Origin of the sequence: Rathayibacter sp. PhB1 (assembly GCF_004362935.1) — a bacterium.
In the GTDB taxonomy this organism is placed as follows: domain Bacteria; phylum Actinomycetota; class Actinomycetes; order Actinomycetales; family Microbacteriaceae; genus Rathayibacter; species Rathayibacter festucae.
Map to the genome: position 1 here is coordinate 473,721 of NZ_SNYD01000001.1, position 110,659 is coordinate 584,379.

Below are 110,659 nucleotides of genomic sequence, written 5' to 3' on the forward strand. Positions count from 1 at the left end.
GGGGGAGGGGGGAACGGTCACTGCGGACTCCTTCGGCGGCTGTCCCGTCATCCTACGACCATCCCGGTGGAGCGCTCTCTCACCGCGCTGGCGGGGTGGGCGGTGGGCAAGGCGGCACGGCGGGCGGAGGCACGGCTCCGGGAACGCCGACGGCCCGGCACGCCGAGGCGTCCGGGCCGTCGAGGGTCGCGGGGGGTCGACCGGGCACAGTGCTCAGCCGCGTCGGTCGCCGTCCTCCGTGCGCCGGGGCGCCGTGGCGACGGAGTCGGTCCGCACGTCGGGCTCGATGCTCCCGGCGGCGAGATCGGCACCGGCGCGGGCAGCCATCTGCGGGTCGGTGCGGCGCAGCCCGGCCGCGGCGTCCTCGTTCGCGAGGTCGTGCGCCTCCTGCATGGCCGACTTCGCCCGCAGCGGCGGGGTCTTCAGGAACCAGGAGAGCACGAAGGCGAGCAGGACCACGCCGAGCGCGACCTGGAACACGGTGACCGTCGCGTCGTTGAAGCCGGTGAGGAACGGCGCCGAGAGCGCGTCGTTCGCCGTGTTCAGGAACGAGGTGTCGCCGTCGAGCGCCGAGCCGATCGCGGCGGTGTCCTGCGACTGCAGCAGCTTCAGGATGCCGGCGTTGGCCGGGTCGGCCGCGATGGTCGGGTCCGAGGCGGCGGCCTGCAGGTTCGCGGCGATCGTCGGGTTCTTGAACGCGGCGGCGATCGTCTCGGGGATGCGGCTGAACAGCACCGAGAAGATGACCGCGGTGCCCAGCGTGCCGCCGATCTGACGGAAGAACGTCGAGGCGCTGGTCGCGACACCCATGTTCGCGGTGTCGACGGAGTTCTGCGAGGCGAGGGTCAGCGTCTGCATCATCTGGCCGAGGCCGAGGCCGAGCAGCAGCATGCCGCCCATCACGAAGATCACCGGCTTGTCGATCGAGACGAAGGACAGGTAGAAGAACGCCGCCGACATCAGGAAGGTGCCGAGGATGGGGAAGGCGCGGTAGCGGCCGGTGCGGGAGATGATCTGGCCCGAGACGATCGAGGCGATCATCAGGCCGAGGATCATCGGCAGCATCAGGAAGCCGGACTCGGTCGGCGTCGCACCGTTGACGAGCTGCAGGTAGAGCGGGAGCGCCATCATGCCGCCGAACATGCCGAAGCCGACGAGCACGCCCAGGACGGTCGCCATCGAGAAGGTCGGCGAGCGGAAGAGCTTGAGCGGGATGAGCGCGTCGTCGCCCATCATCCGCTCCGCGGCGATGAAGCCGACGATGCCGAGCACGCCGACGACGTAGCAGACCCAGGCGATCGGCGAGCCCCAGCCCCACTCGCGGCCCTGCTCGGCGACGAGGAGGAGCGGAACGGCGGCGACGATGACGAGCGCGGCGCCCCACCAGTCGATCCGGACGGAGCGGCGGGCGGCGGGCTTGGGCAGGTGCAGGAAGCGCACCACGATGAAGAGCGCGACGGCGCCGATCGGCAGGTTGATCAGGAAGACCCAGCGCCAGCCGGTGATGAAGAGGATCTCGGGGGTGCCGGCGAGGAGCCCGCCGATCAGCGGACCGACGACGCTCGAGATGCCGAAGACGGCGAGGAAGTAGCCCTGGTACTTGGCGCGCTCGCGCGGCGGGAGGATGTCGCCCATCACCGTGAGGGCCAGCGACATCAGTCCGCCGGCGCCGAGGCCCTGCACCGCGCGGAAGCCGGCGAGGCCGAGCATCGAGGTCGCGAAGCCGGCCAGGAGGGAGCCGATCAGGAACAGGACGATGGCGATCAGGTAGAGCGGGCGGCGGCCGAAGATGTCGGAGAGCTTGCCGTAGATCGGCGTCGCGATCGTCGAGACGATCAGGTACGCGGTGGTGACCCAGGCCTGCTGCGAGAGGCCGTCGAGGTCGTCGGCGATGGTGCGCATCGAGGTGCCGACGATGGTCTGGTCGAGCGAGGACAGGAACATCCCCGCCATCAGGCCGAAGATCACGAAGAGGATCTGGCGGTGCGTCATGATCGCGCCCGACGGGGAGGCGGCGGTCGCGGGCGGGCGGGCGGAATCGGTCACGGGGGTCCCCTTGTCTGGCGGACGCCGCCAGGGCACGGCGGACCGCCGCAAACGTTGCGTGCTGCGCAAAGTTACACCGCGTGCGAGCTCACCGGCACTGCTTCCGGCGAGCCTGTGGAGGATCTCAGAGGGCGCCGCCCGATCCGGGGTCCGAGGTCGTCGATCAGGGTCCGGGAAGGCTGTCGATCCGGGCGGGGGAGCGCCCCCGATCAAGGGTCGGAAGCGCCGGCGATCGAGGGTCCGAAGCACCGGCGACCGAGGGGCCGGGAGCGCCGCCGATCAGCTGTGCAGCGGCACCCCCGCCTCGGCCCAGCCGGCCTCGCGGAGCGCCGCCCGCGCCTCCGCCCGCGCCGAGTACGGCGTCCGCACGCCCTCGATGTCGCGGTAGTTCTGGTGCCCGGGTCCCGCCCAGAGGATCGAGTCGCCCTCGTGCGCCAGCGACACCGCGACGCGGATCGCGCGCTTGGGGTCGTCCACCTCGTGGATCTCGCCGTCGGGACGCGCCGCCCGGGCCGCCGCCAGCAGCGTGGCGCGGATCGACGCCGGGTCCTCGAAGCGCGGGTGGTGGTCGGTGATCACGAGCACGTCGCTACCCGAGACCGCCGCCTCGGCCATCGCCGGCCGCTTGAGGGCGTCGCGGTCGCCGTCGGCGCCGAAGACCATGATCACGCGGCCGGGGGTGACCTCGCGGACCGCCTCGAGCGTGCGGGCGAAGGCGTCGGCGCTGTGACCGAAGTCGACGTAGACGGTGGGGCCGCGCTCGCCCGAGACGCGCTCGGTGCGGCCGGGGAGCGAGACGTCGAGGCCGCCGTCGCGGTGCAGGGCGGCGCGGATCTCGCCGATCGGCCGGCCCGCCTCGATCAGCATCACGATCGCCAGTGCGGCGTTGGCCGCCATGTGCGAGCCGATGATCGGGACGGAGGTGGTGATCGCCCGGTTCTCCCGGTTCTCGACGCGGAAGTGGGTGCGGCCGAACTCCTGCTCGAGGATGCTCACCCGCCAGTCGGCGTCGACGTCGGGGAGCGAGGTGATCGTGGTGACGGGCACGCCCGCCTCCGCCACGACCCGGTGCCCGGCGGGCGAGTCGAGCGAGACGACCGCGCGGCGGGAGCGGTCGGGCTGGAACAGCTGCACCTTCTGGGCGAAGTAGGTGTCCATGTCGCCGTAGTCGTCGAGGTGGTCGTGGCTGAGGTTCGTGAACGCCGCGACGTCGAAGACGACGCCGTCGACGCGGTGCCGGGTGAGGGCCTGCGCGCTGACCTCGATCGCCGCGGCGCCGACGCCCTCCTCCTGCATGCGCGCGATCAGGGCGTGCAGCTCGGTGGCCTCGGGAGTGGTCAGCCCGCTCGTGACCGAGGTGTCGCCGATGTGGCGCTCCGCCGTGGAGCTCAGGCCCGGCACGACACCGAACTGGCGGAGCATCCCCTCGAGCATGTGCACCGTCGAGGTCTTGCCGTTGGTCCCGGTCACGCCGAGGAGCAGGGGAGCGCGCTCGGTGGTCGCATAGACGACGGCGGCGACGGCGCCGAGGCGGGCGCGCGGGTCGTCGACGACCAGCACGGGCAGACCGGTGGCGCGCGAGGCGGACTCGCCGGCCGGATCGGTGAGGACGCCGACGGCGCCGCGCTCGGCGGCCTCCGCGACGAAGTCGGAGCCGTGGCGGTGGACGCCGGCGAGGGCGACGAAGAGGTCGCCCGGCTCGACGTCCGAGGCGGTGAGCGTGATCCCGGTCACCTCGACGGGCGGGACGTCGCCGTCGGGCAGCTCGATCGCGCGGGCGAGGGCGGGGAGGGGGACTGCTCGGACGTGCAGGGGGCGCAGCATGGGGTCCTCTCGTCATCGGGACCGGTGGGCGGCTCATCCGAGGGGGCGGATGCGCGCGGTCGCCGAGGCTGTCACTCAAGCTAGGGGGTCTGCTTATGTGAATCCTTTGAGGATATTCGACTCCCTCGTGGAGGAGCAGTGCTGAACGGAGACACCCCTCGGTGCTTGACAGCGCTCTCCGTGGGCGCGAACGGGCCCCCGCGTAGGCTCGGAGCATGACCTCGGACGAGAACCCGGCCCCCGACGGGCGCCCCGTACGGCGCCGAGCCCTGGTGATCGGGGGAGTCGCCGTGGCCGCCGGGATCGCCGCCGTCGGCGTGAACGCGGCCCTCGGCGCGGGGCGCGCGAGCGCTCCGACCGCGTCCGCGACTCCGAGTGCCACCCCGGGCGCGTCGGCCGGCGCCTCCGCCACGGCGAGCGCCGCTCCGGTCGAGACCCCGACCGAGACGCCGACGCCGACCGCGACGCCCGGGATCGACCTCTCCGCCCACTCGAACGACGACCCGGCCAGCATCTGGGTGGTCGTCAACAAGCTCCGCACCCTGAATCCGGTCGACTACGTGCCGGCCGACCTCGTCTACCCGGACGTCCCCTACGTCAACCGCCAGCCGATGCGGCAGGCGACCGCGGACGCGCTGGTGCCGATGTTCGCGGCGGCTTCGAGCGAGGCCGGCCTGACGCTCGCGGTGCAGAGCGCCTACCGCTCCTACGACACCCAGGTCAGCGTCTACGCCGGCTGGGTGTCCTCGCGCGGCCAGGCCGGAGCGGATGCGACCAGCGCGCGCCCGGGGCACAGCGAGCACCAGACCGGCTGGGCCGTCGACGTCGTCGGCTCCTCGGGGACCTGCGCCCTCGAGATCTGCTGGGGTGACACCCCCGAGGGCCAGTGGGTCGGCGCGAACGCGCACCGCTTCGGCTTCCTCGTCCGCTACAAGCCCGACACCACGCCGATCACCGGCTACGAGTCCGAGCCGTACCACCTCCGCTACATCGGCGTGGAGCTCGCGCAGCACCTGCACGACGCCGGCATCCCGACGCTCGAGCGCCTGTTCGGGCTGCCGGACGCCCCCGACTACGCGCCGGGCACGGTCTCCTAGCGGCGTTCCGGGTCGGTTGAGCGGCGGGCTCGTGAGCACCCCCTCGCGCCTCCTGGCGCGCCCCGTCGGGCGTCCCACGCCACGCCTTCCGTTCGAAAGAGCGCGTCCCTAACCTCTCCTTCAAAGCGAGGCCGGCTCGCTTTCGATCGAAGGAGATCTGCGTGTTCTGTCGACAGTCGCCGGAGTCGCTTCAACGGCGACTCGAGGCGATCGACGCCGCGATCGCCGGACATCCGTTCTCCTCCGACGTGCTCGTTCGCCTCCAATCGGTCTTCGCCGAGAGCGACGGCAGTGGGAAGGACGGGCAGCGGATCAACGCGCGCCTGGCGGAGGAGGGTCTGCCGACCATGCCGGGGATCTGGATCTTCTACGCCCGGAACTTCTCCAGCTGGGGGTGGCTGCACAATCGGCGGCGTGCGGCCGTGCGGAGGATCGAGCGGCTCCGCGGCTGAACGCGTGTCCGTTCGGACATCCGGATGTGTCCGGAAATCGGTCCGCAAGGGCTTGCGGAGACGGCCGCGATCAGAAGCGGACGTGACAGACGGGCGTTGTTACCGTACCGTTACTCGGAGTGCTTTCGGAGGTCACCCTGAGGGGACTCCGACTCCCGCGTGGTGACATGGCCGCTTCCCCCTGAAATTCCGCACGCCCCCGCCCCCGTGCGCACCGACCCGTGAGTTCCCCTGTGCCCCACAGTTCCACCCGTTCCACCGTGCCCGCTGCCGCCGAGGTCGCCCCCGCCGACGGTCAGCTCGCACCGCCGCTGACCCGCCGTGAGGCGCGCGAGCGCGAGGGCCGCGTCCGCGCGACTCCGGTCGCCGCTCCCGCCGCCCCCGCCGTCGAGCCCCCGGCCCCGGCCGTCCTCGCTCCCGCCGCGCTCGCGCCGGCCGCCGAGGGCATCCGCCCCTCGGCTGGAGCGCCGCTGCACCCCGCGAGCGGCGACGTCTTCCCCTCCCGCCGCGACCGCCGCGCCGCCGAGGGGCACCGCCAGCGCGTCGAGCCCGCTCGTCGCGGCTCCTCCTTCTTCCGCCCCTCGCGCCGGCACCTCGTGCTGGCGATGTCGGGCGGGCTCGTCCTCGTGGCCGCCGCCTCCGGCGTGAGCCTCACCGTCGGCGCCTCCGCCGACGCCGAGTCGGCGACCGCCTCCACCGCCGCCCCGACGGCGACGGCCGCGCCCGTCACCGTGCTGCCGGCCATCACGGCCGACGCCCGCGTGGTGCTCAGCAGCGTCTCGACCACCACCGGCACCGTCGCCGGCGGCACGAGCGTCACCATCGCCGGCTCGAACCTCGACTCCGTCGCCACGGTCCGCTTCGGCGACGCCGAGGGCAGCGTCACCGTCGACAACCCCGACCAGATCACCGTCACCGCTCCGCCCGCGGACGGCGAGACCGAGGGCGTCGTCCCCGTCGCCTTCTTCGACGCCGGGGGAGCGCCGATCACCTTCGACGCCGTCACGGACTCCGTCGCCGCCGCGACCGTGGACGGCACACCGGTCGAGACGGTGCAGCCCGCCGTGGACACCACGACTCCGACCGAGGAGCCGCTGACCGCGACCACGGCCACTCCGGCGGCCGCCGACGCGACCGCCACTCCGACCGCCACTCCGACCGCCACTCCGACCGCCACTCCGACCGCGACGCCGGCCGCCGCCGCGACCGAGGCGCAGCCCGCCGAGCTCGTCGCCCCCACCGCGACCGCCTCGCCCAGCCCGACCGCGACCGGCGTGCTCGCGACCACCAAGGTCGTCGCCTCCGCGATCACCTTCGCCTACACGCCCGACCCGGCGATCGAGGCCGCGAAGGCCGCCGCCGCGCTCGAGGCCAGCCGCCTCGCCTCGCAGCTCGACTATCTGCAGACCTACTGGTCCGACTACAACTCCGCGCAGTACGGCGTCATCGGCGGCAACGACTGCGTCAACTTCACCTCCCAGTCGCTGATCGCCCGCGGCTGGGAGATGGACGGCGAGTGGAGCTACTCGCGCACCGGCGGCTACAGCTCGGCCTGGGCGTCCTCGACCGCCTTCAACTCCTATCTGGCCGCGCACCCGGAGCGGGCGACGCCCCTGACGAACGCGCAGCGCGCGGACGTGAAGCCCGGCGACGTCGTGCAGTTCGACTGGGACGGCTCGGGCGACTGGGACCACACCGGCGTCGTCACGAGCGTGAAGGGGAGCACGATCCTCTACTCCTCGCACACTGCCGACAACCTCGACCAGAGCATCGACTCGGCCTCCGCCGGACGCATCATGTTCTGGAGCGTCTGAGCCGGAACCGGAGCCGCGAGCTCAGAGTTCCGCAGGGAGCCCGGACACAGCGAAAGAGGCCGCCGTCGCATCAGCGACAGGCGGCCTCTTCGTCGTTCGACGCGGGCGTCAGTTCTTGAAGACGTCCTTGACGTCCTCGCCGACCTTCTTGGTGTGCGCCTTGGTCTGGTCGGCCTGGCCCTCGGCCTCGAGCTTCTCGTTGTCGGTCAGCTTGCCGGCCGCTTCCTTGGCCTTGCCGAGCAGGTTCTCGGCCGCGTTGCGGATCTTGTCGTCAGCACCCATGAGGGGCTCCTTCCGTTCGATTCGGTTCGTCCTCCGGCGACGGCCGCCGGAGGAAGTGGTGGGCGAGCGCGGGCGCTCGCGGGTCAGGCGACCCGGTCCTCCTTGGAGAACCCGGCCCGGGCGCTCGAGGCGACCTCGAGCACGACGGGCAGTCGCGCGCCGAGCAGGCGATCGAGCTCCAGGACCTCCTGGTGCACCGCGTCCACGACCGTGCGGGGCGAGACCCCGCCGCGGGGCAGGACCCGGACCTTGAGCGCCGTCGACGAGCCGTGGCGGTAGGCCGAGACGGTGACGTCGATCAGGTCGGTGCGGCCGGCCAGCGCGTTCTCGAGCACGTCCTCGGCGAAGCCGGTGGCGATCTCGACCTCCCCGGCCACGCCGCTGGACGAGCCGGCGTCGGTGAGGACGGTGCTCGTGCGGCCGTGGCCGTGCGCGGAGATCAGGACGATCGCGAGCACGATGCCCAGCAGGCAGATCCCGACGATCGCGTAGAGCGGCCACAGCACGGCCGCGTCGGACCAGGCGGTGCCGTCCTCCGGGGAGATCCGGGAGACGAGGGCGGCGCCCTGGCCGTCCGCGAAGTCGGCGACCGCGTCGCGGACCGGCTGCGAGACGGCGATCAGGACCAGGCCTGCCGTGACGGCGGCGAGGACGAGGCCGACCAGGAAGGGGATCAGGCGGTTCACGAAACGGTTGCTCGTGGTCATCAGATCCTCCCGGACTCGGAGATGCGGACGGTGGCGCGGGTGGCGGGCGTCGCCGCGATGCGGCTCAGCTCGTCGTCGACCGCGGACTGCACGGAGTCGCGGTCGACGGTGATCCCCGAGGAGGGGGTCACCTCGATCACGGCGGTGCGGCGGCCGATCGAGGCGCGGGTGTCCTCGCGGCGCGAGCGGGCCGCCGAGCGGGCCGAGCGGGCGAGCGAGGAGGCGATCACGCCGTCGTCGATCACGACGGCGAGCCGGTCGTCCGCCACGGTGTGGCGGGCGCGGGCCCCCGGGGCGAGGGCGAGGACCAGGAGGATCAGCGCCAGCACCGCGGTGCCGACGGCGATGCCGATGATCGCGCCGGAGGCGAGATCGGTCACGCCCACGATCGCGCCGAGGAGCGCGGACGGGGCGAGCAGCAGCGGAGCGGCTCCGACGATCGCGAGCACCGCCTCCGTTCCGACGTACGCGGCGATCAGGATGATCAGCACGAGCACGACGATCTGGGCGGCCGAGCGCGAGCTGTGGGTCTCGCGGCGCAGGTAGCGGCGGTAGCGCGCGTCCGGTGCCGCGTCGCGCGGTGTGGCTGCGGGGCTCATGCGACTCTCCTCGAGGCTCGGGTCGGGGTGCGGGTGCCGGTCACGCGGATGTCCACGCGGCTGACGGTGCGGCCGGTGAGCGCGCCCATCCGGGAGGCGATGGCCGCCCGGTCGCGGTGGAGGCGATCGAGCAGGCTCCCCTCGGCGGTGGAAGCGCCCTCGGTCAGGACCGGGGCGGAGACGGCCAGCGCGAGGCCGCCGCTGTCGTCCGACAGCCGGACGCGGATCGCGGAGACCTCGACGCCCAGCTCCTCGTGGACGACCGCCACGGCCATCCGCTCGAGGGAGCGGACGGAGATGGTGACGGTGCCCGGCTCCGACGGAGCGGTCCGCTCGCCGGGACGCTGGTCGAGTGCGGTCACGGCGACTCCTAGCGGGAGGTGGTGCGGCCGCGGAACACGTCCACGAGGCTGCGCACGTCGAGCGAGCCGTCCAGCATCCGCGCGATCAGGACGCCGAGCGCCATGAAGACGGCGGTGAGGACGAAGCCCCAGAAGCCGAAGAGCAGGGCGGCGAAGGCGAGGACCGCGCCGACGACGAGGCCGAGCGTGGTGCTGCGGCCGGCCGGGGCGGGTGCGGGGGTGCGGGGGTCGCTCATCGGACGCGGCTCTCGGTCTCGGTGTCGCTCTTGTCCTCGCCGGGGATGTGCACGTCGACGATGGCGACGTTGATCTCGGCGACGGACATGCCGACGAGCTCGGTGATGGCCTCGGAGACCGCGGCGCGGACCTGGTCGGCGACCGACTGCATCGGCACCGGGTACTCGACGACGAGGGTGACGTCGGCGGCGACCTGGGTCTCGCCGACCTCGACGCTGACGCCCTGGGCGTGGTCGTTGCCGCCGACGGCCGAGCGGATCGCGCCGAAGGCACGGGCGGCGTTGTTGCCGAGAGCGAAGACGCCGGGCACCTGGCGCGCGGCGATGCCGGCGACCTTGGCGATCACGGCGTCGTCGATGACGGTGCGGCCCTGAGCCGTGCCCGAGGCGGCGCTGTTGCCGAGGCTGGTGACGGTGTCGACCGACGCCTTGTCGACGCGGGGGGCGGTGGGAGTGGCGGGGGTGGCGGGGGTGCGCGTGCTGTCGCTCATGGTGACTCCTGTGCGTGTCGTCGGCCGCTGGTGGTGCGCGGCCGGGGTCGGGGAGTCCGGCGGATTTCCCGTCGGGCTGTGCTTTCATGAGTGAGACGGAGCCCGACGGGGATTCGTCACGGTGCGATCCGGAGTTTTTCCTGATAGTCACCTGATGGTCGATGCCGGCTCGAGCCGGTGCCCGCTGGAGGAGCCTCATGCCCGGTCTGGAGACGGCGAGCGACGCGCTCCTCGCCGAGCGCTCCGCCGAGGGTGACGTCCGCGCGTTCGAGGTGCTGGTCAAGCGGCACCAGTCGATCCTCCGCGCCTACGCCTGGCGGCTGACCGGCTCGCAGGCGGACGCCTCCGACGCGGTGCAGAACGCGCTGATCACCGTCTGGGCCCAGCTCCCGCAGCTCCAGGAGCCGGCGAGTGTGCGGAGCTGGATGATGCGGATCGTCAGCCGCTCCAGCGTCGACCTGCTCCGCCAGCGCAAGCCGGTCGACGACGTCGACGCCGTCGAGCACCCGCCGGCCCGCGAGCCGGGGCCGTTCGAGTCCGTCGAGCAGAGCGACGCGATGCGCGCTCTCGCCCAGGCGCTGGCCGAGCTGCCCGAGACCCAGCGGCAGTGCTGGCTGCTCCGCGAGGTCGGCGGCGAGTCGTACAGTGAGATCGCCGAGCACCTCGGCATCACCGCCACCGCCGTCCGCGGCAAGCTCGCCCGAGCACGGGAGTCGCTGGTCGTGGCGATGGAGGACTGGCGATGAGGGCCCGCGGAGAAGGAGTCGGCGCGATGAAGGAGTCGGCGCGATGACCCCGGACGAGACGCCCGGCGGGACGCCCGGCCTGCCCGGCACCGGCGAGGACGCCGTGCTGCCGCTGCCCGTGCCGCTGGTCGCGGACCACGCCGACGCCGATCCGGACGCCGGCTCCGCCGACGCGATCGGCATCGACGAGCTCGGCGACTACCTGGACCGGGGCCGCCTGCCCTACGACCCCGCCATCGAGGAGTCGCCGGAGCACCGCCGCACGCTGCGCGCCCTCGAGCGCGTCCGCGCGCTCTCCGGTGCGCTGATCGACGACGACGCGGCGCACCTGCCCGCGCCCACCGAGAGCTGGTTCGGCTCGATCCTCACCCAGGTGCGGCGTGAGGCGCGGGCCGGACGCGACATCCCGCTCGCGAGCACCGACCCCGACGTCGAGCTGACGATCACCGAGGGCGCCGTCCGCGGCATCGTCCGCGAGGCGGGCGACAGCGTCTCCGGAGTCCTCGTCGGCCGCTGCCGGCTGCAGGGCGACGTCGCCGATCCGGATGCCGACATCGCGGTCGAGGTGACGATCTCGGTGTTCTGGGGCGTGCCGATCGCCGACGCGGCGCAGCAGGTGCGCGAGCGCATCCACTCCCGCCTGCTCACCCAGACCGAGCTGCGCGTCTCGACGATCGACGTGCGCGTCGAGGACGTCTACGTGCCGGGAGGGGAGGAGTCGTGAGCGGGTCCGAGCCGATCCCCGTCGCCCCGGCCGTGCTGGTCCCCGCGGTCGCCCCCGGTGGATCCGCGCCGAGTGCGGCCGCCGTGCTCAGCGCCGAGATCCGCGCCCTCGCGGGAGTAGCGATGCTCGTCCCGGCGCGCGGCCAGGTGCGCGACGTCCTCGCGCACGCGGCCGGCGCGCTGACGCCCGCCACCGTCGATCCGGCCGACGGCCCGCTCGGTGCGGTCTCCGGCGGCACCTTCGCCGAGCCGGTGCTCGTGCGCGTCCTCGGCGACGAGGTGTCGGTGTCCGCGGAGGTCTGCGTCGCCGCGGAGTCGTCGGCGCCCGACATCGCCCGCGCGGTCGGCTCCGCGGTGCGCGAATGGTGCCGGCGCGAGCACCCCGGGCGCCGCGCGCGCATCGCGGTCCGGATCGCCTCCGTCGACTGACGCTGAAGTGCGCCGTCCTCGAGGGTGCCGCCGCTAGGCGCCGTGCTCGGCGAGGAACGCCTCCGTCTCGGCCGCCGTCGGCGTCGAGACCGCCGCTCCCGCCCGGGTGACCGAGATCGCCGCGGCGGCGGTCGCCCAGCGGACGAGCTCGACCAGCGCGGCCGGGTCGTCGAGCCTCTCGCCGCCGCTCGCGAGCCGGGCCGCGAAGACGCCGCAGAAGGTGTCGCCCGCGCCGGTCGTGTCGACGACGGAGACGCGGAAGGCGGGCGCGCGCACCGGCTCGCGGTCGCGGACGGCGACCACGACGCCGTCCGCACCGAGGGTGACCAGCACCACCGGGACGAGCGCGGTGAGGGCGACGGCGAGGGCCGTGTCGTCCGCCGCCGCGATGCCGCGCTCGGCGCCGAGCTCGCGCGCCTCGTGCTCGTTGACGATCAGCACGTCCAGCTCGGCGAGCAGCTCCTCGGGCAGCGGGCCGATCGGCGCCGCGTTGAGGATCGTGGTGGTCCCCGCCGCGCGGCCGGCCCGCGCCGCCGCCAGCACGGTCGGGACCGGGATCTCGAGCTGCAGCAGGAGCGCCGAGGCGCCGGCGATCAGCGCCTCCTCCTCCGCGGTGAGGTCGGTGAAGGCGGCGTTCGCTCCGGAGTCGACGACGATCGCGTTCTCGCCCGCGTCGTCCACCGTGATCTGCGCCGTGCCCGTGCGCTCGTCGCCTCGGCGCGCGTGCAGCTCGAGCGGCTCCTCCGCCAGCAGCCCCGCGAGCTCGTCGCCCGCGGCGTCGCGGCCGAGGCTCGTGACGAAGCTGCTGCCCGCGACCGTGCGGGCGGCGGCGACCGCCTGGTTGAGTCCCTTGCCGCCCGGGAAGGTGCGGGAGTCGAGGGCGAGGACGGTCTCGCCGGGCGCGGGGATGCGGGCGACCCGGTGGACGTGATCGAGATTGGCGCTTCCGAGGACGACGAGGCTCATGCTCCGACGGTAGGGCACGCGCAAGGGGCTGCTCGCATCCTCCGGCCGCACCTACGGTGGAGGAATGGAAACTCGAATCTTCGGCCGCACCGGTGCGCCCGTCTCCGCCGTCGGCCTCGGAACCTGGCAGCTCGGTGCCGACTGGGGGGACGTCGCGGAGAGCGACGCCCTCGCGATCCTCGACGCCGCGGCGGAGTCCGGCGTCACCCTCTTCGACACCGCCGACGTCTACGGCGACGGCCGCAGCGAGCGGACCATCGGTGCCTGGCGCGCCGCGCACCCCGACGCGGGCGTCTTCGTCGCGACGAAGATGGGCCGCCGCGTGGAGCAGATCCCCGCGAACTACGTGCTGGACAACTTCCGCGCCTGGACCGACCGCTCGCGCTCGAACCTCGGCGTCGACACGCTCGACCTCGTGCAGCTGCACTGCCCGCCGACCTCCGTCTACTCCGACGACGCCGTCTTCGACGCGCTGGACACCCTGGTCGACGAGGGCGCGATCGCGCACTACGGCGTCTCGGTCGAGCGCACGGAGGAGGCGCTCACCGCCATCGCGCGGCCGAACGTCGCGAGCGTCCAGATCATCCTGAACGCGTTCCGCCTCAAGCCGCTCGACGCGGTGCTGCCGGCGGCCCGCGAGGCCGGCGTCGGGATCCTGGCGCGCGTCCCGCTCGCGTCCGGCCTGCTCAGCGGCCGCTACACGACCGAGACGACCTTCGCGCCCGACGACCACCGCAACTACAACCGCGACGGCTCCGCCTTCGACGTCGGCGAGACCTTCTCGGGCGTCGACTTCGCCACCGGCGTCGAGGCCGCCCAGGAGTTCTCCCTCCTGGCCGCCGACCACGGCCTCGCCCCCGCCGCCGCCGCGCTGGCCTGGATCATCCAGCAGGACGGCGTCACCGCCGTCATCCCCGGCGCCCGCTCCGTCGAGCAGGCGAAGGCGAACGCCACCGCCGCGGACGCCGCCCCCCTCGGCCCCGCCTTCATGGAGGCCGTCAACGCCCTCTACGACACCCACTTCCGCCCCACGGTCCACCCCCGCTGGTAGGTCGCTTTCCGCGACACGTCGAGCGTCGCGTGAGCATGCTGATCGAGTAGCCCGCGCAGCGGGCGTATCGAGATCCGCCGGCGTCAGAAGTCGTGTCTGCCACCCCGCCCTGCGGACCACGGTGGGTCTCGATACGCCCCTGCGGGGCTACTCGACCAGCATGCGTGCGCGCGAGTGGGCCTTTCCGATGGGCAAGCGGGTGGCGAATCCATGCTGATCGAGTAGCCCGCGCAGCGGGCGTCTCGGGATCCCGTGGTTCCTGCCGTGCTGACCACGGTCGGTCTCGATACGCTCCTGCGGAGCTACTCGACCAGCATGCGTGCGTGCATGCATGCATGCGTGCGTTTGTGCGGGCCTCTCCGTCGTGCAGGCGGGTGGCGAGTCCATGCTGATCGAGTGGCCCGCGCAGCGGGCGTCTCGAGATCCACCGGCGCCAGAAGTCGGGTCTGTCGGCCCGCCCTGCTGACCACGGTGGGTCTCGATACGCCCCTGCGGAGCTACTCGACCAGCCTGGATTTGCGCGAGGAGACCTCTCCGATGAAGCACACGGGTGGCGAACTCTTGCTGATCGAGTAGCCCGCGCAGCGGGCGTCTCGAGATCCCGTGGTTCCTGCCGTGCTGACCACGGTGGATCTCGATACGCGCCTGCGGAGCTACTCGACCAGCATGCGTGTGTGCGAGTGGACCTCTCCGTCAAAGCAAGCGGGTGGCGAAATCTTGCTGATCGAGTAGCCCGCGCAGCGGGCGTATCGAGATCCACCAGCGCCAGAAGTCGTGTCTGCCCGCCTGCCCTGCGGACAACGGTGGGTGTCGATACGCCCCTGCGGGGCTACTCGACCAGCATGCGTGGGTGCGTGGATGCGTGCGAGTGGGCCTCTCCGATGGGCAGGAGGGTGGCGGGTTCCTGCTGATCGAGTAGCCCGCGCAGCGGGCGCATCGAGATCCCCGTCATCAGGAGTGGGAGTGCCCACTCGCCCGAGAAGGCTCGTTCTCGGGGTGGAGAACGAGCCTTCTCGGGCGACTCGGCGGGGGCAGCGGGCTAGGAGCCCAGGGCGGCGTCGACGATGGTACGGGCCTCGGCCTGCACCTCGTGCAGGTGGTCGAGGCCGCGGAAGGACTCGGCGTAGATCTTGTAGACGTCCTCGGTGCCGGAGGGACGCGCGGCGAACCACGCGTTCTCGGTGACGACCTTGACGCCGCCGACGGCCGCGTCGTTGCCAGGGGCCCTCGAGAGCTTCGCGACGATCTCCTCGCCGGCCAGGGTGGTCGCCGAGATCGCGTCGCCGTCGAGCTTGCCGAGCGCCGCCTTCTGCGCCTTCGTGGCGACCGCGTCGACGCGCTCGTACACCGGGTCGCCGAAGCGCTCGGTCAGCTCGCGGTACAGCGCCGAGGGGCTCTTGCCCGTGACGGCGACGATCTCCGAGGCGAGCAGCGCCAGCAGGATGCCGTCCTTGTCGGTCGTCCAGACGGTCCCGTCGAAGCGGAGGAACGACGCGCCAGCCGACTCCTCGCCGCCGAAGCCGACCGAGCCGTCGACCAGCCCGGGCACGAACCACTTGAAGCCGACCGGCACCTCCCAGAGGCGGCGGCCGAGCGACTCCGCGACCCGGTCGATGATCGAGGAGGACACCAGCGTCTTGCCGATCGCCGCGTCCTCGCGCCAGCCGGAGCGGTGGCGGTAGAGGTAGTCGATCGCGACCGCGAGGTAGTGGTTCGGGTTCATCAGGCCGCCGTCGGGCGTGACGATGCCGTGGCGGTCGGCGTCTGCGTCGTTGCCGGTGAGGATGTCGTAGTCGCCCGCGCGGGCGACGACCGAGGCCATCGCGCTGGGGGAGGACGGGTCCATCCGGATCTTCTCGTCCCAGTCCAGGGTCATGAAGCCCCAGGCCGGGTCGACCTCCCCGTTGACGACCGTCAGGTCGAGCTCGTACATCTCGGCGATCAGCTGCCAGTAGTGCACCGAGGCGCCGCCGAGCGGGTCGGCTCCGATCTTCACGCCGGCCTTCTTGATCGCCTCGATGTCGATGATGTTCTTCAGGTCCGCGACGTAGTGGGTGCGGTAGTCGTAGGTCTCGACGGCGCTCGGCTCGGCCGACTTCACGTCGCGGTTGCCGTCGGCGATCAGCTCGTTGGCGCGGTTCGCGATCCAGGAGGTGGCGTCGGAGTCGGCGGGGCCGCCGTGCGGCGGGTTGTACTTGAAGCCGCCGTCGCGGGGCGGGTTGTGCGAGGGGGTGACCACGATGCCGTCGGCCCGGTCGGTGTGCGACGGGTCGTTGTTGTAGCGGAGGATCGCGTGGCTGAGCGCCGGCGTCGGCACGTAGTCGTCGAACTCGTCGACGAGCACGCGCACCTCGTTGGCGACCAGCACCTCGAGCGCGGTCGTCAGCGCCGGGCGCGAGAGGCCGTGGGTGTCGGCGCCGATGAAGAGCGGCCCGGTGATGCCCTCGTTCGTCCGGTACTCGACGATGGCCTGCGTCACCGCCGCGATGTGGTCCTCGTTGAAGGCGGTGTCGAACGACGAGCCGCGATGCCCGGAGGTGCCGAAGACCACCTTCTGCAAGGGGTCGGACACGTCCGGCTTCTTCTCGTAGTACGCCCTCACGAGGGCCTCGACGTCGATGAGATCGGAGGCCTCTGCCGGCTTCCCTGCGCGATCGGTCATGGGGTCCATAGTGGCAGTCGCGCCGGGGCCGCGATACCGGCTGGACAGGCGCTGGCTAGGCTGTCCGCCATGCCCGACCGCGCCTCCGACGGTGTCCCCGACACCGCCTCCGCCCCCCGCACCTACAGCTATCTCGGGCCCTCCGGCACGTTCACGGAGGCGGCGCTCGCGCAGGTGCCCGAGGCGCGCGGGCACGTCTGGCGGAGCGTCGGCAACGTCGGCGAGGCGCTCGACGACCTGGTCTCTGGGCGCAGCGACGGCGCGGTGATCGCGATCGAGAACTCCGTGGAGGGCGGAGTGACCGCCGCGCAGGACGCGCTGGCCAGGATCCCGGGCGTGCGGATCGTCGGCGAGTACCTCGTGCCGGTGTCCTTCATCCTGGTCGGCCGCCCGGGCGCGCGGCTCGAGGACGTGCGGATCGTCGCCGCCCACCCGGTCGCCTACGGGCAGTGCCGCGGGTGGCTCGACCGGACGATCCCGAGCCACGAGCACCTGCCCGCGTCGAGCAACGTGCAGGCCACGATCGATCTGCTCGCGGGCTCGCCCGCCCAGGCCGCCATCGCGCCGCCGGGCATCGTCCGCCACCACGACGTCGAGGTGCTCGCGGAGCGGATCGGCGACAACCCCAACGCGGTGACCCGCTTCGTGCACGTCTCGCGCTCGCGGGAGCTGCCCGAGCCGACGGGCGCCGACAAGACCAGCCTGATCGTCGAGCTGCCCTCCGACGCCCCGGGAGCGCTGCTCGACATGCTGGAGCAGTTCGCGACCCGCGGAGTGAACCTGAGCATGATCCAGTCGCGGCCCATCGGCGACGCCCTCGGCCGCTACCGCTTCGTGATCGACCTCGACGGCCACGTGCACGACGAGCGGGTCGCCGACGCCCTGCTGGGCCTCCGCCGATTCAGTCCGCGGGTGATCTTCCTCGGCTCGTATCCCCGTGCGGATCGCCGTCCGGTCTCGTACGTGCGACGCTACGACGACGAGGTGTTCATCGAGGCCCGCGACTGGCTGCGCGGGATCCTCGGCAGCGAACCGGAGGTCGACGATGACTGAACGAGGCGGAGCCGAGCGCGAGCGCGTCGATCCGCGGTACGACGCCGCCTTCCAGCGGGGCTTCGCCGGGGGAGTGGACCGGGTCCGCGGCGACGAGCGCGCCTTCGCCCGGCCGGGGACGGCGCCGGAGGGGATCGCGCGCCGCCGGCCGCCCGCCCTCGCCGACATCGCGACCACGGCCGACAGCCGGCGCTCGCGGCGCGCGGCCGAGAGCGGCGCTCCGATCAGCGCACCGGCCCGGCTGCCCTCGGACGCGGCGCCGGCCCGGGAGCCGTTCGCCGATCCCGCGCCCGAGGAGGCGGCCGTCCGCCGAGTCGAGGTCGCCGTGGAGCCGTCGGCGCCGCTCTGGCGGAACCCCTGGCTGCTCGCGCTGCTGCTCGCGGGGCTGGCCGGCAGCGTGCTCGGCGTCGCGCTGCTCTACAGCGGCTACTCCTCGCCGCCCGCGTCGTACTACGGCGACTCCGACACCCCGTCACCGGAGTGGATCCAGCGCCAGATCACCTACTACGCGTCGATCCCGCTGCTGGGCAGCCTGCCGTTCGCGCTGCTGCTGGCGATGGGCGTCGCCGCACTGCGCTGGCGGGCCCGGCCCGCCAAGCAGGCGCCCTCCGACGACGTCGAGACCGAGTCCGAGGCGACGCCCGTCTGACGGCGAGACCTCCGGCGGCGGGGGGATCTCCTTGGAAGAGACGCCCGCAGCCATGCTGGTCGAGTAGCCCCGCACGGGCGTATCGAGACCCACTGTCGCCAGCACGTCCGGCGGAAGTGGATCTCGATACGCGCGCTGCGCGCGCTACTCGATCAGCATCAAATTGCCGCGGCGCGCGCTGCTCGATCACCATGGGCATGCCGCTGCGCGCGCTGTCCCATCAGCAGGGACGCCTCTCGTCGGCGAAGGCCTGGGATCGCTGCATCATGCTGGTCGAGTAGCCCCGCAGGGGCGTATCGAGACCCGCGACCGCCAGCACTTCCCGCGGAGGGTGGATCTCGATACGCCCGCTGCGCGGGCTACTCGATCAGCATGAGCACGCCGGCTCCGGCAGGCCGCTCACACCCCCGACGCGCCGAACAGCAGCCCGAGCAGGTACGTGACGAGCGCCGCGCCGTAGCCGATGCCGAGCTGGCGCAGGGCGCGGGCGAGGGGCGGCGCGCCGGAGAGCAGGCCGACGATCGCGCCGGTCGCGAGCAGCGCCAGGCCGACGAGGACGGACGCGAGGACCACCGCGGCCAGCCCCGACATCCCGAGCAGGTAGGGCAGCACCGGGATGATCGCGCCCGAGGCGAAGAAGCAGAAGCTCGACAGCGCCGCGCCCATGCCGGTGCCGATCGACTCGTACTCGTCGACCGACGGGTCGGCCTTCACTCCGCCGATGGTGATCGGCGAGGTCGGCGCCGCGCCGCCGCGCAGTCCCGCGAAGACCCGGGCGGCGCGGGCGTCCGCGTCCTCCTGCGAGAGCCCGCGGGCGCGGTAGACGAGCGAGAGCTCGTTGGCGTCGACGTCGAGGTCGGGGACGACATGGTTGGTGTCGAGGTCGGGGGAGGAGGCGGAGAGCAGCTCGCGCTGCGAGCGCACCGAGACGAACTCGCCGGCTCCCATCGAGAGCGCGCCCGCGAGCAGCCCGGCGATGCCGGTGAACAGGACGACCCCGGTGCCGACTCCGCTCGCGCCGACGCCGAGGACGAGCGCCAGGTTCGAGACCAGGCCGTCGTTGGCGCCGAAGACCGCGGCGCGGAAGGTGCCCGAGAGCCGGTTGCGGCCGCGCTCGGCGAGCCCGCGGACGACCTCGCCGTGGATCCGCTCGTCGGCGGCCATCGCCTCCGTCGCGTCGTCGTCGTCGGCGTAGGGCGAGCGGGCCTCGGCGCGCTGGATCAGCGCGAGCACGAAGACCGAGCCGAACTGCCGGGTCAGGAAGCCGAGCAGCCGTGTGCGCAGGTCCGGCCGCGGCTGCGGCTCGGCGGCCGGCCCGAGCAGCTCGCGCCAGTGCTCCTCGTGCCGGCCCTCGGCGGCGGCCAGGGCGAGCAGGATCTCGCGCTCCTCGCCGGAGCGGCGCTCGGCGAGATCGCGGTAGCTCGCGGCCTCGGCGAGCTCGTCGGCGAGGTAGCGCCGCCAGCGGCGGATCTGCACGGGAGTGGGGGAGGAAGGGGTGTCTCGGGCGGTGGTCGCCATGGGATCTCCTGGGCTTCGGCACCCCGGCCGACCCGCGCGAGAGGACCGGCCAGGACACGTGTCGACTGGCCGAAGGTCTCGTTCGCCCGGTTCCGCGAGGATCCGGGTGGCGCGCCGGGTCCGGGACTCTCCGGACCAGCATGTCGACGCGCCTCGTCGTCCGCTCGGCGGACGGTGGGAACTACTCCCCTTCGCAGGGACCACCGTAGCCGAGAAGGCAGCGCGGCGCCCCTCCGATCGCGGGGGCTGCGCCCGCGGGTACAGTCGAGCCGCGGCGGAGCCTCCCGGCCCGCCCCCGCGCCGCACCGGCGCCCTCGAAGGGGAGGCCGCCCATGACCGCCGACAGCGCACCGACCCGCCGGCTCGTCGCGGAGCTGGAGGAGCGCGCCCGCGAGGTGCTGCCCTGGTTCGTCGCCGACTACTACGGCGCCGTCGCGGGCGGCCGCTCGGAGCGCGACGCCGATCTCGCGGCCTGGGACGCGATCCGCTTCCGGCCGGCGGCGCTGCGCGGCGAGCTCGACGGCGACACCACGACCACGGTCCTCGGCACCGAGGTGCGGGGCCCGGTGCTGATCGCGCCGATGGCGCAGCAGAACGCGGCGGATCCGCGGGGCGAGATCGCGATGGCGGAGGCGGCGGCGCGCGCCGGCACCCTCCTCGGCGTCTCGACGAACACGGCACTGCCCTTCGAGCGGATCGCCGCGGCGGGCGCGCCGTGGTGGTTCCAGGTCTACCTGCTCGCGGACCGCGACGTGACCCACGCGCTGATCGAGCGGGCCGCGGCGCACGGCGCCCGCGCGCTGATGCTCACGGTCGAGATGCCGGTGCTGCGCGGCGAGCGCCCCGGCATCGAGCCGCTCACCTGGCCGGAGATCCCCGGGAAGGCGAGGCTCGGCAATCTGACCGAGCAGGAGCGCGCCCGGGTCCTCGGCCGTCCCGTGCCGAACCCGGGACTCGACGACATCGGCCGGCTCCGCTCGGTCAGCGGTCTGCCGGTCCTGGTGAAGGGCGTGCTGCGCGGCGAGGACGCCCGTCGCGCGGTCGACGCAGGCGCCTCCGGGGTCGTCGTCTCGACGCACGGCGGCCGGCGGATGGACGGCTCGATCACCGCGGTCGGGGCGCTCGCCGAGGTGGTCGACGCGGTCGGCGCCGACGCCGAGGTCTACATCGACAGCGGGGTGCGCACGGGCCGGCACGTGCTCGCGGCGCTCGCGCTCGGGGCCCGCGCGGTCTTCGTCGGGCGGCCGCTGATGTGGGCGCTCGCCGTGGGCGGCGCCGACGAGGTCGCCGGACTGCTCGGGCTCCTCGACCGCGAGTTCCGGGTCATGCTGCAGCAGTCGGGGGCGGCGTCGATCCGCGATCTCGGCGGGCTCGTCGCCCGGTCCTGACGGGGGTCCCCGGTCAGGCCGCGATGCTGCTGCGGGCGCGGCGGCGTTGCTGCCGCTCGTGCTCGGCCTCGAGCAGCGCGCGGGTGCGCTCGGTCGCGAGCAGCTCGACGAGGGTGTCGGTCTCCTCCTCGATCCGTTCGCGCAGGTCGAGCGGCTCGGTGGTCAGCAGTCGCTTGGCGGCGGCGGCCACCAGCGGCGGGCGGGCCGCGAGCGCCCGGACGCGCTCGTCGACGCGGGCCGCGAGCTCGGCGCGGGGGACGATCTCGGTGACGAGCTGCCACTCGAGCGCCTCGGCGGCGCGGACCGAGCGGCCGGAGAGCACGAAGTCCAGGGCGCGGCGGCGGCCGATCGTCGCGGGCAGGGTCGCCGTGACGCCGCAGTCCGGCACGAGCCCGACGTCGCCGTAGGCGCTGACGAAGGTCGCGGCGGGCGTCGCGACGACGATGTCGGCGGCGAGCGCGAAGGCGATCCCGGCCCCCGCGGTGATGCCGTCGATCGCGCAGACGACGACGGCGCTGCTCTCGCCGAGGAGGCGGAAGGCCTCGCCCGCGGTCGTCGCCAGATCGCGGAGATACTGGTCGGGCCGGTCGGCGCCCAGGATCGCCGAGACGTCGCCGCCGGTGCAGAACGCGCGACCCGCGGACTCGACGACGAGGACGGTGCAGCCCGCGTCGGCGTTCAGCGTGATCAGGGCGCGGACCAGCTGCAGGGCCGTGTCGAGGTCGAGCGCGTTGAGAGCGTCCGGCCGGTCGAGGATCAGGCGGGCGACGGGGCCGGAGCGCTCGACGCGCACGGTCGGGGGTCGGGGAGTCATGGCGGGGCCTCTCGGGCTGAGGTCGGGGAGCTGCGATGGAGCGCTGCGGCCCTCTCGCGGGGGAACGGAGGGGGCCGGCGCCGTCCGTCGGGGGAGGTGGCGCAGAAGTGGTTCGCAGCCCCGGCCCCGCCGGTTCGGTCCGCCCGGCCGATCCTCAGGCGCGCCTCCCGGCCCCTCTAAACTGCTCTGGTGATTGATCCCGTACTTCTCCGCGAGAACCCGGACGTCCTCAAGCGCTCGCAGCAGGCGCGCGGCGACTCCGTCGAGCTCGTCGACGACGCCCTCGAGGCCGACCGTGCACGCCGGGCCGCGATCACCGAGGCCGAGCGCCTCCGCGCCGAGCAGAACGCCTTCGGCAAGACCGTCGCGAAGGCGCCGAAGGACGAGAAGGCGGCCTTGGTCGCCGAGGCGCAGCGCCTCGCCGCCGCGGCCAAGCAGGCGCAGCAGGAGGCCGCCGAGGCCGACGAGCGCTTCGGCTCGCTCGTGAAGCGGCTGGCCAACCCGATCATCGACGGCGTGCCCGCCGGCGGCGAGGACAAGTTCGAGCTGGTGCGCACGGTCGGCGAGCGCCCGGTCTTCGACTTCGCGCCCCGCGACCACCTCGAGATCGGCGAGCTGCTCGACGGCATCGACATGCAGCGCGGCGCGAAGGTCAGCGGCGCGCGCTTCTACTTCCTCAAGGGCCTCGTCGCCCGCCTCGAGATCGCGCTGATGAACCTCGGCCTGGAGCGCGCCCTCGAGGCCGGCTTCACTCCGCTGATCACGCCGACGTTGGTGCGCCCCGAGATCATGGACGGCACCGGCTTCCTCGGCGAGCACGACGACGAGGTGTACCGCCTCCGCGACGACGACCTGTACCTCACCGGCACCAGCGAGGTGGCGCTCGCCGGCTACCACGCCGACGAGATCCTGGATCTCGCGGGCGGCCCGAAGCGCTACGCCGGCTGGAGCACCTGCTATCGCCGCGAGGCCGGCTCGGGCGGGCGCGACACCCGCGGCATCATCCGCGTGCACCAGTTCAACAAGCTCGAGATGTTCGTCTACACGCTGCCCGAGGACGCGGAGGCGGAGCACGCGCGCCTGCTCGCCCACCAGGAGGGCGTGCTGCAGAGCCTCGGCCTGCACTACCGCGTCATCGACGTCGCCGCGGGCGACCTCGGCCAGAGCGCCGCGCGCAAGTTCGACGTCGAGGCCTGGGTGCCCACCCAGGACGCCTACCGCGAGCTGACCTCGACCTCGAACTGCACCACCTTCCAGGCCCGCCGCCTCGACACCCGCTACCGCACCGAGTCGGGGAAGACGGCGCCCGTCGCCACCCTGAACGGCACGCTGGCGACCACCCGCTGGATCGTCGCCCTGCTCGAGACGCACCAGCAGGCCGACGGCTCGGTGCTCGTCCCCGAGGCGCTGCGCCCGCACCTGGGCGGCCTCGAGGTCCTCGAGCCGGTCCGCACCGCATGAGCGCCGGCCGCCGCCTCATCGCCCTCGACATCGACGGCACCGTCATGCACGAGGACGGCACCATCACCGACGCGGTCGTCGAGGCGATCGCGGGCGCGGTCGCCCAGGGCGACGAGGTCATGCTCGCCACCGGCCGCTCGCCGTCGACCACGCTGCCCGTGGTCGCGCGCCTGGGCATCTCGCCCGAGTTCGTGATCTGCTGCAACGGCGCCGTCACCCTGCGCCGCGACCCCGAGGCGGAGGGCGGCTACCGCCCCGACGTCGTCGAGACCTTCGACCCCACCGAGGTCCTCGAGACCATCCGCCGCCACCTGCCCGACGCGCACTACGCCGTCGAGGACGCCGACGGCGCCTTCTCCTACACCGAGGCCTTCCCCGGCGGGGCGGTGATGGGCGCCGAGACGGTGCACGTCCCGTTCGAGGAGCTGCTGGGCGTGCAGTCCACCCGCGTGGTCGTCATCTCGCCCGGCACCGGCATCGAGGAGTTCACCGAGCTCGTCGAGCGGATGGGCCTGCACCAGGTCAGCTACGCCATCGGCTGGACCGCCTGGCTCGACATCGCGCCGCACGGCGTCAACAAGTCGACCGCGCTCGAGCTCGTCCGCGACCGCCTCGGCATCGAGCGGAGCGACGTGGTCGCGCTCGGCGACGGCCGCAACGACATCGAGATGCTCACCTGGGCCGCCGAGCACGGCGCCGGCCTGGCGATGGGGCAGGCGCCTGCCGAGGTCCTCGCCGTCGCCTCCGCGATCCTTCCCGGCGTGCACGAGGACGGCGTCGCCGTCGCCCTCGCCGACCTGCGCTGACCCGACGCGGCGCCCGCCGCTCCCGCGCCGCGCGGGCCGTCGGTTACCATCGACTGTCTCTCCCCGCGGGGAGTGACAGGGAGGGCTGTCCGAGCGGCCGATGGAGCCAGTCTTGAAAACTGGTGGGCAGAGATGTCTCTAGGGTTCGAATCCCTAGCCCTCCGCCACCGCGATCGAGCGGCGAACCCGCCGCTCTGGCGACGAGGACGAGAACGCGATTCTGCCGTCATGCTGCCGTGGTGAGGGACCGGACGCGGCGGCGTCCCGTCGTGCTGGTAGTGAGGGAGAGGACGCGGCGGCGTCCCCTCATGCTGGTCGAGTAGCCCCGCAGGGGCGTATCGAGACCCGCCGTCACCAGCAGGGCAGGTCTGCAGACTCGGCTTCCGACGGTGGTGGATCTCGATACGCCCGCTGCGCGGGCTACTCGATCAGCATGGGGTCGTCCTCACATCGACAAGATGATCTTTCCGAAGAAGAACGCGGCGGCGTCCCTCCATGCTGGTCGAGTAGCCCCGCAGGGGCGTATCGAGACCCACCGTCATCAGCAGGACGGGTCGGCAGACTCGTCCTTCTGACGTGGGTGGATCCACTTGGAAGAGACGCCCGCGCACATGCTGGTCGAGTAGCCCTGAAGGGGCGTATCGAGACCCACCCACCGCGAGGACGTCGGTCTCTTCCCCGCCCTGCGCTGGCGCCGAAGGCGCCCCCTCCGCTCGAAACGCCCGCTGCGCGGGCTGCTCGATCAGCAGGGAGGGCCTGCCGCGTGTCCCTGGCGCGCAGCGATCTCGTCGTCGGGCCCCGACGGCTAAAGTGACGTTCTGTCGATATTCGAGACGGGTCGCCTCCGCCGGGACGCACCTTCTGAGCTTCGGGCCGCCCGCCTCTCGATGGAGAAGGAGCCGTCATGAGCGACGAGAACGTGCCGGGACCTCGCACTGAGCGCCTGCGAGCGGGGGTGCACGCGACCCGGGACGGCAGAGGCACGACCGTGATGGCGTGGCCGCGAGCACTGGCGCTCGGCGACGGCGCGGATGTCGACGAGCGACTCGGGCAGCTCGTCGAGGGCGGGCCGGGCGGTGCCGACGATCCAGTGACTGCGCGACTGCGCGAGGACGGCTGGCTCGTCCAGGAGTTCGGCGACGACGACGGTCCCGGCTTCGTCGTCCGCCCGCTGCGAGCCGCGGTCGAGCGCGTTGCTGCGCCGTCCGCCGACCTCGACCTCGACCTCTCGAGGTTCGCCGTGGTCCGCCGCGACGGCGCCGACCTGCTCGTCGAGTCCCCGCTCGCCAGCGCCGAGATCGTGCTGCACCGGCGGTCGCTGCTCGCCGACGCGCTCTCGGGCTCCGGCGGTCTCGCCGCCGCCCTGCGCCGCGAGTTCCAGCGGCACGGGTTCCTCGCGCTGCCGGGCGGACCGGAGGACACCGAGTTCCGCTACCGGCAGTGGGCACCCCACGAGCTGCTCTTCCACGACCGCAGCCGGCAGGGCTACCGCGGCCCGGCCGCCGACTTCGGCGGCACCTGGTGGGGTGGGAAGGCGGGCTTCGCTCCGGAGGGCGCCGCCCCGGTTCCGTTCGGCGGCCGCCGGGTCGCCCTCCCCGCGGTCGATCTCGCAGCCCTGCGCGCGAGCGACCCGCCCTACGCCGAAGTCGTCGAGCGCCGGATGTCCCTGCGCGACCACGACGATGCCGCGCCGATCGACGTCGCCGAGCTCGGCGAGCTCCTGTTCCGGACGGATCGGGTCCGCGGGCTGCGCGTCGACCACGGGACGGAGGTGGTCAGCTCTCCGCGTCCGTCCGGCGGCTCGCTCGCGGAGCTCGAGCTGTACCTGGCCGTCTCGCGCTGCGCCGGGCTCGAGCCGGCGTTCTACCACTACGACGCGCACCGCCACGAGCTCGAGGAGGTGTGCGGCATCGGCGCTCCCGCCGTGCGCCGGCTGGTCCAGGTCGCGAGCGGGGTCGCGGCGACGGGGGTCGCCCCGCAGGTGCTGATCGTCGTCTCCGCCCGCGTCGGCCGCGTGATGTGGAAGTACCAGAGGATGGCGCTCGAGCTCGTGCTGAAGGACACCGGGGTCCTCTACCAGGCCCTCGCCGGGGCGTGCAGCGCGATGGGGCTGGCGGGCTGCCCGCTCGGCACCGACGACCCCGTCGCCTTCGCCGAGGCGACCGGTCGCGACCCGCTCCTCGAGTGCAGCGTGGGCCAGTTCATCGTCGGCTCGATTCCGAGACCGATGCCGGCGGTGACGCGATGACCCTCACCGTGGACACCAGCGCCTGCGTGATCGACCACGAGGGCCGCACCTACGGCATGACCGCCGCCGGCGACATCGAGCTCACCGGCGAGGTCGCGGGCTGGATGCGCGCGATCGCGGCCTGGATCGTCGCGGGGGAAGACATCGAGGAGCGCGCTCGGTCGCTCGATCCCGCCCGGGCGGATCAGGTCCGGCGCGTGCGGAGCGCGATGCTCAGCCTCGGCCTCCTGCGCGAGGCTCGGGTCGCCGGTCGCGTCCGATTCCTCGGGGAGACAGAACTCCTGCAGCGCGCAGTGGCGATGAGCGGCCGTGCGCTCCCCGAGTCCTGGCTCGCCGTCGGCCCGATCGAGGGGCGGTGGCTGATCGACGAGGTCCGCGAGCACCCGGAGCGGACGTACGGGGCGGTGCTCCTGCGTGACGGCGCGGCGCTCGTCGTTGGTCCGGCCCCCGGGTCGGAGCTGCTCCCGGCGCTGGTGGCGGTCGCGGAGCGCGGGGCCGCGGCGGGCAGGCCCGAGGAGCGCGTGCTCCGGCTGGCCGTCGCCCAGCTGGTCCGCCGGACAGCGTCCGGCCGCACGGATCCGTGGCGGGCCACAACGGTCACTGCGGACGGAACCGTGCTCACCCGGGTCAGCCCGCACCCGTGGCAGGCCGGGCAAGCGGAGGCCACCGGCCCGTTCGAGGAGCGCGCGATGACGCTCGTCGATCCCGACTTCGGGGTGGTCCGGCTGATCGAGGAGGCGGACCTGCCGCAGGTGCCGCGGCACCACTCCCGAGCACTGGTCGCCTGCGACGCCGTCGTCGACCGGCGCGACGTCGAGGTCGTCGGCGAGGGCGCCGACTTCGCGGAGGCACGGGCGGACGCCGTGCGCCGGGCACTCGCGATCCGCGCGGAGTCGGTCCTCGATCCGCGCCGGGTGCTCGACGCCGCAGGACGTGCCGTCGCCGCGCCGACCGCGACCCTCGAGGAGCTGCGCGCGGCGGTCCGCGACGTCGTCGCCGCACCCGCGGAGTACTCCGTGCCGGGCCGGCGCCTGGCCGACAGCGCGACCGTCCGGGTACCGGTCTCCCTCGCCCTCCGCTGCTCGGACGCCGAGCCGGCGACCGGCGACCTCGGGGTCGCCGCCACGAAGGAGGAGGCGCTGAGGCTCGCCGTCGAAGCGGCTCCCGTCTCCGATCCGCGGGCCGTCGTGGTCGACCTCGACCACGATCCCGTCGTCGCGCGACTCGGGCTCGTCGTCCGGAAGGTGGTGATCCTGCCGTGAGCGCGGGTGAGATCGACGCTGCGGAGGCTGCGGACGGACTGCTCCGGCGCGCGCTGACCGGCATCGGCGCGGCGAGCGGGGTCGTCGTCCGAGCGTCCGACACCTGGCGGATCCCGAGCCGTCCCGCCGCGGACGTCCCCTGGCTGCCCGTGCACGTCGAGGTGAACCGCATCGTGATCGGGCCCCTCGTCCGACCCGGAGTCCCGGGCTGCCCGCGGTGCCTGGCGCTCCGGCGGGAACGCCTCGGCGGCGCGGAGCCGTGGCGGGTGCGGCTGACGGCGGAGTACGCGGAGCAGCTCGAGGGCCGCCGCCCCGAGGCGCTCGACGAGCTGGCCGCAGACGTCGCGGCGATCGCGCTCGAGCGACTCCTGGCGCAGGAGCACGAGGCTGCGAGTGCCCAGCGCCGCGTCGCGGTGGTCCGCCTCGACACCCTGGAGGTGGAGCACCACGCCTTCCTCCCCGAGCCCCTCTGCGAGCTCTGCGGCGACCTCCCGGAGGACACCGCCGGGGCTGCCCAGCACGTCCTCGCGCCGCAGCCCAAGACCGTCCCGTTCGGCGCGCGGATTCGCGACGTCGTCGGCGAGGCCGACGCCCTCCGCTCCCTCTACATCGACCCGTTCTGCGGCACGATCGCCGCCACGCGGCGCGGGGACGAGGGCGGGCTGGTCATGGCGGCCGCGCCGATGCCGATTCGCCTGGACGGCTTGGTCGAGCCGGGCTACGGCCGCGGTCGCGACTACCGGTCCGCCGAGGTCACCGCGGTGCTGGAGGCGCTCGAGCGCTACGGGGGAGTCGCGCCGGGCGGACGCCGGTCGACGGTGCGGGGGAGCTACCGGGAGCTCGCTGCCGAGGCCGTGCACCCCGACGTCTTCGGCCGGCACCCGGACGAGTCCTACGACGACCCTGCCTTCCGCTACCGGCGGTTCGACGAGGACGTGCCGATCCAGTGGGTCTGGGCGCACTCCTTCGCCGAGGGCCGCGCGCGCCTGGTCCCGGAGGCGCTCGCCTACTACTTCTCGCAGCGACTGCGCGGGGACGACCCCGTCTCGTACTACGAGGTCTCGAACGGCTGCGCGCTCGGCTCCTCCTGGGAGGAGGCCGCCCTGCACGGTCTGCTGGAGACGGTCGAGCGCGACGCGTTCCTCTGCACCTGGTACACCCGCACCACGCCCGCCGCCATCGACCTGAGCAGCTGCCGCGATCCGCTCGTCGCGGGCCGGGCGGCGGCGATCACCGCGGCCACCGGCTACGACATCGCCGCCTTCGATGTCACGACGGACTGGGGCATCCCGGCGGTGTGGCTGCTGGCGACGCGGCAGGGCGGCTCCGGACCGGCCGCGCTCTGCACCGCCGGGGCGGGCCTGGACCCCGAGCGCGCCCTGCTCGGCGCGATGAACGAGCTCGGCCCGATCCTGGCGGACCTCCTCCGGCGCTACCCGAGCGAGGAGGCGCACGCCGCGGAGATGGTGCGCGACCCGCTCGCGGTGCGGACGATGCTCGACCACTCCGCCCTTCACGCGCACCCGGACGCCCGCCACCGCCTCGACTTCCTCCGCGGCGGTCCGACGATCCGCGCCGACGACATCGGTGGCGCGGACCGCGTGCGCCCGGACGCCGCGGACCTGGCGGTCGATCTCCGCGCCGCGGTGGACCGGATCGGCGAGGTGCTCGTCGTCGACCAGACCACGCCGGAGCACCGTGCGGGCGGATTCGCCTGCGTGAAGGTGCTCGTGCCGGGCGCCGTGCCGATGACGTTCGGCCACCGCAACCGCAGGATCGACGGGCTTCCCCGGCTCCTCGAGCTGCCGCGGCGGCTCGGCCGGCTCGACCGCGATCTGCGCCCGGACGAGCTGAACCCCGACCCGCACCCGTTCCCGTGACGCCGTCATCGGGGAGCGGAGCAGACGCGTCGACCGACCCGGGTCTCCGCCGGGGCTCGGAGGTCGCCCACCCGCGCCGACCCGAGACCGCCGACCCGCGGCGGCGAGAGCGCATCCTCGACGCGATGCGCGATCTCGTCCTCCGCTGGGGCTACCGCAAGGTCTGCATGCAGGACGTGGCCGACGCCGCGCACGTCGGCAAGGGCACGCTCTACCTGCACTGGAGCAGCAAGGACGAGCTCCTCGACGCCGTCCTCGTCCGCGAGGCGGGCCGGATCGACGCCGAGCTCGGGGCGGCCCTCCTGCGCCGGCCAGAGCTGGTCGCGTTCGGCCTCACCGCGGCGATGCTCTACCACGGGACCATGGCGGTGCCGTTGCTCGGCGCCTACAACCGCGGGGACAGCGCGGTCCTCGGCACGCGCGGCGCCCGGCCCGGAGCGCCCGACCGGCTCGGGCTCTCGCTCGTCTCCCGGCTCTCCGATCCGGGCTACCTCGGCGCCCTCAGCCGGCACCACCTCGTGCTCGGCGACGCGCGCTCGGAGTCCGGGCGGCTGGCCGTCGGAGCGGTCGTCGGCGGCTTCGTCCTGCGGCCAGAGGGCGCCGGCGACGCGGATCGCAACGGCGACTGCGCCCGGCTCCTCGGCACGGTCCTGCAGCGGTCCTTCGGGCAGCCGACCCACGACCGGCACGCCGAGTACGCGGCGGCGGTCGCCGAGACGGTCTCGCCGGAGGGCCGGTGGACCGCTCCTCCGGCGTCGCCGCGGACAGCAGAAGGCTCCCGTCCTGCGTGAAGCGGGACGGGAGCCCGGTGCGGCACGCGGAGGGACGCGTGCTCGCGAGCCGCGTCGAGGGGGCGACCGGCGCGCACTCGGCGCTCAGGCGGCGGGTCCGCCGCAGCAGATGTAGCAGACGCAGTTGGAGTCGGCGAGCTCCTTCATGCCGTGACCGGCGGTGAGGGACTCGACCACCCCGCCCTGGTCCGCCACCTCGAACACGGTCATCGGCAGGTCCCGGACGTCCGTCAGGTGCTTCTCGTTCATGGTCTCTTCTCCTTCACTCGGTGCGCGTCGCGCCCGGGTCGATCCCCGAGGCGTCTCCCCGACTCTGCGCCGGTCAGCGTCGAGCCCGCCCCTCCGATGAACGGGTGACCGGGATCCGCGCCCGGTCACCGTTCTCGCCGGCGGTACCTCGCCGGTGCAGGCCCGGGATCACCCGTCCGCCGTTCGTGCAGCGGCCGCGGCTCGCGCGGCCAGGTCCGCGAACGCCTCCCGCAGCTCGCGGGGCTCGACGCCGCTGATCGGCGCGTCGAAGCGGGCGATCGACGCGGCGACGCCGGGCCAGGACCAGGACCCGATGCGGATCCGGCAGCGGCCGTCCGGCTCGACGGTCAGCGTCCCGTCGCCGAGGTAGGGCGCGACCTGGGAGGCGCCGGCGTCCACGATCGCTGAGCCCCGGCACGGCCAGGTGTCCGCGCCGGTCGAGCCCTTGAATCGGGCGGAGAGGAACGCCGCGGGGTCACCGCCGGGCACTGTCCGCGGGGTGAAGGCGGCGCCGGTGTGACTGCGGAGCCGGATCCGGTCGACCCGGTAGGTGCGCCAGTCGTCGCGCTCGGGAGTCCAGCCGATCAGGTACCAGCGGCCGCCGGCGAGGACGAGGTGGTGCGGCTCGGTGGCGCGCACGGCGGGCGCGGCGTCGGTCGGTCCTGCGGGGGAGTCGTAGTCGAAGCGGAGGGTCAGCGCGTCCCGGATCGCGTCGCCGATGCGCAGCAGCACGCCGGCGTCGGCGCGCGCCTCGGCCGGGCGGGTCGCGGTGCCGGCGCTCGCCGCGAGCCCGTCGATCCGGTGCGCGAGGCGGCTCGGCAGCAGTCGGCGGATCGTCAGGAGCGCCCGCTCGGCCGCCTCGTCGAGGTCGGTGCCGAGGGCGCCGGCGGTCCGCAGCGCCAGGGCGATCACGACGGCCTGCTCGTCGTCGAAGAGCAGCGGCGGCAGCTCCGTGCCGGCGGCCAGGCGGTAGCCGCCGTCGGGGCCGCGCGTGGTCTCGATCACGTAGTCCAGCTCGCGCAGGCGCTCGACGTCGCGCCGGACGGTGCGCTCGCTCACCTCCAGCCGCTCCGCCAGCACCGGAGCGGACCAGTCGCGGCGCGACTGCAGCAGCGACAGGAGGGCGAGCAGCCGCTTGGAGGTGGAGGGCGACGAGGAGGTGGGCACGGACCGATCCTCGCGCGCGAAGCGGACGTTCCCTGGCCGGTACCGACGAGATCGTGTTTCTCAGCCCCGGAGGAACGGGGAGAACCGCGGCCCACCCGCCGCGCAGCGAAGGAGCACACCATGACCGCAGCAGTCGTCGCCCACCTCAACTTCAGCGGAGAGGCCCGCGCCGCCCTCGAGTACTACGCCGCCGTCTTCGGCGGCCAGGCCGTCGTCCGGACCTACGGCGACTTCGGGATGCCGGCGGGCCTGCCCGACACCGGTCGCGTCGTCCACGGCCAGGTCGTCGGCGCGGGCGGCTTCACCGTGATGGCGTACGACGTCCCCTCGAGCGAGGCGGACCTGCAGGCCGGAGCCACGCGCCGCGAGAACGGCACGACGATCACCGACCGTCCCTTCTTCCTGGCGCTGCAGGCCGAGACCCTCGAGGAGGCGACCGGCCACTGGGACGCGCTCGCCGGGGGAGCGAGCGTCGTCGAGCCGCTCGCGGCGTCGGCCTGGTCGGCCGGCTTCGGCATGCTCACCGACCGCTTCGGGGTCGTCTGGGCGATCAGCGTCGTCGAGCAGCAGGGCTGAGCGCGGGGCGGGTGGCCGTGTGGCGCGGCCGCCCCTGCCCTCCGGCGCGGATTCCGGGCAACGGATGGCTTTCCGGAGCGCTCTGGGTACTATGTCCCGACGCGGTGGGAGTCCCCTCCTCCGCGCCCGCGGGTCCCAGGCCCGCCCCTCAGCTCCACAGCCCAGCCCCACCAGCCCCAGCCCACAGACGAACGGGAGACGGATGCGCACGACGCGCCCTTCGACGGACCACTCCGCCGTGGACGAGTCGGCGCGCACGCCGCGACCCCACGTCCGGCACGGACGGCAGAAGCGCCACAGCCTGCCGCGGACCCTCGTCAAGGCCGCTGCGACCGTCTCGGGAGTGGGCCTCGTCGCCTCGATCTCGATCGTCGCGATCGCCGCCACCCTGCTCGTGCAGTCCGCCCAGCCGTCGGTCAGCCTGCACCCGGTCGCCGCCGGCTCCGAGGTCGCGGCCGGCTCGGTCCCCGAGATCGGCGCTCTCGAGGGCGGCTTCAACGTCCTCGTCGTGGGCAGCGATTCGCGCCAGGGTCAGGGCGACGCCTACGGCGATCCGGACGAGGAGACCAGCGTCCTCAACGACGTGAACATGCTGATGCACGTGTCGGCCGACCACAGCAACGCGACCGTAGTCAGCTTCCCCCGCGACATGTACGTCGACATCCCGTCCTGCGTGAACGCGGTGACGGGGGAGACCATCCCCGCCCGCTACGACACCAAGATCAACGAGGCGATGGGCAAGGACGTCAGCCTCGGCTGTGTCGCCGGCGTCGCGGAGGAGCTGCTCGGCGTCCGGGTCGACTACGGCGCGGTCGTGCAGTTCAACGGCGTCATCGAGATGTCGAACGCGATCGGCGGAGTCGACGTCTGCGTCGCGACCGAGATCGCCGACCCGTACACCAACACCTATCTCGAGCCGGGCGTGCACTCGCTCGAGGGCATGGCCGCGCTGCAGTTCCTCCGCAGCCGGCACGGCATCGGCGACGGCAGCGACCTGACCCGGATCAGCAACCAGCAGGTCTTCCTGTCCTCGCTGGTCCGCCAGGTCAAGAGCGCCGACACGCTGCTCAACCCGGTCGCGCTCTACGGACTCGCCAAGGCCGCCCTGGGCAACATGACGCTCTCGGACGAGCTGAACAACGTGAACACCCTCGTGCAGATGGGCCTCGCACTGAAGGACGTCGACATCGCGAACGTGGTGTTCGCCCAGTACCCGACGGGCGCGACCTCGGGCGGCGTCGTCCCCGACCGCACGGCCGGCGACGTGCTCGCCACCGCCCTGCAGACCGACCAGCCGATCGCCCTCACCGGCGGCACCGGCGCCGGCGCGACGACCACGGGTGAGCCCGCGGCTCCTGCGGTGACCGAGGCCCCCGCCGCCGGTCCCGCCACGACCGATCCGCTCGCGACCGCGGAGGCCACTCCCGGCGCCACCGCCGCTCCGGGCACGCCCGCGGCCGGCGCACCGGTCGAGCTGCCCGAGGCCATCACCGGCCAGCCCGCCGATCAGCAGACCTGCTCGGTCGGGTTCTTCGGCTGACGCCGGAGGTGGATCCGATGACCGACCCCGTCGTCTCGCGCCGGACAGCGGCCCGTCACGGGCGGCTGCGACCGCGCAGCGGGCTCCGGTTCGCCGGGCGGATCCTCGCGGCCTGCGTCGGCGTCGGCGTGCTCAGCACGATCTCGATCGTGGTGATCGCGCTCTCGATGATCGCGGGCAGCGCGCGTCCCTCCGTGGATCTCGGCATCGGCTCGACGGACGCCGGCTCTGCGATCCCGGAGATCGGTGCGATCGAGGGCGGCGTCAACATCCTGCTCGCCGGCAGCGACAGCGCCGAGGGCTCCGCGGCGGGCGCGTACGGCGACCGCTCGGAGAACCTCAACGACGTCACGATGCTGATGCACATCTCGGAGGACCACTCCACGGTCGAGGTGATCAGCTTCCCCCGCGACATGTACGTGCCGATCCCGTCCTGCACCGACCCGGCGACCGGCGCGGTCTCGGACGCGCTGCGCTCGGCCAAGATCAACACCTCGCTGAGCTACGGCGGGCTCGCCTGCACCGTGCAGACCGTCGAGCAGCTCACCGGCCTCGACATCCCCTACGCCGCGCTGATCCAGTTCGACGGCGTCATCGAGATGTCGAACGCGGTCGGCGGGGTCGACGTCTGCGTCGCCACCCCGATCGAGGACGAGTACACCGGCCTGAACCTCACCGCCGGCACGCACACGCTGGTCGGCGCCGAGGCGCTCGCCTTCCTGCGCACCCGGCACGGCGTCGGCGACGGCAGCGACCTCACCCGCATCTCCAGCCAGCAGGTGTACCTGTCGTCGCTGGTGCGCAAGGTGAAGGACGCCTCGACGCTCTCGAACCCCGTCGCCCTCTACGGCCTCGGCAAGGCGGCCGTCTCCAACATGCAGCTCTCGACGTCGCTCGAGAACGTCAACACGCTGGTCTCGATCGGCCTCGCGGTGAAGGACGTGGACCTCGCCAGCGTCGTCTTCGTCCAGTACCCGACCTTCATCGACGGCGACGGCGTCTACCCGAGCGAGGAGGCGTCGGCGACGCTGAACGCCGCACTCCTGGCCGACCAGCCGATCGCCCTCACCGGCACCACCGGCGGCGGCTCGGAGTCGGCCGACGGCTCGACGCCCGCCGCGACCGACTCGGCGGCTCCCTCGGATCCGGCCACCTCGGACCCCGCTGCGACCGCGGACCTGGCGACACCGGCTCCGGGCGAGACCGCCGTCGCCCTCCCGAGCGACGTCACCGGCCAGACCGCCGACCAGCAGACCTGCACCGTCGGCCGCACCCTCGACGAGCAGTAGCGCCGCAGCGCCGGGTGTCACGTCCGGCTCCCGGGTGCGGTTATAGTGGTCGTCGTGCGTTCGCCTGGCGGGCGCTCAGGAGACGTCGCATAGTCCGGTCGAGTGCACCACCCTGCTAAGGTGGAGAACCCTTTATTGGGTTCCGTGGGTTCAAATCCCACCGTCTCCGCACTCCTCGAGAGCCCGCTTCCCCACGGGTCGATCGCCTTCTGCTCCTCCGGTGCCCGCATCGTCGAGGGTCGTGCAGCACTCGTCTCAGCGCATCTTCGTCGCTCGACCGGCTAGCCTGGCGGGATGTCCAGTGCGATCCTCGAGGCCCTGTCCGCTGCTCCCGCCCGGCGGGACGTCGCGTCGATCCGCGGGGCCCTCGCGGAGGTCTCGATCGGCGACTCGGTGCGGGTGCTCGTCCGCTCGCCGCGCTACGGGCTCTACGGCATCGAGGGCGTCGTCCGGCAGGCGGTCGGCGGGGAGCTCGTCGTCGCCGACGTCTTCCTCAACACGGGGACCGAGATCCAGAGCATCGCGCTCGCGCCCGAGCCGGAGGCGGGCGCCGACGGCGACCGCTCGGTCGACGGCCTCGCGCACGGCGAGCCGGTGCGGGTGACCTTCTCGACGCCGACGATCGGCTCCTTCACGGTGACCGGGCCGCTCACCGCCGGCGGCCGCGACCCCTACCTGCTCGTCGGCAGCTGGATCGTCGCCGAGGACGCGAGCGCCGCCCGCCACGTCGACCGGATCGAGCGGCTCAGCGACGTCGCGCTGCACGTCAAGCACGTCCCCGGGTACCGCTCGGCGGCCGTCGAGGAGTAGCGGGCACGCAGCGCGACAGCGTCGGGCATCAGGTCTGGCAGCGCGGACACCAGTAGGTGACCCGCAGCTGCAGCTCGTCGTCACCGAGCTCGCCGCGGCGGATCGCGGTGCCGCAGCGCCGGCACGGCTTGCGGTCGCGGCCGTAGACCCAGAGCTGCTGGCCGGGCCGGAGGTTGCCGGTCGTCGTGCGCTCGATGCGCTCGCGGTTGACGGTGATCAGCTTCTTCGCGAGGGCGATGGTGCGGACGAGGTCGCCGCTCTCGCCGACGGGACGCGTGGGCAGCACGCCGCGGAGGAAGCAGAGCTCGGCCCGGTAGACGTTGCCGAGCCCGGCCATGATCCGCTGGTCGAGCAGCGCCAGGCCGATCGGCCGCTCCGGGTCGGCGGTGAGGCGCCGCAGCGCCTCGTCCGCGTCCCAGTCCGCACCGAGCAGGTCGGGGCCGAGGTAGCCGACGACGTCCTCCTCCGCGGCGCGCGGCACGATCTCGAGCAGGCCGAGTTCGAAGCCGACGGCCTGCCACTCGTCCGTCTCGAGCACGATGCGCGCCTGGAAGGCGGGGCGGTGCCACTTCGGCCGGTCGCCGGTCAGCGAGTAGAGGTGCCAGCTGCCCTCCATCTTGAGGTGCGAGTGGATCACCGCGTCGCCGATGCGCATCAACAGGTGCTTGCCGCGCGGGACGACCGAGTCGATGGTCTCGCCGGTGAGGTCCACCGTCGCGAACTTCGGCACCCGGACGTCGCAGCGGGTCAGCACCTGCCCGTCGAGAGCGTCGGCGAGGTTGTGGGCGGAGCGGTAGACGGTGTCACCCTCGGGCACGGGCGCTCCTCTCGTGGCGGCCGGCGCTCACGCGCGCAGCCTCAGGCCGCGCGGGTTCGCGACGAACCCGGCGGCGGTCAGGGCGTCGCCGAAGGGCGTGCCCAGGGCGAAGACGCCGTCGATCTTCTCGACGGTGAGCTTCTCGACCCCGCGGGAGCGGACCAGCTGCGCGAGCGCGCCTGCCGCATCCGCGAGGACGGTCTCGTCGGAGGAGAAGGTGAGCGCCGTCTTGCCGCCGCGCTCGAGGTAGACGGCGAGCTCGCCGTCGACGACGGCGACCAGAGCGCCCGCCTTTCGACCGGGCCGGTGGCCCTCGCCCTGCGGCCACGGCAGTGCCGCGCCGAACGGGTTCGCCGGATCGGTCGCGGCCAGCGCGAAGACCGGCCGGGCGCGCTGCTGGGCCTCGTCCTGCGGCGCGAAGGTGCGCAGACGGTCGACGCTGCCCGCCGTGCCGAACTGCGCGGCGCCGAGCTTCTCGATGAAGTAGCCGCGGCGGGCGCGGCCCTGCTGCTCGAAGCCGCTGAGCACCTTGTAGGCGAGCGCGAAGCCGCCGAGCACCCCCTCCGCCTGGACGGAGCCGCGGGTGACGATGCCGTAGCGCTCGAGCAGCGTCTCGCCGAGCGCGTGCCCGCGGATCGTCGCGTCCGACTCCGCCAGCGGCACGATCGACCAGCGGCCGCCCGCGGTGGGCGGGCCGACGCGGGTCGCCATGGTGGGCCGGGCGGTCATCCGGCCGCGCGGCGCCCTGGCGCGGGCGGGGGCGCGCGGCTGCCGGTGCGCGCCGCCGGTGGAGCCGACGAGGGTGCGCAGCGGAGCGAGCGTGTCGTTCGTGAGCAGGCCCGCCCAGACCAGCTCCCACAGCGCCTCGACGAGGGTCTTGTCGTCGGTGGAGCCGACCGCGTCGGAGAGCTGCCGGAAGAAGTAGCCGCCGCCGGAGCCGAGCACGCCGACGATCTCCTGCTGCAGCTCGCCGAGCGGCACCGCCTCCGCCGCGGGGACGGGCAGCGTGAGACCGGCGGTGTCGGCGAGGTGCAGGCTCACCCAGCCGTCGTTGCCGGGGAGGGTGCCGGCGCCGGCCCAGAGGACCTCGCCGGTCGCGGTCAGCTCGTCGAGCATGGCGGGCGAGTAGTCGCGCACCCGGGCGGGGAGGATCAGCGACTCCCAGGCCGAGGCGGGGATGGGCGCACCCGCGAGCTGGTCGATGACGGAGGCGACGCCGTCGATGCCGCGCAGCGAGCCGCCGAGGTGCTGCCAGGCCGGCAGGAAGCGGCCGTAGGCGGCGGCGTCGACCGGCTCGACCTCCTTGCGGAGCGCGGCGAGCGAGCGGCTGCGCAGGCGCCGCAGCACCTCGCTGTCGCACCACTCGGAGCCGGTGCCGTTCGGGCGGAACTCGCCCTCGGAGACACGCCGCTCGCCGGAGAGCCGGCGGAGCGTGTCGTTGACGACCGCGACACCGAGCCCGAGCCGCTCGGCGACCGCGACGGCGGTGAACGGGCCGTGGGTGCGGGCGTAGCGGGCGACGAGGTCGCCGAGCGGGTCGCGCACCGGGTCGATGAAGGCGACGGGGACGCCGATGGGCAGCGGCACGCCGAGGGCGTCGCGCAGGCGCGAGGCGTCCTCCATCGCGGCGTAGCGCTGCTCGCCCGCGAGGCCGACCGGCAGGACGCGCTTGGCGCGGACCAGCTCGGCGACGATCGCGTCGAGCGTCTCGCGCGCGATCGGCGCGGCCTTCGCGACGTCGGCCGACGTCACCGACTCGTCGACGAGCCGCTCACCGAGCTCGTCGACCGTCAGCGGACCGAGCAGGCGGAGCAGATCCGCCGCACCCTCGAGGCCGCGCAGGCGCCGCTCCGGCTCGACCCGCTGCAGCTCGCGCTCGATCTGCGCGAGGACGAGCGGGTCGAGCAGCTCGCGCAGCTCGGCGCGGCCCAGCAGCTCGCCGAGGAGCGTCGCGTCGACCGAGAGCGCGGCCGCGCGGCGCTCGGCGAGCGGGCTGTCGCCCTCGTACATGAACGCGGCGACGTAGCCGAACAGCATCGAGCGCGCGAACGGGCTCGCCGTCGGCGTCTCGACCTCGAGGATCTGCAGCTCGCGGCCGTCGAGCCGCGCGGCGAGGCGCAGCAGCGCGGGCAGGTCGTAGACGTCCTGGAGGCACTCGCGCACCGTCTCGAGGATGATCGGGAAGGTCGGGTAGGTGCGGGCCACGTCGAGCAGCTGAGCGGCGCGCTGGCGCTGCTGCCAGAGCGGTGAGCGCTTGCCCGGGTTGTAGCGGGGGAGCAGCAGCGCCCGCGCCGCGCACTCGCGGAACCGGGCGGCGAAGAGCGCGGAGCCGCCGACCTCGCTGGTCACCAGCTGCTCGAGCTCGTCGCGGTCGAAGAGGAAGAGCTCGGCGCCGGGCGGCTCGGACTCGGTGTCGGGGATCCGGACGACGATGCCGTCGTCGCCCGCCATCGCGGCGCCGTCGACCCCGTGCCGCTCGCGGACCCGCGCGCCGATGGCGAGGGCCCAGGGGGAGTGCACCTGCATCCCGTAGGGCGAGTGCAGCACCAGCCGCCAGTCGCCCAGCTCGTCGCGGAAGCGCTCGAGCACGAGCGTGCGGTCGTCCGGGATGCGGCCGGTGGCCAGGCGCTGCTCGTCGAGGAAGGAGAGCAGGTTGTTGGTCGCGTACTCGTCCAGGCCCGCGGCGGTGCAGCGCTCGCGCGCGGTCTCGACCGCCGCGCCGCCGATCTCGCGGGTGAAGGCGCCGATCGCCTCGCCGAGCTCGGCCGGCCGGCCCTGCGAGTCGCCCTTCCAGAACGGCAGGCGCCCCGGCTCGCCGAAGGCGGGCGTGACGATCACGCGGTCGTAGGTGATCTCCTGGATCCGCCAGCTGGTCGCGCCGAGGGCGAAGACGTCGCCGACGCGCGACTCGTAGACCATCTCCTCGTCGAGCTCGCCGACCCGGTTGCCGGTCGAGCCGGGCTCGCCGACCATGAAGACGCCGAACAGCCCGCGGTCGGGGATCGTCCCGCCGCTGGTCACCGCGAGGCGCTGCGCTCCGGGCCGGCCGGTGAGGGTGTTCTCGTCGCGGTCCCAGACGACGCGAGGCCGCAGCTCCGCGAACTGGTCGGAGGGGTAGCGGCCGGAGAGCAGATCGAGCGTCGCCTCGTAGGCCGAGCGCGGCAGGGCGACGAAGGGGGCGCTGCGGCGGACGGTGTCGAACCACTCGTCGACGTCGAGTGACTCCAGTGCCGTGGCGGCGACCGTCTGCTGCGCGAGGATGTCGAGCGGGTTGGCGGGCACCATGATCGCCTCGATCAGGCCGGCGCGCATCCGCTCGGTGGTGACGGCGGAGTGCAGCAGGTCGGCCCGGTGCTTGGGATAGAACGAGCCGCGGGAGACCTCGCCCACCTGGTGGCCGGCCCGGCCGACGCGCTGGAGCGCGCTGGCGACCGACGGCGGCGTCTCGACCTGCACGACGAGGTCGACGGCGCCCATGTCGATGCCGAGCTCGAGGCTCGAGGTGGCGACCACGCAGCGCAGGCGGCCCGACTTGAGGTCGTCCTCGATGATCGCGCGCTGCTCCTTGCTGACCGAGCCGTGGTGCGCGCGGGCGAGCAGCGGCTCGTCCTCGGGTGCGGCCTGACCGGTTCCGCTGGTCGCTCCGGCGGCGCCCATGGTGGCGGCCGGAGTTCGGCGGGCGGAGGCGCCGACCGCCTCACCGAGGAGCGCGCCGACCGCGACCGGCTCGCCGGCCTCGCGGGCGCGCTCGGCCTCGGCCTCACGTCGCTCCGCGTAGATCTCGTTGAGCCGCGCCGTCAGCCGCTCGGCCAGCCGCCGCGAGTTCGCGAAGACGATCGAGGAGGTGTGCGCGAGCACGCGGTCGACGATCGACTCCTCCACGTGCGGCCAGATCGAGCCGCTCTGCGGGCCGGTGGCGCCCATCGTCGAGCCGTCCTGCGAGGCGGTGGAGCCGAGCTCGGACATGTCCTCGACGGGGACGACGACGCTGAGGTCCCACTGCTTCTCGGAGACGGGGGCGACGATCGTGACGGGGGAGCGGCCGGCCAGGAAGCGCGCGACCTCCTCGCGCGGACGGACCGTGGCCGAGAGCCCGATGCGCTGCACGGGCTTGGGCAGCAGCGCGTCCAGCCGCTCGAGCGAGACCGCGAGGTGCGCGCCGCGCTTCGTGGAGGCGACCGCGTGCACCTCGTCGACGATGACCGTCTCGACCCCGCGCAGCGACTCCCGCGCGGCCGAGGTGAGCATCAGGTAGAGCGACTCGGGGGTGGTGATCAGGATGTCCGGCGGCGTCTTCTGCAGCACCCGGCGCTCGGCCGCGGGGGTGTCTCCGGAGCGGACGCCGACGGTCACCGTCGACGGCGCGCTGCCGATGCCCTCGGCGCTCAGCCGGAGCGCGGTCTGCGTCACGCCGACGAGCGGCGAGCGGAGGTTGCGCTCGACGTCGACGCCGAGCGCCTTCAGCGGCGAGACGTAGAGCACGCGGGTGCGGTGCTGCGGGTCCTCCGGCGGCGGGCCCTGCACGAGCCGGTCGATCGCCCAGAGGAACGCCGACAGCGTCTTGCCCGAGCCGGTCGGAGCGACGACGAGGGCGTGCGCGCCGCTCGAGATCGCCGACCACGCGCCCTCCTGGGCGGCCGTCGGCGCGGGGAAGGCGCCCTCGAACCAGGCCCGCGTGGCGGGGCTGAAGCGATCGAGGACGTGCGGCATGCGTGAATCCTCCCTGCCACCACCGACATTGCCGTGCGCGGGCCCCGCGGGCGAGCCCTTGACGAGCGGTCGCCGCGGCGGGACCTCGTCGGGCGGCACCGGAGTCAGGCGAAGCCCAGCCGCACGAAGGTGCCGATGTCGGCGAGCTCCGCCTGGCTCACGCCGTGGGCCACGCCCTCGTAGACCCTCGCGTCGAGCGCGGTGTGCGCCGGGAACCACTCCGCCGCCGCCGCGACCAGCTCCGGCGGGATCACGGCGTCCAGTGTGCCGCGCCCCCAGAACACCGGCGGACGCTCCTCGGCGAGGACCTCGTCGGCCGCGTCGCCCTCCGCCAGCGGCACCACGAAGCCCGAGAGGGCCACCGCGAACGCGAACCGCCCGGGGGCTCGCCGCAGCAGCTGCACGGCCAGTGCCGCGCCCTGCGAGAAGCCGAGCAGGCCGACAGGACCGTCGTGCTCGAGCGCGTCGAGCCAGTCGAGGACGCCCTGTGCGGCCTCCTCGACCGCGACCGGGTCGGCCCGGGGCTGATCCGGATCCAGCGGCACCCGCAGCGGCCACCAGGCGTTGGCGCCGCCGTCCAGGGCCAGTGGCGCCCGGAGCGAGGCGAGCACCGGCTCCAGCGGCAGGTAGGCGCCGAGCGAGAACAGGTCGCCCTCGTGCGAGCCGTAGCCGTGCAGGAGCACCAGGAGGGGCCGCCCGGCCCGGTCCTTCGCGGAGGAGGACCACAGCACCGCGTTCGCGTCGATTCCCATCCGACCATCATCGCCGAGCCCGCCGGGTGCGAGCCGAAACCGGACTGACATGAACGTCGGGTAAGAATGGCCCTATGAGCGTGCGTACCCCTGATCCCAACTCCGGGTGGCTGTCCGACGATGAACTCGCCGAGATCCGCCGTCGGCTCCCGCTGCTGTACGTCGAGGCGGTGCCCGTCCGCGTCGACGGACTCGGCCAGGTGACCGAGGTCGGGGTGCTGCTCCGGGCGACCGCCTCGGGGCAGATCACGCGCACCATCGTCTCCGGCCGGGTGATGTACGGCGAGACCCTCCGCGACGCGCTCTTCCGCCACCTCGAGAAGGACCTCGGCCCGATGGCGTTCCCGCTGCTGCCGGCCAGCCCCCTGCCCTTCCACGTCGCCGAGTACTTCCCCATGCCCGGCATGGGCCCCTTCACCGACGACCGGCAGCACGCCGTCTCGCTCGCCTACGTCGTCCCCGTCACCGGCACCTGCGACCCCCGCCAGGACGCCCTCGAGCTGACCTGGATGACCCCCGACGAGGCCTGCTCCGACGCCGTCTCCGCCGAGATGGAGGGCGGGCGCGGCGCCTTGCTGCGGGCAGCGCTCGCATCCGTAGGGAAGCTCCGCTGAAGGAAGGCCCGCAGCGTGCCTTCTCGCGCGCCGCGGGGCGGCGCGCCGCGGTCGGCTCTCGCAGATGGTCGGGTTCCGCAGAGCGTCCGACGTCCGCCTAGCGGAATTCGCTGGCACGCGAATTCCGCTTACGGCTCGAAGCGCGCTCTCGCACCGGTACTCGGGGTGAGGGGCTTCGCGTACGCCGGCACGAATGATCCGCCTCCACTGAGTCGTCCGGTGCGGCGCGGGGCGGCGCGCGACATGCTGGCCGAGTAGCGCGGAGCGCGTCTCGAGCGGCGAAGCCGCTTCGCGTCTCGGGGCGCACGGAAAGGACGCGCCGCGCCCCTTCTCATGCTGGTCGAGTAGCCCCGCAGGGGCGTATCGAGACCCGCCACCACCAGCAGGGCGGGTCTGCAGGCTCGCGTTCTGACGGTGGTGGATCTCGATACGCCCGCTCCGCGGGCTACTCGATCAGCATGGTCATCCCCTCACTCATCAGGTGAACTTTCCTAGGAGACCCGCCGTGACCTGGCAGGCATCGTCCGCGGTCCTCTGGTCTCAGAGGTCTCGGTGCGGGCGGGCCGCGCTTGCGCGCGAGCATTCCGACGAGAGGTGCGCCTCAAGCGGGCGACCCGTACACAACGAAGGCTGAAGAGCGTTCTCACGTCCTTTTTCGTGCGGAGCGGGCGGTTTAGCCTGAGTTGTGCACACCGCTGACGACTGAGAGACGACGAAGGCCGGGAGCCCGACCCGCGACTGCGTCGCGGGAGGACTCCCGGCCTTCTTCATGTCTCTTCGTGCAGTCGTCCCGGCACGCGCACGTCGTCAGACGCTGCGCCCCGGACCAGCCGCCCCTCACGAGGCGGAGCGGCGATTCGCGTGCCAAGCGAATCGCCGTAGCCGGTGCCGAGACGCTCCAGGGAACGCAACCACCCGCCCTGCCGACTGCGGCGCGCCGCCACGCGGCGCGCAAATCGGCTCAGCCCTGCGCGCGTCGCGCAGGGCGGCGCTCGGCGCCGGCCGGGGCGGAGCTGCTGGAGCCCGAGCCGGTGCTGTAGTACGAGCGCGAGCCGCCCGAGGTGGTCGCTGCGGCGGCGGAGCGGCCGCGGCCGCCGCGCTGTCCGCCGCGAGCGGCGCCGTCGGAGCTTCCGCCGGTGCCGCGGCGGGGACGGTCGGAGCCGGCGCCGGCGGGAGCCGCCGAGCGCTCACCGCGTCCGCCGCGGGGGGCGGTGCCGCCGTCGGTGCGTGCGGCGCGCTTGCGCTGCGCGTTGGCGCCCTGCGAGCGGCCGCCCTGCGACTGGCCGCGGACGGGCTCGACGACGGCGGTCGGGGTGACGTACGCCGCGACGTCGCCGACGAGCTTCGACACGGCGGCCGAGTCGGCGGTGACGAGCTGCGGGGTGACCTGGATGGCGGCCTTGCGCAGGAGCGTCTTCACGTCGCCGCGCTGGCTGGGCAGCACGACGGTGACGACGTCGCCCTCGCTGCCGGCGCGGGCGGTGCGGCCCGAGCGGTGCAGGTACGCCTTGTGCTCCATCGGCGGGTCGACGTGGATGACCAGCTCGACGTCGTCGACGTGCACACCGCGGGCGGCGACGTCGGTCGCGACGAGCACCTTGACGGTGCCGGCGCCGAAGGCGGCGAGGTTGCGGTCGCGGGCGACCTGCGAGAGGTTGCCGTGCAGGTCGACGGCGGGGATGCCCTGGCCGGTGAGCTGCTTGGCGAGCTTCTTCGCGTGGTGCTTGGTGCGCATGAAGAGGATGCGGCGGCCGGTGCCGGACGCGAGGGTCTTCACGAGGGCGTTCTTGGCGTCGAGGCCGTCGACCTCGAAGACGTGGTGGGTCATCAGCGCGACGGGCGAGTTCGCCTCGTCGACCGAGTGCAGCACCTCGTTCTGCAGGTACTTCTTGACGAGCTTGTCCACGCCGTTGTCGAGCGTGGCCGAGAACAGCAGGCGCTGTCCGCCGCGGGGGGTCTTGTCGAGGATGCGCGTGACGACGGGCAGGAAGCCCAGGTCGGCCATGTGGTCGGCCTCGTCGAGCACGGTGATCTCGACGGCGTCGAGGTTGACGAAGCCCTGCTTCATGAGGTCCTCGAGGCGGCCGGGGCAGGCCACGACGATGTCGACGCCCTGCTTGAGCGCGGCGACCTGGCGCTGCTGCGAGACGCCGCCGAAGATCGTGGTGGTGACGATGCCGTAGGCGTCGGCGAGCGGCTGCATGGCCGCGGTGATCTGCGTGGCGAGCTCGCGGGTCGGCGCGAGGATCAGGCCGAGCGGGCGGCCCGGGCGGTGGCGTCCGCCGGCGAGGGCGCCGCCGAGGCGGGCGACCATCGGGATGGCGAACGCGAGAGTCTTGCCGGAGCCGGTCTTGCCGCGGCCGAGCACGTCGCGGCCGTTCAGGGTGTCGGGGAGCGTGTCCACCTGGATCGGGAACGGCTCGGTGATGCCGTTCGCGGTCAGGGCGGTGACGAGGGGTGCGGGGACGCCGAGAGCGGCGAAGGTGGGGATGGTCGACATGGATGGTGCCTTTCGGGGCATCATGCCGATCTGACAGCGCAGGCGGTGGCCGGGCGCGGGTGATCGGCTGTTCGGGCGAAGGTGACGGTGGTCACATCCGTTCGCCGTACGAAGCGGTGCGCGCGGCCGGGGGCCTCATGCACGTGCGCCAGATGGTCGGGATCCAGAGGGATCCGCAACGGAAAATGGGCGTTCTACGACGCGGGGGAGCGCAGTCGTCGCGCTCGCACCCTTCCACCCTAGTGGGTGCCGATCCATCCCCGCATGGTCGACTGCACGCGGGAGCCGTCGAGGTCGGCCAGCTTCAGACCGACGAAGTCCCGCGCCCAGTCCGAGGTCTGCACCCGGAAGGGCGGCTCCGGGTCGCGCAGGGTCTGCAGGATCACCGCGGCCACATCGGCCGGCTCCTGGGCGTGGGTGGAGGAGAAGGCCGACGCCGTGCGGTCGAGGTAGGCGCCGAGCGCGCCGGCGTAGGGGCCGGCCTCGGCCGTCAGTGCGGAGGAGTCGATGCCGACCTTCTCGACGAAGCTGCTGCGGACGGCGCCCGGCTCGATCAGCGAGACGTGCACGCCGACGGCCGCGGCGACGGGCGCGAGCGCCTCGAAGAAGCCCTCGATCGCGAACTTCGCGGCGCAGTAGTCCTCGTTGAAGGGCTGGCCGACGGCGCCGCCGACGCTCGACACGGTCACGATCCGCCCGCGCGAGGAGCGCAGCAGCGGCAGCGCGGCGCGGGTCACGGCGACCGTGCCGAAGAAGTTGACCTCCATCACGCGGCGCAGCTCCGCCGGGTCCTCGAGCTCGGTGATGCCGACGTGGCCCGCGCCGGCGTTGTTCACCAGGACGTCGAGTCCGCCGTGCACGGACTGGATCCGCTCGAGGCACGCGGTGACCGAGTCGGCGTCGGTGACGTCGAGCCGCTGCACGTCGAGCTCCACCCCGGCACCGCCGATCGCCTCGCGGAGTCCGTCGGCGTGCTCCACGTCGCGGACCGTCGCGACCACCTGCCAGCCCGAGCGGGCGGCCTCGATCGCTGTCGCGCGGCCGATGCCGGTCGAGGTTCCGGTGACGAGGAGGACGGGTCGGGGCATGCTGATTCCTGCTTTCCGGCGCGGGGACGCGCCGCCCGGAGGCTATCGGCGGAGCCTCCGAGAACGGTCAGCATCGGCGGGCGGGATCTCGATGCGCCCTCTCCGAGGGCTACTCGATCAGCATGTCGCCGCGCCGTCAGCCCTTGTAGCGCTCGCCCACCGGCACCTCGACCGGCAGCGTGTTGCCGGCCTGCGCGAGCGGGCAGGCCCAGGCCGGGTCGTACGCGCAGGAGGGGTTGTAGGCGAAGTTGAAGTCGAGCACGAGCGTCGACGGCGTCGCTCCGGTGCCGAGGTCGGCGCCCTTCACGGTGTCGAGCAGGTAGCGACCGCCGCCGTAGGTGCCGCCCGGAGTGCCCGCCAGCGCGTCCTTGACGGGCACGAAGAGCCCGCCGCCGTAGGAGCCGAGCTTCCAGACGTCCAGGGTCCCTGCGGAGGGGACCTCGACGGTCCCGACCAGCTCGAACGGCACGACGCCGTCCGTCCCGGTCTCCACGTCCATCCGCCGCGCCTCCTCGGCCGGCGCGACCTCGAGCTCGAACCGCCAGGCCGCGTCGTACGGCGCGATCGGCAGCGAGCGGAAGTGCGCCCGGTCGGCGGGCAGCAGGGGAGTGGCGGGGTGGCGGTCGAACAGCGCGTTGCGCGCCCGGATCCACGACGCGTGCGCGGCCAGCAGGTCGACGTTCGACAGCCTGCGGACCTCGGCGTACATCGCCTGGACGTGCCGGCGCCAGTCGGCGACCTCGATGGCGGAGGCGAGCCGGCGCCGCGGCGACACGGCGTCCTCGTCCTCGCTGCCGTCGTCCTCGCCGGAGGGCCAGCGGAAGCGCAGCAGGTCCGCGCGGGACAGCTCGACGGCCTCCTCGGCCGATCCGTCGGGGCTCACGGTGCGTCCTCTCCTCGGGGGCGGGTATCGGCGCCGACGTCATGGCGCCAGGTCGGAGCCAGCGCGCGGATGCGGATCCCGCGCCACTGCCAGAACGCCCACATCGACGGCCAGAGCGCCGGCGAGGCGAGCCCGGCGCTAAACTCCAGCCGGTCGCGGAAGAGCGTCCGCCCGTCGGGGAGCGGCGCGACGGCCATCCGGTGGTCCCACGCGGTGATCAGCCGCAGCGCGCCCGAGAGCGGAGCGCCGTTGTCGCGGAGGATCCGGACGTCGGGCATCGACGGGACACGGCGGTAGGAGAGGTCGATCTCCTGCGCGCCCATCGGCACGATCCCGAGGGCGTCCATCGCGACGTCGTGCGGCCCGAGGCCCCAGGTCGGCCGGAAGCCGCCCTCGTCCAGGGACGCGGCGGTCAGGAACGGGGACATCACCTCGCGGAACACGGCCGGACTCTGCAGGGCGCGCCAGGCGGAGTCGGGGTCGGTGTCGAGCACGTGCTTGAGCATCACCTTCACGGAGTCCATCCTCCTCCGGGTTCTCCCGGGCGGGAACCGGGTGCGCGCCGGGCCGCGGGCGTGTAGGCGGCGGCGGAGCGGTCGGTACCGTGGAGGAGTGAACGCCGCGCTCCCCGACTCCGACCGCACTGCCGCCGCCCCGGCCGCCGCCCTCGACCAGGGCTCGTACCAGATCCGCTTCGACTGGGGCGCCCGCGGCCTCCGGGCCCTCGCCCCGGCGCACATCACCGTGCTGGTCGACGCGCTCCCCGGGGGAGCGGACGACGCGATCGACGCCGACGGGATCGACGGCCACGTCGTCCGCGCCGGCCTCGCCGACCGCACCGCCGTGGCCCGCTGGATCCTCGAGCGCCAGCACGAGAACGGCGGCCGGACCAGCGTCAACGTCGTCGCCGTCGGCGAGGTCGACGCGGCGGGCGAGCCGCGCTTCGCCGTGGAGGACCAGCTGGCCGCGGGCGCGCTGATCGACGCCCTGATCGGGCTCGGCATCGACCACGTCTCACCCGATGCGGCCGTCGCGTCCGCGTCCTACGAGGGTCTCCGCCGCGCCTGCGTCCACCTGCTGACCGCCTCCGCCACGGGCCGCCTGCTCACCGCGCGCGGCCGCGGGGCCGAGATCGCCGCCGCCGCCCGCGTGGACACGGTCGACACGGTGACGGTCCTGCGCTCCCCGCGCTGACGGACCGGACCTGAGCGTCTCCGCAAGGGCCCCGGCCGCGCTCGACCCGCGGGGGCGGGGCGGCGTAGCGTTCCCCGGGAGCGGAGGACCGCCTCCGCCGACCGTCTCCGCGACAGGAAAGCTGGCCCGAATGAAAGCCGTCCTCAACGACGTCGTCATCGCCGACGCCCCCGACTCCGATCTCATCTCCATCGAGGGCAACTGGTACTTCCCGCCCACGAGCGTGAACAACGACTACCTGGTGCCGAGCAGCACCCAGTACACCTGCCCGTGGAAGGGCGAGGCCCAGTACTACGACGTGAAGTCCGACGACGGGATGCTCAAGGACCGCGCCTGGTCCTACCCGACGCCGTACCCGACCGCGTTCGACCGCGTCGGCAAGGACTTCTCGGGCTACCTCGCGTTCTGGAAGGACGTGAAGGTCGTCGACTAGCCCTCGGCGCGGTCCGCGCGCTCGGCGCTCCGGCGCCGGTGCGCGCGGACCTTCGCCCGGTTGCCGCAGCGCTGCATCGAGCACCAGCGCCGCGAGCCGGCCCGGGAGGTGTCGAGGTAAAGGATCCGGCAGTCCTCCGCGTCGCAGCGGCGCAGCCGCCCCGGAGTGCCGCCGCCCAGCAGATCGACCGCCTCGCGGGCGAGGGTCGAGAGCGCCTGCCGCGCCGCCGCGTGCGAGCGGCCCGCCTGGCGCGAGCCGCCGGAGAGCGACGGCGGCACGTCCGGCATCGCGGCGAAGAGGTTGACGACGTCGACGTCCGCCGGGTCGCCCGCGGCACCGCGTTCAGCGGCGACGGCCAGCCGCGACACCGCGCCGCGGAGCATCAGCGCGTCGTCGAGCCGCGCGTCGCGGGCGGAAGCGTCGACGGCGTCGAAGCGCTCCGCGAGCCACGCCGCCAGGGCCTCGTCGGAGTCGAGGCGCTCGCCGGCGATCCCGCGCATCGGTCCGGTGCAGGCGAAGTCGAGCGCGAGGCTCCCGGAGTCGAACCACCAGCGCAGTCCGCCCGCGTCGACCAGCCACTGCCCGGTGCTCGGCACCCGGCCGCGGACGACGCGGTGCGGTGCGCCCTCGCTCACGCCGAGCGCTCGCTCGCGGCCGGTCGCGCCGGCACCTCGCGGCGCCGCCACTCGATCGCGTTCGCGGGCTCGAAGCGCCGGGCGCACTTCCCGCAGGCCAGCGGCCGGCTCGGCCTGCGGTGCCGGTAGAAGAGGTGCCCGCTCGGGCAGCTGCCGACCCACGGCGCCAGCTCGTCCGCGGTCGGATTGCTGTGCGTGCGGTCGCCGGTGTAGCCCAGTGCCGTCGCCGCCCGCCGCCAGGCCGGACCGTGCCCGGCCTTCGGGCCGGCGAGCGCGTGCGCGACCTCGTGCAGCAGGGTCTGGTGCACCTCCTCGTCGCTCCACCGGGCGGCGAGGTGCCGCGAGACGGTGATGCGCCGGTCCTTCCAGTGGCAGGCGCCGCCGCGGGTGCGGGCGTGATCGAAGGCGAAGCTCCACGAGTCGTCCAGGTGCTCGCGCAGCAGCGCGTCCGCCCAGCGGGCGACCTGGTCGAGCTCAGCCATCGGTCGGATCGGCTCCGGGGCTCAGGCCTCGTCGCCCTCGGCGCGGCGGCGGCCGCGCACGGCGCCGTCCGCCCGGGGGCCGCGGGTCGACTCGTCCTGGAACTCGGAGGCGGCGGCGAAGCCGAGGCGCGCGACCTCGAGCTCCTCCTCCTCCACGCCGACGCGCTCGCCGAGCGCGGTCGCCGCGTCGAAGTCGCGCGCCGCCTGGCTGTACTCGCCGCTCTCGAAGAGCGCGAGTCCGCGGTGCTTGAGCGCGAAGGAGTGCTCGACGTGCCACTCGTGCGTGCGCGCCTCCTCGACGCAGAGGGTGAGCTCCGAGAGCGCCTCGTCGGAGCGGTCGCGCAGCTGCATCAGGCGCGCGCGGCGGACGCGCGCGGTGAGCAGCTCGGCGCGGTCGCCGGAGAACCGGGTGCGGCGGACGGCCTCGGTGGCGATGTCCCAGGCCTCGTCGAGGCGGCCGAGCAGGCGCAGCAGCTCGGCCTTCTCGGTGAGCGCGGCGAGGGAGCGCAGCGCGCCGATCTCCTCCAGGCGGTCCTGGGCGGCGTCGACGTCGATCTCCTCGCGGAGCGTCGCGGGGTCGTGGCGGATGATGATGCTCAGGGCGGTTCTTCCTCGTGGATGCGGATCCGGATCGGCGCACGCGGCGGCGAGAGGACGGAGGGGGCTCTGGCCCCCGTCCACTGTACGGGCAACCGGGCCGGGGCGCCCGGCCCGGGCACGCTCAGCCCCGGCGACGCTCCTCAGCCCCGGCGACGCTCCTCAGCCCCGGCGGACCTGGAAGATGCTGCGCGCCGGCAGCGGCGAGGGCGTGGCGGTGTCGTCGGTGACGACCGAGGCGCCGCCGAGGAAGTTCTCCAGCTCGCGTCCCTGCACCAGCTTCGCGGGCGCGGGATCGGAGGCGAGCCGCCGCGGCAGCCCGTCCACCGGCAGCGGGGAGGGCGAGGCGAGCATCACCACGTTGCCGAAGCGCTTGGCCTTCAGCATCTGGGTGTCGGTCATGATCGCCGTGTGCGCGAAGACCGCCGCGAGCGTGGCGGCCTGCGCCCGGGCGAAGGCGAGCGCCCCGCCGTCGGCCACGTTCACCGCCACGACCCCGGTGGGCGCGAGCAGCGGAGCGATCTCGCGGTAGAACTCGGCGCTCGTGACGTGCGCGGGCGTCCGGGCCCCGGAGAAGATGTCGACCACGACGACGTCGACGGTGCCGAGCAGCCCCGGCGGCAGCTTGCCGAGCACCTCGCGGGCGTCGCCCTGGCGGATCCGGATCTGCGCGCCGCGGGGCAGCGGGAGCGCCTCACGCACGAGGTCGACCAGCGCCGCCTCGATCTCGACGACCTGCTGGCGCGAGCCGGGCCGGGTCGCCGCCACGTAGCGCGGGAGGGTCAGCGCGCCGGCGCCCAGGTGCAGCGCCGTCACCGCTTCGCCCTCGGGCGCGAGCAGGTCGATCGCGTGGCCGATCCGCCGCACGTACTCGAAGGAGAGGTGCGTCGGGTCGGCGAGGTCGACGTGCGACTGCGGGGTCCCGTCGACGACGAGGGTCGCCGCGTCGGCGGAGTGCCGGTCGGGCTCGATCTGCGCGAGGAACCCGCTGGCGAGCACGGCGCGGGGGTGCTCGGAGTCGTCGCCGCGTCGGCGACCGGTGCGTTCGGCCATCCGACCAGTCTGCCGTGCCGCGCAGGAGAGGAGGCGGAGGGGAGAGGCGGAGCGGGAGAGGCGGGGAGGGCGGGACCCTCGACCCGGCCGTATACCCGAGGCCCGTGCCGGACGCAAGCACCTGCACTTGCGCGGCGTGGCGCAGTGCATCTATAGTTGTACTTTGCGCTCCCGAGTGCCGAGTCGTCATATTGCGGTCGACCAGCCATCGGAACCCGGCATCAGATGGTGGATGCCGATGCCACACTCTAGCCCCCGCCCCGAAGGCCGCGTCAAACCGGTCGCTTCGTCGCTGCGGCCGCGTCACCGCGGTCACGGAACGGGGAGCAGGACGTGTCGGCCCGCCCGGCGGGAGCCCACTCCACACATCCCACAGATTGAGACCCGCGAGGGTCTACGGAGGTTCCTTCCTTGGCTGCTGCGCCCAACGCAACCACCACCTCACCCAAGAACGGACGCGGAGCTTCGCGTCTCTCGTTCGCCAAGATCAGCGACACCCTGACGGTTCCGGATCTGCTCGCGCTGCAGACCGAGAGCTTCGACTGGCTCGTCGGCTCGGAGGCGTGGAAGACCCGCGTCGCTGAGGCGAAGGCCGTCGGCCGGGAGGATCTCCCCGCCAACTCCGGACTCGACGAGATCTTCGAGGAGATCTCCCCGATCGAGGACCTCAGCGAGACGATGCAGCTGAGCTTCACGAACCCGTACCTCGAGCCCGAGAAGTACACGATCGAGGAGTGCAAGGAGCGCGGCAAGACCTACGCCGCTCCGCTGTACGTCGAGGCCGAGTTCATGAACCACCTCACGGGTGAGATCAAGACCCAGACGGTCTTCATGGGCGACTTCCCCCTGATGACCGAGAAGGGCACGTTCATCATCAACGGCACCGAGCGTGTCGTCGTGTCCCAGCTCGTCCGCAGCCCGGGCGTGTACTTCGAGCGCCAGCAGGAGAAGACGTCCGACAAGGACATCTACTCCGCCCGCGTCATCCCCAGCCGCGGTGCCTGGCTCGAGTTCGAGATCGACAAGCGCGACCAGGTCGGCGTCCGCATCGACCGCAAGCGCAAGCAGTCGGTCACCGTCTTCCTCAAGGCCCTGGGCCTGACGAGCGAGGAGATCCTCGAGCAGTTCGCCGGCTACGAGTCGATCGAGCTGACCCTCGAGAAGGACAACATCCTCACCAAGGAGGACGCCCTCCGCGACATCTACCGCAAGCTCCGCCCGGGCGAGCAGGTCGCCGCCGAGGCCGCCCGCGCGCTGCTGGACAACTTCTACTTCAACAGCAAGCGCTACGACCTCGCCAAGGTCGGCCGCTACAAGATCAACCGCAAGCTCGGCATCGACAAGGCGCTGTCCGACTCGGTGCTCACGGTCGAGGACATCATCGCGACCATCAAGTACCTGGTCGCGCTGCACGACGGCCGCACCAACCTGCCCGGTGTGCGCGACGGTGCCGCGGTCGACCTCCGCCTCGACGTGGACGACATCGACCACTTCGGCAACCGCCGCATCCGCGCGGTCGGCGAGCTCATCCAGAACCAGGTCCGCACCGGCCTGTCCCGCATGGAGCGCGTCGTCCGCGAGCGCATGACCACGCAGGACATCGAGGCGATCACCCCGCAGACCCTGATCAACGTCCGCCCCGTGGTGGCCGCGATCAAGGAGTTCTTCGGCACCTCGCAGCTGTCGCAGTTCATGGACCAGAACAACCCGCTCGCGGGTCTGACCCACAAGCGCCGCCTGTCGGCGCTCGGCCCCGGCGGTCTCTCCCGTGAGCGCGCCGGCGTCGAGGTCCGCGACGTCCACCCGTCGCACTACGGCCGCATGTGCCCGATCGAGACCCCGGAAGGCCCGAACATCGGCCTGATCGGCTCGCTCGCGTCCTTCGCGCGCATCAACTCGTTCGGCTTCATCGAGACGCCGTACCGCAAGGTCGTCGACGGCGTCGTCACCGCGCAGATCGACTACCTCACCGCGTCCGAGGAGGACGAGTACCTGGTCGCCCAGGCGAACGCCCCCCTCACCTCCGACATGCGCTTCGCCGAGGGCAAGGTCCTGGTCCGCCCCAAGGGCGGAGAGGTCGAGCTCGTCGACGCCGAGCGCGTGCACTACATGGACGTCTCCCCGCGCCAGATGGTGTCGGTCGCGACCTCGCTGATCCCGTTCCTCGAGCACGACGACGCGAACCGCGCGCTCATGGGCGCGAACATGCAGCGTCAGGCCGTCCCGCTGCTGCGCAGCGAGTCGCCCGTCGTCGGAACCGGCATGGAGGGCTTCGCGGCCATCGACGCCGGCGACGTCATCACGGCCGACAAGGCCGGCGTGGTCCAGGAGGTCTCCGCCGACTCCGTCACCGTCCAGCTGGACGAGGGCGGCACGCAGACCTACTTCCTGCGCAAGTTCGACCGCTCGAACCAGGGCACCTCGTACAACAACCGCGTGGTCGTCTCCGCCGGTGAGCGCATCGAGGTCGGCGAGATCGTCGCCGACGGTCCCGCGACCGAGAACGGCGAGCTCGCGCTCGGCAAGAACCTGCTCGTCGCGTTCATGCCGTGGGAGGGTCACAACTTCGAGGACGCGATCATCCTCAGCCAGAACCTGGTGAAGGACGACGTCCTCTCCTCGATCCACATCGAGGAGTACGAGGTCGACGCCCGCGACACCAAGCTCGGCAAGGAGGAGATCACCCGCGACCTCCCCAACGTCAGCCCGGAGCTCCTGGCCGACCTGGACGAGCGCGGCATCATCCGCATCGGCGCCGAGGTCCGCCCCGGCGACATCCTCGTCGGCAAGGTCACGCCCAAGGGCGAGACCGAGCTCTCGGCCGAGGAGCGCCTGCTCCGCGCGATCTTCAACGAGAAGAGCCGCGAGGTCCGCGACACGTCGCTCAAGGTGCCCCACGGCGAGCAGGGCACGATCATCGGCGTCAAGGTGTTCGACGCGCAGGACGGCGACGACGAGCTCGGCTCGGGCGTCAACCAGCGCGTGGTCGTCTACATCGCCCAGAAGCGCAAGATCACCGAGGGCGACAAGCTCGCCGGCCGCCACGGCAACAAGGGCGTCATCTCGAAGATCCTGCCGGTCGAGGACATGCCGTTCCTCGCCGACGGCACCCCGGTCGACATCGTGCTGAACCCGCTCGGCGTCCCCGGCCGGATGAACTTCGGCCAGGTCCTCGAGATCCACCTCGGCTGGATCGCGAAGCAGGGCTGGAAGGTCGACGGCAAGCCCGAGTGGGCCAAGCGCCTGCCCGAGCACGCCCGCGAGGCCGCTCCCGGCACCAAGGTCGCCACCCCGGTGTTCGACGGTGCGGCGGAGGAGGAGCTCGCAGGGCTCCTCGACTCCACCACCCCGACCCGCGACGGCGAGCGCCTGATCGGCTCGTCCGGCAAGACGCAGCTGTTCGACGGCCGCTCGGGGGAGCCCTTCCCGGACCCGGTCTCGGTCGGCTACATGTACATCCTGAAGCTGCACCACCTCGTCGACGACAAGATCCACGCGCGCTCGACGGGCCCGTACTCGATGATCACCCAGCAGCCGCTCGGTGGTAAGGCGCAGTTCGGCGGCCAGCGCTTCGGCGAGATGGAGGTGTGGGCCCTCGAGGCCTACGGTGCCGCCTACGCGCTGCAGGAGCTCCTCACCATCAAGTCGGACGACATCCTCGGCCGCGTGAAGGTGTACGAGGCCATCGTCAAGGGTGAGAACATCCAGGAGCCGGGCATCCCGGAGTCCTTCAAGGTCCTCATCAAGGAGATGCAGTCCCTGTGCCTGAACGTCGAGGTCCTCTCGGCCGACGGCACCGCGGTCAGCCTGCGCGACACGGATGACGAGGTCTACCGCGCCGCGGAGGAGCTCGGCATCAACATCTCCTCCCGGTTCGAGTCGTCCTCCGTCGACGACATCTGATCCCGCGCCAGCATCTGACGACTCCCCGTCTCTGACGAGACACCCTGTTTTCCGACAAGGAGAAAACATTGCTCGACGTAACAACTTTTGACGAGCTGCGCATCGGCCTCGCGACGGCCGATGACATCCGTCGCTGGTCGCACGGTGAAGTGAAGAAGCCCGAGACCATCAACTACCGCACCCTCAAGCCCGAGAAGGACGGTCTGTTCGGCGAGCAGATCTTCGGACCCTCGCGCGACTGGGAGTGCTCCTGCGGCAAGTACAAGCGGGTCCGCTTCAAGGGCATCGTCTGCGAGCGCTGCGGCGTCGAGGTCACCAAGTCCTCGGTCCGCCGCGAGCGGATGGGCCACATCGAGCTCGCCGCCCCCGTCACCCACATCTGGTACTTCAAGGGCGTCCCCTCGCGCCTCGGATACCTGCTGGACATGGCGCCGAAGGACCTCGAGAAGGTCATCTACTTCGCCGCGTACATGATCATCGACGTGGACGACGACGGCCGTCACGCCGACATGCCCGGCCTCGAGAACGAGCTCCGGCTCGAGATCAAGACCCTCTCGGACCAGCGCGACTCCCGCATCGCGGACCGCCTGGCTCGCCTCGAGACCGACCTCGCCGCCCTCGAGGCGGAGGGCGCGAAGAGCGACCAGAAGCGCCGCACCAAGGACGGCGCCGAGAAGGAGATGGGCCAGATCCGCAAGTCCTTCGACGAGGACATCGCGCGACTGGAGAGCGTGTGGGAGCAGTTCCGCACCCTGAAGGTCGGCGACCTCAAGCCCGAGGACGCCGTCTTCAACGAGCTCGTCGACCGCTACGGCGTCTACTTCGAGGCCTACATGGGCGCCGAGGCGATCAAGAAGCGCCTCGAGCAGTTCGACCTCCAGGCCGAGGCCGAGACGCTGCACCTGCAGATCGCCGAGGGCAAGGGTCAGAAGAAGATCCGCGCCATCAAGCGCCTGCGCGTCGTCAACTCGTTCCTCGCCACCGGCAACTCGCCGGCCGCGATGGTCCTCGACGTGGTCCCGGTCATCCCGCCGGAGCTGCGCCCGATGGTCCAGCTCGACGGTGGCCGCTTCGCCACCTCCGACCTGAACGACCTGTACCGCCGCGTCATCAACCGCAACAACCGCCTCCGCCGCCTGCTCGACCTCGGTGCCCCCGAGATCATCGTGAACAACGAGAAGCGCATGCTCCAGGAGGCGGTCGACGCCCTCTTCGACAACGGCCGCCGAGGCCGTCCCGTCACGGGCACTGGCAACCGCGCCCTGAAGTCCCTGAGCGACATGCTCAAGGGAAAGCAGGGTCGCTTCCGCCAGAACCTGCTGGGCAAGCGCGTCGACTACTCGGGCCGCTCGGTCATCATCGTCGGACCGCAGCTCAAGCTGCACCAGTGCGGTCTGCCCAAGCAGATGGCGCTCGAGCTGTTCAAGCCGTTCGTCATCAAGCGCCTGATCGACCTGTCGCACGCGCAGAACATCAAGGCCGCCAAGCGCATGGTCGAGCGCTCGCGTCCGCAGGTCTGGGACGTGCTCGAGGAGATCATCCGCGAGCGCCCCGTCCTGCTCAACCGCGCGCCCACCCTGCACCGACTCGGCATCCAGGCGTTCGAGCCCCAGCTGGTCGAGGGCAAGGCGATCCAGCTGCACCCGCTCGTCTGCGCCGCGTTCAACGCGGACTTCGACGGCGACCAGATGGCCGTCCACCTGCCCCTGTCGGTCGAGGCCCAGGCCGAGGCGCGCATCCTGATGCTCGCCTCGAACAACATCCTCAAGCCCTCGGACGGCCGTCCGGTCACCCTGCCCACGCAGGACATGATCATCGGCCTGCACCACCTGACGACCATCCGCGAGGGTGGCGCCGGTGAGGGACGCGCGTTCTCCTCCGTCTCAGAGGCGATCCTCGCGAAGGACCAGGGCTCGCTGCACCTGAACTCGAAGGTCCGCATCCGCATGTCGGACGTGTACTTCGCTCAGGGTCAGACCCCCGAGGGCGTCGAGATCGACGACAAGGGCAAGGTCACCGCGCCCGTCCTCCTCGACACGACGCTCGGCCGCGCCCTCTTCAACGAGGCGCTGCCGGTCGACTACCCCTACTTCGAGCAGGTCGCCGACAAGACGACCATCTCCGGGATCGTCAACGACCTCGCGGAGCGCTACCCGAAGGTGGAGGTCGCCGCCTCGCTCGACCGCATCAAGGACGCCGGCTTCTACTGGGCCACCCGGTCCGGTGTGACCGTCGCCCTCTCGGACATCCTCACCCCGCCCTCGAAGCCCGTCATCATCGCGGGCTACGAGAAGAAGGCGGCCAAGGTCGAGTCCGAGTACGACAAGGGTCTGACCACTCAGGCGGAGCGTCGCCAGGAGCTCGTGAAGATCTGGACCGAGGCGACCGACGAGGTCGCCAAGGCGATGCGCGCGAACTTCCCGATCGACAACACGATCAACCGCATGGTCACCTCCGGTGCCCGTGGTAACTGGCTGCAGGTGCGCAACATCGCCGGCATGCGCGGTCTGGTGAACAACCCGAAGGGCGAGATCATCGCCCGCCCGATCATCTCCTCGTACCGCGAGGGACTGTCGGTCGCCGAGTACTTCATCGCCACGCACGGTGCCCGCAAGGGCCTGGCCGACACCGCGCTCCGCACCGCGGACTCGGGCTACCTGACGCGTCGACTCGTCGACGTCTCGCAGGACGTCATCATCCGCGAGGACGACTGCGGCACGACCAAGGGCCTCGACCTGCCGATCATGCTCCAGGACGCCACCGGCGCCTGGATCCAGGACTCGAACGTCGAGAACTCCGTCTACGCCCGCTCGCTCGCCACCGCGGCGACGAACGAGGCCGGCGAGGTCGTGGCCGAGGCCGGCGAGGACGTCGGCGACGTCCTCATCGAGAAGCTCGTCGGTGCCGAGGTGCGTCACATCAAGGTGCGCTCGGTCCTGACCTGCGAGTCGGCCGTCGGCGTCTGCGCGGCCTGCTACGGCCGCTCGCTCGCCACCGGCAAGCTCGTCGACATCGGAGAGGCCGTCGGCATCATCGCGGCCCAGTCGATCGGCGAGCCCGGCACGCAGCTCACGATGCGCACCTTCCACACCGGTGGATCGGCCTCGGCCGACGACATCACGCAGGGTCTGCCCCGCGTGCAGGAGCTCTTCGAGGCCCGCACCCCCAAGGGTGCGTCGCCGATCGCGGAGGCCGCCGGTCGCATCACGATCGAGGACACCGACCGGGCCCGCCGGGTCATCCTCCAGCCGGACAACGGCGACGAGGCGGTCATCTACCCGGTGCTCAAGCGCTCGCAGCTCCTCGTCGAGGACGGCCAGTCGGTCGTGCTCGGTCAGCAGCTGCACGTGGGAACGGTCGACCCCAAGGAGGTCCTGCGCGTGCTGGGCGTCCGCGAGGTCCAGAAGCACCTCGTCGGCGGCGTCCAGGGCGTCTACCGCTCGCAGGGCGTCCCGATCCACGACAAGCACATCGAGGTCATCGTCCGGCAGATGCTCCGCAAGGTCACCGTCGTCGACCACGGCGACACCGACCTGCTGCCGGGTGAGCTCGTCGACCGCTCGCGCTACAGCGAGGTCAACCGTGCGGCTCTGACCGAGGGCAAGCGGACCGCGTCCGCTCGCCAGGAGGTCATGGGCATCACCAAGGCCTCGCTCGCGACCGAGTCGTGGCTGTCGGCCGCGTCCTTCCAGGAGACCACCCGCGTCCTGACGCAGGCGGCCATGGAGGGCAAGCGCGACCCGCTGATGGGCCTCAAGGAGAACGTGATCATCGGAAAGCTGATCCCGGCCGGAACGGGCCTGCCCCGCTACCGGAACGTGTCGGTCGAGGCGACGGAGGAGGCGAAGGCCGAGCGGTACCCCAACCGCATCTTCGCCGACGACGCCGCGTTCAGCGACGCGGACCTCTCGTTCGTCGACTTCGACTCGTTCTCGAGCGACGGCTACGAGCCCGGCAACTACAGCTGAGCACGGTCTGAGTGACGAAGGGCCCCGCCGGGAGACCGGCGGGGCCCTTCGTCGTCCGCGGCACCGTGAGGGGACGACGACGCACGACGGCGGCCTGCGCGGCACGCGGTGAGGGCACCCTGACTGGGGGTCCGTCGATTCCCGACAGAGAGCCCGAACGGGGGCGTCCGGGTGATTGACTTCTGGGACGTTCGTCCGGACGATCCCCTGAACCCGCTCAGCAGGGGTCGCGGCGGTGAGGAAACGCGCGGATGAGAGTCCTGATCGCCGTGCTGGCCGCCCTTCTCGTGGTGGTCGGTGCCGTCGTCGTGCCGTCGGGCTCCGCGGTCGCCGCGGCCGCCGCCACCGCCCCTCCGCCGGCGAGCTGCGGGATCGCCGAGCTCGCCCCGGTCCTCCCGGGCGACGACGTCGAGTCCACGGCGGCGGCCTCGCTGGTGCCGATCCTGGTGCTGCACGGCTGGCTCGGCACCGCGACGCACGACGAGTCGCGCACGGGCGCGTTCTCGCACCTGGTCGACCTGATCGCCACCAACGGCGTCGACCAGCCGGTCACCACCTCGCAGCGCTCGCTCATCGGCGCGTTCCAGGACACCGAGGGCGCCGTCGTCTACACCTTCGACTACCGCGATCTCGCGGCCCGCTGGGTGACCGATCCCGGCATCGCCGACGCCCTGGCCTCCTCGATCGCCTGTCTCACCGCGGCGACCGGCCACCGGGCCGTCGTCGTCGCCCACTCGATGGGCGGCCTCGCCGCGCGCCAGGCCCTCAGCCAGAGCGTCGACGGAGTGCCGGTGGAGTCGATGGTGCGCGAGGTCGTCACCTTCGGCACGCCCAACACCGGCTCGGACCTCGCCCTCCGCCTCGGCCAGATCATCGACTCGACCGGCACGGTCAGCCCCGCGGTGGTCGGCGGACTCGAGCCGCAGTCGCGCCTCGGCATCTCGGCGCTGCTCGCCTCCTGCGGCGCGGCGGCCTCGGAGGACGCGGGCAACGCGGGGGAGTGCACGGGCATGCCCATGATCGACGCGCTGTCGTCGCAGGCGGGGATCGCCCTGCGCACCGGCTCCACGCAGCTCGCGGCCCTGCCGCCCTGGCCGGAGAGCGTCCGCGTGGTCTCGCTCGCCGGCGACATCCGGGTGACCATCGCCTCGGTCCTGGGCTCGCGGACGGGCTCGGTGTCGCTCGGCGACATCATCGTCGCGCCGCCGTCGGCCGAGGCGGGCGTCGACGACTACGTCGTGTCGACCTGCTACTACACGCTCCTGTCGATGCCGGACGTCCCGTCGGTGCTCGCCGAGCTGAACCCGATGGCGCGGCTGGGCGACGCGCTGCGCTTCTCGGCGATGGTGGTCGCCATCGACGCCAGCCCCTGCCACCACGCCAAGCTGATGCGCAACGTCGAGCTCGCCGGCCACGCCGAGGCGGAGGTCGCCGGTGCGGTGGCGGACGAGCTCGGCATCCCGCGCCTCGGCGCCGTGCGCGCGGGGCAGCACCTCCTGCCGCCGTCGGACGAGCCCCGCCGGCCCTTCCGCCCCTGATCGGCGGGACATCATGTCCGGAGTTTTGACGCGGCCCTGATCGAGCGCCTACGGTCGAGATCGGCCGAAGGGGCGGCCGCCTGGGGGACAGGCAGCGCGGCTCGCGCGGCTCGCACGCCGAGCGCGAGCCGCGCCCGTCCCCGCGCGTCCGGCTGCCTCTGTGACCTCCCGAGTAGCCGATGTGCGCGACGACTGTCGGCGATCGTCTACGCTCGGGTGCACCGGGGACGCCGAAGCCGCCCCGCTCACCCGCCTCCGGAGGCACGATGGGCACCGACACCCCGCCCGAGGTCCCGCCGCGACCGGCCCGACTCAGCCGCGAGCAGGTCCGGACCCGGCTGCTCGACGCCGCCCTCGCGGTCGTCCGCGCGGAGGGCCTGCGCGTCGGCGTCTCGCACCTGCCGCTCGAGGACGTCATCCGCTCCGCCGGCGTGCCGCGCAGCACGGTCTACCGGATCTGGCCCACCCGCCAGGCGTTCTACGACGAGCTGGTCGCGGCGATCCCCGAGCGGATCCTCACGGCCCGGCTCGACCCCACCTCGCTCACCGCGGGGGACGCCTACCTGCACCGCCGCCTCGCCGAGCAGCCGACTCCCGAGCAGATGCGCGAGATCCTCGTCGCCTCGCTCACCGTCGCGATCGAGGCCAACTACGACAACGTGTTCGCCTCGCAGCACTGGCGCAACTTCGTCGCCCTGATCGGCGCGGTCGACTCGCACTCGGAGTCGGCCCGCGTCGCGATCCACGAGGCCCTGCACTCGCGCCAGGTGCACTTCATCGAGAACATGGCGAAGTACTACCGGCACACCCTCGCCGAGGCGGGCCTGCGCCTGCGCTCGGGGCGGGAGGAGGAGTACGCCGTGCTCGCCTCCGCCATCTCCTCGTTCATCGAGGGACTCTGCGTCGCCCGGATCGCCGCGCCCGAGCTGGTGACCGGACCGATCGATCCGGGCCGGCCCGGCTCGCCCTCGCTGGTGGTGGCGGGTGCGCTGATGCTGATCGACGGGTTCTGCGAGCCCGTGCCGCCGGAGCCCGCGCCCACCGGGTCCGCATCGGCGGAGGACGCCGCGCTCTAGCGGTCGGCGGGCGGCTCGTCCTCGGCGACCGGCTCGAGCATCCCGTCGACGATCGAGCGGATCGTCCAGGCGGTGAGGCTCCACTCGACCGGCTCGCCGTCCAGGCCGGGCGCCGTGACGACCGCGTCGAGCTCGTCGTCGAGGAGCCGTCCGCGGTGCACCAGCCCGTCCGTCACGATCGCGGTGAGGTGCGCCAGCTGCAGCGTGGTGAAGCCGGGCCGGAGCGAGGCGCTGAACTGATCGAGGACGTCCTGGTAGTAGTCGCGCAGCCGCTGGCTGAGCATCGTCTCGAGCCGGCGGGCGGTCGCGCGCACCGCCTCGCGCGCAGGGCCCTCCTCCATCGAGAAGGTGCAGGCCAGCAGCGCGTTGTAGGAGGACCAGTCCACCGAGGCGCGGAGGGTCTCCACGCTGGAGTTCGCGCCGATGCGGATCATCTCCCAGGCCACCTGACGGCGGCCCGCCGCGGTGCCGAGGTGGGCGGAGGAGCGCTCGTAGACCTCCGTCATCGCCCGCTGGGCGTCGGGATCCGCGCCGTCGGCGAAGCGGTCAGCGACGAAGATCTCGCCGATGAGGTCGGCGACGAACTCCTCCCGCGTGCTCCAGATCCGGTAGACCGAGCTGCGCGGCACGGCGGCCAGGCGGATGTACTCCTCCATCGGCAGGTGGGCGAAGCCGACCGTGAGCCCGTGGGCCGAGATGACCTCGCGGGCGGCGCGGAGCATCCGGGTCCGCACCTGGTCGGCGGGGATCCGGGTCGAGCGGAGGGCGGTCTCGTCGGAGTCGTTCATCGTCACGGAGACTAGCCCTCCTGGGCGGAGTGCGAGCAAGGAGCGGGCCCGGCGGGGATGCGCTGATCGCTGTCGGGACGGAATGTCCCGTGCGTGGCTCGGCCGGTCCTCCTTTCGCTACGGTTCGATCCAGGACGGACCCGACCGTCCTTGCAAGGGGTTTCCGTGGCGGAATTCGAGAAGTTCGCTGTGACCGTGGTGAGCGGTCTGTCCATCGAGCGCGCAGCGCTCGCAGCCCTCCTGGCCGACGTCCTCCCGCACCTCGGTGCCGCGGACCCGGACGCCGCCGAGGCGGACACGATCGCGGTCCTCGACCTCGACCGGGTCGCGCCCGAGGTGCTGACCAGCACGCTCGCGGCGGTCAGCGCGCGGCATCGCGGCCTGGTGGTGCTGTCCGCGTCGGACTCGCTCGAGGCCGTCCGCGCGGTGCTCCGCCTCGAGCGCACCGCCTTCGTCTGGAAGGGCGACGAGCCGAGCGAGCTCGTCGCGGCGCTGGTGTCGGTCGCGTCCGGCCGCTCCTGGATCTCGGAGGCGGCGCGGCACCGCTTCCTCGCCGCCGGTGAGCACCGCCGGCCCGTGCTCAGCCGGCAGGAGAGCCGCGTCATGCGCTCCTACGGGTCCGGCACGGCGGTCAAGGACGTCGCCCTCGACATGCGGATCGCCGAGCACACCGTGCGCACCTACATCAAGCGGATCAAGGCCAAGTACCTCGACGCCGGCATTGCGCTGGAGTCACGGGTCGACTTCTACCGCCACCTGGACGGGCACGACGTCGCGATCCGCAACGGCCGCGACCGGGTGCGGCCCGGCCTGCAGGAGGCGGGCGGCGGCGCGCGAGGCGAGGTCGCCTCGTGAGGCGAGCAGGATCGCGTTGCCGCTCCCGCGCCCCTCGGCGTAGCTGAGCGGACCGACGGCGGCGACCACCGGGAGCACGCGCTGCACCTCCCGCCGGAGCCGCCGCAGCCGCCGGTGATCGGCGTCGTCGGCGACGTTGACCGCGAGCAGGCCGCCGCCCTCGACCAGCCCGGCGAGACGGCGGAGCACCTCGGCGCGGTAGAAGGGCTCCGGGATCTCGTCGCCGTCGTAGACGTCCAGCACGACGAGGTCGGCCGGCGGCACGGCGAGGGGTCCGGCGGCGTCCGCGGTGACGCTGCGCAGCCGCGTCCCGCTGGGGAGCGGTGCGTGCGCCAGCACGAACTCGACCAGCCCGGCGGCGCGCTCGACGACCGTCTGCTCGGAGCCCGGCCGGGTCGCGGCGACGTGGCGCGCCAGGGCCAGCGCCCCGGCGCCGAGGTGGAGGACCGTCACGGGGACGCCCGGTGGCGCGAGCGCATCGACCACGGCGCCGAGCCGGGCCAGGTACTCGAGGCCGAGCTGCTCGGGCGCTCGGAGGTCGATCAGGGACTGCTCGAAGCCGTCGATCTCCAGCACCAGCGAGCCCTCGCGGATCGGGTCGGGCTCGAGCGAGACCAGTGCCCCACCGGGGAGACGGGCGGAGGGAGGCACTCGCCCACGCTAGCGGGCGCTCCCGCCTCGCGCCGGACCGCGGCCGCGGCTACGGTTGCAGCCATGGCCGCCCTCATCCTGCTCGACGTCGACGGCGTCCTGAACCCGTCCGTCTCGAGCGACCGCGCGGCGGGCGGCCACCGGCTGATGCTCGAGCCCGAGCGCGAGGAGCTGGTGCGCCGCCTCGCCGCCGTCGGCACGATCGTCTGGGCGACCACCTGGCCGCCGAAGCTCACCTCGGTGCTCGCGGGCGATCTCGGACTGCCGGCCGGCACGGAGGCCATCGTCTTCGGCGGCGGACTCCCGCGCGACCCGCGCTTCCCCGGGCAGACCGGCAAGCTCCAGCCCGTCGCCGTCTGGCTCGAGCAGGCACGGGACAGGTTCGCGATCGACGCCGTCGTCTGGATCGACGACAACCTCCGCGGCGACGCCGTCGACTGGGCGCGCGAGCAGGAGACGCCGTTCCACCTGATCGTGCCCGAGTCGGCCGCCGGTCTGACGGCGGACGAGGTCGCCGGCGCGGAGTCGTTCCTCGCGGATCTCGGTGTCCGGCCGGCGTCACACGGCGACATCCGGGAATAGCGGTCCCCCTCCCGCTGGTTGGGTGGAGGGTGCGGACGCGTGCGATCGATCGCCGTCCGCTCCTCCCCACCCCACCGAACCGTGCGCGGCTCCGGCCGCGATCCGGTCGTGAGACACCGCGATGCACCGAAGGAAAGACACTGTGACGCTCCTCCCCGCCCGCACCTCGCTGCGCGTCCTGCTCGGCACGACCGCGGCCGCCGCCGCCCTCGTCCTCGCCGGCTGCGCCCCCGCCTCCACCGACGACGTGGTCTCCGGCTCCAGCGACGACAGCACCGCCTCGACCGCCTCCGGGCTGACGCTCGCCGAGGTCGAGGAGTCCGGGAAGCTGACCATCGGCACCGAGGGCACCTACTCCCCGTTCTCCTTCCACGCGGACGGCGGCACGGGCGACCTCACCGGCTACGACGTCGAGGTGATCACCGCGGTCGCCGAGAAGCTCGGCGTCGAGCCGGAGTTCGAGGAGACCCAGTGGGACGCGATGTTCGCGGGTCTGGACGGCGGTCGCTTCGACGTGATCGCCAACCAGGTCTCGATCAACGACGAGCGCAGCGCGAAGTACGACTTCTCCGAGCCGTACTCGGTGAGCCCCGGCGTGGTCGTCGTGCCGGCCGATGACACCGAGATCACCTCGCTCGACTCGCTCTCGGGCAAGACCACCGCGCAGTCGCTCTCGAGCAACTGGTACACGCTCGCGCAGGACAGCGGCGCGACCGTCGAGGGCGTCGAGGGCTGGGCCCAGGCCGTCGCCCTCGTCGAGCAGGGCCGCGTGGACGCGACCCTCAACGACCGCCTCACCTGGCTGGACTGGTCGACGACCTACCCCGACCAGGCCGCGGGCCTCAAGGTCGCCGTGACGACCGACGACAGCTCCTCCAGCGCCTTCACCTTCCCGAAGGGCTCGGACGACCTCGTCGCCGCGGTCGACGGCGCCCTCGACGAGCTGCGCGCCGACGGCACCCTCGCCTCCATCTCCGAGCGCTACTTCGGCGCCGACGTCTCCCAGTAGGAGCATCATGCTGATCGAGTAGCCCGCGCAGCGGGCGTATCGAGATCCACCGTCACCGGGACGCGAGTCTGCAGACCACCGTCCCGGACACGGTGGGTCTCGATCCGCCCCTCCGGGGCTGCTCGACCAGCATGTGGACTGCTCGCCGCAAGGCCGAGCGGTTCCGAGAAATGCGTGCCAGCATTTCTCGGAAGCGGACGCGACACGCTCCACCCACGCCTCCACCTCGACAAGCCGACCGCGGTCTTCTTCCGCATTAGCGGACGAAGACACTGCAGCACCGCATGCTTGCCAGCATTTCTCGGAAGCGGACGCGACTCGCTCTGCCCCACGCATCCACCTCGACATGCCGACCGCGGTCTTCTCCCGCCTCCGGCGGGAGAAGACAAGATGGAACTGTTCTTCAGGTCGTTCTGGCCGATCCTGTCGGGCGGCATCGTCGGCACGATCCCGCTGGCGCTGTCGAGCTTCGTGCTCGGCCTGGCCCTCGCGCTGGCCGTCGCGCTGATGCGCCTCTCGCGGGTGAAGGTCCTGGCCTGGATCGCCCGTGCGTACATCTCCGTGATCCGCGGCACGCCGCTCCTGGTGCAGCTCTTCGTGATCTTCTACGGCCTGCCCAGCCTGGGCGTGAAGATCGACCCCTGGCCGAGCGCGATCATCGCCTTCGCGCTCAACGTCGGCGGCTACGCGGCCGAGGTCATCCGCGCCGCGATCCTCAGCGTGCCCAAGGGGCAGTGGGAGGCGGCGCACACCATCGGGATGGGCCGCGGACTCGCGCTGCGGCGGATCATCCTTCCGCAGGCCGCTCGCGTCTCGGTGCCGCCGCTCTCCAACACGTTCATCTCGCTGGTCAAGGACACCTCGCTCGCCTCGCTGATCCTGGTGACCGAGCTCTTCCGCCAGGCGCAGAAGATCGCCACCGCCTCGAGCGAGTTCATGCTCCTCTACCTCGAGGCCGCCCTCATCTACTGGCTCATCTGCCTCGTCCTCTCCAGCGGCCAGAGCCTCCTCGAGAAGCGATTGGACCGCTATGTCGCCCGTTGACGCCTCCTCCGGCACCGCAGGCCGCCCCGCGGACGGCGACCGCCCCGTCCTCCGCGCCACGGGGCTGCGCAAGTCCTTCAGCGGCGTCGAGGTCCTCCGCGGCATCGACCTCGAGATCCGCCGCGGCGAGGTGATCGCGCTGATCGGCCCGTCCGGCTCGGGCAAGACGACGGTGCTGCGCTCGCTGAACAGCCTCGAGGTCCCCGACGGCGGCCTGCTCGAGCTCGCGGACGGCTCGGTGCTCGACTTCGGCGGGCCGGTCGGCAAGCGCGCGCTCACCGCGCTGCGCGACCGCTCGGCGATGGTCTTCCAGCACTTCAATCTCTTCCCGCACCTCACCGTCCTGCAGAACGTCACGGAGGGCCCGCTGCGCGTGCAGCGCCGCCCGGCGTCCGAGGTGGTGCCGGAGGCGGAGGCGCTGCTCGAGCGCGTCGGTCTCGGCGGCCGCGGCGGCGCCTACCCCTTCGAGCTCTCCGGCGGCCAGCAGCAGCGCGTGGGCATCGTCCGCGCCCTCGCGCTCCGGCCCGATCTCCTGCTCTTCGACGAGCCGACGTCGGCGCTCGATCCCGAGCTGGTCGGCGACGTCCTCTCGCTGATGCGCGAGCTCGCGGGCGAGGGCTGGACGATGCTCGTCGTCACGCACGAGCTGGAGTTCGCCCGGCAGGTCGCCTCCGAGGTCGTCTTCATGGCCGACGGCGTGGTCGTCGAGCGCGGCGCCCCCGCGCAGATCCTCCGCGAGCCGCAGGAGCCGCGCACCCGGCAGTTCCTGCACCGCCTGCTGCACCCGCTCGAGTAGCGCACCGGCCCGCGGCGGCGTCCCCCGTCCCGGGGTGGGCGCGGCGGTCGCTCGTCCCGCGCAGACCCGTGCCTAAGCTGTCGGAGTGACGGGGAACAGCGAAGCCGAGACCACGCGGATGCCAACGACGGGCGACGGCACCGAGCCGACCCGGGAGTACGTCTGGCCCGAGCCGGAGCCGGGCGGCCGACGTCCCGCGACCGGCGCCACCGCCGTGCAGGAGGCGCAGCCCGCGTCGCCGTCCCCGCTCGGCTCCGTCGAGCCGGAGCCGGAGCCCGCCCGCCGGAAGGGCAACCGCCTCGCCGGCCTGGCGATCGCCCTGCTCACCACCGCGGTCTTCGCCGCCCTGTACCTCGTCGCCCTCACCGCGATCCGCGTGCTGATCGACGCCGTCGAGGGCGACCCCGTGGCGATCGCGCTCGCGCAGGGCCCCACGGCCGTCTTCCTCCTCCCGGTCGCCGCCTTCTTCGCCGGACTCGCCCTCATCGTGCTCGCGGTCAACCGCGCCGGCTGGTGGGCCTACGTCCTCGGCGGCTTCTTCGTCGCGCTGCTCGCCGGCGCCGCCGCCCTCGTCGGCGCCTGGTCCGCGGTCGGTGGCTTCGCCGTGCCGCAGGACCGCACCGCCGTCGTCGACTTCCTCCGCGACCCTGCGACCCTCCTCGCCGTCGCCGCGGCCGCCGTGCTCGCCCGGGAGGTCAGCGTCTGGGGCGGGAGCCTCATCGCCGGCCGGGCGCGCGGGGTGAAGCGCCGCAACGCCGAGCGCGACGCCGCCGCGCAGTCGTGACGGCCGCCGGCCCGGGGGAGCAGGGCCGCGGCGCGGGCCTGGGCTACGGCATCGCCCTCGCGGCGTTCGCGTCCTTCCTCTACCTCGCCCTGGTGGTCTGCGCGTTCGGCGTGCTCAGCCTGCTGCTCGATCAGGACGTCGTCCCCGAGCGCGACGCCGGCCCGATCCTCGGCCCGGTCGTGGTGGCAGTCTGCGTCCTCGCCGTCCTCGTCTCGATGATCACGCTCGCCGCCCGGCCCGGCGTCAGCCGACTCGTCGGCCCCTCGCTGCTGACGGCGGTCGTCGTCTACGCGCTCTTCCTCCTGGTCGGCGGCGCGATCTACGGCCTGGGTCTGGGGGAGCCGGGCGCCATCCTCCGCTTCGTCGTCGACCACGCCGCGACGCCGTTCGCGATCGCCGCGGGCGTGCTGGCCGGAGCGGTGCAGATCCTCTTCCTCGCGATGCTCGCCCGCCGCGACGCCGGCGGCGGGACCCCCCACTGGGGCTGGGAGGGCGACGAGCGCGAGTGAGGCTCCCGGGCCGCGTTCTCTCCCAGGGCGAACGCCGTACGGTTGACCGCCCCCGTCACTCCCCGTAATATTCTTCGGGTGTGCGCTTTGTCGTGCGCTCGTGTCGTGCCTCCGGGCCGGCGCAGTGCCGCGCTTCGCTCCACCGGGTCCGCGAGGACCCGCGGGTTCGTCCGATCGGGCGGCCCCCACGGCATACCCCTCCTCCTCCAGGTCTCCGCTCGTCGGCGCCGAGAGGGAGTCGGGTCCAGATGAACTCGGCCGTCCCGGAGACGGGCAGGTCGAATGTCGACCATCGATCCGCTGTCACCGTGCAGCATTCAAGGAGCAAATCAGTGCCAACGATTCAGCAGTTGGTCCGAAAGGGACGCACGCCGAAGGTCACCAAGACCAAGGCGCCCGCCCTGAAGGCCAACCCCCAGCAGCGCGGCGTCTGCACGCGCGTCTACACGACCACGCCCAAGAAGCCGAACTCGGCCCTCCGCAAGGTGGCCCGCGTGAAGCTCTCCAACGGCACCGAGGTCACGGCCTACATCCCCGGTGAGGGCCACAACCTCCAGGAGCACTCGATGGTGCTCGTCCGCGGCGGTCGTGTGAAGGACCTCCCCGGTGTCCGCTACAAGATCGTTCGCGGCGCCCTGGACACCCAGGCCGTCAAGAACCGCAAGCAGGCTCGCAGCCGGTACGGCGCGAAGATGGAGAAGAAGTAATGCCTCGTAAGGGACCCGCTCCTAAGCGCCCCGTCGTCGCAGACCCCGTCTACGGCGCCCCGGTCGTCAGCCAGCTCGTGAACAAGATCCTCCTGGACGGCAAGAAGGGCCTCGCCGAGCGCATCGTCTACGGCGCGCTCGAGGGGGTCTCGACCAAGAACGGCCAGGACGCCGTCGTCACGCTCAAGAAGGCGCTCGACAACGTCCGTCCGACCCTCGAGGTCCGCAGCCGCCGCGTCGGCGGCTCGACCTATCAGGTCCCCGTCGAGGTCAAGCCGCACCGCGCCAACACCCTCGCCCTCCGCTGGCTCACCAGCTATGCGAAGGCCCGTCGCGAGAAGACGATGACCGAGCGTCTCATGAACGAGATCCTCGACGCGTCGAACGGTCTGGGCGCCGCTGTCAAGCGTCGCGAGGACACCCACAAGATGGCCGAGTCGAACAAGGCCTTCGCGCACTACCGCTGGTAGCGCACCCCGCGCCCGCCCCCGGCGAGCGCGACCCCCGGTCCCGCGGCGCGCGCCTCAGTGCGCGCGCCGCGGTCCCGGACCCGGCGGCGGATCCTCGGATCCGGCGTGGACGGGCGACCGCCACCATCACGATCCCAGCCGATCGGCCATGAACCCGTTGCGCTGGCTCCATCACCTATCGGAGGAACTCCGTGGCACAAGATGTGCTCACCGACCTGAACAAGGTCCGCAACATCGGCATCATGGCCCACATCGATGCCGGCAAGACCACCACCACCGAGCGCATCCTGTTCTACACGGGTATCACGCACAAGATCGGTGAGGTCCACGACGGCGCCGCCACGATGGACTGGATGGCGCAGGAGCAGGAGCGCGGCATCACGATCACGTCCGCCGCGACGACGTGCTTCTGGAACAAGAACCAGATCAACATCATCGACACCCCCGGTCACGTCGACTTCACGGTCGAGGTCGAGCGCTCGCTGCGCGTCCTCGACGGCGCCGTCGCCGTCTTCGACGGCAAGGAGGGCGTCGAGCCCCAGTCCGAGACCGTCTGGCGTCAGGCCGACAAGTACGACGTCCCGCGCATCTGCTTCGTCAACAAGATGGACAAGCTCGGCGCCGACTTCTACTTCACCGTCGACACGATCATCAACCGCCTCGGCGCCAAGCCGCTGGTCATCCAGCTGCCCATCGGCGCGGAGTCCAGCTTCGAGGGCGTCGTCGACCTCGTCGAGATGCGCGCGCTCACGTGGCGCGGCGACTCGAAGGGTGACGTCGCGCTGGGCGCGAAGTACGAGATCGAGGAGATCCCCGCGGACCTGGCCGACAAGGCCGCCGAGTACCGCGAGAAGCTGCTCGAGACCGTCGCGGAGACCTCCGACGAGCTGCTCGAGAAGTACTTCGGCGGTGAGGAGCTCACGGTCGCCGAGATCAAGGGCGCCATCCGCAAGCTGACCGTCAACTCGGACATCTACCCCGTGCTCTGCGGCTCCGCGTTCAAGAACCGCGGCGTCCAGCCGATGCTCGACGCGGTCGTCGACTACCTCCCCTCCCCGCTCGACGTCCCCGCCATCGAGGCGCACGACGTCCGCGACGAGGAGAAGGTCATCATGCGCCACGCGGACTCGACCGAGCCCTTCTCGGCGCTCGCGTTCAAGGTCGCGGTGCACCCGTTCTTCGGTCGCCTCACCTACGTCCGCGTCTACTCGGGCAAGCTCGACTCCGGCGCCCAGGTCATCAACTCGACCAAGGGCAAGAAGGAGCGCATCGGCAAGATCTTCCAGATGCACTCCAACAAGGAGAACCCGGTCGACTCGGTCACCGCCGGCCACATCTACGCCGTCATCGGCCTCAAGGACACCACCACCGGTGACACCCTGAGCGACCCGACCGCGCAGGTCGTGCTCGAGTCGATGACCTTCCCGGAGCCCGTCATCGAGGTCGCCATCGAGCCCAAGACGAAGGCCGACCAGGAGAAGCTCGGCACCGCGATCCAGAAGCTCGCGGAGGAGGACCCCACCTTCCGCACCGAGCAGAACCAGGAGACCGGTCAGACGGTCATCAAGGGAATGGGCGAACTGCACCTCGACATCCTGGTGGACCGCATGAAGCGCGAGTTCAACGTCGAGGCCAACGTCGGCAAGCCGCAGGTGGCCTACCGCGAGACGATCCGCCGCACGGTCGAGAAGTACGACTACACCCACAAGAAGCAGACGGGTGGCTCGGGCCAGTTCGCGAAGGTCCAGATCTCCATCGAGCCGATGGAGGTCGAGGCCGACAAGACCTACGAGTTCGTCAACGGCGTCACCGGTGGTCGCGTCCCCCGCGAGTACATCCCCTCGGTCGACGCGGGCATCCGCGACGCCATGCTGGTCGGCGTCCTCGCCGGCTACCCCATGGTGGGCATCAAGGCGACCCTGACCGACGGCGCGGCGCACGACGTCGACTCCTCGGAGATGGCGTTCAAGATCGCCGGCTCCATCGCGTTCAAGGAGGCCTCGCGCAAGGCGCAGCCGGTCCTCCTCGAGCCGCTGATGGCCGTCGAGGTCCGCACGCCCGAGGAGTACATGGGCGACGTCATCGGCGACCTCAACTCGCGTCGCGGGATGATCCAGTCGATGGAGGACGCCGCGGGCGTCAAGGTCATCAAGGCCAACGTCCCGCTGTCCGAGATGTTCGGCTACATCGGCGACCTGCGCTCGAAGACCTCGGGCCGCGCGGTCTACTCGATGACGTTCGAGACCTACGCCGAGGTCCCCAAGGCCGTGGCTGAGGAGATCGTCCAGAAGAACAAGGGCGAGTAGCACTCGTCCCACCCCCGCCGCGGTTCTGCGGAACCGCGGCGGGCCTGGTAGTGTCGTGCGGGTTTGCTGCCGCGTTCTGCGCGCCTCGGATCCTCATCGGATGGCCCGCGCGACCACTGCCGGTAACATACCTACACAAAACCCCCGCAAGTCCTCCTGTCCTCGTGCCGCCCCGTGCGGCGTCGGATGCGGATGCTTGCACCTAAGTCCTGAGGAGGACCCACAGTGGCTAAGGCCAAGTTCGAGCGGACCAAGCCGCACGTCAACATCGGAACCATCGGTCACGTCGACCACGGAAAGACCACCCTCACCGCGGCGATCTCGAAGGTTCTGGCGGACAAGTACCCGTCCGCGACCAACGTCCAGCGTGACTTCGCGTCGATCGACTCCGCTCCCGAGGAGCGCCAGCGCGGCATCACGATCAACATCTCGCACGTCGAGTACGAGACGCCGAAGCGCCACTACGCGCACGTCGACGCCCCCGGTCACGCCGACTACATCAAGAACATGATCACCGGCGCGGCGCAGATGGACGGCGCGATCCTCGTGGTCGCCGCCACCGACGGCCCGATGGCTCAGACCCGTGAGCACGTCCTCCTCGCCAAGCAGGTCGGCGTGCCGTACCTCCTCGTCGCCCTGAACAAGGCCGACATGGTGGACGACGAGGAGATCCTCGAGCTCGTCGAGCTCGAGGTCCGCGAGCTGCTGTCCTCGCAGGGCTTCCCCGGCGACGACGCCCCCGTGGTCCGCGTCTCCGGCCTCAAGGCCCTCGAGGGCGACGAGGCGTGGACCCAGTCCATCCTCGACCTCATGGACGCCGTCGACGCCTCCGTCCCGGACCCGATCCGCGACAAGGACAAGCCGTTCCTCATGCCGATCGAGGACGTCTTCACGATCACCGGTCGTGGAACCGTCGTCACCGGTCGCGCCGAGCGCGGCACCCTCTCGCTGAACTCCGAGGTCGAGATCGTCGGCATCCGCCCGACGCAGAAGACCACGGTCACCGGCATCGAGATGTTCCACAAGCAGCTCGACGAGGCCTGGGCCGGCGAGAACTGCGGTCTGCTCCTCCGCGGCACCAAGCGCGAGGACGTCGAGCGCGGCCAGGTCGTCGTCAAGCCGGGTTCGGTCACGCCGCACACGGACTTCGAGGGCACCGCGTACATCCTGTCCAAGGACGAGGGTGGGCGTCACAACCCGTTCTACGGGAACTACCGCCCCCAGTTCTACTTCCGCACCACCGACGTCACCGGCGTCATCACGCTGCCCGAGGGCACCGAGATGGTCATGCCCGGCGACACCACCGACATGACGGTCGCGCTGATCCAGCCGATCGCCATGGAGGAGGGCCTCGGCTTCGCCATCCGTGAGGGTGGCCGCACCGTGGGTGCCGGAACGGTCACCAAGATCGTCAAGTAGGTTCTCCTGCTGATCTCTCGAGAGGGGTCGTCCGCTTCGGCGGGCGGCCCCTCTCGTCGTTCCCGGTGCAGGTCGGCCCCGGTCTCGATCCGCTCGGCGGAGGCTGACTAGCGTGGGAGGCATGCCCTTCGTGAAGACGAACCCGTCCGCTCCCGCGCAGTTCTTCGAGTGGGAGGCGGCGGGACTGCGCTGGCTGGCCGAGGCCGAGGAGGCCGGGGGAGCGCGCTGCGCCGAGGTGCTGCTCGTCGAGCCCGGCCGCATCGAGCTCGAGGAGGTCCGCTCCGCCCGCCCGACGCGGGAGGCCGCCCGGCGCTTCGGCGGCGCCCTCGCGCGCACGCACGACGCGGGAGCCGCCGCCTTCGGTGCGCCGCCGGCCGGCTGGTCCGGCCCCGCCTTCATCGGGCGCCGCGCGATGCCCTGCACTCCGGAGGACTCCTGGGGCCGCTTCTACGCGGAGCAGCGGGTCCGGCCCTTCCTCCGCCCGGCCGTCGAGGCGGGCAACCTGTCCTCTGCCGACGCCCGCACCGTCGAGAGCGCCCTCGACCTCGTCCGGGCCGGAGCCTTCGACGACGACGACGTCCCCGCGCGCCTGCACGGCGACCTCTGGAACGGCAACGTGCTGTGGTCGGACGAGGGCGCGGTGCTGATCGATCCGGCCGCGCACGGCGGCCACCGCGAGACCGACCTCGCGATGCTGGCGCTCTTCGGGCTGCCCCGGCTCGACGACGTCCTCGCCGGCTACGAGGAGGTCCACCCGCTGCGCCCGGGGTCCGAGGACCGCGTGCCGCTGCACCAGCTCCATCCGCTCGCGGTGCACGCCGCCGGCCACGGACCCTCCTACGGCCGGGCCCTCGCCGATGCCGCGGCCCGCGTCCTCGCTCTCTGATCTCCCCGGCGCGTCCCGCACCGTTCGTCCAGGCGGTGTCGCCACACTGAGGCTCGCGCGGCCCCCTGCCCGCACGGATCAAGGAGGAACCATGGTGGACTTCGGCAAGCTCGGACGACAGGCCGGCGAGCTGCTCAACAGCAAGAAGGTCCAGGAGACGCTCCGCAGCGAGAAGGCGGAGGGCGTCTCGGACCAGGTGCTCGAGAAGACCGGCGACATCGCGAGCCGCCTCACCAAGGGCAAGTACGACGACCGCATCGAGGACCTCAAGCGCCAGGCCGACAAGCGCCTCGGCAACGAGTAGCGCAGGGCCGGGGGCGCCCGTCAACCCGCTGACGGTGCCGGAGCCCCCGCCCTATCGTCGGGTCGATGGCCGATCCGCTCACCCAACGACTCCGCCGGACCGACTCGAGCGGTCGCGGCTACAGCCGGGTCCGCTCCGGTACCGGCTTCAGCTACCGCGACCCCAAGGGCGCCACGGTCACGGACCCCGAGCTGCGGGCCCGCTTCGACCACCTCGGCATCCCGCCGGCCTGGCAGGAGGTCTGGATCGCGCCGTACCCCAACGGGCACATCCAGGCCACGGGCGTCGACGGCGCCGGCCGCCGGCAGTACATCTACCACCCGACCTGGCGCGAGCAGAAGGACCGGATCAAGTTCGACCGGGCGCTCCGGCTCGCGGAGGCCCTTCCCGGTGCCCGCCGCCGGGTGACGATCGCCCTCCGCGACGACGGGCCCACCCGCGAGCGCGCGCTGGCGACCGGCTTCCGGATGCTCGATACCGGCTCGCTGCGGGTCGGCAGCGAGCAGTACGCGAAGGAGCACGGCAGCATCGGCCTGACGACGCTGCTCTGCTCGCACGCGACGACGCACGGCGACCGCGTCGCACTCGCCTTCCCCGGCAAGAGCCACCAGGCCTGGACGAGCGAGATCCTCGACCACGACCTGGCCCGCGTGGTCCGGGCGCTGAAGCGCCGCGGCCCGAACGCCCGGCTCCTGGCCTGGAAGGACGGCCGCGTCTGGCGCCCGGTCTCCGCGGCCGACATCAACGACTACGTGCGCGAGCGCGCCGGCGACGACTTCACGGCGAAGGACTTCCGCACCCTGCACGGCACGGTCGCCGCGGCGCTGAGCCTCGCGAAGGCGGGACCGCAGCCCACCCAGCGACTGCGCACGAGGGCGATCTCGCAGGCGATGAAGGACGCGTCCGAAGTGCTCGGGAACACGCCGACCGTGGCTCGCGCGAGCTACGTCGACCCCCGCGTGCTCGATCACTTCCGGGCGGGCGAGACGATCGATCCGTCCCGTCCGGGCTCTGCCGAGACGACGCTGCGGGCGCTGCTCTTCGAGTGAGCGGTGGGCGTCGCCCGGGTCCGGTGAGACCCGGGATTCCGCGGCCGGAGACCGGCGGCGGTGGAGCTCGACAGCGCGACACGCCCGGGTTGCACGGGTGCTGGATCCGTGAGAGACTCTTCTAGTTCAAAATTTCCGCCTGCGCAGCGTGCTGCGAGGGGGTGGAACACTGCCAGGCAGTGCCGAGACGGCGCCCCAGCGGCTCGACCCGAGAGGGCGGCCCCGCGAGTGCGACGTCGAGGCGGCGGGTAGCAGAACGACAACAACCGACAACTCAACGGGCTCTCCGTGCGTCGTGCGTTCTGCACGGCTCTCAGAGCGCCTCGAGCGCGGTGCTTTTGACAGAAGAACACTGGTGCACTTCCTCCGGTTCTCCGGATGTTCCTTCGCGAGCGCGTCCTATGCGACACGAGCCCGGCTCCGGCCGGGGGAGTGGCGTACGACGCAATAACAAGAGAGTGAGAGATCACACATGGCGGGACAGAAGATCCGCATCCGACTGAAGTCGTACGACCACGAGGTCATCGACACGTCGGCGCGCAAGATCGTCGACACGGTGACCCGTGCCGGTGCAACGGTCGTCGGCCCCGTGCCGCTTCCGACCGAGAAGAACGTGGTCTGCGTGATCCGTTCTCCCCACAAGTACAAGGACAGCCGCGAGCACTTCGAGATGCGCACCCACAAGCGCCTCATCGACATCATCGACCCGACGCCCAAGGCCGTCGACTCGCTGATGCGCCTCGACCTCCCGGCCGACGTCAACATCGAGATCAAGCTCTAAGGAGGAGTGCCACCATGTCTGTCACTGTTTCCCCCACGCTGAAGACCAGCAAGGGCCTCCTCGGCACGAAGCTCGGCATGACCCAGGTCTGGGACGAGAACAACAAGCTCGTCCCCGTCACGGTCATCGAGATCAGCCCCAACGTCGTGACCCAGGTCCGCACGGAGGAGAAGGACGGCTACACCGCCGTCCAGCTCGCCGCCGGTGCGATCGACCCGCGCAAGGTGAACAAGCCCGCCGCCGGTCACTTCGACGCCGCGGGCGTCACCCCCCGCCGCCACCTCACCGAGGTCCGCACCTCCGACGCCGCCGACTACTCGGCCGGCCAGGAGCTGACCGTGGACGCCGTCTTCGAAGCCGGCACCAAGGTCGACGTCGTCGGCACCTCCAAGGGCAAGGGCTTCGCCGGTGTCATGAAGCGTCACAACTTCAAGGGCGTCTCGGCTTCGCACGGTTCGCACCGCAACCACCGCAAGCCCGGCTCCATCGGCGCCTCCTCGACCCCCAGCCGTGTCTTCAAGGGCATGCGCATGGCCGGTCGCATGGGTGGCGAGCGCGTCACCGTGCTCAACCTCAAGGTGCACTCCGTCGACGCCGAGAAGGGTCTGCTGCTCGTCAAGGGCGCCGTCCCCGGCGCGCGCGGTCGCCTCGTGTTCGTTCGCAACGCCGTGAAGGGAGCGTAGTTCCATGGCTACCTCTGTCGACATCATCGACGTCCAGGGCAACAAGTCGGGCGCGTTCGAGCTCCCCGCCGAGCTCTTCGACGTCCAGACCAACATCCCCCTGATCCACCAGGTCGTCGTGGCGCAGCTCGCCGCGGCGCGCCAGGGCACCCACTCCACGAAGAACCGTGGCGAGGTCTCGGGAGCCGGCCGCAAGCCGTTCAAGCAGAAGGGAACCGGTCGCGCTCGTCAGGGCTCGATCCGCGCCCCGCACATGACCGGTGGTGGCGTGGTCCACGGACCGACCCCCCGCAGCTATGCGCAGCGCACCCCCAAGAAGATGATCGCCGCGGCTCTGCTCGGTGCTCTCTCGGACCGCGCCCGCGGCTCGCGCGTGCACGTGGTCGAGTCCCTCGCCCTCGGCGAGACCCCGAAGACGAAGGACGTCCTCGTCCTGCTCGACGCCCTCTCGGTGTCGCGCAACGTCCTCGTGGTCCTCGAGCGCGACGACTTCATCGCCGAGCTCTCGCTCCGCAACGTGCCGTTCGTGCACATCCTGCCGTCCGACCAGCTCAACGCGTACGACGTGCTCGTCTCCGACGACATCGTCTTCACGAAGGCCGCACTCGACGCGTTCGTCGCCTCGAAGTCCGGCGCCAAGAAGGAAGAGGTGAACGCATGAGCCAGTCCGCCGCGTTCAACAAGGACCCCCGCGACGTCATCATCTCGCCGGTGGTCTCGGAGAAGTCCTACGGCCTGATCGACGAGGGCAAGTACACCTTCGTCGTCGACCCGCGCTCCAACAAGACCGAGATCAAGCTCGCCATCGAGAAGATCTTCGGTGTCCAGGTCGCGTCGATCAACACGCTGAACCGTCAGGGCAAGACCCGCCGCACGAAGTTCGGGGCCGGCAAGCGCAAGGACACCAAGCGCGCGATCGTCACGCTGAAGTCCGGCTCCATCGACATCTTCACGAGCGTCGGCTGAGCCGAAGAAGCGTAGAGGAAACAGACAATGGCTATTCGTAAGTACAAGCCCACGACCCCCGGTCGCCGCGGCTCCAGCGTTGCCGACTTCGCCGAGATCACCCGATCGACGCCCGAGAAGTCGCTCCTTCGCCCGCTGTCCAAGACCGGTGGCCGCAACAACTCCGGTCGCATCACGACGCGTCACATCGGTGGTGGCCACAAGCGCCAGTACCGTCTGATCGACTTCCGTCGGAACGACAAGGACGGCATCAACGCCAAGGTCGCTCACATCGAGTACGACCCCAACCGCACGGCGCGCATCGCGCTGCTCCACTTCGTGGACGGCACCAAGCGCTACATCCTGGCTCCGAACAAGCTCTCGCAGGGCGACGTCGTGGAGTCGGGCTCGGGTGCCGACATCAAGCCCGGCAACAACCTGCCGCTGCGCAACATCCCGACCGGTACGGTCATCCACGCCATCGAGATCAAGCCGGGCGGCGGCGCCAAGCTCGCCCGCTCGGCCGGCACCTCGGTCCGCCTCGTCGCCAAGGACGGCCCCTACGCGCAGCTCCGCCTGCCGTCGGGCGAGATCCGCAACGTCGACGCGCGCTGCCGCGCCACGATCGGCGAGGTCGGCAACGCCGAGCAGTCGAACATCAACTGGGGCAAGGCCGGCCGCATGCGCTGGAAGGGCGTCCGCCCGACCGTCCGCGGTGTCGCGATGAACCCGGTCGACCACCCCCACGGTGGTGGAGAGGGCAAGACCTCCGGTGGTCGCCACCCGGTCAGCCCCTGGGGCCAGTCCGAGGGACGCACCCGTCGCCCCAACAAGGAGAGCGACAAGCTCATCGTTCGCCGCCGCACCGCCGGTAAGAAGCGCAAGTAGGAGTTGTAGAAGATGCCTCGCAGTCTCAAGAAGGGCCCCTTCGTTGACGACCACCTGCTCCGCAAGGTGTTCACGGCCAACGAAGCCGGCAACAAGAACGTCATCAAGACCTGGTCGCGCCGCTCGATGATCATCCCGGCGATGCTGGGTCACACCATCGCGGTCCACGACGGTCGCAAGCACATCCCCGTGTTCGTGACCGAGACCATGGTCGGCCACAAGCTCGGCGAGTTCGCCCCCACTCGGACCTTCCGCGGTCACGAGAAGGACGACAAGAAGGGCCGTCGCCGCTGACGCGGCGACGAGAAGGAGGAGAGAAATGGTGGAGTCGATCGCACGCGTGCGACACATCCGCGTCACCCCCCAGAAGGCTCGCCGTGTCGTGAACCTGATCCGCGGGAAGCAGGCGGAGGAGGCCCTGGCCATCCTCAAGTTCGCCCCGCAGGGTGCGTCCGAGCCCGTCTACAAGCTCGTCGCCTCGGCGATGGCCAACGCTCGCGTCAAGGCCGATGCCTCGAACGAGTACCTCGACGACCAGGACCTGTTCGTGTCCCGCGCCTTCGTCGATGAGGGAACCACCCTCAAGCGATTCCAGCCCCGTGCTCAGGGTCGTGCCTTCCGCATCAACAAGCGCACCAGCCACATCACCGTCGTGCTGGCCACTCCTGAGGAGGGGACCAAGTAATGGGTCAGAAAGTAAACCCCTACGGTTTCCGTCTGGGAATCACCACCGACCACGTGTCGCGCTGGTTCTCCGACAGCACCAAGAAGGGCCAGCGGTACAGCGACTTCCTCGCTGAGGACGTCAAGATCCGCCGGCTCCTCGCCACGCAGCTCGACCGCGCGGGAGTCGCCCGCATCGAGATCGAGCGCACCCGTGACCGCGTCCGCGTCGACATCCACACCGCCCGCCCGGGCATCGTGATCGGTCGCCGCGGCGCCGAGGCCGAGCGCATCCGCGCCGACCTCGAGAAGCTCACCGCCAAGCAGATCCAGCTGAACATCCTCGAGGTGAAGAACCCCGAGGCCGAGGCTCAGCTGGTCGCGCAGGGCATCGCCGAGCAGCTCTCCGCCCGCGTGGCCTTCCGCCGCGCGATGCGCAAGGGTCTGCAGGGCGCGCAGCGCGCCGGCGCCAAGGGCGTCCGCATCCAGGTCTCCGGCCGCCTCGGCGGCGCCGAGATGAGCCGCTCGGAGTTCTACCGCGAGGGACGCGTGCCGCTGCACACCCTCCGCGCGAACATCGACTACGGCTTCTACGAGGCGAAGACCACCTTCGGCCGCATCGGCGTGAAGGTCTGGATCTACAAGGGCGACATCACCAACAAGGAGCTCGCTCGGGAGCAGGCGAACAGCAAGTCGTCGCGCCCCGAGCGCAGCGACCGTCCGCGTCGCGCCCCCCGCCAGCAGAGCGAGGCGCCCGTCGCAGCAGGAGTTGAGGCATAACCATGTTGATTCCGCGTCGAGTCAAGCACCGCAAGCAGCACCACCCGGGCCGTTCCGGCCAGGCCACCGGTGGCACCAAGGTGTCGTTCGGTGAGTACGGCATCCAGGCCCTCACCCCGGCCTACGTGACCAACCGTCAGATCGAGTCCGCTCGTATCGCCATGACGCGCCACATCAAGCGCGGTGGAAAGGTGTGGATCAACATCTACCCCGACCGCCCGCTGACCAAGAAGCCCGCCGAGACCCGCATGGGTTCCGGAAAGGGCTCGCCGGAGTGGTGGGTCGCGAACGTCAAGCCGGGTCGCGTCCTCTTCGAGGTCGCCGGCGTCGACGAGCAGCTCGCTCGTGAGGCCATGACCCGTGCCATCCACAAGCTGCCCCTCAAGGCACGCATCATCAAGCGCGAGGAGGGAGACGCATAATGGCGATCGGATCCAAGGAGCTCGTTCCCACCGAGCTCGACACCTTCGAGGACGAGCGTCTCGTCACGGAGCTGAAGAAGGCCAAGGAGGAGCTGTTCAACCTCCGCTTCCAGTCGGCCACCGGCCAGCTGGACACCAACGGCCGCCTGCGTGCCGTCAAGCGCGACATCGCCCGCATCTACACGGTCATCCGTGAGCGCGAGCTGGGCATCCGCGCCACCCCCGCACCCGTCGAGGCCCCGGCCAAGGCGGAGAAGAAGCCGAAGACCAAGAAGGCCGCCAAGGCCGAGGTCGCGGCGACCGAGTCGAACGAGGAGGCCAAGTAATGGCAACCGTCACTGACAGCGCCGGCCACGAGTCGGCCGCCCACGACATCAAGGAGGCGGGCGCTCGCGGTTACCGCAAGACCCGTCGCGGCTACGTGACCAGCGACAAGATGGACAAGACCATCGTCGTCGAGGTCGAGGACCGGGTGAAGCACCCGCTGTACGGCAAGGTCATCCGCCGCACGTCCAAGGTCAAGGTCCACGACGAGCTGAACTCCGCCGGCATCGGCGACTCCGTCGTCATCAGCGAGACCCGTCCCCTCAGCGCCACCAAGCGCTGGCGCCTGGTCGAGATCCTCGAGAAGGCCAAGTAGGCCACGGCCCGCTTGAGTTAGCAGGAGAGACACATGCTTCAGCAAGAATCCCGAGTCAAGGTCGCCGACAACACCGGCGCCAAGATGCTCCTCACCATCCGCGTGCTCGGTGGCTCCGGCCGCCGCTACGCCGGCCTCGGTGACGTCATCGTCGCGACCGTCAAGGACGCGATCCCCGGCGGAAACGTCAAGAAGGGCGATGTGGTCAAGGCCGTCATCGTCCGGACCATCAAGCAGACCCGTCGTCCCGACGGCTCGTACATCAAGTTCGACGAGAACGCCGCCGTGATCCTGAAGAACGACGGGGACCCCCGCGGCACCCGCATCTTCGGTCCGGTCGGTCGCGAGCTCCGCGACAAGAAGTTCATGAAGATCGTCTCGCTGGCACCGGAGGTTATCTAGTCATGGCCAAGATCAAGAAGGGTGACCTCGTGCAGGTCATCTCGGGCGCGACCCAGGCCCGCGGCGGAGACCGCGGCAAGCAGGGCAAGGTTCTCGAGGTCCTGGTCGAGAAGAACCGCGTCGTCGTCGAGGGTGTGAACTTCGTCAAGAAGCACAACCGCGTCGGCCAGTCGCAGCGAGGCTCGAAGGAGGGCGGCATCGAGACCATCGAGGCCCCCCTCCACATCTCGAACGTCGCGGTCGTCGACCCGAAGACCAAGAAGCCGACCCGGGTCGGCCACCGCAACGTGGCCGTCACCAAGGACGGCGTGACCAAGACGGTTCGCGTTCGCTACGCGAAGGCGTCGGGTGAGGAACTGTAATGACTGACACCACCGCAGTGGCTGCGAAGGTTCAGCCGCGGCTCAAGGCCAAGTACCAGGCCGACATCATCCCCGCTCTCAAGGAGCAGTTCGGCTTCTCGAACATCCACCAGGTCCCCGGCCTGGTCAAGGTGGTCGTGAACACCGGAGTCGGCGAGGCTGCCCGCGACGGCAAGATCATCGACGGCGCCATCAAGGACCTCACCGCGATCACCGGCCAGAAGCCCCAGGTCACGAAGGCCCGCAAGTCCATCGCGCAGTTCAAGCTGCGCGAGGGCCAGGCCATCGGCGCGCACGTCACCCTCCGCGGTGACCGCGCGTGGGAGTTCCTGGACCGCCTGCTCTCGGTGGCGCTGCCGCGCATCCGCGACTTCCGCGGTCTCTCGGACCGCCAGTTCGACGGCAACGGCAACTACACCTTCGGCATCACGGAGCAGTCGATCTTCCACGAGATCGACCAGGACCGCATCGACCGCGTCCGCGGCTTCGACGTGACCGTGGTCACCACCGCGAAGACCGACGACGAGGGTCGCGCGCTGCTCAAGCAGCTCGGGTTCCCGTTCAAGTCGGCGGACAACGCGTAGCACGACCCCCGAGGCCGGAGGGCGGATCACCCGCCCTCCGGCCTCGCTGTGCACCCGCCCGCCCCGCGGCGCGGAAGCACTCTCAGAGCTCCGGTCCTCTCCCGGGAGGATCGGCCGTCGGCCCTCGACCGCCGGCCCTCAGCCGTGTACCATGGCTCGTTGGCCTGCGCTCGCGCGGCCGCATGGGCGTCGACGTCGTCGGCGCCGTCCCACACCACAGGTCGTCACTCTTGTAAAGGGTGCCGAAACCAGGCGAGAAAGGCACCATCAGCCATGACCATGACTGATCCGGTCGCAGATCTGCTGACCAGAATCCGCAACGCGAACTCCGCGCACCACGACTCCATCGCCCTCCCCGGCTCGAAGCTCAAGGCGAACATCGCCGAGATCCTCAAGCGCGAGGGCTACATCTCCGACTGGAAGGTCGAGGAGGCGCGCGTCGGCACGACGCTCTCCATCTCCCTCAAGTACGGACCGAACCGCGAGCGCTCCATCGCCGGCATCAAGCGCGTCTCGAAGCCCGGCCTGCGCGTCTACGCGAAGTCGACCGAGATCCCCACCGTCCTCGGTGGCCTCGGCGTCGCCATCCTGTCCACGTCGAGCGGTCTGCTGACCGACCGTCAGGCCGAGAAGAAGGGCGTGGGTGGGGAGATCCTCGCCTACGTGTGGTAACCCCATGTCGCGAATCGGAAGACTCCCCATCGAGATCCCGGCGGGCGTCGACGTCTCCGTCGCCGGATCCCTCGTCACCGTCAAGGGCCCCAAGGGCGAGCTGACCGTCCCGGTCGCCAGCCCCATCCAGGTCGCCGTCGAAGGCGGCCAGGTCCTGGTCTCCCGCCCCGACGACGAGCGCGAGTCGCGCTCGCTCCACGGCCTCACCCGGACGCTCATCGCGAACGACATCATCGGTGTCACGCAGGGCTACTCCAAGGGCCTCGAGGTCGTCGGAACCGGTTACCGCGTGCTGGTGAAGGGCTCGGACATCGAGTTCGCCCTCGGCTTCTCGCACCCGGTCGTCGTCACCCCTCCCGCGGGCATCTCGTTCACGGTCGAGGGCAACAACAAGGTCACCGTGCACGGCATCTCCAAGCAGGCCGTCGGTGAAGTGGCCGCCAACATTCGTAAGATCCGCAAGCCCGAGCCCTACAAGGGCAAGGGCGTGCGCTACGCCGGCGAGGTCGTTCGCCGCAAGGCCGGAAAGAGCGGTAAGTGATCATGGGACTCGGAACCAGAGGAAAGAGCAAGTCCGCTGCGCGCGGTCGTCGTCACGACCGTCTGCGCAAGAAGGTCGTCGGCTCCGCCGAGCGCCCCCGTCTCGTCGTCAACCGATCGGCCCGTCACGTCTTCGTGCAGATCGTCGACGACTCGCTGGGCCGCACCCTCGCGTCCGCGTCGACCCTCGAGGCCGACCTCCGCGTGTTCGACGGTGACAAGACCGCCAAGGCCCGCCGGGTCGGCGAGCTTCTCGCCGAGCGCGCGAAGACCGCAGGAGTCGAAGCGGTCGTCTTCGACCGCGGAGGCAACAAGTACGCCGGTCGCGTCGCCGCGATCGCCGATGGAGCACGAGAGGCAGGGCTCAACCTGTGACCGCCGCAGAGAGCAAGGAACCCGAGGTCGCCGCCGTGTCGGAGGCCCCCGTCGAGACCGCTGCGTCCACGCAGCCCCAGCAGGAGGCTCGCGAGCCCCGTCGTGGCGGCCGTGACCGCAATCAGGGTGGCCGCGACCGCGGTGGCCGCGACTCCGAGAAGAGCCAGTTCCTCGAGCGCGTCGTGACCATCAACCGCGTGTCGAAGGTCGTCAAGGGCGGTCGTCGCTTCAGCTTCACCGCGCTCGTCGTGGTCGGCGACGGGAACGGACTCGTCGGAGTCGGCTACGGCAAGGCCCGCGAGGTCCCCACCGCCATCTCCAAGGGCGTCGAGGAGGCGAAGAAGAACTTCTTCCGCGTCCCGCGCGTCGGCTCGACCATCCCGCACCCCGTCCAGGGTGAGGCCGCTGCCGGTGTCGTGCTCCTGCGCCCCGCGTCGTCGGGTACCGGTGTCATCGCCGGCGGTCCCGTCCGCGCCGTGCTCGAGTGCGCCGGCATCCACGACGTCCTGAGCAAGTCGCTCGGCTCGTCGAACACCATCAACATCGTCCACGCGACGGTGACGGCCCTGCAGCAGCTCGAGGAGCCGCGCGCCGTCGCCGCTCGTCGCGGGCTCGACTTCGACCAGGTCGCGCCGCCCCGGCTCGTCCGTGCCGAGGCCGACGCCCTCGCCGCCGCGTCCAAGTCGAAGGCAGGTGCCTGATGGCCCAGCTCAAGGTGACCCAGATCAAGTCGAAGGTCAGCGAGAAGCAGTACCAGCGCGACACGCTGCGCTCGCTCGGCCTCAGGAAGATCGGTCAGAGCGTCGTCCGCGAGGACAACTCTCAGAACCGCGGATACGTGAAGACCGTCGCCCACCTGGTGAAGGTCGAGGAGATTGACTAATGGCTGAGAAGAACCAGGCCGTCGCGGAGTCCACGACTCCCGCGCAGGCCTCGACCAAGGAGCACGTGCTCAAGGTCCACCACCTCCGACCCGCAGTGGGCGCCAAGAAGGCGAAGACTCGCGTCGGCCGCGGTGAGGGATCCAAGGGAAAGACCGCCGGTCGCGGCACCAAGGGCACCAAGGCCCGCTACCAGGTGCGCGTCGGCTTCGAGGGTGGGCAGATGCCGCTGCACATGCGCACCCCGAAGCTCCGCGGCTTCAAGAACCCGTTCCGCGTCGAGTACCAGGTCGTGAACCTGTCCGCTCTCGCGGAGCTCTACCCTCAGGGCGGCGACGTCACCATCAGCGACCTGGTCGCGAAGGGTGCCGTCCGCAAGAACGAGAAGGTCAAGGTTCTCGGCGACGGGGACATTGCGGTTACGCTGAACGTCGCGGTCGACAAGGTCTCCAGCTCTGCCGAGCAGAAGATCGTCGCCGCGGGCGGATCCATCAAGTAGCACCAGCAGCTTGTCGGTCGGGCTTGCCACGACGACTCCCCACGGGCACCTCGCCCCTGGAGAGCGCGTGGCAAGCTCGACCTGTATCCCGCACCAAGAACTGAGCAGGAGACCCTAGGTAGATGTTTGGCGCCGTAGCGCGGATCTTCCGCACCCCCGACCTCCGCCGCAAGATCGGCTTCACCCTCGCGATCGTGGCGATCTTCCGGCTGGGATCCTTCATCCCCGCTCCGTTCGTCGACTTCGAGGCCGTCCAGGCCTGCCTCGCCGGCAACCAGGGCACCTCGGGTCTCTACGAGCTCGTGAACCTCTTCAGCGGTGGAGCCCTGCTCCAGCTGTCGATCTTCGCGCTCGGCATCATGCCGTACATCACGGCGTCGATCATCGTGCAGCTCCTGCGCGTGGTCATCCCGCACTTCGAGACCCTCTACAAGGAGGGCCAGTCGGGCCAGGGCCGTCTGACGCAGTACACCCGCTATCTCACGATCGCGCTGGGCGTCCTGCAGTCGACCACCCTCATCACCGTCGCCCGCTCGGGCGCGCTGTTCGGCAACTCCGGTGTCCCGGAGTGCTCGGCGCTCATCATCACCGACGAGTGGTACTCCATCCTGCTCATGGTCATCACCATGACCGCGGGCACCGGCATCATCATGTGGATGGGTGAGCTCATCACCGAGCGCGGCATCGGCAACGGCATGTCGCTCCTGATCTTCACCTCGATCGCCGCCCAGTTCCCCACCTCGCTCTGGTCGATCGCGCAGTCGCGCGGCTTCGAGACCTTCCTCCTCGTCCTCGCGGTCGGGCTCGTGCTCGTCGTCGCGGTCGTCTTCGTCGAGCAGTCGCAGCGGCGGATCCCCGTGCAGTACGCCAAGCGGATGGTCGGGCGCAGAACGTACGGCGGCAACAACACGTACATCCCGATCAAGGTCAACATGGCCGGCGTCGTGCCCGTCATCTTCGCCTCGTCGCTGCTGTACCTGCCCGCGCTCATCGCGCAGTTCAACCAGCCCGCGGCCGGCCAGGAGGCGCCGTTCTGGGTGACCTGGATCACGAACTACCTCACCAAGGGCGATCACCCGCTCTACATGGCGCTGTACTTCCTGCTGATCGTCGGCTTCACCTACTTCTACGTCGCGATCACCTTCAACCCGGACGAGGTCGCCGACAACATGAAGCGCTACGGCGGCTTCATCCCCGGCATCCGCGCCGGCCGTCCGACCGCCGAGTACCTGAACTACGTGCTGACCCGGGTGACGCTCCCCGGCTCGGTCTACCTCGGTCTGATCGCGCTCGTGCCCCTCGTGGCGCTCGCGCTCGTCGGCGCCAACCAGAACTTCCCGTTCGGCGGCACGTCCATCCTGATCATCGTCGGAGTCGGACTCGAGACGGTGAAGCAGATCGACTCCCAGCTGCAGCAGCGCCACTACGAAGGGCTCCTCCGATGACCTCGACCCCGGTCGGCTTCCGTCTGCTGCTGATCGGCCCTCCGGGTGCCGGCAAGGGGACCCAGGCCGCTCGGCTCAGCGAGGTCCTGAAGGTCCCCGCGATCTCGACGGGAGACATCTTCCGCGCCAACGTCGCCAACGAGACCGAGCTCGGCCTGCAGGCCAAGTCCTACCTCGACGCCGGCCGCTACGTGCCCGACGAGCTCACGAACGCCATCGTGCACGACCGGCTGCAGGAGGCCGACGTCTCGACGGGCTTCCTCCTCGACGGCTACCCGCGAACGACGGAGCAGGTCGATGAGCTCGATCGCATCGTCGCGGCCGACGGCAACCGGCTCGACGCGGTCGTGCAGCTCACCGCCGATCCCGACGAGGTCGTGGCGCGTCTTCTCAAGCGCTCCGCGGAGCAGGGTCGCAGCGACGACACCGAGGAGGTCATCCGGCACCGTCTCGCCCTCTACGAGGAGCAGACCGCGCCGCTGATCGACATCTACGCCGCGCGCGGGCTCGTCATCGTCGTCGACGGCCTCGGCCCGGTCGACGAGGTCACCGAGCGCATCGTCGTCGCCCTCGAGGGCCACCGCGTCGGGCGCCTCGTCGGCGACTCGCCGGCCGCCTGACCCGTGGCGCTGCGCTCCTCCCTCTACAAGACGCCGGCCCAGCTGCGATCGATGATCGCGCCCGGGCTGGCGACCGCCGCGTCTCTGGACGCCGTCCGTGCCGCCGTGCGTCCCGGCGTCAGCACGCTCGAGCTCGACGCGATCGCCGAGGCTGCGATCGTCGCGCTCGGCGGGCACTCGAACTTCCAGCTCGTTCCGGGCTACCGGCACACGATCTGCGCCTCGGTGAACGAGGAGGTCGTGCACGGGATCCCCGGCGGCCGCGTCCTCGAGCCCGGTGACATCGTCTCGATCGACAGCGGCGCCGAGATCGACGGCTGGAACGGCGACTCCGCCATGACGATCGTCCTGCCCGACGCCGAGCGCCCCGACGAGGTCGCGCGCCGCGAGGCGCTGTCCCGCGTAACCGCGGGCTCGCTCTGGCGGGGCATCGCGGCTCTCGCGTCGGCGCGGCACCTCAACGAGGTGGGCGCGGCGATCGAGGAGTACATCGAGGACGAGGCGGAGGCCTCGGGCGCGGTCTACGGCATCCTCACCGACTACATCGGCCACGGCATCGGTCGCACGATGCACGAGGCACCGCCGGTGTTCAACTACCGGGTGCGCCAGCGCGGCCCGGAGGTGAAGCCCGGCCTCGTCGTCGCCATCGAGCCGATGGTCGCCGCGGGCAGCGCCGAGACGGTGGTCCGCGAGGACGACTGGACGGTGGCGACCATCGACGGCAGCATGTCGGCGCACTGGGAGCACTCCGTCGCGGTCCACCGCGACGGCATCTGGGTGACGACGCTCGCCGACGGCGGCGCCGCGGGCCTCGCGCCGTACGGGATCGTGCCGACGCCGATCGTCTGAGGCGCTCCGATGTCCGGCCGTGCCCCCGGTGAAGTCACGCCGGGGGAGCGCCGGCCGCCGCGCGGACGGCGGCGACGCTCGTGGCGACGTCGGCCGCATCGGTCGACCAGTTGCTCACCGAGATCCGCAGCACGTCCCGACCTCGCCAGTGGGAGCCGGACATCCAGACGGTCCCGTCCTCGATCAGCCGGCGGGTCACCTCCCGGGTCCGCTCGTCGGACTCGAAGGCCAGGCAGACCTGGGTGAAGACGACCTCGTTCAGCACGGTGACGCCCGGGATCGCCGAGAGCTGATCCGCCAGCTCCCGCGCGGTGGCGACCAGTCCGTCGACCAGGGAGACGAGGCCGGTCCGGCCCAGCTGGCGCAGGGCCGCCCACACCGGGACGCCGCGTGCTCGGCGGGACATCTCCGGTGTCAGGTCCATGGGGTCCGGCTCGTCGCCGTCGGCGCGGATCAGGTAGGCCGTCCGCGTCCCCAGTGCCGCGCCGGCGGCGCCGCTCCGCGCCACGACGGCGACTCCGCAGTCGTACGGCACGTTGAGAGTCTTGTGCGCGTCCGTCGCCCAGGAGTCCGCCGTCTCGATGCCGCGCAGGAGCGGACGGAGCGCGGGGCTGGCTCCCGCCCACAACCCGAAGGCGCCGTCGACGTGGACCCATGCGCCGTGCCCGTGCGCGACCGCGATCGCGTCGGCCATCGGATCGAAGGCGCCGGAGTGCAGGTTCCCCGCCTGGAGGCAGACGATCACGGGGCCGTCCGCACGCTCCAGCGCGACGCGGAGGGCGTCGACGAGGAGGCGGCCCTGGTCGTCGGTGTCGACGACAGCGGGTGCCCCGAGCCCCAGGTAGCGCAGGGCGAGGTCGACGGAGGTGTGCCGCTCCGCTCCGGCGAGCACGGTGAGCCGCGGTGCTCCCTGCAGGCCGTGGGCGTTCACGTCCCAGCCGACCCGATCCAGTGCGAAGGCGCGGGCGGCGGCCAGCCCCACGAAGTTCGCCATCGTCGCCCCGGTGGTGAAGCCGACGTCCGCCGTCGCCGGGAGCCCGAGGGCGGCGAGCAGCCACTCGCCGGCGACCTGCTCGACGGCGGCGGTCGCCGGTGAGGCGTAGCGCATGGCGGCGTTCTGATCCCAGGCGCTGACCAGCCAGTCCGCGCCGAGTGCGGCGGGCAGGGTGCCGCCGATCACCCAGCCGAAGAAGCGCCCGGAGGGCATCGCCATCAGTCCGGGCTCGGCGAGCGTCGCGAGCTCCTCCACCACGGCGGCGGGCTCGAGCGGGCCCTCCTGCCACGGCCCGCCGAACCTCTCCGCCATCTGCTCGACGGTCCTGGACGGCGGTATCGGCCGACCCGGAAGGGACTCGATCCACCGCATCGCGGCGGCGGACGATCGGTCCAGCGCAGAACGATAGACCTCGGGATCGACAGACATGGGATGCTCCTTCGTCGCAGCGATCGGGGGCGCCCCCTGCCGAGTCTGGCCGCCCACCCCCGGCAGGGACAGGGGCACACGCGGATCGGGTTCCACGGAGCGGCGGATCGGGTGCTGCGCATTGTGCAGGGGCGTGTGGAGACCCGGCGTGCTCGCGGGGGCGGATCTCGATACGCCCGCTGCGCGGGCTACTCGATCAGCAGGGGCGCGCGGGCTACTCGATCAGCACGGGTGCTCGGGTGCGCTGCTTCCGGAGGGGGCGGCCGACACATGCTGGTCGAGTAGCCCCGCAGGGGCGTATCGAGACCTGCCGTCGTCAGCAGGGCGGGTCTGCAGACTCGTCTTCTGACGCGGGTGGATCTCGATACGCCCTCTGCGAGGGCTACTCGATCAGCATGAAAGGACATGCTGGTCGAGTAGCCGCGGAGCGGCGTATCGAGACCCGCGTCAGCTGTCGATCACGCGGACGAGCTCCTCGATGAAGCCGCCGAAGTCCGCGGAGCGGCGGATCAGGCGCTGCACCTCGGCGCGGTCGGCGAAGACCTCGACGAACTGGTCGAAGACCGACTGGAAGCTGCTGCGCCCGGCCGAGGCGAAGGCGATCATCGCGATCACGTTCACCCGCTGCTCGCCCCACGCCATCGGCACGTCGTTCACGACGATGGCGATCGCGGTCCGGCGCGCGCTCATCGCCATCGCGTGCGGGACGGCGAGATTGTCGGTGAACGCGGTGGAGCTCATCCGCTCGCGCTCGATCGCCCCGTCGACGTAGTCCTCGTCGATGATGCCGCCGGTGATCATCCGCTCGCCGAGCAGCCGGATCATCGCCGGCTCATCGCGGGCATGCACGTTCCGGAAGAAGAGCGACTCGTCGAAGAACTGCAGCAGCTCGTCCTTGATCCGCGCGCGGCGCCGGTGCCGGCGCACGCGCGCGATCGCGCGGCGCACGGCGTCCACGTCGTGGTCGGTCAGGAACGGCTGCACCACGACGACGTCCTCGGACGCGGGCCGCTCGTCGATCGTGGTGATCACCAGATCCGCGGTCAGGCGGTCCCAGTCGACGTCGCTCCGGGTGATCAGCGAGCGGACCTCCACCTCGGTGCCGAGCGAGCGCTCGACCCGCAGCCGCAGCATGTGCGCGAGGTCGTAGTAGTTCGGGCAGACGATGACGCAGGAGAGCCGCTCCTCGCGCCGGGACACCCGCTCGAGGAAGGAGCCGACGTGCAGGGCGATGTAGGCGATCTCGTCCTCGTTGACGGTGATCCCGCGCAGCCGCTGCAGTCCGCTCGCGAGGAACACCGCGATCTCGTAGGTCATCGGGAAGCTGGTCTTGATCGAGCGGGTGAGCGGGTTCCGCGAGTAGCCGCCCTCGGCCGCCCGCGCGACGAGGTTCCGCACGTGCAACGCGAGGCGGACGATGAAGCCCTCGTCGTCCAGGTCGACGAGGTAGGCCTCGTTCACATCGGCGACGAGCTCGCGGACGACCGCGACGTCCTCCGGATCGAGGTAGTTCTCGACGACGGCGGCGACGGGCTCGTTCTGCCCCGGCGTGGCCACCCGCGTGGTCATCAGGATCGCCAGCTGGGCGAGCTCGGCGTCGGTGAGCCGCGTGGCGAAGTGGCGCTCGACCAGCTCGGCGAGCAGCGCGGCGAGCTCGCCGTGCACCGCGGGGGAGGGGCGCGAGCCGGACGGGTCGCCGATGCCCCGGGAGACGCGGTCGACGGCGATCGCGATGTGCAGCAGCACGCTGTTCACGCCGTAGTCGTTGATGTAGTAGCCGCGGGTCTCGAGCTCGGCCAGCAGCTCGGTCTTGAACGCGCCGAGACCGGGGGAGGCGAACTCGCGCTGCACGTCGTCGAGCGTGAAGACGCCCTGCGCGCTCTCGTCGCGGAACATCCGCGAGATCAGCCGGCGCCGGGCCTCCTCGCTGCCCTCGAGTCGCACTGCCGGGCCGCGGCGCACGAGGGCCAGGCCGGACTCGTCCGCCAGCGCCTTCACCCGGCGCAGATCGGCGTCGATCGTCGACTCGCTGACGGAGAGCGTCTCCGCGAGCGCCGCGACGTCGAGTCCGTCGTCGGAGTCGACCAGGCGCCGGACGATGCTGTACAGCCGGTCGCGCGGGGTGTCCGGCTCGTCGTCGCGGAGCAGCCGGGTCTCGAGGAACGCCGTGTACGCGTCGCGCGCGAGCCGGTAGCCGTTGGCCGACGACTCCACGGGCTCGAGCGGGGCCGCCTGGGCCTTCACCGCCGTCACGTAGCTGCGGACACTCCGGGTGGTGACTCCGAGCCGGTCGGCCAGCTCGTGCGCGGTCACCCAGCCGTCGGCGCGGGAGAGGTACTCCAGCAATCGTTCGCGGTTGTCAGGCATCGGTCTTCCAGTCAACCATCTCCGGGTCGGCGGGGTCGGACCCGCGCCGAAGCCGCCGGGAGCGCTCTTCCGCCCCCGCGGAAGATTGTCTGCGGGGGCGGACGCGCGGCCCCCGAGATGCTTGGATGAGGCAAGACCCGGACGCGAGGAGGCGAACGAGGTGCGCACGATCCTGATCGTCTGCGGTGCAGGCGCGTCGAGCACGTTCCTGGCCCACCGGCTGCGAGCGGGCGCGAAGCAGCGCGGCATCGATGCCGTCTTCCGATCCGAGACCCTTCCCGGTCTCGCGGACGCTCTGCCCCAGGCGGACGTCCTCCTGGTCGGACCGCACCTCGAGCCGCAGTTCGACGAGCTCCGCCAGCGCGCGGTGCACGTCGGCGCCGCGGCAGCACTCCTCCCGCACGACGTCTTCGGGGCGCACGGTGCCGATGCCGTGCTCGACACCCTTCCCGTCCTCTTCGCCGCTCGCGCGGTCGTCGCAGGATCGGACGGGGACGCCCCACCTCCCGCCCCGGGCCTCGCGCCCGGCGCCGGGAACCACTGACGCAGTTCCGACTGCAGGATCAAGGAGAAACGTTCATGGTCGAGCGCACCGTGCAGGTTGCATCGTCGAAGGGCCTCCACGCCCGCCCCGCCTCGCTCTTCAGCCAGGCTGCGGCGAAGTCGGGTCAGAAGGTCCTGGTGAAGAAGGGCGAGGGCACCGCGGTGAACGCGGCCTCGATCCTCGGCATCATCTCGCTCGGCATCGAGCACGGCGACTCGCTGACCCTCTCGGTCGAGGGCGACAACGAGCAGGCGATCCTCGACGAGCTGTCCGAGTTCCTCAGCACTGATCACGATGCGTGACGCATAGCGTCACGAAAGGCGGCAGCCCCGGCGCACACGGCGCCGGCAGCCGCGGAAGACCGCGAGTCGTGACGGCGACCCTCAATGGGTCGCATCAGCTCCTCCTGACTTCCACCCCCTCGCCCCCACCGCCCTCTCACCGACGAGACGCACGACAGGAACCGGGAACCCATGACGCTGTCCACTCCTTCCACCGCCTACGCCTCCGCGAAGCTCCAGGGCACCGGAGTCGGCCGCGGCCTGGCCCTCGGGCCGGTGCTGCGCATGCCCGACCCGCTCCCCGAGCCCGAGGACACCACCAGCGCCCGCTCCGTCGCCCAGGAGGAGGAGCGCGCGGTCGCCTCGCTGTCGGCGACGGCAGCGACCATCCGCCACCGCGGTGAGCGCGCCGGCGGCTCGGCGAAGGACGTCCTCGACGCCCAGGCGCTGATGGCGGAGGACCCCTCGCTCGCGGACGACGTCAAGACCCGCCTCGCCGCGGGCAAGACCGCCGAGCGCGCGGTGCACGAGGCGTTCGCCGGCTTCCGCGACCTGCTGGTCGCGATGGGCGGCTACATGGCCGAGCGCGCGACCGACCTCGACGACGTCTCGCAGCGGGTCGTCGCCCACCTGCGCGGCGTCCCGGCGCCCGGCGTCCCGGAGTCGGACGAGCCGTTCGTGCTCGTCGCCCGCGACCTCGCGCCAGCCGACACCGCGCTGCTCGACCTCGAGAAGGTCCTCGGCCTGATCACCAGCGACGGAGGCCCGACCTCGCACACGGCGATCCTGGCCCGCGAGAAGTCGATCACCGCCATCGTCGGCACCACCGGCGCGCTCGACCTGCGCGATGGCCAGCTCGTCATCCTCGACGCCTCCTCCGGCGTCGTGACGGTGAACCCGTCCGACGTCGAGATCGGCGACGCGAAGTCCTCGATCGCGGAGCGCGCCGAGATGCTCGCCGCACCCGTCGTCCCCGGCGCCCTCGCCGACGGTCACGCCGTGCCGCTGCTGGCGAACCTCGGCTCCGCCGACGGCGCCGAGAACGCCGTCGAGCTCGGCGCGGAGGGCGTGGGCCTGTTCCGCACCGAGTTCCTCTTCCTCGACGCGAAGGAGGCCCCGACCGTCGCCGAGCAGGCCGAGCAGTACACCCGCCTCCTCGCCGCCTTCCCCGGCCGCAAGGTCGTAGTGCGTGCGCTCGACGCCGGCGCCGACAAGCCGCTCGCCTTCCTCAACGACAACCACGAGGAGAACCCGGCGCTCGGCCTCCGCGGCCTCCGCGCCCTGCGCGCGAGCGAGCAGATCCTCCGCGACCAGCTCACCGCGCTCGCCCAGGCCGACGCCGCGACCGACGCCGACCTCTGGGTCATGGCGCCGATGGTCGCGACGGTCGACGAGACCCGCTACTTCACCTCCATGGCCAAGGAGCTCGGGATCCGCACCGCCGGCGTGATGGTGGAGGTCCCCTCCTCCGCTCTGCTCGCCGACCGGATCCTCGGAGTCGCCGACTTCGCCTCCATCGGCACCAACGACCTGACCCAGTACACCCTGGCAGCGGACCGGATGCTCGGCACCGTGTCCGCCTTCCAGGACCCATGGCACCCCGCCGTCCTCCGCCTCGTCGGCGAGGTCGGCCGCGCGGGCGCCGCACTGGGCAAGCCCGTCGGCATCTGCGGCGAGGCCGCCGCGGATCCGCTGCTCGCCGTGGTCCTCGTGGGCCTCGGCGCGACGACCCTCTCGATGTCGCCGTCGGCTCTCGCCGACGTCCGCGCCGAGCTGGCCGAGCACACCCTCGAGGACGCGAAGCGCTACGCCGAGCTCGCCCTCGCGGCCGACAGCGCGGCGGACGCCCGGTCCGCCGTCACCGAGGCGATCGCCGCCTCCTGATCCCGGGGATCGCGCGGCCCGCATGCGCACGATCCTCCGCAGCACCACCCCGCACCACCGCACCACCCCTGCACCACCCCGTCTCGTCCCGCCCCGCGGGAGCCCGGTCCGCCTCAGGAGCGACCGGATCTCCCACCCTCAGAATCGGAGAACACACCACATGACAACGACGTCAGCGACGTCGACGCGCGGAGGTACGCGCGTCCACGTCCAGCGATTCGGCACCTTCCTCTCGGGGATGGTCATGCCGAACATCGCGGCCTTCATCGCGTGGGGTCTCATCACCTCGCTCTTCATCGCCGCGGGCTGGCTGCCCAACGGCATCCTCGGCGGCTTCGGCGACGCGGCCCAGATCGGCTGGGAGGGTGCTCGCACCCAGCTCGCCGCCGGTGAGGACGGCGCGACCTTCCAGCAGTACGTCGGTCTCGTCGCCCCGATGATCACCTACCTGCTCCCGCTGCTCATCGCGAACACCGGTGGCCGCATGGTCTACGGCCAGCGCGGTGGCGTGGTCGCCTCGATCGCCACCATGGGCGTCATCGTCGGCGCCACCATCCCGATGTTCCTCGGCGCCATGATCATCGGCCCGCTCGCCGCGTGGCTGATGAAGAAGGTCGACTCGATCTGGGACGGCAAGATCAAGCCCGGCTTCGAGATGCTGGTCAACAACTTCTCCGCCGGAATCCTCGGCATGCTCCTCTCGCTGGGCGCGTTCTTCGGCATCGCGCCGATCATCTCGTTCCTCACCAAGATCCTGGGCGACGGCGTCGACCTCCTGGTGAACGCGGGCCTGCTGCCGCTGACCTCGATCTTCATCGAGCCGGCCAAGATCCTGTTCCTCAACAACGCCATCAACCAGGGCGTTCTCACCCCGCTCGGCACCGTCATGGCGCAGGACCAGGGCAAGTCGTACCTGTTCCTGCTCGAGGCGAACCCCGGCCCCGGCATGGGCGTGCTGCTCGCCTTCGCGATCTTCGGCGTGGGCATCGCCCGCGGCTCCGCCCCCGGCGCCGCGCTGATCCACTTCGTCGGCGGCATCCACGAGATCTACTTCCCCTACGTGCTGATGAAGCCCGCGCTCGTCGCGGCCGTCATCCTCGGCGGCATGACCGGGGTCGCGACCAACGTCGCGTTCGACTCCGGCCTCGTCGCCCCGGCGTCGCCGGGTTCGATCATCGCGGTGCTCCTGCAGACCTCGCGTGACAGCTACCTCGGCGTGATCCTCTCGGTCCTGCTCTCGATGGCCGTGTCGTTCGTCGTCGCGTCGTTCATCATCCGCGGCAGCCGCAAGCGCGACCTCGACGCCATGGAGGCCGGAGACGACAAGCTCGCCGCCGCCGTCGCCGCCAACTCGTCGAACAAGGGCAAGGAGAGCGCCGTCGGCTCGCTCCTCAACGCGAGCGGCGCGTCCAACCAGGACGGCGCCTCGGCGACCGCCACCGCCACGCAGGTGCGCAACATCGTCTTCGCCTGCGACGCCGGGATGGGATCGTCCGCCATGGGCGCCTCCGTCCTGCGCAACAAGATGAAGAAGGCGGGCTTCGAGGACGTCACGGTCACCAACAAGGCGATCGCGGCTCTCGAGGACGACGTCGACCTGGTCATCACCCAGGCCGAGCTGACCGAGCGGGCGCGCCAGCGCACGCCGGGCGCGATCCACGTCTCCGTCGACAACTTCATGAACAGCCCCAAGTACGACGAGGTCGTCTCGCTCGTCGCGGAGCAGCACGGCAAGTAGTCGGGAACACCCCTGAGGGAGCCCGTAGGGTGCGACGTGGCGGAGACGCTCCGCTCGCCCCTGCGGGTTCCCTCATTCGTTCACCACCCACGGAAAGGACGCACGCCATGAGCGATGTGCTCACCATCGGACAGATCAACGCCTCCGGCACCGCCACGTCGAAGGAGACCGCCATCAAGGAGGCCGCCGACATGCTGGTCGGCGTCGGCGCCGTCACGCCCGCCTACCACGAGGCGATGCTCGCCCGCGAGGCGACCGTCTCCACCTACATGGGCAACCTGCTCGCCATCCCGCACGGCACGAACGACGCGAAGGACGAGATCCGCTCCTCGGCGCTGTCCTTCGTCCGCTACGCGCAGCCGATCGACTGGGACGGCAACGAGGTCCGCTTCGTCGTCGGCATCGCCGGTGTCAACAACGAGCACCTCGAGATCCTCTCCAAGATCGCGATCATCTTCTCGGAGGAGGACGAGGTGCAGAAGCTCCTCGACGCCCCCGACGCGCAGTCGCTCTACGCGCTGCTGGGCGAGGTCAACTCCTGATGCCCACCGCCGTCCACTTCGGCGCCGGCAACATCGGCCGCGGCTTCGTCGGGCTGATCCTGCACGGTGCCGGCTACGAGCTGGTCTTCGCCGATGTCAACGCGGCGCTGATCGACCAGCTCGCCGCCGCCGACAGCTACGAGGTGCACGAGGTGGGGGAGTCGTCCGCGACGCACGTCGTCGACGGCTTCCGCGCGATCAACTCGGCGAGTGACGAGGAGGCCCTCGTCCGCGAGATCGCCGCCGCGGACCTCGTCACCACCGCGGTGGGGCCGAACATCCTGCGCTTCGTCGCGCCGGTGATCGCGAAGGGCCTCGCGGCCCGCGCGGAGTCGGCGCCCCGCCTCGCCGTGATGGCCTGCGAGAACGCGATCAACGCGACCCGGCTGCTGCAGACCGAGGTCGCCGCGAGCCTGGGCGCGGACGAGTGGGAGCGCCTGCGCACCCGCGCGGTCTTCGCCGACACCGCGGTCGACCGCATCGTGCCGAACCAGGCGGCCGGCCAGGGTCTCGACGTCACGGTCGAGAGCTTCTTCGAGTGGGTCGTCGACCGCACGCCGTTCGAGGGCTCCGAGCCCGAGATCCCCGGCGCCACCTGGGTCGACGACCTCGAGCCGTTCATCGAGCGCAAGCTCTTCACGGTGAACACCGGGCACGCCACCGCGGCGTACGTCGGCTTCGCGGCCGGCGCGCACAAGCTGTCGGACGCGCTCGCGCTGCCCGAGGTGCACGACGCGGTGAAGGCCGCGCTCGAGGACACCAAGACGCTGATCGTCGAGAAGCACGGCTTCAGCGACGAGGAGCAGGAGGCCTACCTCCAGAAGACGCTGAAGCGCTTCGCGAACCCGGGTCTCACCGACACGGTGGACCGGGTCGGGCGCCAGCCGCTGCGCAAGCTCTCGCGGCACGAGCGCTTCATCGGCCCGGCGGCCGAGCTCGCCGAGCGCGGGCACGTGCCGAGCGGACTGCTGACGGCGATCGGCGCGGCCCTCCGCTTCGACGTGCCGGAGGACCCGCAGAGCGTCGAGCTGAAGGAGAAGCTGGCGGCGCTGTCGCCGGAGGAGTTCGTCGCCGAGGTGACCGGCCTCGGCGCGGACCACCCGCTGTTCGAGCAGGTCGTCGCGGTCGTCCGCGGCTGACCTCCGCGAGGCTTCGTCCGGAGGGGCGGGATCGGGTGTTCCGGCATCCGGCCCCGCCCCTCCGCGGTTCCCGGCGTGATCCGGAACGCGACCCGGGCTAGAAGAGGCGCCAGCGGGTCAGCGGCCAGGCGACGGCGAAGACGCGCCCGACCACGCGCTCGATCGGCACCGTCTTCACGCAGGAGTCGATCGGACCCGGGGCTCCGCGGCAGTCGCCGAGCGAGTCGTTGGAGTTCGAGCGGTGGTCGCCGAGGACGAAGAGCGTGTCCTCCGGCACCGTGTACTCCTGGAAGCAGCGGGTGGAGGCGGGCTGCGAGTCGCAGTCCTGGGTGCCGGGGGCGAACGGGAAGTCCTCGAAGACGTAGTCGCCCGCGAGCGGCTGCCCGTCCACGAGCACGTGCCCCTCGGCGTCGCAGCAGGAGACCGTCTGGCCGGCGGTCGCGATCACGCGCTTCACGAGGAACTCCTCGTGCGACGGGCCGATGCTCGTGACGTCGCCGAAGTACTTGACCGCCTCGGAGAGCGGGTTCCCGACCGCGTCGGTCGCGCCCCAGCGCGCGTCCCGCGAGAAGACGACGATCTGCTCCGACTCCGGCTCGCCGTGCAGCGCCGCGGTGCGGTCGACGAGGATGCGGTCGCCGAAGAAGCCGCCGCCCTGCAGGGTGTTCTCCATCGAGCCGGTCGGCACGGTGTACACCTTCACGAAGAACGTCTGCACGAGGGCGATGACGACGATCGCGACGAGCACGGTCACCAGGGGGTGCGAGTACCAGCTCCGCCGACTCCTCGCCGTGCTGTCCGTCGTCTTCTCCGTGCGCGCCATCCGCGGTCCCTTCGACGAGGGAGAGCCTAGGCGGCGGCCGTCGCGCTCGCGCTCCGCGGCGCGCACACCGCCGTCCCCGGCGGGTGCCCGCCCCCGCCCTGAGGCGACACGCCCGGGCTGGCGGAGAAGCGGGGATTCGCGTAGTATCGACCCTTGGTGTTTGCGCGTGCTCCGGCACGCCCGCGCACCGCTCCCCAGGCTCCGCCCGGGGGGAGGATCGTCGCGGAAGCATTCGCACGACCAGTACACACACTACTTCCGAACGACAGTGAGGCTATGGCCAAAAAAGACGGTGTCATCGAAATCGAAGGTGCGGTTGTCGAGGCGCTCCCCAACGCGATGTTCCGCGTGGAGCTCACCAACGGACACAAGGTTCTCGCCCACATCTCGGGCAAGATGCGTCAGCACTACATCCGCATCCTCCCCGAGGACCGCGTGATCGTGGAGCTCAGCCCCTACGACCTGACCCGCGGCCGGATCGTCTACCGCTACAAGTAGACGTTCGCTCCGCTCAGTTCGCGACGTGCGTGTCCTGTAAGGAACGGCCCCGGCATCCGCCGGGAGCACGACGCCAGCGAAAACAAGGAACAGAACAATGAAGGTCAACCCCAGCGTCAAGCGCATCTGCGACCACTGCAAGATCATCCGCCGCCACGGCAACGTGATGGTCATCTGCAGCAGCAACCCCCGCCACAAGCAGCGCCAGGGCTAGTCCTCCGGGACTACCGGCGCTCCTGCGAGGAGCGCGGGCGGGAAACCGCCCAGCAGCACGGCAACACACCACCCCGCAACGTCAGAAATCGCGCAGCACCCCGGGTCACCCGGAGTGAACGGCGAGGACACCTTCGGTCGGAGGCCGAGGCACCGACGTTGCTTCACACCTCCACTCACTCACAGGAGAAGCCACCATGGCACGTCTGGCAGGAGTAGACATCCCGCGCGAGAAGCGCGTGGAGGTCGCACTGACCTACATCTACGGAGTCGGCCGCACCAGCGCGCTGAAGACGCTGAGCGACACGGGGATCGACGGCGACATCCGCGTCAAGGACCTCACCGACGACCAGCTCGTCGCGCTCCGCGACTACATCGAGGGCAACTACAAGGTGGAGGGAGACCTCCGCCGCGAGGTCGCCGCCGACATCCGCCGCAAGGTCGAGATCGGGTCCTACGAGGGCATCCGCCACCGTCGCGGCCTCCCGGTCCGTGGACAGCGCACCAAGACGAACGCTCGCACCCGCAAGGGCCCGAAGCGCACCGTCGCCGGCAAGAAGAAGGCCGGCCGCAAGTAACGCGGGCGACACGGACCTAGAGGAGATAACAAGTGGCTACCCCCAAGTCGGCCGCGCGCAAGCCGCGCCGCAAGGAGAAGAAGAACATCGCTGTGGGCCAGGCCCACATCAAGTCGACGTTCAACAACACCATCGTTTCGATCACCGACCCCGCCGGGGCCGTCATCAGCTGGGCCTCGTCCGGTGGAGTCGGCTTCAAGGGCTCGCGCAAGTCGACGCCGTTCGCCGCCCAGCTCGCTGCCGAGTCGGCCGCGCGTCAGGCGCAGGAGCACGGCATGAAGAAGGTCGACGTCTTCGTGAAGGGCCCGGGCTCGGGTCGCGAGACCGCGATCCGCTCGCTCCAGGCCGCAGGCCTCGAGGTCGGCTCGATCAACGACGTCACCCCGCAGGCGCACAACGGCTGCCGCCCGCCGAAGCGCCGTCGCGTCTAACGCAGCACTCGCAGCCGTCGGCCGGCCGAACGAAGCGCTCTCCAGCGCGACGTGAGGCCGGCCGGCGGATCGCGCATTTCTTTCACAACTTCAGACTCGCAAACGCACGTGTCATATAGCGGACACGTGATCGAAAGGAATCAACAGTGCTTATCGCACAGCGTCCGACGCTCACCGAGGAGAACATCTCGGAGTTCCGTTCCCGCTTCGTCATCGAGCCCCTCGAGCCCGGCTTCGGCTACACGCTCGGCAACTCGCTGCGTCGCACCCTGCTGTCCTCCATCCCCGGCGCCGCTGTCACCAGCATCCGGATCGACGGAGTCCTGCACGAGTTCACGACCGTCCCGGGCGTCCGCGAGGACGTCACCGAGATCATCCTGAACATCAAGGGACTCGTCGTCTCCTCCGAGCACGACGAGCCGATCACCGCCTACCTGCGCAAGCAGGGCGCCGGCCAGGTCACCGCCGCCGACATCTCGGCTCCGGCCGGTGTCGAGATCCACAACCCGGACCTCGTCATCGCGACCCTGAACGACAAGGCGAAGTTCGAGCTCGAGCTCACCATCGAGCGCGGCCGCGGCTACGTCTCGGCGACCCAGAACCGCAGCGAGTTCTCCGAGGCCGGCCAGATCCCGGTCGACTCGATCTACTCGCCCGTGCTCAAGGTCACCTACCGCGTCGAGGCCACCCGTGCCGGCGAGCGCACCGACTTCGACCGCCTCGTCGTCGACGTCGAGTCGAAGCCGGCCATCACGCCGCGCGACGCCATCGCGTCGGCCGGTCGCACGCTGACCGAGCTGTTCGGACTCGCCCGCGAGCTGAACAACGCGGCCGAGGGCATCGAGATCGGCCCCGCGCCGGTCGACGCCGTCCTCTCGACCGAGCTGTCGATGCCCATCGAGGACCTCGACCTCTCGGTGCGCAGCTACAACTGCCTCAAGCGCGAGGGCATCAACAACGTCAACGAGCTCGTCGCCCTGTCGGAGACGCAGCTCATGAACATCCGCAACTTCGGTCAGAAGTCGGTGGATGAGGTCAAGGAGAAGCTGACGGAGCTGGGCCTGTCGCTGAAGGACTCGGTCCCCGGGTTCGACGGCGCCCACTTCTACAGCTACGACGACGAGAGCATCTAGGTCTCCGCTCCGGCGTTCGACCTTCTGACACCCCTTTAGTACTGGAGTAAAGCCATGCCCAAGCCCACGAAGGGCCCCCGCCTCGGAGGCGGTCCCGCACACGAGCGTCTGCTGCTCGCGAACCTGGCCGCGGCCCTGTTCACGCACAAGAGCATCAAGACGACCGAGACCAAGGCCAAGCGCCTGCGTCCCCTCGCCGAGCGTCTGGTGACGTTCGCGAAGCGCGGCGACCTGCACGCCCGCCGCCGCGTCCTCGCGACCATCGGCGACAAGAGCGTCGTGCACGAGCTCTTCACCGAGATCGCGCCGCTCGTCGCCGAGCGTGAGGGCGGCTACACCCGCATCACGAAGATCGGTCCCCGCAAGGGCGACAACGCCCCGATGGCCGTCATCGAGCTCGTCCTCGAGCCCGTGACGCCGAAGGTCAAGAAGTCGCGCACCGGCGCCGCTCCCGTCTCGGCTCCGGTCGAGGACGAGACCGTCGTCGCGGACGCCCCCGCCGAGGACGCCACTGTCGAGGAGGCGCCCGTCGCCGACACGACCGAGGCCGACGCGACCGTCCAGGACGCGCCCGTCGAGGACGCCCCGGTCGAGACGACCGCCGAGACCAAGTAGTCCCGAGCACGTCTCGAGAGCCCTCCGCCCCCTCGGGGACGGGGGGCTCTCGTCGTTCCCGCCCGTGGCACTCCTGAGTGCTCGGTGGCGCGGAACGTCGCTTACGATGGCGGGATCGTCCCGACAAAGGGTCGGGATGCGTCCGGTACCCGGACCCCCGTCCCCGTCGGCCAGCAGGAGGAGTTCCGTGCGCGCGCACCATGCGGTCCTGCTCCTCGCCGCGACGGCCCTGCTGGCGGGCTGCTCCTCCACCGGGGTCGTCGACGTGCCGGAGTCGGCGCGCACGACGGCGCCGAGCGCGGTCGCCGCCGCCGAATCCGTCCCCAGCGAGACCGCTGCGACCGTCGCGCCGGCTCCCGAGCTGGACTGCTCCGCGGCACTGCCCGCCTCGGCGGTCGAGACGGCGGTCGGACTGCCCGCCGGGACGGCCGTGCTCGTCCAGGCGGGGGACACCTGCTCCTACGGCATCGCCGGCAACCCGTCGGCGGTCCTCGTCAGCGTCGGGCCCGCGCGGCTCGCCGAGACGTTCGCCGGCGCGGGCGAGGCCGTCGGCGCCGTGCCGGCTCCGCTGGGCGAGGCCGCCTACCGGCTCGAGGGCTCGCCGACGACGCCGTCCCAGCTGGCCGTGCTGGCGGGCGGCTACGAGCTGCACGTCGAGTCCTTCGTCGGGGACCAGGACGTCCTCGCCGACTGGGCGGTGGCCGTCTTCGACTCACTCGGCGTCCGGCTCTCGGCCGGCTGATCCGGCGATCCGGAACGGCGCGGCGGACGACCTAGACTCGTCGGGTGCTCCACCGCGTCCGCCTCGATCTGGCCTACGACGGCACCCACTTCGCGGGCTGGGCGCTCCAGCCCGGCCTCCGCACGGTGCAGGGCGTTCTCGAGGACGCGCTCGGCGTGCTGCTGCGCTCGGAGGAGCGGACGGTGGTCACCGTCGCGGGCCGCACCGACGCGGGCGTGCACGCGAGCGCTCAGGTGGCGCACCTGGACCTCACGCCCCAGCAGTGGTCGCGCCTGAACGGCAGCCCGCGGGCCGGCACCGAGAAGGTCGCGCCCGAGGTCGTGCTCCAGCGCAAGCTCCAGGGGATCCTCGGTCAGTACTCGGACCTGTCCGTGCACCGGGTGACCCGGGCGCCCGAGGGCTTCGACGCGCGCTTCTCCGCGCGCTGGCGGCGCTACGAGTACCGGCTCGCCGACCGCACCTCGCTCCGCCGGCCGCTCCAGCGCGGCTTCACGACCTGGATCAACGAGGCGGTCGACGAGGGCGTGATGGCGCTGGCGGCCGAGTCGCTGCTCGGCCTGCACGACTACGCCTCGTTCTGCCGCGCGCGCGTCGGAGCCACCACCATCCGGAGCCTCCTCGACTTCACCTGGGAGCGCGACGAGGACGGCGTGCTGCACGCGCACCTGCGCGCCGACGCCTTCTGCCACAGCATGGTGCGGGCACTCGTCGGCTCCTGCGTGGCCGTGGGGATCGGCAAGCTGGACGCGGGCGAGCTCCCGCTGCTGCGCGACGCCGCCCGCCGCACGAACGCCTTCGCGGTCATGCCGGCGCGCGGCCTCATCCTGCGCGAGGTCGATTACCCTGAGGACTCGGAACTGGCCGAGCGGGCCGTGCTCACCCGGGTGAAGCGCACCCTGCCCGGCGGGGACGCCCAGGGGGAGGACGACGAGTGATCCGCAGGAACCACCGCGTGTGGGCGCTCGTCGCCGCGCTCGTCCTGCCGGCGGCGCTGCTGCCTGCCGGCTGCTCGTCGTCGGCGATCGACGTGCCGGACCGGGCGCCCGCCGCCGCGGTCGACTCCACCGCGCCGACCGCCGTGCCCACCGCGGTGCCCACCGCTCCCGCGGCCGAGCCGACCGCCGGTGCGACGGTCGAGGTCCTCGACTGCGCCGCGGTGCTGCCGGTGACGGCGATCGAGGCGGCCCTCGAGCTGCCCGAGGGCTTCGTCACCGCCTCGGACCAGGGCTCGGGCTGCGCCTGGGCGTTGGCGGGCAACCCCGCCGCGCTCGTCCTGCGGGCGGCGACCGGCGCCACCACCGCCGACGTCGCCGCGCAGGAGTCCGAGGCCCCCGTCGAGCCGAGCGGGCTCGGCGACGCCGCTTTCTTCCGCGCCGGGGACCCGGCGGTCGACCCGGCCGCCACGGTGGTCGTGCTCGCCGGGGACCGGCTGCTCTCGCTCCGCTCCTACGTCGGCGGCCAGGCCCCGCTCGAGGAGCTGGCGACCGAGGTCCTGGCCGCGCTGGGGCAGGACGACTCCTGACCCGGACCGCCCGGGGGAGCGCGGCGGCGAGCCCGTGAGCTTCCGCTCCGGTCCGGATTGCTGTACTGTCGACCCTTGGTGTTCTCGGCCGCGTGCCGGCACCCGAAGTTGAGCCCTCCACCGGATCGGTTCGGCCCCCTCGCGGGTCGAACGGCCACGGAGCGGGATTCACGAACTCCTCACTCCGATCAGAAAGCAGCACTCACGTGACTCGCACTTTTTCTCCGAAGCCGGCTGACGTCCAGCACGATTGGATCGTCATCGACGCGTCCGACGTCGTGCTCGGTCGTCTGGCCACCCACGCCGCTGCGCTCCTGCGCGGCAAGCACAAGCCGACGTTCGCGCCGCACATGGACATGGGCGACTTCGTCATCATCGTCAACGCCGAGAAGGTGGCCCTCACCGGCCAGAAGCTCCTCCAGAAGAAGGCGTACCGCCACTCCGGCTACCCGGGCGGCCTCACGGCCACCACGTACGCCGAGCTCCTCGAGAAGAACCCGATCCGCGCCGTCGAGAAGGCCATCCGCGGAATGCTCCCCAAGAACTCCCTCGGTCGTGCGCAGCTGCGCAAGCTGAAGGTCTACACGGGCACCGAGCACCCTCACGCGGCTCAGCAGCCCAAGGCGTACGCCTTCACCCAGGTCGCCCAGTAGGCTCCGGCCCTCCCCGACACCCCAGACTTCGAAGACAAAGGATCACCTACACCGTGGCGAAGATCGCAGACCAGATCGACGTGGCTCCCGAGAGCTACTCCACCGAAAGCCCGGCCACCGAGGCGTCCTCGACGCCCCGCGCCGTCCTCAACGTCTCCGGCGCAGCCGTGGGCCGTCGCAAGCAGGCCATCGCCCGCGTGCGCCTGGTCCCGGGCTCCGGCAGCCTGACCGTGAACGCCCGCGAGTTCGCGGAGTACTTCCCCAACAAGCTGCACCAGCAGCTGATCAACGACCCGTTCAAGGTCCTCGACCTCCTCGGCTCGTACGACGTCGTCGCGAAGATCACCGGCGGCGGCCCCTCCGGCCAGGCCGGTGCGCTCCGCCTCGCGATCGCGCGTGCGCTGAACGAGATCGACCGCGAGAACAACCGCGCCATCCTGAAGAAGGCCGGCTTCCTCACCCGCGACGCTCGCGTCATCGAGCGCAAGAAGGCCGGTCTCAAGAAGGCCCGCAAGGCGTCCCAGTTCTCGAAGCGCTAGTCGCTGCGGCCCCCGTGGCCGCCGATCAGCAGCTTCAGAAGGGGACTGGCATCATGCCGCGCCTGTTCGGAACAGATGGCGTCCGTGGCCTCGCGAATCGCGACGTCACGGCCGACCTGGCCCTCGGCCTCGCTCAGGCGGCCGCCCGTGTACTCGGTGCGGCCGCCCGGGCGGAGGGCCGTCGGCCCCTCGCCGTCCTGGCCCGCGATCCTCGGATCTCGGGCCAGTTCATCGGTGCCGCCGTCGCGGCCGGCCTCGCGAGCGCCGGTGTCGACGTGCTGGACGCGGGAGTCATCCCGACGCCCGCCGCCGCCTACCTCATCGCCGACGAGAGCGCCGACTTCGGCGTGATGATCTCGGCGTCGCACAACCCCGCTGCCGACAACGGCATCAAGTTCTTCGCGGCCGGCGGCCGCAAGCTCCCGGACGAGCTCGAGAACCGCATCGAGGCGGCTCTCGGGGTCCCGCCGCTCACGCCGCTCGGCCCGGACGTGGGCCGCATCCGCCGCTTCGCCGATGCCGAGGACCGCTACGTCCTCCACCTGCTCGGCTCGCTCGGCAGCACCCGCCTGGACGGACTGCACGTGGTCATCGACTGCGCGCACGGCGCCGCCGCGGGGATCTCGCCGGAGGTCTTCACCGACGCCGGCGCGACCGTCACCGTGATCGGCAACGATCCGGACGGCATCAACATCAACGACGGCGTGGGCTCGACCCACCTCGACCACGTCGCCGAGGCGGTCCGCGAGGCGGGCGCCGACCTCGGCATCGCGCACGACGGCGACGCGGACCGCTGCCTCGCGGTCGACGCCGAGGGGCGCGTCGTCGACGGCGACCAGATCATGGCGATCCTCGCGACCTCGATGGCGCGGCGCGGCGTCCTCCGCGACAACGTGCTCGTCGCCACGGTGATGAGCAATCTCGGCCTCAAGACGGCGATGGCGGATGCCGGCATCCGGGTGATCGAGACCGGCGTGGGCGACCGCTACGTGCTCGAGGCGATGAACGAGGGCGGGTACTCGCTCGGCGGCGAGCAGTCGGGCCACGTGATCATGAGCCGCTTCGCGACGACCGGCGACGGCGTTCTCACCGGGCTGCAGCTCGCGGCCGAGGTGGCGCGGACCGGGAAGTCGCTCGCCGAGCTCGCCTCGGTGATGCGGGTGTTCCCGCAGACGCTCGTCAACGTCCGCGGCGTCGACCGCGAGGGCGTGCACGACGACGCCGTCATCGCGGCCGCCATCGCCGAGGCGGAGCGCGAGCTCGGCACCGGCGGGCGCGTGCTGCTCCGCCCCTCGGGCACCGAGCCGATGGTCCGCGTCATGGTCGAGGCCTCCACCAAGGAGACCGCCGACCGGCTGGCCGAGTCCCTCGCCGCGGTCGTGCTCGAGCAGCTGCGCGTCGCGGCCTAGCGGCCTCACCCGCCGCTGGCCCGGGGATCTCGATACGCCCCTGCGGGGCTACTCGATCAGCATGGTTCCGCCTGCTCGCTGGGTGAGGCCGGCATGACTCGGCCTGCCCGCCGCATGCTGGTCGAGCAGCGCCGGAGGTCCATATCGCGACCTGCCGCCTTGCATGCTGGTCGAGTAGCGCCGGAGGCGCGTATCGAGACCCGCCGTCGTCAGCGCGTCAGCGGCCGGGCCCCCACGTCAGATCTTGCGGAGGAGCACCGAGGAGACGGTGTGGTCGGCCTGCTTGCGCAGGACGAGGCTCGCGCGCGAGCGGGTGGGCCGCACGTTCTGCAGCAGGTTCGGCTCGTTGATCGAGGACCAGATGCTCCGGGCCCGCTCGCGCGCCTCGTCGGGCGTCAGCGAGGCGTAGCGGTGGAAGTAGGAGTTCGGGCTCGCGAAGGCGCCCTGCTGCAGCGCGAGGAACCGCTCCTCGTACCAGCGCGCGATGTCGCTCGTCCGCGCGTCGACGTAGACCGTGAAGTCGAAGAGGTCGCTGACCGCGAGGCCGTGCCCGGGCGCGGGCGGCTGCAGGACGTTCAGGCCCTCGACGATCAGCACGTCGGGCCGCCGCACCACGATCTCGGCGTCGCGGACGATGTCGTAGGAGAGGTGCGAGTAGAACGGCGCACGCACCTCGGCCGCCCCGCCCTTCACCTCCGAGACGAAGCGCAGCAGCGCGCGGCGGTCGTACGACTCCGGGAAGCCCTTCCGGCTCATCAGCCCGCGCCGCTCCAGCTCGCTGTTGGGCAGGAGGAAGCCGTCGGTCGTCACGAGCTCGACGCGCGGGGTGTCGTCCCAGCGGGCGAGCAGCTCGCGGAGCAGGCGGGCGATGGTCGACTTGCCGACAGCGACGGAGCCGGCGACGCCGATCACGAACGGGGTGGGTTGCGCGCGTTCGCCGAGGAAGGTGCTCGTCGCCCGGTGCAGCTGGCGCGCGCCGCCGGCGTAGAGGGTGAGCAGCCGGGACAGCGGGAGGTACACCTCGGCGACCTCGGTGAGGCTCAGCCGGTCACCCAGCCCGCGCAGCTGCACGACCTCGGTCTCGCTCAGCGGCAGCTCGGTGCTGCGGGCGAGCTCGGCCCAGTCGGAGCGGACGATCTCGACGAACGGGGAGGGGTGCGCCTCGCGCCCGGGTTCGCGAGCTGACGAGGACATCTGCACGATCCTAGCGGCCGCCGCGGCTCGGCCCCGTCGCCGCAGGAGCGCCCCCGCACGCGATTAGGATCGAGCGCATGTGTGGAATCGTTGGATACGTCGGCGCGCGCGACAGCCTGGCCGTGCTGCTCGGGGGACTGAAGCGACTGGAGTACCGCGGGTACGACTCCGCCGGTGTGGCCGTGATCGACGCCGACGGCCGGATCGACAGCCGCAAGCGCTCGGGCAAGCTCAGCGTCCTCGTCGACGACCTCGAGGCGCACCCGATCGCGCAGGGCACCACCGGCATCGGGCACACCCGCTGGGCGACGCACGGCGGCCCGACCGACCGCAACGCGCACCCGCACCTCGCGGACGACGGGCGCCTCGCCGTCATCCACAACGGCATCATCGAGAACTTCCAGCCCCTCAAGGAGGAGCTGCTCGCCGAGGGCGCGGTCTTCGAGAGCGAGACCGACACCGAGGTCGCCGCGCACCTGATCGCCCGCGAGCACCGCCGCACCGGCGACCTCGTGCTCGCGTTCCAGGCCGTCGTCGCGCGCCTCGAGGGCGCCTTCACCCTGCTCGCGCTGCACCAGGACCAGCCCGGCGTCGTCGTCGGCGCGCGTCGCAACTCGCCGCTCGTGATCGGCCTCGGCGACGGCGAGAACTTCCTCGGCTCCGACGTCGCCGCGTTCGTCGAGTTCACCCGCCGCGCGGTCGCGATCGGGCAGGACCAGATCGTCACCATCACGCCGGACGAGGTCACCGTCACCGACTTCTTCGGCAACGCCGTCGAGACCGAGCCGTTCGAGATCGCCTGGGACGCGTCCGCCTCCGAGAAGGGCGGCTGGTCGAGCTTCATGGCCAAGGAGATCAGCGAGGGCCCGGAGGCCGTCGCCAAGACGCTCCTCGGCCGCATCCAGGACGGCGCGATCGTCCTGCCGGAGCTCGCGTCGCTCGACGCGACCCTCACCGACATCGACCGCAT

The 110,659-nt window shown here is 71.7% G+C and carries 113 protein-coding genes and 2 tRNA genes (1 of these 115 running past the window's edge); 85 read left to right on the forward strand and 30 right to left on the reverse strand.

Features of this window, described 5'->3' with window-relative positions; translation table 11 throughout:
- Window positions 1-213: 213 nt before the first annotated feature.
- The gene (locus EDF17_RS02245) at window positions 214-1,992 is read right to left on the reverse strand and encodes an MDR family MFS transporter (RefSeq protein ID WP_123445359.1); all 1,779 of its coding nucleotides are present in this window, start codon (window positions 1,990-1,992) and stop codon (window positions 214-216) included.
- Between the two features lie 333 nt (window positions 1,993-2,325).
- On the reverse strand, window positions 2,326-3,870 hold the full coding sequence (locus EDF17_RS02250) for a UDP-N-acetylmuramoyl-L-alanyl-D-glutamate--2,6-diaminopimelate ligase (protein ID WP_123444982.1): 1,545 nt from the start codon (window positions 3,868-3,870) through the stop codon (window positions 2,326-2,328).
- A gap of 215 nt (window positions 3,871-4,085) precedes the next feature.
- Here EDF17_RS02250 and EDF17_RS02255 point away from each other — a divergent pair, with 215 nt between their 5' ends.
- The 3 genes from EDF17_RS02255 to EDF17_RS02265 all read left to right on the forward strand — a co-directional run bounded on the left by EDF17_RS02255 (window position 4,086) and on the right by EDF17_RS02265 (window position 7,233).
- The gene (locus tag EDF17_RS02255) at window positions 4,086-4,967 is read left to right on the forward strand and encodes a M15 family metallopeptidase (protein WP_123444983.1); all 882 of its coding nucleotides are present in this window, start codon (window positions 4,086-4,088) and stop codon (window positions 4,965-4,967) included.
- A 161-nt stretch (window positions 4,968-5,128) separates the two neighbouring features.
- The gene (locus tag EDF17_RS02260) at window positions 5,129-5,419 is read left to right on the forward strand and encodes a hypothetical protein (RefSeq protein WP_123444984.1); all 291 of its coding nucleotides are present in this window, start codon (window positions 5,129-5,131) and stop codon (window positions 5,417-5,419) included.
- A 233-nt stretch (window positions 5,420-5,652) separates the two neighbouring features.
- Window positions 5,653-7,233 carry an amidase domain-containing protein gene (locus EDF17_RS02265; protein WP_133671842.1) on the forward strand — a complete coding sequence of 527 codons (1,581 nt, stop codon included), beginning with the start codon at window positions 5,653-5,655 and terminating at the stop codon, window positions 7,231-7,233.
- Window positions 7,234-7,341: 108 nt separating this feature from the next.
- Here EDF17_RS02265 and EDF17_RS02270 read toward each other — a convergent pair whose 3' ends face one another.
- The 6 genes from EDF17_RS02270 to EDF17_RS02295 all read right to left on the reverse strand — a co-directional run bounded on the left by EDF17_RS02270 (window position 7,342) and on the right by EDF17_RS02295 (window position 9,910).
- Entirely contained in the window at window positions 7,342-7,515 is a 174-nt protein-coding gene (locus tag EDF17_RS02270; protein ID WP_123444986.1) for a CsbD family protein, read from the reverse strand.
- A gap of 83 nt (window positions 7,516-7,598) precedes the next feature.
- Window positions 7,599-8,222: a hypothetical protein gene (locus EDF17_RS02275; RefSeq protein WP_123444987.1), complete on the reverse strand. Its 624-nt coding sequence runs from the start codon at window positions 8,220-8,222 to the stop codon at window positions 7,599-7,601.
- On the reverse strand, window positions 8,222-8,821 hold the full coding sequence (locus EDF17_RS02280; RefSeq protein ID WP_123444988.1) for a hypothetical protein: 600 nt from the start codon (window positions 8,819-8,821) through the stop codon (window positions 8,222-8,224). Before EDF17_RS02280 ends, EDF17_RS02275 begins: the two co-directional genes overlap by 1 nt.
- A complete protein-coding gene (locus tag EDF17_RS02285; protein ID WP_123444989.1) occupies window positions 8,818-9,183 on the reverse strand; it encodes a hypothetical protein in 366 nt (121 codons plus the stop codon). Before EDF17_RS02285 ends, EDF17_RS02280 begins: the two co-directional genes overlap by 4 nt.
- An 8-nt stretch (window positions 9,184-9,191) precedes the next feature.
- Window positions 9,192-9,419, reverse strand: a complete 228-nt coding sequence (locus EDF17_RS02290) for a DUF2273 domain-containing protein (protein ID WP_123444990.1) — start codon at window positions 9,417-9,419, stop codon at window positions 9,192-9,194.
- Window positions 9,416-9,910 (reverse strand): Asp23/Gls24 family envelope stress response protein, encoded by a 495-nt coding sequence (locus EDF17_RS02295; protein WP_123444991.1) that lies wholly within the window; start codon window positions 9,908-9,910, stop codon window positions 9,416-9,418. Before EDF17_RS02295 ends, EDF17_RS02290 begins: the two co-directional genes overlap by 4 nt.
- 197 nt (window positions 9,911-10,107) lie before the next feature.
- Here EDF17_RS02295 and EDF17_RS02300 point away from each other — a divergent pair, with 197 nt between their 5' ends.
- From EDF17_RS02300 to EDF17_RS02310, 3 genes are read left to right on the forward strand one after another with little or no spacing between them, the layout of a single operon-like run.
- Window positions 10,108-10,656: a sigma-70 family RNA polymerase sigma factor gene (locus EDF17_RS02300; protein WP_123444992.1), complete on the forward strand. Its 549-nt coding sequence runs from the start codon at window positions 10,108-10,110 to the stop codon at window positions 10,654-10,656.
- A gap of 43 nt (window positions 10,657-10,699) precedes the next feature.
- Window positions 10,700-11,380 (forward strand): Asp23/Gls24 family envelope stress response protein, encoded by a 681-nt coding sequence (locus EDF17_RS02305; protein WP_123444993.1) that lies wholly within the window; start codon window positions 10,700-10,702, stop codon window positions 11,378-11,380.
- Complete coding sequence (locus EDF17_RS02310; protein WP_123444994.1) at window positions 11,377-11,808, forward strand: hypothetical protein; 432 nt, start codon at window positions 11,377-11,379, stop codon at window positions 11,806-11,808. The genes EDF17_RS02305 and EDF17_RS02310 overlap by 4 nt, the downstream gene beginning before the upstream one ends.
- Window positions 11,809-11,841: 33 nt before the next feature.
- Here the strand turns inward: EDF17_RS02310 and EDF17_RS02315 are convergent, their stop codons facing one another.
- Entirely contained in the window at window positions 11,842-12,774 is a 933-nt protein-coding gene (locus EDF17_RS02315) for a ribokinase (protein ID WP_123444995.1), read from the reverse strand.
- A gap of 64 nt (window positions 12,775-12,838) precedes the next feature.
- Between EDF17_RS02315 and EDF17_RS02320 the strand changes: the two genes are divergently transcribed.
- Window positions 12,839-13,825, forward strand: a complete 987-nt coding sequence (locus tag EDF17_RS02320) for an aldo/keto reductase (RefSeq protein WP_123444996.1) — start codon at window positions 12,839-12,841, stop codon at window positions 13,823-13,825.
- 1,039 nt (window positions 13,826-14,864) lie between these two features.
- On the opposite strand, the gene pgm is transcribed toward EDF17_RS02320, so the two are convergent.
- Window positions 14,865-16,487 (reverse strand): phosphoglucomutase (alpha-D-glucose-1,6-bisphosphate-dependent), encoded by a 1,623-nt coding sequence (gene pgm / locus EDF17_RS02325; RefSeq protein WP_123444997.1) that lies wholly within the window; start codon window positions 16,485-16,487, stop codon window positions 14,865-14,867.
- Between the two features lie 69 nt (window positions 16,488-16,556).
- On the opposite strand from pgm, the gene pheA reads away from it, so the two are divergent.
- Complete coding sequence (gene pheA, locus EDF17_RS02330; protein WP_123444998.1) at window positions 16,557-17,540, forward strand: prephenate dehydratase; 984 nt, start codon at window positions 16,557-16,559, stop codon at window positions 17,538-17,540.
- Window positions 17,533-18,189 (forward strand): hypothetical protein, encoded by a 657-nt coding sequence (locus EDF17_RS02335; protein WP_123444999.1) that lies wholly within the window; start codon window positions 17,533-17,535, stop codon window positions 18,187-18,189. Before pheA ends, EDF17_RS02335 begins: the two co-directional genes overlap by 8 nt.
- Before the next feature lie 399 nt (window positions 18,190-18,588).
- Here the strand turns inward: EDF17_RS02335 and EDF17_RS02340 are convergent, their stop codons facing one another.
- Window positions 18,589-19,707 carry a VIT1/CCC1 transporter family protein gene (locus tag EDF17_RS02340; RefSeq protein ID WP_123445000.1) on the reverse strand — a complete coding sequence of 373 codons (1,119 nt, stop codon included), beginning with the start codon at window positions 19,705-19,707 and terminating at the stop codon, window positions 18,589-18,591.
- Window positions 19,708-20,039: 332 nt separating this feature from the next.
- On the opposite strand from EDF17_RS02340, the gene EDF17_RS02345 reads away from it, so the two are divergent.
- Window positions 20,040-21,095 (forward strand): alpha-hydroxy-acid oxidizing protein, encoded by a 1,056-nt coding sequence (locus EDF17_RS02345; RefSeq protein WP_123445001.1) that lies wholly within the window; start codon window positions 20,040-20,042, stop codon window positions 21,093-21,095.
- A 13-nt stretch (window positions 21,096-21,108) separates the two neighbouring features.
- Here the strand turns inward: EDF17_RS02345 and EDF17_RS02350 are convergent, their stop codons facing one another.
- Window positions 21,109-21,909 carry an enoyl-CoA hydratase/isomerase family protein gene (locus EDF17_RS02350; RefSeq protein WP_123445002.1) on the reverse strand — a complete coding sequence of 267 codons (801 nt, stop codon included), beginning with the start codon at window positions 21,907-21,909 and terminating at the stop codon, window positions 21,109-21,111.
- Between the two features lie 189 nt (window positions 21,910-22,098).
- Here EDF17_RS02350 and serS point away from each other — a divergent pair, with 189 nt between their 5' ends.
- From serS to EDF17_RS20100, 7 genes are all read left to right on the forward strand, one after another.
- Complete coding sequence (gene serS, locus EDF17_RS02355) at window positions 22,099-23,370, forward strand: serine--tRNA ligase (protein WP_123445003.1); 1,272 nt, start codon at window positions 22,099-22,101, stop codon at window positions 23,368-23,370.
- Window positions 23,367-24,176 (forward strand): HAD family hydrolase, encoded by an 810-nt coding sequence (locus EDF17_RS02360; protein WP_123445004.1) that lies wholly within the window; start codon window positions 23,367-23,369, stop codon window positions 24,174-24,176. Before serS ends, EDF17_RS02360 begins: the two co-directional genes overlap by 4 nt.
- Window positions 24,177-24,255: 79 nt before the next feature.
- Window positions 24,256-24,343, forward strand: a tRNA-Ser gene (locus tag EDF17_RS02365).
- A gap of 737 nt (window positions 24,344-25,080) precedes the next feature.
- Window positions 25,081-26,424 (forward strand): SagB family peptide dehydrogenase, encoded by a 1,344-nt coding sequence (locus tag EDF17_RS02370; protein WP_123445005.1) that lies wholly within the window; start codon window positions 25,081-25,083, stop codon window positions 26,422-26,424.
- Window positions 26,421-27,686 (forward strand): hypothetical protein, encoded by a 1,266-nt coding sequence (locus EDF17_RS19700; protein WP_166649580.1) that lies wholly within the window; start codon window positions 26,421-26,423, stop codon window positions 27,684-27,686. Before EDF17_RS02370 ends, EDF17_RS19700 begins: the two co-directional genes overlap by 4 nt.
- Window positions 27,683-29,566: a TOMM precursor leader peptide-binding protein gene (locus tag EDF17_RS02375; RefSeq protein WP_166649581.1), complete on the forward strand. Its 1,884-nt coding sequence runs from the start codon at window positions 27,683-27,685 to the stop codon at window positions 29,564-29,566. The genes EDF17_RS19700 and EDF17_RS02375 overlap by 4 nt, the downstream gene beginning before the upstream one ends.
- 125 nt (window positions 29,567-29,691) lie before the next feature.
- A complete protein-coding gene (locus tag EDF17_RS20100) occupies window positions 29,692-30,357 on the forward strand; it encodes a TetR/AcrR family transcriptional regulator (protein ID WP_159423427.1) in 666 nt (221 codons plus the stop codon).
- An 84-nt stretch (window positions 30,358-30,441) separates the two neighbouring features.
- Here EDF17_RS20100 and EDF17_RS02385 read toward each other — a convergent pair whose 3' ends face one another.
- Both EDF17_RS02385 and EDF17_RS02390 read right to left on the reverse strand, forming a co-directional pair.
- Window positions 30,442-30,606, reverse strand: a complete 165-nt coding sequence (locus EDF17_RS02385) for a thiomuracin/GE37468 family thiazolyl RiPP peptide (RefSeq protein ID WP_123445007.1) — start codon at window positions 30,604-30,606, stop codon at window positions 30,442-30,444.
- Window positions 30,607-30,774: 168 nt separating this feature from the next.
- Window positions 30,775-31,773: a WYL domain-containing protein gene (locus EDF17_RS02390; protein WP_123445008.1), complete on the reverse strand. Its 999-nt coding sequence runs from the start codon at window positions 31,771-31,773 to the stop codon at window positions 30,775-30,777.
- A gap of 120 nt (window positions 31,774-31,893) precedes the next feature.
- On the opposite strand from EDF17_RS02390, the gene EDF17_RS02395 reads away from it, so the two are divergent.
- The 5 genes from EDF17_RS02395 (at window position 31,894) to EDF17_RS02415 (ending at window position 35,988) form a co-directional block, all read left to right on the forward strand.
- The gene (locus tag EDF17_RS02395; RefSeq protein WP_123445009.1) at window positions 31,894-32,349 is read left to right on the forward strand and encodes a VOC family protein; all 456 of its coding nucleotides are present in this window, start codon (window positions 31,894-31,896) and stop codon (window positions 32,347-32,349) included.
- Window positions 32,350-32,551: 202 nt separating this feature from the next.
- Window positions 32,552-33,889: an LCP family protein gene (locus tag EDF17_RS02400; protein WP_123445010.1), complete on the forward strand. Its 1,338-nt coding sequence runs from the start codon at window positions 32,552-32,554 to the stop codon at window positions 33,887-33,889.
- A gap of 17 nt (window positions 33,890-33,906) precedes the next feature.
- Window positions 33,907-35,178, forward strand: coding sequence for an LCP family protein (locus tag EDF17_RS02405; protein ID WP_123445011.1), 1,272 nt, complete (start codon window positions 33,907-33,909; stop codon window positions 35,176-35,178).
- 78 nt (window positions 35,179-35,256) lie between these two features.
- Window positions 35,257-35,347 (forward strand) — tRNA-Ser (locus EDF17_RS02410).
- 125 nt (window positions 35,348-35,472) lie between these two features.
- A complete protein-coding gene (locus EDF17_RS02415) occupies window positions 35,473-35,988 on the forward strand; it encodes a hypothetical protein (RefSeq protein WP_123445012.1) in 516 nt (171 codons plus the stop codon).
- Window positions 35,989-36,016: 28 nt separating this feature from the next.
- On the opposite strand, the gene EDF17_RS02420 is transcribed toward EDF17_RS02415, so the two are convergent.
- From EDF17_RS02420 to EDF17_RS02430, 3 genes are all read right to left on the reverse strand, one after another.
- Window positions 36,017-36,805: a DNA-formamidopyrimidine glycosylase family protein gene (locus EDF17_RS02420; RefSeq protein WP_123445013.1), complete on the reverse strand. Its 789-nt coding sequence runs from the start codon at window positions 36,803-36,805 to the stop codon at window positions 36,017-36,019.
- A gap of 27 nt (window positions 36,806-36,832) precedes the next feature.
- Window positions 36,833-41,515 (reverse strand): ATP-dependent helicase, encoded by a 4,683-nt coding sequence (locus EDF17_RS02425; RefSeq protein WP_123445014.1) that lies wholly within the window; start codon window positions 41,513-41,515, stop codon window positions 36,833-36,835.
- A 104-nt stretch (window positions 41,516-41,619) separates the two neighbouring features.
- Window positions 41,620-42,267: an alpha/beta hydrolase-fold protein gene (locus EDF17_RS02430; protein ID WP_123445015.1), complete on the reverse strand. Its 648-nt coding sequence runs from the start codon at window positions 42,265-42,267 to the stop codon at window positions 41,620-41,622.
- A 74-nt stretch (window positions 42,268-42,341) separates the two neighbouring features.
- Between EDF17_RS02430 and EDF17_RS02435 the strand changes: the two genes are divergently transcribed.
- Window positions 42,342-42,881 (forward strand): NUDIX hydrolase family protein, encoded by a 540-nt coding sequence (locus EDF17_RS02435; protein ID WP_123445016.1) that lies wholly within the window; start codon window positions 42,342-42,344, stop codon window positions 42,879-42,881.
- 961 nt (window positions 42,882-43,842) lie between these two features.
- Here the strand turns inward: EDF17_RS02435 and EDF17_RS02440 are convergent.
- From EDF17_RS02440 to EDF17_RS02455, 4 genes are all read right to left on the reverse strand, one after another.
- Window positions 43,843-45,381: a DEAD/DEAH box helicase gene (locus EDF17_RS02440; protein ID WP_123445017.1), complete on the reverse strand. Its 1,539-nt coding sequence runs from the start codon at window positions 45,379-45,381 to the stop codon at window positions 43,843-43,845.
- 239 nt (window positions 45,382-45,620) lie between these two features.
- Window positions 45,621-46,469, reverse strand: a complete 849-nt coding sequence (locus tag EDF17_RS02445) for an SDR family oxidoreductase (RefSeq protein WP_123445018.1) — start codon at window positions 46,467-46,469, stop codon at window positions 45,621-45,623.
- A 136-nt stretch (window positions 46,470-46,605) separates the two neighbouring features.
- Window positions 46,606-47,178 (reverse strand): DUF1684 domain-containing protein, encoded by a 573-nt coding sequence (locus EDF17_RS02450; protein ID WP_123445360.1) that lies wholly within the window; start codon window positions 47,176-47,178, stop codon window positions 46,606-46,608.
- A 170-nt stretch (window positions 47,179-47,348) separates the two neighbouring features.
- Window positions 47,349-47,876 carry a hypothetical protein gene (locus tag EDF17_RS02455; RefSeq protein WP_217274397.1) on the reverse strand — a complete coding sequence of 176 codons (528 nt, stop codon included), beginning with the start codon at window positions 47,874-47,876 and terminating at the stop codon, window positions 47,349-47,351.
- 88 nt (window positions 47,877-47,964) lie between these two features.
- On the opposite strand from EDF17_RS02455, the gene EDF17_RS02460 reads away from it, so the two are divergent.
- Both EDF17_RS02460 and EDF17_RS02465 read left to right on the forward strand, forming a co-directional pair.
- Window positions 47,965-48,546, forward strand: coding sequence for a 2-phosphosulfolactate phosphatase (locus EDF17_RS02460; protein WP_166649582.1), 582 nt, complete (start codon window positions 47,965-47,967; stop codon window positions 48,544-48,546).
- Window positions 48,547-48,676: 130 nt separating this feature from the next.
- Window positions 48,677-48,979 carry a DUF427 domain-containing protein gene (locus tag EDF17_RS02465; RefSeq protein ID WP_123445021.1) on the forward strand — a complete coding sequence of 101 codons (303 nt, stop codon included), beginning with the start codon at window positions 48,677-48,679 and terminating at the stop codon, window positions 48,977-48,979.
- Here the strand turns inward: EDF17_RS02465 and EDF17_RS02470 are convergent.
- From EDF17_RS02470 to EDF17_RS02485, 4 genes are all read right to left on the reverse strand, one after another.
- On the reverse strand, window positions 48,976-49,614 hold the full coding sequence (locus EDF17_RS02470; protein WP_243732767.1) for a CGNR zinc finger domain-containing protein: 639 nt from the start codon (window positions 49,612-49,614) through the stop codon (window positions 48,976-48,978). The two genes, EDF17_RS02465 and EDF17_RS02470, sit on opposite strands and share 4 nt — an antisense overlap.
- Window positions 49,611-50,096, reverse strand: coding sequence for a SprT-like domain-containing protein (locus tag EDF17_RS02475; RefSeq protein WP_123445022.1), 486 nt, complete (start codon window positions 50,094-50,096; stop codon window positions 49,611-49,613). Before EDF17_RS02475 ends, EDF17_RS02470 begins: the two co-directional genes overlap by 4 nt.
- 21 nt (window positions 50,097-50,117) lie before the next feature.
- Window positions 50,118-50,777 (reverse strand): hypothetical protein, encoded by a 660-nt coding sequence (locus tag EDF17_RS02480; RefSeq protein ID WP_185019941.1) that lies wholly within the window; start codon window positions 50,775-50,777, stop codon window positions 50,118-50,120.
- Window positions 50,778-50,855: 78 nt separating this feature from the next.
- Window positions 50,856-51,746 carry a fused MFS/spermidine synthase gene (locus EDF17_RS02485; RefSeq protein ID WP_123445023.1) on the reverse strand — a complete coding sequence of 297 codons (891 nt, stop codon included), beginning with the start codon at window positions 51,744-51,746 and terminating at the stop codon, window positions 50,856-50,858.
- A 411-nt stretch (window positions 51,747-52,157) separates the two neighbouring features.
- Between EDF17_RS02485 and rpoB the strand changes: the two genes are divergently transcribed.
- The 4 genes from rpoB (at window position 52,158) to EDF17_RS02505 (ending at window position 62,231) form a co-directional block, all read left to right on the forward strand.
- Entirely contained in the window at window positions 52,158-55,649 is a 3,492-nt protein-coding gene (rpoB, locus tag EDF17_RS02490; protein ID WP_123445024.1) for a DNA-directed RNA polymerase subunit beta, read from the forward strand.
- 68 nt (window positions 55,650-55,717) lie between these two features.
- On the forward strand, window positions 55,718-59,617 hold the full coding sequence (locus tag EDF17_RS02495; RefSeq protein WP_123445025.1) for a DNA-directed RNA polymerase subunit beta': 3,900 nt from the start codon (window positions 55,718-55,720) through the stop codon (window positions 59,615-59,617).
- Window positions 59,618-59,868: 251 nt separating this feature from the next.
- Window positions 59,869-61,155, forward strand: coding sequence for a hypothetical protein (locus EDF17_RS02500; protein WP_123445026.1), 1,287 nt, complete (start codon window positions 59,869-59,871; stop codon window positions 61,153-61,155).
- Between the two features lie 266 nt (window positions 61,156-61,421).
- On the forward strand, window positions 61,422-62,231 hold the full coding sequence (locus EDF17_RS02505; protein WP_123445027.1) for a TetR/AcrR family transcriptional regulator: 810 nt from the start codon (window positions 61,422-61,424) through the stop codon (window positions 62,229-62,231).
- Here EDF17_RS02505 and EDF17_RS02510 read toward each other — a convergent pair.
- Window positions 62,228-63,019 carry a hypothetical protein gene (locus tag EDF17_RS02510; RefSeq protein ID WP_127885906.1) on the reverse strand — a complete coding sequence of 264 codons (792 nt, stop codon included), beginning with the start codon at window positions 63,017-63,019 and terminating at the stop codon, window positions 62,228-62,230. The genes EDF17_RS02505 and EDF17_RS02510 overlap by 4 nt on opposite strands.
- Before the next feature lie 165 nt (window positions 63,020-63,184).
- Between EDF17_RS02510 and EDF17_RS02515 the strand changes: the two genes are divergently transcribed.
- From EDF17_RS02515 to map, 37 genes are all read left to right on the forward strand, one after another.
- Window positions 63,185-63,874: a LuxR C-terminal-related transcriptional regulator gene (locus tag EDF17_RS02515; RefSeq protein ID WP_133671843.1), complete on the forward strand. Its 690-nt coding sequence runs from the start codon at window positions 63,185-63,187 to the stop codon at window positions 63,872-63,874.
- A gap of 714 nt (window positions 63,875-64,588) precedes the next feature.
- On the forward strand, window positions 64,589-65,107 hold the full coding sequence (locus EDF17_RS02520) for an HAD domain-containing protein (protein ID WP_123445030.1): 519 nt from the start codon (window positions 64,589-64,591) through the stop codon (window positions 65,105-65,107).
- 247 nt (window positions 65,108-65,354) lie between these two features.
- Complete coding sequence (locus EDF17_RS02525) at window positions 65,355-66,116, forward strand: amino acid ABC transporter substrate-binding protein (RefSeq protein WP_243582595.1); 762 nt, start codon at window positions 65,355-65,357, stop codon at window positions 66,114-66,116.
- Window positions 66,117-66,506: 390 nt separating this feature from the next.
- Window positions 66,507-67,160, forward strand: coding sequence for an amino acid ABC transporter permease (locus tag EDF17_RS02530; protein WP_123445032.1), 654 nt, complete (start codon window positions 66,507-66,509; stop codon window positions 67,158-67,160).
- Window positions 67,147-67,956 (forward strand): amino acid ABC transporter ATP-binding protein, encoded by an 810-nt coding sequence (locus EDF17_RS02535; RefSeq protein WP_123445033.1) that lies wholly within the window; start codon window positions 67,147-67,149, stop codon window positions 67,954-67,956. Before EDF17_RS02530 ends, EDF17_RS02535 begins: the two co-directional genes overlap by 14 nt.
- 118 nt (window positions 67,957-68,074) lie before the next feature.
- Window positions 68,075-68,740, forward strand: coding sequence for a hypothetical protein (locus EDF17_RS02540; RefSeq protein ID WP_123445034.1), 666 nt, complete (start codon window positions 68,075-68,077; stop codon window positions 68,738-68,740).
- On the forward strand, window positions 68,737-69,249 hold the full coding sequence (locus tag EDF17_RS02545; protein ID WP_123445035.1) for a DUF6121 family protein: 513 nt from the start codon (window positions 68,737-68,739) through the stop codon (window positions 69,247-69,249). Before EDF17_RS02540 ends, EDF17_RS02545 begins: the two co-directional genes overlap by 4 nt.
- A 332-nt stretch (window positions 69,250-69,581) precedes the next feature.
- Window positions 69,582-69,956, forward strand: a complete 375-nt coding sequence (gene rpsL, locus EDF17_RS02550; protein WP_011186743.1) for a 30S ribosomal protein S12 — start codon at window positions 69,582-69,584, stop codon at window positions 69,954-69,956.
- Window positions 69,956-70,426 carry a 30S ribosomal protein S7 gene (rpsG, locus tag EDF17_RS02555; protein WP_056037355.1) on the forward strand — a complete coding sequence of 157 codons (471 nt, stop codon included), beginning with the start codon at window positions 69,956-69,958 and terminating at the stop codon, window positions 70,424-70,426. The genes rpsL and rpsG overlap by 1 nt, the downstream gene beginning before the upstream one ends.
- Window positions 70,427-70,617: 191 nt before the next feature.
- Complete coding sequence (fusA, locus tag EDF17_RS02560; RefSeq protein ID WP_123445036.1) at window positions 70,618-72,732, forward strand: elongation factor G; 2,115 nt, start codon at window positions 70,618-70,620, stop codon at window positions 72,730-72,732.
- A gap of 225 nt (window positions 72,733-72,957) precedes the next feature.
- Window positions 72,958-74,151 carry an elongation factor Tu gene (gene tuf, locus EDF17_RS02565; protein WP_123445037.1) on the forward strand — a complete coding sequence of 398 codons (1,194 nt, stop codon included), beginning with the start codon at window positions 72,958-72,960 and terminating at the stop codon, window positions 74,149-74,151.
- 121 nt (window positions 74,152-74,272) lie between these two features.
- On the forward strand, window positions 74,273-75,037 hold the full coding sequence (locus EDF17_RS02570; protein ID WP_123445038.1) for a fructosamine kinase family protein: 765 nt from the start codon (window positions 74,273-74,275) through the stop codon (window positions 75,035-75,037).
- A gap of 91 nt (window positions 75,038-75,128) precedes the next feature.
- Window positions 75,129-75,341, forward strand: coding sequence for an antitoxin (locus EDF17_RS19705; protein WP_123735027.1), 213 nt, complete (start codon window positions 75,129-75,131; stop codon window positions 75,339-75,341).
- A 65-nt stretch (window positions 75,342-75,406) separates the two neighbouring features.
- The gene (locus EDF17_RS02580; protein ID WP_123445040.1) at window positions 75,407-76,390 is read left to right on the forward strand and encodes a DNA topoisomerase IB; all 984 of its coding nucleotides are present in this window, start codon (window positions 75,407-75,409) and stop codon (window positions 76,388-76,390) included.
- Window positions 76,391-76,862: 472 nt separating this feature from the next.
- Window positions 76,863-77,171: a 30S ribosomal protein S10 gene (gene rpsJ, locus EDF17_RS02585; RefSeq protein ID WP_005050520.1), complete on the forward strand. Its 309-nt coding sequence runs from the start codon at window positions 76,863-76,865 to the stop codon at window positions 77,169-77,171.
- 14 nt (window positions 77,172-77,185) lie between these two features.
- Window positions 77,186-77,854: a 50S ribosomal protein L3 gene (gene rplC, locus EDF17_RS02590; RefSeq protein ID WP_104224566.1), complete on the forward strand. Its 669-nt coding sequence runs from the start codon at window positions 77,186-77,188 to the stop codon at window positions 77,852-77,854.
- 4 nt (window positions 77,855-77,858) lie between these two features.
- Window positions 77,859-78,515, forward strand: a complete 657-nt coding sequence (gene rplD, locus EDF17_RS02595; protein WP_123445041.1) for a 50S ribosomal protein L4 — start codon at window positions 77,859-77,861, stop codon at window positions 78,513-78,515.
- On the forward strand, window positions 78,512-78,820 hold the full coding sequence (gene rplW, locus EDF17_RS02600) for a 50S ribosomal protein L23 (protein WP_123445042.1): 309 nt from the start codon (window positions 78,512-78,514) through the stop codon (window positions 78,818-78,820). Before rplD ends, rplW begins: the two co-directional genes overlap by 4 nt.
- A gap of 27 nt (window positions 78,821-78,847) precedes the next feature.
- A complete protein-coding gene (gene rplB / locus EDF17_RS02605) occupies window positions 78,848-79,687 on the forward strand; it encodes a 50S ribosomal protein L2 (RefSeq protein ID WP_123445043.1) in 840 nt (279 codons plus the stop codon).
- Window positions 79,688-79,699: 12 nt separating this feature from the next.
- On the forward strand, window positions 79,700-79,981 hold the full coding sequence (gene rpsS / locus EDF17_RS02610; RefSeq protein WP_055787078.1) for a 30S ribosomal protein S19: 282 nt from the start codon (window positions 79,700-79,702) through the stop codon (window positions 79,979-79,981).
- A gap of 25 nt (window positions 79,982-80,006) precedes the next feature.
- On the forward strand, window positions 80,007-80,372 hold the full coding sequence (rplV, locus tag EDF17_RS02615) for a 50S ribosomal protein L22 (RefSeq protein WP_123445044.1): 366 nt from the start codon (window positions 80,007-80,009) through the stop codon (window positions 80,370-80,372).
- Window positions 80,372-81,130, forward strand: coding sequence for a 30S ribosomal protein S3 (gene rpsC / locus EDF17_RS02620; RefSeq protein ID WP_056037327.1), 759 nt, complete (start codon window positions 80,372-80,374; stop codon window positions 81,128-81,130). Before rplV ends, rpsC begins: the two co-directional genes overlap by 1 nt.
- Before the next feature lie 2 nt (window positions 81,131-81,132).
- On the forward strand, window positions 81,133-81,552 hold the full coding sequence (gene rplP, locus EDF17_RS02625; RefSeq protein WP_123445045.1) for a 50S ribosomal protein L16: 420 nt from the start codon (window positions 81,133-81,135) through the stop codon (window positions 81,550-81,552).
- Window positions 81,552-81,878 carry a 50S ribosomal protein L29 gene (gene rpmC / locus EDF17_RS02630; protein ID WP_123445046.1) on the forward strand — a complete coding sequence of 109 codons (327 nt, stop codon included), beginning with the start codon at window positions 81,552-81,554 and terminating at the stop codon, window positions 81,876-81,878. The genes rplP and rpmC overlap by 1 nt, the downstream gene beginning before the upstream one ends.
- On the forward strand, window positions 81,878-82,192 hold the full coding sequence (gene rpsQ / locus EDF17_RS02635) for a 30S ribosomal protein S17 (RefSeq protein WP_123445047.1): 315 nt from the start codon (window positions 81,878-81,880) through the stop codon (window positions 82,190-82,192). Before rpmC ends, rpsQ begins: the two co-directional genes overlap by 1 nt.
- A 33-nt stretch (window positions 82,193-82,225) precedes the next feature.
- Window positions 82,226-82,594 (forward strand): 50S ribosomal protein L14, encoded by a 369-nt coding sequence (rplN, locus tag EDF17_RS02640; protein ID WP_123445048.1) that lies wholly within the window; start codon window positions 82,226-82,228, stop codon window positions 82,592-82,594.
- 2 nt (window positions 82,595-82,596) lie between these two features.
- Window positions 82,597-82,956 carry a 50S ribosomal protein L24 gene (rplX, locus tag EDF17_RS02645; RefSeq protein ID WP_123445049.1) on the forward strand — a complete coding sequence of 120 codons (360 nt, stop codon included), beginning with the start codon at window positions 82,597-82,599 and terminating at the stop codon, window positions 82,954-82,956.
- Window positions 82,956-83,540 (forward strand): 50S ribosomal protein L5, encoded by a 585-nt coding sequence (rplE, locus tag EDF17_RS02650; RefSeq protein ID WP_123445050.1) that lies wholly within the window; start codon window positions 82,956-82,958, stop codon window positions 83,538-83,540. Before rplX ends, rplE begins: the two co-directional genes overlap by 1 nt.
- A gap of 273 nt (window positions 83,541-83,813) precedes the next feature.
- The gene (gene rpsH, locus EDF17_RS02655) at window positions 83,814-84,212 is read left to right on the forward strand and encodes a 30S ribosomal protein S8 (protein WP_123445051.1); all 399 of its coding nucleotides are present in this window, start codon (window positions 83,814-83,816) and stop codon (window positions 84,210-84,212) included.
- Between the two features lie 4 nt (window positions 84,213-84,216).
- Window positions 84,217-84,753, forward strand: a complete 537-nt coding sequence (gene rplF / locus EDF17_RS02660) for a 50S ribosomal protein L6 (RefSeq protein WP_123445052.1) — start codon at window positions 84,217-84,219, stop codon at window positions 84,751-84,753.
- Between the two features lie 2 nt (window positions 84,754-84,755).
- Window positions 84,756-85,127 carry a 50S ribosomal protein L18 gene (rplR, locus tag EDF17_RS02665; protein ID WP_123445053.1) on the forward strand — a complete coding sequence of 124 codons (372 nt, stop codon included), beginning with the start codon at window positions 84,756-84,758 and terminating at the stop codon, window positions 85,125-85,127.
- A 35-nt stretch (window positions 85,128-85,162) separates the two neighbouring features.
- Window positions 85,163-85,828 carry a 30S ribosomal protein S5 gene (gene rpsE / locus EDF17_RS02670; RefSeq protein WP_173287519.1) on the forward strand — a complete coding sequence of 222 codons (666 nt, stop codon included), beginning with the start codon at window positions 85,163-85,165 and terminating at the stop codon, window positions 85,826-85,828.
- Window positions 85,828-86,010: a 50S ribosomal protein L30 gene (rpmD, locus tag EDF17_RS02675; protein WP_173232138.1), complete on the forward strand. Its 183-nt coding sequence runs from the start codon at window positions 85,828-85,830 to the stop codon at window positions 86,008-86,010. Before rpsE ends, rpmD begins: the two co-directional genes overlap by 1 nt.
- A complete protein-coding gene (gene rplO / locus EDF17_RS02680) occupies window positions 86,010-86,507 on the forward strand; it encodes a 50S ribosomal protein L15 (protein WP_123445055.1) in 498 nt (165 codons plus the stop codon). The genes rpmD and rplO overlap by 1 nt, the downstream gene beginning before the upstream one ends.
- A gap of 122 nt (window positions 86,508-86,629) precedes the next feature.
- Window positions 86,630-87,952 carry a preprotein translocase subunit SecY gene (gene secY, locus EDF17_RS02685; RefSeq protein ID WP_123445056.1) on the forward strand — a complete coding sequence of 441 codons (1,323 nt, stop codon included), beginning with the start codon at window positions 86,630-86,632 and terminating at the stop codon, window positions 87,950-87,952.
- Entirely contained in the window at window positions 87,949-88,572 is a 624-nt protein-coding gene (locus EDF17_RS02690) for an adenylate kinase (RefSeq protein WP_123445057.1), read from the forward strand. The genes secY and EDF17_RS02690 overlap by 4 nt, the downstream gene beginning before the upstream one ends.
- A gap of 3 nt (window positions 88,573-88,575) precedes the next feature.
- The gene (gene map, locus EDF17_RS02695; protein ID WP_123445058.1) at window positions 88,576-89,421 is read left to right on the forward strand and encodes a type I methionyl aminopeptidase; all 846 of its coding nucleotides are present in this window, start codon (window positions 88,576-88,578) and stop codon (window positions 89,419-89,421) included.
- Window positions 89,422-89,455: 34 nt separating this feature from the next.
- Here map and EDF17_RS02700 read toward each other — a convergent pair whose 3' ends face one another.
- Window positions 89,456-90,844 carry a pyridoxal-dependent decarboxylase gene (locus EDF17_RS02700; RefSeq protein WP_123445059.1) on the reverse strand — a complete coding sequence of 463 codons (1,389 nt, stop codon included), beginning with the start codon at window positions 90,842-90,844 and terminating at the stop codon, window positions 89,456-89,458.
- A gap of 447 nt (window positions 90,845-91,291) precedes the next feature.
- Complete coding sequence (locus tag EDF17_RS02705) at window positions 91,292-93,211, reverse strand: PTS sugar transporter subunit IIA (RefSeq protein WP_123445060.1); 1,920 nt, start codon at window positions 93,209-93,211, stop codon at window positions 91,292-91,294.
- Window positions 93,212-93,371: 160 nt separating this feature from the next.
- Between EDF17_RS02705 and EDF17_RS19710 the strand changes: the two genes are divergently transcribed.
- From EDF17_RS19710 to EDF17_RS02735, 6 genes are all read left to right on the forward strand, one after another.
- Window positions 93,372-93,755, forward strand: a complete 384-nt coding sequence (locus EDF17_RS19710; RefSeq protein WP_159423403.1) for a PTS sugar transporter — start codon at window positions 93,372-93,374, stop codon at window positions 93,753-93,755.
- 35 nt (window positions 93,756-93,790) lie between these two features.
- Window positions 93,791-94,057: an HPr family phosphocarrier protein gene (locus tag EDF17_RS02715; protein ID WP_123445062.1), complete on the forward strand. Its 267-nt coding sequence runs from the start codon at window positions 93,791-93,793 to the stop codon at window positions 94,055-94,057.
- 171 nt (window positions 94,058-94,228) lie between these two features.
- A complete protein-coding gene (gene ptsP / locus EDF17_RS02720) occupies window positions 94,229-95,920 on the forward strand; it encodes a phosphoenolpyruvate--protein phosphotransferase (RefSeq protein WP_123445063.1) in 1,692 nt (563 codons plus the stop codon).
- A 160-nt stretch (window positions 95,921-96,080) separates the two neighbouring features.
- A complete protein-coding gene (locus EDF17_RS02725; protein WP_123445064.1) occupies window positions 96,081-97,658 on the forward strand; it encodes a PTS mannitol transporter subunit IICB in 1,578 nt (525 codons plus the stop codon).
- A 107-nt stretch (window positions 97,659-97,765) separates the two neighbouring features.
- Window positions 97,766-98,200 (forward strand): PTS sugar transporter subunit IIA, encoded by a 435-nt coding sequence (locus EDF17_RS02730; RefSeq protein ID WP_123445065.1) that lies wholly within the window; start codon window positions 97,766-97,768, stop codon window positions 98,198-98,200.
- A complete protein-coding gene (locus tag EDF17_RS02735) occupies window positions 98,200-99,339 on the forward strand; it encodes a mannitol-1-phosphate 5-dehydrogenase (protein WP_123445066.1) in 1,140 nt (379 codons plus the stop codon). The genes EDF17_RS02730 and EDF17_RS02735 overlap by 1 nt, the downstream gene beginning before the upstream one ends.
- Window positions 99,340-99,436: 97 nt before the next feature.
- On the opposite strand, the gene lepB is transcribed toward EDF17_RS02735, so the two are convergent.
- Entirely contained in the window at window positions 99,437-100,162 is a 726-nt protein-coding gene (gene lepB, locus EDF17_RS02740; protein ID WP_123445067.1) for a signal peptidase I, read from the reverse strand.
- Window positions 100,163-100,438: 276 nt separating this feature from the next.
- Here lepB and infA point away from each other — a divergent pair, with 276 nt between their 5' ends.
- The 12 genes from infA (at window position 100,439) to glmM (ending at window position 108,495) form a co-directional block, all read left to right on the forward strand.
- Window positions 100,439-100,660 carry a translation initiation factor IF-1 gene (infA, locus tag EDF17_RS02745; RefSeq protein WP_022883252.1) on the forward strand — a complete coding sequence of 74 codons (222 nt, stop codon included), beginning with the start codon at window positions 100,439-100,441 and terminating at the stop codon, window positions 100,658-100,660.
- A gap of 97 nt (window positions 100,661-100,757) precedes the next feature.
- Entirely contained in the window at window positions 100,758-100,874 is a 117-nt protein-coding gene (gene rpmJ, locus EDF17_RS02750) for a 50S ribosomal protein L36 (RefSeq protein ID WP_055787164.1), read from the forward strand.
- A gap of 196 nt (window positions 100,875-101,070) precedes the next feature.
- Complete coding sequence (gene rpsM / locus EDF17_RS02755) at window positions 101,071-101,451, forward strand: 30S ribosomal protein S13 (RefSeq protein WP_123445068.1); 381 nt, start codon at window positions 101,071-101,073, stop codon at window positions 101,449-101,451.
- A gap of 32 nt (window positions 101,452-101,483) precedes the next feature.
- The gene (gene rpsK / locus EDF17_RS02760; protein ID WP_056037257.1) at window positions 101,484-101,882 is read left to right on the forward strand and encodes a 30S ribosomal protein S11; all 399 of its coding nucleotides are present in this window, start codon (window positions 101,484-101,486) and stop codon (window positions 101,880-101,882) included.
- 146 nt (window positions 101,883-102,028) lie between these two features.
- A complete protein-coding gene (locus EDF17_RS02765) occupies window positions 102,029-103,015 on the forward strand; it encodes a DNA-directed RNA polymerase subunit alpha (RefSeq protein WP_123445069.1) in 987 nt (328 codons plus the stop codon).
- A gap of 54 nt (window positions 103,016-103,069) precedes the next feature.
- The gene (gene rplQ, locus EDF17_RS02770) at window positions 103,070-103,630 is read left to right on the forward strand and encodes a 50S ribosomal protein L17 (protein WP_123445070.1); all 561 of its coding nucleotides are present in this window, start codon (window positions 103,070-103,072) and stop codon (window positions 103,628-103,630) included.
- Window positions 103,631-103,817: 187 nt separating this feature from the next.
- Window positions 103,818-104,372: a hypothetical protein gene (locus EDF17_RS02775; RefSeq protein ID WP_123445071.1), complete on the forward strand. Its 555-nt coding sequence runs from the start codon at window positions 103,818-103,820 to the stop codon at window positions 104,370-104,372.
- Window positions 104,373-104,416: 44 nt separating this feature from the next.
- Window positions 104,417-105,307, forward strand: coding sequence for a tRNA pseudouridine synthase A (locus EDF17_RS02780; protein ID WP_123445072.1), 891 nt, complete (start codon window positions 104,417-104,419; stop codon window positions 105,305-105,307).
- Entirely contained in the window at window positions 105,304-105,894 is a 591-nt protein-coding gene (locus EDF17_RS02785) for a hypothetical protein (protein ID WP_133671846.1), read from the forward strand. The genes EDF17_RS02780 and EDF17_RS02785 overlap by 4 nt, the downstream gene beginning before the upstream one ends.
- Window positions 105,895-106,100: 206 nt before the next feature.
- Window positions 106,101-106,547 (forward strand): 50S ribosomal protein L13, encoded by a 447-nt coding sequence (rplM, locus tag EDF17_RS02790; protein ID WP_123445074.1) that lies wholly within the window; start codon window positions 106,101-106,103, stop codon window positions 106,545-106,547.
- Window positions 106,548-106,600: 53 nt separating this feature from the next.
- A complete protein-coding gene (gene rpsI / locus EDF17_RS02795; protein WP_123445075.1) occupies window positions 106,601-107,086 on the forward strand; it encodes a 30S ribosomal protein S9 in 486 nt (161 codons plus the stop codon).
- Between the two features lie 53 nt (window positions 107,087-107,139).
- Entirely contained in the window at window positions 107,140-108,495 is a 1,356-nt protein-coding gene (gene glmM, locus EDF17_RS02800; protein ID WP_123445362.1) for a phosphoglucosamine mutase, read from the forward strand.
- Between the two features lie 237 nt (window positions 108,496-108,732).
- On the opposite strand, the gene coaA is transcribed toward glmM, so the two are convergent.
- A complete protein-coding gene (gene coaA / locus EDF17_RS02805; protein ID WP_123445076.1) occupies window positions 108,733-109,689 on the reverse strand; it encodes a type I pantothenate kinase in 957 nt (318 codons plus the stop codon).
- Window positions 109,690-109,766: 77 nt separating this feature from the next.
- Here coaA and glmS point away from each other — a divergent pair, with 77 nt between their 5' ends.
- Window positions 109,767-110,659, forward strand: the 5' portion of a protein-coding gene (gene glmS, locus EDF17_RS02810; RefSeq protein ID WP_123445077.1) for a glutamine--fructose-6-phosphate transaminase (isomerizing). It continues 955 nt past the right edge of the window; 893 of the gene's 1,848 nt are visible here — the first part of the coding sequence; its start codon is at window positions 109,767-109,769; its stop codon lies off the right edge, out of view.

Bases quoted from the DNA above. Each gene is read 5' to 3' on its own strand.
- EDF17_RS02245 (WP_123445359.1), bottom strand. From the start codon at position 1,992: ATGACGCACCGCCAGATCCTCTTCGTGATCTTCGGCCTGATGGCGGGG.
- EDF17_RS02250 (WP_123444982.1), bottom strand. From the start codon at position 3,870: ATGCTGCGCCCCCTGCACGTCCGAGCAGTCCCCCTCCCCGCCCTCGCC.
- EDF17_RS02255 (WP_123444983.1), top strand. From the start codon at position 4,086: ATGACCTCGGACGAGAACCCGGCCCCCGACGGGCGCCCCGTACGGCGC.
- EDF17_RS02270 (WP_123444986.1), bottom strand. From the start codon at position 7,515: ATGGGTGCTGACGACAAGATCCGCAACGCGGCCGAGAACCTGCTCGGC.
- EDF17_RS02275 (WP_123444987.1), bottom strand. From the start codon at position 8,222: ATGACCACGAGCAACCGTTTCGTGAACCGCCTGATCCCCTTCCTGGTC.
- EDF17_RS02280 (WP_123444988.1), bottom strand. From the start codon at position 8,821: ATGAGCCCCGCAGCCACACCGCGCGACGCGGCACCGGACGCGCGCTAC.
- EDF17_RS02290 (WP_123444990.1), bottom strand. From the start codon at position 9,419: ATGAGCGACCCCCGCACCCCCGCACCCGCCCCGGCCGGCCGCAGCACC.
- EDF17_RS02295 (WP_123444991.1), bottom strand. From the start codon at position 9,910: ATGAGCGACAGCACGCGCACCCCCGCCACCCCCGCCACTCCCACCGCC.
- EDF17_RS02300 (WP_123444992.1), top strand. From the start codon at position 10,108: ATGCCCGGTCTGGAGACGGCGAGCGACGCGCTCCTCGCCGAGCGCTCC.
- EDF17_RS02305 (WP_123444993.1), top strand. From the start codon at position 10,700: ATGACCCCGGACGAGACGCCCGGCGGGACGCCCGGCCTGCCCGGCACC.
- EDF17_RS02315 (WP_123444995.1), bottom strand. From the start codon at position 12,774: ATGAGCCTCGTCGTCCTCGGAAGCGCCAATCTCGATCACGTCCACCGG.
- EDF17_RS02320 (WP_123444996.1), top strand. From the start codon at position 12,839: ATGGAAACTCGAATCTTCGGCCGCACCGGTGCGCCCGTCTCCGCCGTC.
- pgm (WP_123444997.1), bottom strand. From the start codon at position 16,487: ATGACCGATCGCGCAGGGAAGCCGGCAGAGGCCTCCGATCTCATCGAC.
- pheA (WP_123444998.1), top strand. From the start codon at position 16,557: ATGCCCGACCGCGCCTCCGACGGTGTCCCCGACACCGCCTCCGCCCCC.
- EDF17_RS02335 (WP_123444999.1), top strand. From the start codon at position 17,533: ATGACTGAACGAGGCGGAGCCGAGCGCGAGCGCGTCGATCCGCGGTAC.
- EDF17_RS02340 (WP_123445000.1), bottom strand. From the start codon at position 19,707: ATGGCGACCACCGCCCGAGACACCCCTTCCTCCCCCACTCCCGTGCAG.
- EDF17_RS02345 (WP_123445001.1), top strand. From the start codon at position 20,040: ATGACCGCCGACAGCGCACCGACCCGCCGGCTCGTCGCGGAGCTGGAG.
- EDF17_RS02350 (WP_123445002.1), bottom strand. From the start codon at position 21,909: ATGACTCCCCGACCCCCGACCGTGCGCGTCGAGCGCTCCGGCCCCGTC.
- EDF17_RS02360 (WP_123445004.1), top strand. From the start codon at position 23,367: ATGAGCGCCGGCCGCCGCCTCATCGCCCTCGACATCGACGGCACCGTC.
- EDF17_RS02370 (WP_123445005.1), top strand. From the start codon at position 25,081: ATGAGCGACGAGAACGTGCCGGGACCTCGCACTGAGCGCCTGCGAGCG.
- EDF17_RS19700 (WP_166649580.1), top strand. From the start codon at position 26,421: ATGACCCTCACCGTGGACACCAGCGCCTGCGTGATCGACCACGAGGGC.
- EDF17_RS20100 (WP_159423427.1), top strand. From the start codon at position 29,692: ATGCGCGATCTCGTCCTCCGCTGGGGCTACCGCAAGGTCTGCATGCAG.
- EDF17_RS02385 (WP_123445007.1), bottom strand. From the start codon at position 30,606: ATGAACGAGAAGCACCTGACGGACGTCCGGGACCTGCCGATGACCGTG.
- EDF17_RS02395 (WP_123445009.1), top strand. From the start codon at position 31,894: ATGACCGCAGCAGTCGTCGCCCACCTCAACTTCAGCGGAGAGGCCCGC.
- EDF17_RS02400 (WP_123445010.1), top strand. From the start codon at position 32,552: ATGCGCACGACGCGCCCTTCGACGGACCACTCCGCCGTGGACGAGTCG.
- EDF17_RS02405 (WP_123445011.1), top strand. From the start codon at position 33,907: ATGACCGACCCCGTCGTCTCGCGCCGGACAGCGGCCCGTCACGGGCGG.
- EDF17_RS02415 (WP_123445012.1), top strand. From the start codon at position 35,473: ATGTCCAGTGCGATCCTCGAGGCCCTGTCCGCTGCTCCCGCCCGGCGG.
- EDF17_RS02425 (WP_123445014.1), bottom strand. From the start codon at position 41,515: ATGCCGCACGTCCTCGATCGCTTCAGCCCCGCCACGCGGGCCTGGTTC.
- EDF17_RS02430 (WP_123445015.1), bottom strand. From the start codon at position 42,267: ATGGGAATCGACGCGAACGCGGTGCTGTGGTCCTCCTCCGCGAAGGAC.
- EDF17_RS02435 (WP_123445016.1), top strand. From the start codon at position 42,342: ATGAGCGTGCGTACCCCTGATCCCAACTCCGGGTGGCTGTCCGACGAT.
- EDF17_RS02440 (WP_123445017.1), bottom strand. From the start codon at position 45,381: ATGTCGACCATCCCCACCTTCGCCGCTCTCGGCGTCCCCGCACCCCTC.
- EDF17_RS02445 (WP_123445018.1), bottom strand. From the start codon at position 46,469: ATGCCCCGACCCGTCCTCCTCGTCACCGGAACCTCGACCGGCATCGGC.
- EDF17_RS02450 (WP_123445360.1), bottom strand. From the start codon at position 47,178: ATGTACGCCGAGGTCCGCAGGCTGTCGAACGTCGACCTGCTGGCCGCG.
- EDF17_RS02455 (WP_217274397.1), bottom strand. From the start codon at position 47,876: ATGGACTCCGTGAAGGTGATGCTCAAGCACGTGCTCGACACCGACCCC.
- EDF17_RS02465 (WP_123445021.1), top strand. From the start codon at position 48,677: ATGAAAGCCGTCCTCAACGACGTCGTCATCGCCGACGCCCCCGACTCC.
- EDF17_RS02475 (WP_123445022.1), bottom strand. From the start codon at position 50,096: ATGGCTGAGCTCGACCAGGTCGCCCGCTGGGCGGACGCGCTGCTGCGC.
- EDF17_RS02485 (WP_123445023.1), bottom strand. From the start codon at position 51,746: ATGGCCGAACGCACCGGTCGCCGACGCGGCGACGACTCCGAGCACCCC.
- EDF17_RS02500 (WP_123445026.1), top strand. From the start codon at position 59,869: ATGAGAGTCCTGATCGCCGTGCTGGCCGCCCTTCTCGTGGTGGTCGGT.
- EDF17_RS02505 (WP_123445027.1), top strand. From the start codon at position 61,422: ATGGGCACCGACACCCCGCCCGAGGTCCCGCCGCGACCGGCCCGACTC.
- EDF17_RS02510 (WP_127885906.1), bottom strand. From the start codon at position 63,019: ATGAACGACTCCGACGAGACCGCCCTCCGCTCGACCCGGATCCCCGCC.
- EDF17_RS02520 (WP_123445030.1), top strand. From the start codon at position 64,589: ATGGCCGCCCTCATCCTGCTCGACGTCGACGGCGTCCTGAACCCGTCC.
- EDF17_RS02530 (WP_123445032.1), top strand. From the start codon at position 66,507: ATGGAACTGTTCTTCAGGTCGTTCTGGCCGATCCTGTCGGGCGGCATC.
- EDF17_RS02535 (WP_123445033.1), top strand. From the start codon at position 67,147: ATGTCGCCCGTTGACGCCTCCTCCGGCACCGCAGGCCGCCCCGCGGAC.
- EDF17_RS02540 (WP_123445034.1), top strand. From the start codon at position 68,075: ATGCCAACGACGGGCGACGGCACCGAGCCGACCCGGGAGTACGTCTGG.
- rpsG (WP_056037355.1), top strand. From the start codon at position 69,956: ATGCCTCGTAAGGGACCCGCTCCTAAGCGCCCCGTCGTCGCAGACCCC.
- EDF17_RS02570 (WP_123445038.1), top strand. From the start codon at position 74,273: ATGCCCTTCGTGAAGACGAACCCGTCCGCTCCCGCGCAGTTCTTCGAG.
- EDF17_RS19705 (WP_123735027.1), top strand. From the start codon at position 75,129: ATGGTGGACTTCGGCAAGCTCGGACGACAGGCCGGCGAGCTGCTCAAC.
- EDF17_RS02580 (WP_123445040.1), top strand. From the start codon at position 75,407: ATGGCCGATCCGCTCACCCAACGACTCCGCCGGACCGACTCGAGCGGT.
- rpsJ (WP_005050520.1), top strand. From the start codon at position 76,863: ATGGCGGGACAGAAGATCCGCATCCGACTGAAGTCGTACGACCACGAG.
- rplC (WP_104224566.1), top strand. From the start codon at position 77,186: ATGTCTGTCACTGTTTCCCCCACGCTGAAGACCAGCAAGGGCCTCCTC.
- rplD (WP_123445041.1), top strand. From the start codon at position 77,859: ATGGCTACCTCTGTCGACATCATCGACGTCCAGGGCAACAAGTCGGGC.
- rplW (WP_123445042.1), top strand. From the start codon at position 78,512: ATGAGCCAGTCCGCCGCGTTCAACAAGGACCCCCGCGACGTCATCATC.
- rplB (WP_123445043.1), top strand. From the start codon at position 78,848: ATGGCTATTCGTAAGTACAAGCCCACGACCCCCGGTCGCCGCGGCTCC.
- rpsS (WP_055787078.1), top strand. From the start codon at position 79,700: ATGCCTCGCAGTCTCAAGAAGGGCCCCTTCGTTGACGACCACCTGCTC.
- rplV (WP_123445044.1), top strand. From the start codon at position 80,007: ATGGTGGAGTCGATCGCACGCGTGCGACACATCCGCGTCACCCCCCAG.
- rpsC (WP_056037327.1), top strand. From the start codon at position 80,372: ATGGGTCAGAAAGTAAACCCCTACGGTTTCCGTCTGGGAATCACCACC.
- rplP (WP_123445045.1), top strand. From the start codon at position 81,133: ATGTTGATTCCGCGTCGAGTCAAGCACCGCAAGCAGCACCACCCGGGC.
- rpmC (WP_123445046.1), top strand. From the start codon at position 81,552: ATGGCGATCGGATCCAAGGAGCTCGTTCCCACCGAGCTCGACACCTTC.
- rpsQ (WP_123445047.1), top strand. From the start codon at position 81,878: ATGGCAACCGTCACTGACAGCGCCGGCCACGAGTCGGCCGCCCACGAC.
- rplN (WP_123445048.1), top strand. From the start codon at position 82,226: ATGCTTCAGCAAGAATCCCGAGTCAAGGTCGCCGACAACACCGGCGCC.
- rplX (WP_123445049.1), top strand. From the start codon at position 82,597: ATGGCCAAGATCAAGAAGGGTGACCTCGTGCAGGTCATCTCGGGCGCG.
- rplE (WP_123445050.1), top strand. From the start codon at position 82,956: ATGACTGACACCACCGCAGTGGCTGCGAAGGTTCAGCCGCGGCTCAAG.
- rpsH (WP_123445051.1), top strand. From the start codon at position 83,814: ATGACCATGACTGATCCGGTCGCAGATCTGCTGACCAGAATCCGCAAC.
- rplF (WP_123445052.1), top strand. From the start codon at position 84,217: ATGTCGCGAATCGGAAGACTCCCCATCGAGATCCCGGCGGGCGTCGAC.
- rplR (WP_123445053.1), top strand. From the start codon at position 84,756: ATGGGACTCGGAACCAGAGGAAAGAGCAAGTCCGCTGCGCGCGGTCGT.
- rpmD (WP_173232138.1), top strand. From the start codon at position 85,828: ATGGCCCAGCTCAAGGTGACCCAGATCAAGTCGAAGGTCAGCGAGAAG.
- rplO (WP_123445055.1), top strand. From the start codon at position 86,010: ATGGCTGAGAAGAACCAGGCCGTCGCGGAGTCCACGACTCCCGCGCAG.
- secY (WP_123445056.1), top strand. From the start codon at position 86,630: ATGTTTGGCGCCGTAGCGCGGATCTTCCGCACCCCCGACCTCCGCCGC.
- EDF17_RS02690 (WP_123445057.1), top strand. From the start codon at position 87,949: ATGACCTCGACCCCGGTCGGCTTCCGTCTGCTGCTGATCGGCCCTCCG.
- EDF17_RS02700 (WP_123445059.1), bottom strand. From the start codon at position 90,844: ATGTCTGTCGATCCCGAGGTCTATCGTTCTGCGCTGGACCGATCGTCC.
- EDF17_RS02705 (WP_123445060.1), bottom strand. From the start codon at position 93,211: ATGCCTGACAACCGCGAACGATTGCTGGAGTACCTCTCCCGCGCCGAC.
- EDF17_RS02715 (WP_123445062.1), top strand. From the start codon at position 93,791: ATGGTCGAGCGCACCGTGCAGGTTGCATCGTCGAAGGGCCTCCACGCC.
- ptsP (WP_123445063.1), top strand. From the start codon at position 94,229: ATGACGCTGTCCACTCCTTCCACCGCCTACGCCTCCGCGAAGCTCCAG.
- EDF17_RS02725 (WP_123445064.1), top strand. From the start codon at position 96,081: ATGACAACGACGTCAGCGACGTCGACGCGCGGAGGTACGCGCGTCCAC.
- EDF17_RS02730 (WP_123445065.1), top strand. From the start codon at position 97,766: ATGAGCGATGTGCTCACCATCGGACAGATCAACGCCTCCGGCACCGCC.
- EDF17_RS02735 (WP_123445066.1), top strand. From the start codon at position 98,200: ATGCCCACCGCCGTCCACTTCGGCGCCGGCAACATCGGCCGCGGCTTC.
- lepB (WP_123445067.1), bottom strand. From the start codon at position 100,162: ATGGCGCGCACGGAGAAGACGACGGACAGCACGGCGAGGAGTCGGCGG.
- infA (WP_022883252.1), top strand. From the start codon at position 100,439: ATGGCCAAAAAAGACGGTGTCATCGAAATCGAAGGTGCGGTTGTCGAG.
- rpmJ (WP_055787164.1), top strand. From the start codon at position 100,758: ATGAAGGTCAACCCCAGCGTCAAGCGCATCTGCGACCACTGCAAGATC.
- rpsM (WP_123445068.1), top strand. From the start codon at position 101,071: ATGGCACGTCTGGCAGGAGTAGACATCCCGCGCGAGAAGCGCGTGGAG.
- rplQ (WP_123445070.1), top strand. From the start codon at position 103,070: ATGCCCAAGCCCACGAAGGGCCCCCGCCTCGGAGGCGGTCCCGCACAC.
- glmM (WP_123445362.1), top strand. From the start codon at position 107,140: ATGCCGCGCCTGTTCGGAACAGATGGCGTCCGTGGCCTCGCGAATCGC.
- coaA (WP_123445076.1), bottom strand. From the start codon at position 109,689: ATGTCCTCGTCAGCTCGCGAACCCGGGCGCGAGGCGCACCCCTCCCCG.